This is a genomic window from Kitasatospora sp. NPDC023176, assembly GCF_055560495.1.
Genome location: NZ_JBVHIP010000038.1, coordinates 1 through 85215 on the forward strand (window position 1 = coordinate 1; position 85215 = coordinate 85215).

The following is an 85215-nucleotide window of genomic DNA, read 5'->3' on the forward strand; positions in this document are numbered from 1 at the left end:
TGGCACGCTGTTGAGTTCTCAAGGAACGGACACTTCCTTCGAGCCGCCTTCCAGCGGGCCCTCCGGGCGCTTCGTTCTTTCGTGTTCCCAGCTTACCAGATGTTTTCCGCTCCGTTTACCGGGGCTTTTTGCATCTGAAACCTGGCGTTAACCGCCGAGTTGCGGCGACTCGGCCAACCATAGCGGGTTGGCTGTCGGAGCGCGAATCGGGGCGCGCCCGGGGTCACCCGGTCGGCGGCATGATTTGTTGCTCTCGCGAGCATATACAGCAATGGTCCTGATTCGCCAAGATGCCTGTAGAGTGCGGCGCATCGGCCAAGAGGACTAGACCAGTCGCGAGTCGATGTGACGCCGGTCGAGAGGCAGGCGGGGGCGTGGTTCTCCGCCCAGGAATGTCGACAGATGTCCGAAGTTGACATGATTTAGGCTTCAGCTGATCGTGTGCCGCACCTCGCGGCCGCTCGCTGTATTGCGCACTTGGGAGGCACAAACCATGACCACTGTGACGTCGCCGCTGACCGGCAAGGTCGTCGGGCTCGCCGGCGTGCCGGACCCGGTGTTCTCGGGTGCGATGGTCGGCCCGGGCACCGCGATCGACCCGGTCCGCCGGCCCACCGAGGCGGTCGCTCCGGTGGACGGCGTCGTCGTCTCCATGCACCCGCACGCCTTCGTCGTGGTGGACGCGGACGGGCACGGTGTGCTGACCCACCTCGGGATCGACACCGTGCAGCTGAACGGCGAGGGCTTCGAGCTGCTCGTCAACAAGGGCGACATGGTGACCTGTGGTCAGGCCGTGATCCGGTGGGACCCGGCCGCCGTCGAGGCTGCGGGCAAGTCGCCGATCTCGCCGATCGTGGCGCTGGAGGCCGCTCCCGACTCGCTGACCGACCTGCGCGAGAGCGGCGAGGCCGAGGCGGGCGACCAGCTGTTCAGCTGGAGCTGACCCCTCTATCACCGACACACACCCGCCCCGCAGGAGTTGACGGGGCGACCCGGCACTCAGCGGTTCCCGGCGGGGCCGCTCCTCTCAGCGGAGAACAGGTACATGGAGAAGACACTGCACGGCGTGGGTGTCAGCCACGGGGTCGCGATCGGCCAGGTGCGGCACATGGGCACAGCGGTCCTGGAGCCCCCGACCACCCAGATCCCGACCGAGGACGCCCCGCGTGAGCAGGCACGTGCCCAGGCCGCCGTCGAGGCGGTCGCCGCGGACCTGATCGCTCGCGGCAACCTGGCGGGCGGCGAGGCGCAGGCGGTGCTGGAGGCCCAGGCGCTGATGGCGCAGGACCCGGAGCTGATGGCCGACGTGTCCCGCCGGATCGCCGTCGGCAGCAGTGCCGAGCGCGGCGTGTACGACGCCTTCGCCGCCTACCGGGCGCTGCTGGCCTCCGCCGGGGAGTACCTGGCCGGGCGGGTCGCCGACCTGGACGACGTGCGCAACCGCATCGTGGCGCGGCTGCTGGGCGTGCCGATGCCGGGCGTGCCGGACAGCGACGAGCCGTACGTGCTGTTCGCGCGGGACCTGGCGCCGGCCGACACCGCGCTGCTGGACCCGACGCTGGTGCTCGGCTTCGTGACCGAGGAGGGCGGGCCGACCAGCCACAGTGCCATCCTGGCGCGGGCGCTGGGCGTGCCGGCCGTGGTCGCGTTGCCGGGGGCGACGGACGTCGCCGAGGGCACCGTCGTCGCGGTGGACGGCAGCACGGGCGACGTGCTGCTGGACCCGTCGCAGGGGAAGCAGGACGAGCTGCGGGCGATCGCCGCCGAGCGCAAGGCCGCGTTGGCCGCCTCCTCCGGCCCGGGGCGGACCTCGGACGGGCACCGGGTGCCGCTGCTGGCCAACGTGGGTGGCCCGGCGGACGTGCCGGCCGCGCTGGCGAACGGTGCGGAGGGCGTCGGCCTGTTCCGTACCGAGTTCCTGTTCCTGGACGACTCCGCGCAGGCTCCCGGCGAGGAGAAGCAGGTCGAGGCGTACCGCAAGGTGCTGGAGGCTTTCCCGGAGGGCCGGGTCGTGGTCCGGGTGCTGGACGCGGGCGCGGACAAGCCGCTGGACTTCCTGACCCCGGCCGACGAGCCGAACCCGGCGCTGGGCGTGCGCGGTCTGCGCACCCTGCTGGAGCACCCCGAGGTGCTGGCCACCCAGCTGCGGGCGCTGGCCAAGGCGGCCGAGGGCCTGCCGGTGCACCTCGAGGTGATGGCCCCGATGGTGGCCGACCGCAAGGACGCCGCGGACTTCGCGGCCGCCTGCCGCGAGGCCGGGCTGGACGCCAAGTTCGGTGCGATGGTGGAGATCCCCTCGGCCGCGCTGCGGGCCCGGGCGATCCTGCAGGAGGTCGAGTTCCTCTCGCTGGGAACCAACGACCTTGCTCAGTACACCTTCGCGGCCGACCGCCAGGTCGGTGCGCTGGCCCGGCTGCAGGACCCGTGGCAGCCGGCCCTGCTGGACCTGGTCGCCTCGGCCGCCGAGGCGGCGCGGGTGGCCGGCAAGAGCTGTGGCGTCTGCGGTGAGGCGGCCTCGGACCCGCTGCTGGCCGTGGTGCTGACCGGTCTGGGCGTCACCAGCCTCTCCATGGGCTCGGCCTCGATCCCCTACGTCCGGACCGCGCTCGCCAAGTACACCCTGGCCCAGTGCCGCCGGGCGGCCGAGGCGGCCCGCGCCGCGGACAGCGCCGAGGAGGCGCGGGCCGCCGCCCAGCAGGTGCTGTCGGGCGAGTGAGACGGTAGCAGGAGAAGGGGCGCCCCCACCCAGGGGGCGCCCCTTCGGCGTTCCGCGGGGCCGGTCAGGCCTGGCGGTCGGCCCGGAGCTGCTCGAAGAAGCGCAGGTGGTCGATGTCGTCGACGGAGCCGGGGTTGACGGCCTGCTCCAGCGGGGTGCCGGAGAGGATGCGCTTGACCGGGACCTCGATGCGCTTGCCGGTGAGGGTGTGCGGCAGGCCGCGGACGGCGATCACCTCGTCGGGGACGTGGCGCGGGGAGAGCTCGGTGCGCAGCGAGGTGCGGATGCGGCCGATGACGTCCTCGTTCAGTTCGGCGCCGGGGGCCAGCACCACGAAGAGCGGCATCCAGTAGCCGCCGTCGGGCTCCTCCAGGCCGATGACCAGGGATTCGGCGATCTCGGGGAGGCGCTCGACCACCTCGTAGATGTCCGAGGAGCCCATCCGGACGCCCTGGCGGTTGAGGGTGGAGTCGGAGCGGCCGTGGATCACGACGGTGCCGCGGGAGGTGACGGTGATCCAGTCGCCGTGGCGCCAGACCCCGGGGTACATGTCGAAGTAGCTGTCGTGGAAGCGCGTTCCCTCGGGGTCGTTCCAGAAGCCGGTGGGCATGGACGGGAGGGGCTTGGTGACGACGAGTTCGCCGACGGCGTCGGTGAGCGGTCGGCCCTGGACGTCCCAGGACTCGACGGCGGCGCCGAGGCAGGGGGCCTGGATCTCACCGAGGTAGACGGGGAGGGTGGGGACGCCGCCGACGAAGCAGGAGCAGACGTCGGTGCCGCCGCTGACGGAGGCGAGCCAGACGTCCTCGCTGACCTCGTCGTAGATCCAGCGGAAGCCGTCCGGCGGGAGCGGGGAGCCGGTGGTGCCGATGCAGCGGACGGCGGAGAGGTCGAGGTCGCGGCCGGGGTGGAGGTCGGCCTTGCGGCTGGCGACGATGTAGGCGGCGGAGGTGCCGAGGACGGTGGCGCCGGTGCGGGCGGCGACGGACCACAGCGCGCCGGTGTCGGGGTGGCCCGGGCTGCCGTCGTAGGTGACGATCGTGGACCCGACCAGGAGGCCGGCCACGAGGAAGTTCCACATCATCCAGCCGGTGGAGGTGTACCAGAAGAAGCGGTCCTGGGGGCCGAGGCCGAGGTGGAGGCCGACCTGCTTGAGGTGCTCGACGAGGATGCCGCCCTGGCTCTGCACGATGGGCTTGGGCAGGCCGGTGGTGCCGGAGGAGTAGAGCACCCAGAGCGGGTGGTCGAACGGGAGCTGCGCGAACTCCGGTTCGCCGGCCGGCCCTTGGGCCGGGCCGGAGACGAGATCGGCCCAGTCGAGGGCGCCCTCGGGGGCCGGGCCGCCCAGCAGCGGGACGTGGACGACGGTGCGCAGCGAGGGCAGTTCGCGGCGCAGCTCGGCGACGACGTCGGTGCGGTCGTGGGCCTTGCCGCCGTAGTGGTAGCCGTCGACGGCGATCAGGGCGTCGGGTTCGAGCTGCTGGAACCGGTCGAGCACGCTGCGGGCCCCGAAGTCGGGGGCGCAGGAGGTCCAGACGGCGCCGACGGCGTTGGTGGCGAGAAGGGCGACGACGGCCTGCGGGATGTTGGGCAGGTACGCGGCGACGCGGGAGTGCGGACCGATGCCCTGGGAGCGCAGGGCGGCGGCGAGGGCGAGGACCTGGCGGCGCAGTTCGGCCCAGCTGGTAGGGACCGGGTGCTCGTCGGTCTCGTCGAGGTGGAGGATGGCGGGCTGGTCGGCGTTGGCCGGGTCCTCGGCGTGGCGCAGGACGTGCTCGGCGTAGTTGAGGCGGGCGCCGGGGAACCACTGCGAGCCGGTGCGGGTCTCGTCCGCGAGGACGGCGTCGGGCATCCGGGGGTCGGCGAGGACGGCCTCGGGCGCCTCGGTGAAGCGGACGTCGAACCACTGGGTGACGGCCGTCCAGAAGCGGTCGAGGTCTCCGATGGACCAGGCGTGCAGGTCCGCGTAGCGCTGGGCGGCCTGCTGGTCGTCGGCGGCCGGGGCGAGCGGGGCGGCCGGGGCGCCGTGCTGCTCGGCGGCCCAGGCCTGGAAGGCGACCAGGCTGGTGGCGGCGGCGCGAGCGGGGTTGGGGCGCCAGAGCGGCTGGTCCTGGGAAGGGGTGCTCACGGTGGTGGTCTCCCGGCCGGTGGTGGGGACGGGTGAGCTCGTGGCCAACCCGTCCGGTTGGGCTGTCGGTGCAGACCATGCCATGTGAGCGCCCGCTGCGCCAGGGTCGGCCGGTGGGTCAGCGGGGGGTGAACTCGCCGGCGAACCAGCGGCGCAGGATGCCGTTGTGGAAGTCCCAGACGAGCGGGGTGTCGGCGGTGGCGAGCAGCCAGCCCTCGGTCTCGTCGGTGGGGCGCGAGGGCGGGAGTTCGGCGAGCGGACGGGCGGGGAGCAGTCCGCAGAGCATGACGAAGCGGCCGTTGGGGTCGGAGGCGGTGTGGATCAGGCGGACGTCGGCGGCGTCGGCCAGGATGCCGGTCTCCTCGCCGAGTTCGCGCACGCACGCCTGCTGCCAGCTCTCGCCGTAGTCCATGTAGCCGCCGGGGAAGGCGAGTTCGCCGTAGCCGGGCTCGATGGTGCGGCGGATGACGACCAGGGCCGGGTCGGCGTCGGGCCGGGTGACGGGGAGGACCGTGACGGCGACGGGCAGCGGGTTGCGGTAGCTGATCTCGGCGCAGCCGGGGCAGGTGCGGGGCCAGGTGTCGGTGTCGGGCGGGTACGGCGTGCCGCAGAAGTGGCAGTGGGAGAACGGCCGGTGGGCGGTCCGCGTCGCTTCGTCGGTGGTCATGGGCGGATGGTAGCCGGGGGCTCGGCGGGCCCGGCCGGCGGTGGCCCTTCGCTGCTCGGCCCCTCGCCGTCGGGCTCGTCCTCGCGGGCGGGGCGGAGCAGCGCGGGGTGGAGCAGGCGGGCGCCGCCGGCGTGGTAGGTGCGGGCCCGGGGGCCGCCGCGGGCGCCGCCGCGCTCGGTGGTGGAGCCGGTGCTCTCCACGAAGCCGGGGACGGAGAGGACCTTGCGGTGGAAGTTGCCGGGGTGGAGCTTCTCGTCCCAGACGGCCTCGTAGACGGCGCGGAGGTCGGGGATGGTGAAGTCGTGGGGCAGGAAGGCGGTGGCGAGCGGGCTGTACTCCAGCTTGGCCCGCACCCGGTCGAGGCCGTCGGCCAGGATGCGGGCGTGGTCGAAGGCCAGCCGGATCGGGCGCGGTGGGGCCGGGTGGGAGCCGGTGTGCCCGTCGACGCCACCCCCGTGGGTGTCGGCGGGCACACCGGCGGCTTGGGCGCGGTCGGCGGACCGCGGGGCCGGGTCGAGGTCGGCGACCGGGTGCCAGGCGGCGGCCGCGGCGTCCGTGCCGGCCTGCGGGTCGGGCAGGTCCGGGGCGAAGGCCAGGTAGGCGACCGAGACGACGTGCATCCGTGGGTCCCGCTCCGGGGCGCCGTAGGTGCCGAGCTGTTCGAGGTGCAGCCGGCAGAGCGCGGCCTCGGCGGCGCCCAGCAGGCCCGTCTCCTCCGCGAGTTCGCGGGCGGCGGCCTCGTCGAGACCCTCCTCCCCCGCCCGCAGGAAGCCGCCGGGCAGCGCCCAGCAGCCCTGGTACGGCGGGGCGCCGCGTTCGACCAGCAGCACGTGCAGCCGGCCGCCCCGCAGCGTCAGGGCCACCACGTCGACGGTGACGGCGACCGGGGTGTAGGCGCGCGGGTCGTACGCGGCGAGCCACTCCTGCTCGGCCGTGGGCCCGGCGGCGGGGTGGGGGGACGCGTCGTCCGCTGCCATCGCCGGCTCCTCTCCGCGCCCCTGGGGCACCTGGTGCTGTCGTTCTCGGGATGAGCACAACGTAACGACTTCGTTCCCCGGCGGCAAACGGTTTTCCCGGCCGTCGGGGGCCTCCGGCTCCTAGGCTGTGACCAGGAACGACCGTGCTCGAGGAGACCGAGATGCCCACTGCTCCCCCGCCGGACTTCACCGCGGCGCTGGCGGCCGGTCCGCTGGTCCTGGACGGCGGGATGTCGAACCAGCTGGCCGCCGCCGGGCACGACCTGTCGGACGCGCTGTGGTCGGCACGGCTGCTCGCGGACGACCCCGGGGCCGTGGTGGCCGCGCACCGGGCGTACTTCGCGGCCGGGGCCGAGGTCGCCATCACGGCGAGCTACCAGGCGAGCTTCGAGGGCTTCGCCCGGCGCGGGGTCGGGCACGCGGCGGCGGCCCGGCTGCTGGCGAGCAGCGTGGAGCTGGCCCGGGAGGCGGCGCGGGCCGAACCGGGCGGGCGGCGGCGCTGGGTGGCGGCCTCGGTGGGCCCGTACGGGGCGGTGCGGGCGGACGGTTCCGAGTACCGCGGCCGGTACGGGCTGAGCCACGCGGAGCTGGTGGCCTTCCACCGGCCGCGACTGGAGGTGCTGGCGGCGGCCCGGCCGGACGTGCTGGCGCTGGAGACGGTGCCGGACGCGGACGAGGCGCGGGTGCTGCTGGAGCTGGTGCGCGGGCTGGGGGTGCCGGCCTGGCTGTCGTACAGCGTGGCGGGCGGCCGGACCAGGGCCGGGCAGCCGCTGGCGGAGGCCTTCGCGCTGGCGGCGGAGGTGGACGAGGTGTTGGCGGTGGGCGTCAACTGCTGCACCCCGCAGGACGCGGACCTGGCGGTGGCGGTGGCCGCCGAGGTGACCAGGAAACCGGTGGTGGTGTACCCGAACAGCGGGGAGCGGTGGGACCCTGACCGCCGGGACTGGCGCGGGGAGCCGACCTTCCGCTCGGCGCGGGTGAGCGGCTGGCTGGCGGACGGTGCCCGGCTGGTCGGCGGCTGCTGCCGGGTCGGCACGGACGGGATCGCCGCGCTGGCGGCCGAGGTCACCGTGCGGCGCGGACCCGGGGAGGAACGTGGCCGGGGGCCCGCGTGGGCGGCGCGCGGCGGCGCGGGCGCCTGAGCGCCGGCGCCCGGACTGCGCGGCGGGACGGCTCCGGCGCGGCGGCGCGGAAGGCTAACAGGCGCGGAAGGTTAACACCCGGCCGAGCGCGGGTTACCGAGGGGGAAGGTGCACGGACGGACGGCGGCCTGGCAGACTCGTCCCGTCACCACTGCGGTCGACAATGTCGACCGCCTGTCAGCGCGGAGGTACCCATGCCCGGCCCGATCCAGTCGCTCTCCCGGGCCGCCGCGATCATGCGCCTGCTGGCCGGCGGTGAGCGCCGGCTGGGACTGTCCGAGGTCGCGACGGCGCTGGACCTGGCCAAGGGCACCGCGCACGGCATCCTGCGCACGCTGCAGCAGGAGGGCTTCGTCGAGCAGGATCCGGAGAGCGGCAAGTACCAGCTGGGCGCCGAGCTGCTGCGGCTGGGGCAGAGCTACCTGGACGTGCACGAGCTGCGGGCGCGGGCCCTGGTGTGGGCGGACGACCTGGCCCGGGCGGCCGGCGAGACCGTGTACCTGGGGGTGCTGCACCAGCAGGGCGTGCTGATCGTGCACCACGTGTTCCGGCCCGACGACACCCGGCAGGTGCTGGAGGTGGGCTCGATGCAGCCGCTGCACAGCACCGCGATCGGCAAGGTGCTGGTGGCCTACGACCCGGTCGCGCGCGGGGAGTTGGGCGACGGGCCGTACGAGTCGTACACCGTGCGGACGTTGACCGAGGCGAACGACCTGGACGCCGAGTGCGCGCTGATCCGCGAGCGCGGCTGGGCGGACTCGATCGAGGAGACCTGGGAGGGCGTGGCGTCGATCGCCGCGCTGATCCAGGACCGGCGGCGCAACCCGGTGGGCGCGGTGTGCGTCAACGGGCCGGTGGAGCGGGTCTGCGAGGACGGCTTCGTGAAGCCCTCGCTGGTGGCCTCGGTGCGCAGCGCGGCGCGGGCGATCTCCCGCGATCTGGGTGCCGGGCGGTTCTGACCGCAGCGGTCGATTCGTCACGCTGAGGCGCGGACGGGCGGTGAGCCTGTCCGCGCCTTGGCGTTTTGTCCCGATTCGGCGCACTCCGCTGGGTAACTTCGGGGGACCCACCGAGGGAAGGGTCACAGCTGCGTAACCCCGCCTTGACGCGGGGCCGACCTGGGGAGGAAGCTTCCGCATGACGGTCGACATTGTCGAACGATGGCCGGGAAGATCACTCCCACAGCGCGCTCACCCGCACCGGGATCGACCGGCCGCCTGCCCCCACCCGCACTTCGGGCCATGACAAGGGAGTCTTTGTGTCCGCGTTCTCCAACGGCGACGTCTTCGTCGGCGAAACCCTCGGCACCGCCGCCCTGATACTCCTCGGCGGTGGCGTCTGCGCCGCCGTGACCCTCAGGAAGTCGAAGGCCTTCAACGCCGGCTGGCTGGCGATCACCTTCGGCTGGGGCTTCGCGGTCCTCGTCGCCGCCTACATGACCGGCGAGAAGTCCGGCGCCCAGCTCAACCCGGCCGTCACCATCGCGCTCGCGGTCAAGAGCGGCGACTGGAGCCAGGTGCCGCTCTACATCGGCTCCCAGATGCTCGGCGCGATCATCGGCGCCGTGCTGGTCTGGCTCACCTACCTCGGACAGTTCCAGGCCAACAAGGAGCCCACCCTCGGCATCTTCTCGACCGGGCCCGAGATCCGGAACCCGGTCCAGAACGTGATGACCGAGGTCATCGGCACCTTCGTGCTCTGCATGGCGATCCTCACCCTCAGCCCGAAGCTCGGTGCCGGCGGCACCGCGGTCGTCGCGATCGTCGTGGTCAGCCTCGGCCTCTCGCTCGGCGGCCCGACCGGCTACGCCATCAACCCGGCCCGTGACCTCGGCCCGCGCATCGTGCACTCGCTGCTGCCGATCCCGAACAAGGGCGGCTCCGACTGGTCCTACGCCTGGGTCCCGGTCGTCGGCCCGATCCTGGGCGGCCTCGCGGCCGGCGGCGTGTACAACGCCCTGTTCTAAAGGCCCGGTTGAAAACAGCCGAGCACGGGGACTGACCGGACGTACGGCCACCGAACGTCCGTGTCAGGCCCACCCACCCCGTAACCCCCCGAACTTGAGCCGAGGACCCTCCACATGACCTCCACTGGCAACTACATCGCCGCGATCGACCAGGGCACCACCTCCAGCCGCTGCATCATCTTCGGCGCCGACGGCCGGATCGTCTCCGTCGACCAGCAGGAGCACCGGCAGATCTTCCCCCAGCCCGGCTACGTCGAGCACGACGCCGCCGAGATCTGGACCCGGGTGCAGTCGGTCGTCCGCGGTGCGCTGGAGAAGGCCGGGCTGACCAAGGACGACATCCGCGCGATCGGCATCACCAACCAGCGCGAGACCACCGTCCTGTGGGACAAGAACACCGGTGAGCCGGTGCACAACGCACTGGTGTGGCAGGACACCCGCACCGAGGGGCTCTGCCGCGAGCTGGGCCGCAACGTGGGCCAGGACCGCTTCCGCCGCGAGACCGGCCTCCCGCTGGCCAGCTACTTCGCCGGCCCGAAGATCCGCTGGCTGCTGGACAACGTCGAGGGCCTGCGCGAGCGCGCCGAGGCCGGCGACATCCTGTTCGGCACCATGGACACCTGGGTGATCTGGAACCTCACCGGTGGTGTCGACGGCGGCAAGCACGTCACCGACGTGACCAACGCCAGCCGCACCATGCTGATGAACCTCAAGTCGCTCGCCTGGGACGAGAGCATCGCCGAGTCGATGGGCGTGCCGATGGCCGTCCTGCCGGAGATCCGCTCCTCCGCCGAGGTGTACGGCGAGGCCGTCGGCGACCTGGCCGGCGTCCCGGTCGCCTCCGCGCTCGGCGACCAGCAGGCCGCGCTGTTCGGGCAGACCTGCTTCAACGAGGGCGAGGCCAAGTCCACCTACGGCACCGGCACCTTCCTGCTGCTGAACACCGGCGAGAAGATCGTCAACTCGTACCACGGCCTGCTGACCACCGTCGGCTACCGGATCGGCGACCAGGCCCCGGTGTACGCGCTGGAGGGCTCGATCGCCGTCACCGGCTCGCTCGTCCAGTGGCTGCGCGACCAGCTCGGCATCATCTCCACCGCCGCCGAGATCGAGACCCTCGCCAACACCGTCGAGGACAACGGCGGCGCCTACTTCGTCCCGGCCTTCTCCGGCCTGTTCGCCCCGTACTGGCGCTCCGACGCCCGCGGTGTGATCGCCGGTCTGACCCGGTACGTCACCAAGGGCCACCTGGCCCGGGCCGTCCTGGAGGCCACCGCCTGGCAGACCCGCGAGGTCGTCGACGCCATGCAGAAGGACTCCGGGGTCGAGCTCACCGCCCTCAAGGTCGACGGCGGCATGACCAGCAACAACCTGCTCATGCAGAACATCGCCGACGTCCTGAACGCCCCGGTCGAGCGCCCGTACGTGGCCGAGACCACCGCCCTCGGCGCGGCCTACGCCGCCGGACTCGCCGTCGGCTTCTGGAACGACCTCGACACCCTGCGGGCCAACTGGCACCGCGCCGCCGAGTGGACTCCCCGCATGGACGAGGACACCCGGGAGCGTGAGTACAAGAAGTGGCTCAAGGCCGTGGAGCGCACCATGGGCTGGGTGGAGGAGGAAGAGAACAACTGACCGACAAGCCGGTCGGGGCCCCGGGCCCCGACCGGCCGGTTCCGTTTACACCGGCCCGCCGCACCGGGCCGACCGGCCTCTCCCGCAGAGGCCGCACCGCACACGAGAGGAGTAACGGCGCCGCCCGACCAGCGCGCCGTACACAACCACCATGGCAACCATCCCGACCCTGGGCGCCGAGCGCACCGCCGGCCGCACCGCCTCCCGCGCCGAGACCCGTGAGCTGCTCGGCAAGGCCACCTACGACCTGCTGGTGATCGGGGGCGGCATCCTCGGCACGGCCGTCGCCTGGACCGCGTCCCAGGCCGGCCTGAAGGTCGCCATGGTCGACGCCGGTGACTTCGCCGGCGCCACCTCCAGCGCCTCCTCCAAGCTCGTCCACGGCGGTCTGCGCTACCTGCAGACCGGCGCGGTCAAGCTGGTCGCGGAGAACCACAAGGAGCGCCGCGCGCTCTCCACCGACGTGGCCCCGCACCTGGTCAACCCGCTGACCTTCTTCGTGCCGGTCTACAAGGGCGGCCCGCACGGCGCCGCCAAGCTCGGCGCGGGCGTGTTCCTGTACTCGGCGCTGTCCGCCTTCCGCGACGGCATGGGCCGGGTCTCCACCGCCGCGCACGCCGCCCAGCAGGTGCCCGCGCTGCGCACCGAGGGCCTGCGCTCGGTGGCCGTCTACGGCGACCACCAGATGAACGACTCGCGCGTCGCGGTGATGACCGTGCGCGCCGCCGTCGACGCCGGCGCCGTGGTGCTCAACCACGCCGAGGTCACCGGCCTGCGCTTCACCGGCGGCCGGGTCACCGGCGCCGAGCTGCGCGACCGCCTGGACGGCACCGAGTTCGGCGTCGACGCCCGCCTGGTGCTCAACGCCACCGGCCCGTGGGTCGACCACCTGCGCAAGATGGAGGACGCCGGCGCCGCGCCGTCGATCCGCCTCTCCAAGGGCGCCCACGTCGTGGTCAAGCGCCGCTCGCCGTGGCGCGCCGCGCTGACCATCCCGATCGACAAGTACCGCGTCTCCTTCGCCATCCCGTGGGAGGACCACGTCCTCCTCGGCACCACCGACGAGGAGTACACCGGCGACCCGAAGGACGTCCGGGCCACCGACGCGGACATCGACCAGATCATGGGCGAGGCCGCGCACGCGATCCGCGACGAGCACCTCGACCGCGACCTGGTCACCTACTCCTTCGCCGGCCTGCGCGTGCTGCCCGGCGGCCCGGGTGACACCGCCGCCGCCAAGCGCGAGACCGTCGTCACCGAGGGCCGCGGCGGCATGCTGTCGGTCTCCGGCGGCAAGTGGACCACCTACCGCCACATCGGCCGCACCGTGCTGGAGAAGCTGGCCCACGTGCCCGGCACCAGCCTCGGCGAGGACATGTCCCCGATCGCCCCGACCGTCCCGCTGCCGGGTGTCGGCGCGCCGAACGCGGTGGCCCACCGCCTGCTGATCGACCGGGAGCCGGGCTCGCGGATGGAGCCGCTGGTCGCCAAGCACCTGGCCAGCCACTACGGCACCCTCTCCTTCGAGATCGCCCGCATGATCGACGAGAACCCGGAGCTGGGCCGGCCGATCCACGAGGACGGTCCGGACGTCTGGGCGCAGGTCGCGTACGCGGCCGAGAACGAGTGGGCGTACACCGCCGACGACGTGCTGCGCCGCCGCACCACCATGACGGTGCGCGGGCTGGACACGCCGGAGATCCGGGACGAGGTCGAGGCCTTCCTCGCCAAGCGTGGGACCAAGTAGGCACAGCCTCGCGAAGCGCGGGACCAAGTAGGCACTGCTGTACGGCGGGCGGGCGTTCGGGGTTTCCCCGGGCGCCCGCCCGCCGTTTCGCCGGATGACGGCGCCCGCCTCGATCTCGGCCTCGGCGAGGGCGCGGACGGTGGCGTAGCCGGGCGTCCGGTTCGCGATGTCGCGCAGGTCGAGCGAGGTGGCCGGCAGGTGGACGCGGGCGTCGGTCAGGCCGGGCAGTGCGGTGCCGCCCCGGGTGTCCAGGACCCGGACGCCCTCGGCGGCGGCGGCGGACGGGCGGTGCGGTGGCCGAGGAGCTGATGGCGGCGACGGCCGCGGTGCCGTCCGGGCCGCTCGGGGCCCGACCGGGACCGGTCCGGCCGCTTCAGGGGAACGCCGCGGGGCGGCACCCGTACGGTACGGGTGCCGCCCCTCTGTGGCGGTGTGTGCGAGGCGCGAGGCGCGCTAGATGAGCATGCTCAGCGGCAGGATCAGCGCTATCGCGACCACCGAGATGATCGTCTCCATCACCGACCAGGACTTCAGCGTCTGCCCGACGCTCATCCCGAAGTACTCCTTCACCAGCCAGAAGCCGGCGTCGTTGACGTGCGAGAGGAACAGCGAGCCGGCGCCGATCGCGAGCACCAGCAGGGCCGCGTGGGTCGAGGACATGCCGGCGGCGAGCGGGGAGACGATGCCGGCCGCGGTGATGGTGGCGACCGTCGCCGAGCCGGTGGCCAGGCGGATCAGCACCGCGATCAGCCAGCCCAGCAGCAGCGCGGAGATGTGCCACTTCGCGGACCAGTGGCTGACCATGTCGCCGACGCCCACGTCGATCAGGGTCTGCTTGAAGCCGCCGCCCGCGCCGACGATGAACACGATGCCGGCGATCGGGCCGAGCGCCTTGCCGACGGTGTCGGAGATCCGCGCCTTGTCGAAGCCGGCCGCCTTGCCGAGGGTCAGCATGCCGAGCAGGGTCGCGGCGAGCAGCGCGATCAGCGGGGAGCCGATGAAGTCGAACACCCGCTGGCCGACCGCCTTCGGGTCGTCGATCACGACGTCGGCCAGGGCCTTGCCGAGCATCAGCACGACCGGCAGCAGGATGGTCGCCATGACCGCGCCGAAGGACGGGGTGTGCTCGCGCTTGGCCGTCTCCTCGGGAGTGACGGCGGTCGGGACCTCCAGCGGGCCGACCCAGCGCTCGGCGACCCGGGCGAACAGCGGACCGGCGATGATCAGGGTCGGGACGGCGATCAGCAGGCCGAGCGCCAGGGTGATGCCGAGGTCGGCCTTCAGGGCGTCGATCGCGACCAGCGGGCCCGGGTGCGGGGGCACCAGGCCGTGCAGCACCGACAGGCCGGCCAGCGCCGGGATGCCGACCCGTATCAGCGGCACGTTGCCGCGGCGGGCGACCAGCAGCACGATCGGGATCAGCAGGACGACGCCGACCTCGAAGAACAGCGGCAGGCCGAGCACCGCGGCGATCAGCGCCATCGCCCACGGCAGCGCCTTGTTGCCGGTCCGGGACAGCACGGTGTCCGCGATGATGTTGGCGCCGCCGGAGTCCGCGAGCAGTTTGCCGAGCATCGCGCCCAGGCCGATCAGCAGGCCGACGCTGGCCACGGTGGAGCCGAAGCCCGTGGAGAAGCTGCTCAGCAGCTTGTCGAAGGGGGCGCCCGCGACGGCGGCCAGCAGGCCGGAGCCGAGCGTGAGGGCGAGGAACGGGTGCAGCTTCAGCTTGGTGATCAGCAGGACGATCACACCGATGCTGAGCAGCACCGCGATCAGCAGCTGGGAGTTGCTGCCGGTGTGCGGCAGGGCCGGTGGGGCGGCCGCCAGGAGGGTGGGGGAAAGGCTGCTCACGCGAGGTCTCCATTGACAGGCCGCAGCAGTGCCACGGCCTTCTCGACGAGTTCTTCGGGGGACGGGCCCACGTCCAGGACGGCGCCGTGCTCGTCCGCGCCCAGGGCCTCCAAGGTGGCGTACTGGGATCCGAGCAGCGACGTCGGCATGAAGTGGCCGGAGCGGTGGGACAGCCGGTCCTCGACCAGCTGGTGACCGCCGCTGAGGTGCAGGAAGAAGGCGTCCGGGGCGTCCGCGCGCAGGATGTCGCGGTAGCCGTGCTTCAGCGCCGAGCAGGTGACCACGCCGCCGGTGCCGGCCTCGGTGCGCTCCCTGAGCCAGGCGCCGATGGCGCGCAGCCAGGGTTCACGGTCCTGGTCGTCCAGCGGGATGCCGGCGGACATCTTGGCGATGTTGGCCGGCGGGTGGAACTCGTCCGCCTCGGCGAAGGGGAGATCGAGGCGGTCGGCCAGGAGGCGGGCCAGCGTGGTCTTGCCGACACCGGAGACGCCCATCACCACGACGGTGCGGGGGGCGTCCGAGAGGGATCGGTTCTCGACGTTGAGAGCCATGGGTGGTGCTCCTTCGTTGCAGGCCGCCACTATCGCTTCAAAGATATGACGTATTCAAGTAGCAGAAACCAAATCGTCATACTTTTGCCGTGTGGGCTCGGTCGCAGTGCATCCGGTGGCGGCGGAGGCGGCCGGGAGACCTCGGCCCGGGGCGTCTAGGCTGGGCGGATGGAGATCCAGGGGCTGCCCGGTCGGGTGCTTGACGAGCTCGGGCCGGCGATCGCGTCCGGGGAGATCCCCGAGGGCGCGGTGCTGCGCGGGGAGGACCTGGAGGAGCGGTTCGGGGTGTCCCGGACGGTCATCCGGGAGGCGGTGCGCGTCCTGGAGGGGATGCGCCTGGTGGCGTCCCGACGGCGGGTCGGGATCACCGTCCAGCCGAAGACGCTCTGGGACGTCTTCGACCCGATGGTGATCCGCTGGCGCCTGGCCGGCGCCGACCGGCCCGCCCAGCTGCGCTCGCTCGGCTCGCTGCGGATGGCCGTCGAACCGGCCGCCGCCGCACTCGCCGCGACCCACGCGACCGACGACGACCGGCGCGAACTCAGCTCGCTGGCCGTGGAGTTGACGGTCTCGGCGCGGGAGGCCGACCTCGCCACCTTCCTCGGGCACGACATCGCCTTCCACGCCCTGGTGCTGCGCGCCTCCGGGAACGAGATGTTCGCCCACCTCGGGGACACCGTGGGAGCGGTGCTCACCGGACGGACCGAGTACCATCTGATGCCCCATCAGCCGGAACCGTACGCGATCCGGCTGCACCGGGAGGTCGCCGACGCGATCTGCGCGGGCGACGCCGTGCACGCCGAGCAGGCGATGCGGACGATCGTCACGGGCGCCCTGGAGGAGCTCAACCAGCAGCTGGGGTGAGCCCGCGGCGCCGCCTGCCCGGATGACACGATTTGGCGGCAGTTCGGTGGATTCGGACGCATGGTCCGGGTTCGACCGGGGCAGAGTGAGCAACGGGGGGCGCGTTTCGCGTGCGCCCGTTCCTCGTCCGCCACCGGATTCGCGCCTGGGGGTCGCCCGATGTCCGTGCCACGCCGCCGTCGCCGCCTGCCCGACGAGGTGCGCTCCGCGGCCGTCCGGGCGGTGCTCTGCCTGGCCTTCACCCTGGTGGGCGTGGTGGTCGCGACGCTGGCCTCGTACGCGGGGAGTTGGCTGATGACGCCCGCGCTGATGGCGATGGGGCTCGGGGTGTTCGGCACCATGTGGTGCCTGCTGGAGATCCTGATCTCCCGCCAGGTCGCCGCCCAGCGGATGCGCGGGCCGAACTCCGCCTCCCCGATGGCGGGCAGCCGGGCCGCCCCCGAGCCGCTGGCCGCCCGGCCGTTCCCCCGGACCGGCGGGACCGCGCAGCAACACCCGCAGCAACACCCGCGGCAACACCCGCAACAGCCGCCGCACCAGCGCCGGTTGGCCGACCGCTAGGACGGGCCTGACACGCCTCAGGGCACCACCCGGTAGTGGGTGGTGAGCCGGGCCTCGTCGTCCAGGACGTGGAAGGCGAGCATCGGCGGATGGTCGAAGGTGATGCCGCGCCCGCCCTCGCAGGGCAGCGTGACCGTGGAGACCACGCCGGGCGCGACCAGCACCGGCAGGCCGGCGAAGGTGGTCGCGGCGGCGGTGTGGGAGTGGCCGCAGAGCAGTGCGGCCACCCGGGGGTGGCGGCGCAGCACCTGCGCCAGGCGGGCCTCGCCGAACTGGCGGATCCGGTCGACGCTCGGGACGTGCAGTTCGACCGGCGGGTGGTGGAAGGCCACCAGGGCGGGCAACTCCTGTCGGCCGGACGAGAGTTGGCCATCCAGCCAGTCGAGGGTGGCGTCCGCCAGCAGACCGTCGTGCTGCTCGGGTATCGAGGAGTCGAGCATCAGCACGTCGGCGCCGGGCAGCCGGTGCGACCGGTTGACCGGATCCGTCGACGGCTGCTCGCCGAGCAGCACCTGCCGGTAGGGCGCCCGGATGTCGTGGTTGCCGGGGCAGGTGAGCACCGGGTGCCGCGAGTTCAGCACCTCGGCGACCTGCTCGTACTCCTCGGGCAGGCCGTGGTCGGCGAGGTCGCCGGTGACCAGCACCGCGTCCAGCGGGCCGGGCAGGGCGTCGAGGTACGCCATCACCTGCTCGGCCCGCCGCCGGGCCCGCTTGCCGGCGTCCCGGCGGTGGACCTGGCCGAGGTGGATGTCACTGAGGTGCGCGATCGTCAGCATGGCGATCACGCTAGCCAGTTCACGGCTGGGCGGGAACCTCCGCGGGGCGCTTGAACATCCGGGTGGCGGTGATCTCGCCGTGGATGGTCGGGCCGTCCGGGTCCTGCGGGGCGGGCAGGCCGGGGCGCAGGTGCTCCTCCACCGAGATGTACTTGAGGCCGGCCCGCAGGTCGGCGTCGTTGCGCAGCCGGATCACCAGCGGGAACTCGGCGAGCGCGGTGGTGTCGAACAGGCCGGTGGTGTAGATCAGCTGGACGCCGAGCGCGTCCGCCACCGCACGCTGGAGCTCCAGCAGGTAGGTGGCGTTGGCGCGGCCGATCGGGTTGTCGAGGAACAGCGTGCCGGCGTGCCGCAGTTGGGACTGGCCGCGGTCGTTGGCGCGCAGCGCGGCCATCGTGCAGTAGAGCGCGATGGCGGCGGTGAGCAGCTGGCCGCCGGAGAAGACGTCGGACATCTGGCCGACGCTCACCCGCTCGGCGCGCAGCACCGCGTCGGGCTTGAGGATCTCCACGCTGACGCCCTTGGGGCCGATCGCGGCGGCGACGCCGCGCAGCAGCAGTGACATGCCGTCCCGGCGCAGGTCGCTGTTCTTCCTGACGGCGGCGCGGGTGGCCTCGTCGATGACCTCGCCGAGGCGTTCGACCAGGGTGGCGTGGTCCGGGTCCTCGAAGCGGATCCGCAGGAACTCCTGGCCGGACCACTCCCCGAGGCCCTCGGGCAGCCGGGACAGCCGCTGGGCGGCGCGCAGGGTGGTGAGCGAGGACTCGACCAGTCCGCGCAGCCGGTCCACGATCGAGCCGCGGTTCTTCTCCAGCTGGGTCAGCTCGTCGGTGAGCACCCGCAGCCGGGGGGCGAAGGCGGCGGCCCAGGCGGCGGCGTGCTCGGGCAGCGCGGAGGCGGGCAGTTCGCGGATCTGCTGGCGGGCGGGGGTGCGGACGGCCTCGTAGCGGGCGGCGTTGGCGTGCCGGACCAGCGCGTCGGAGGCGTCGCGGACGGCGAGTTCGGCGGAGGACAGCTCGCCGGCGGCCGTGCGCAGGGCGCGGCGGGCGTCGGTGGAGGCGTTGCGGGCCTCGGGCAGCGAGCCGAGGTAGGGCTCGACCGGCTGGGCGTCGTCCTCCAGCTCCCGCAGGCCGTCGCGGAGCTGGCCGGCGAGTTCGTCGAAGTCGGCGGCGGCGGACTGGGCGGTGTCGAAGGTGCGCTGGAGGTCGGCGTGCGCGGTGCGGGCGGCGTCCACGGCCTCACGGCACTCGGCGAGCCGGCTGGTGGCGGTGCGCAGCAGGGTCTGGGCGTGCTCGGGGTCGGTGGGGACGAGCTCCTCGGGCAGCTCGGTGTGCGCCTCGCCGTCGGCGGGGGCGGAGCGTTCGGCCTCGCCGCGCAGCCGGCCGAGCTGTTCGCTGGCGGCGGCCGAGCGGGCCTCGATGGTGGCGACCAGTTCCTCGGCGCGGGCGGCGGCGGCCTGGCGGGCCGGGCCGTCGGCGCCGTCGGGGCTGCCGAGGAGTTCCTCGGCGCGGGTGCGGACCTTGTTGGTGAGGCGGTCGAGTTCGGTCGCGGCGGCGGCCTCGTCGCCCTCGGCGCGGGCCTGTTCGGCGCGCAGGTCGGCTCCGACGCCGACCTTCTCGTACAGCTGGGAGGCGGCCCGGTAGGCCTCGCGCAGGGCGGGCAGCGCGGCGGGGGCGCTCTGCTCGGCGGGCTCGTCGGCCTGCTCGGCGGCGGGGATCTCGGCGCGTTCGGCGCGCAGCGCGCGGACGGTGCGGCGGGCGTCGTCGGCGGCGCGCTGGGCGGCGCGGCGGTCCTCGTCGCAGGTGCGGGCGCGTTCGGCGCAGACGGCCTGGCGGCGGTCGCACTCGGTGGCGTCCTCGGCGAGTTCGCGCTGGCGGCGGGCCCAGTTGGCGCGTTCGCGCAGCCGGAAGGCGAGGCCGGAGAGGGCGTCGGCGCGGCGGCGGGCGCGCTGGGCGTTCTCGCGGTGCTCCTCGTGGGCGGAGGCGGCGGCGGCGTGGTCGGTCTCGGCCTCGTCGTGGTCGGCGCGCAGGGTGGCCAGGGCGGCGGCGGCCTGCTCGGCGTGCTCGCGGGCGGCCTCGGCGGCGGCAGCGAGTTCGGCGAGGGTGCCGGGCGGGCAGCTGGCGTGCCAGGAGGCGAGCCGGGCGGCGAGGGCGCGGTCGGCGCCGAGGCGGCCGGCGAGTTCGCGGATGTGCTCCTCGCGGGCGGCGGCGCGGGCGCGCAGTTCGCGGCGCTCGCCGTCGGCGGCGGACTCGTCGTGCATGGCCGGGTTGGGCGGCACCAGGAAGAAGGCGGGCTCGTCGGTGATCGGGGCGATCAGTGAGGCGGCGGCGCCGACGGCGACGGTGGAGCGCGGCAGCAGGGCGGCGGCCTGGAGGGCCTCGCGGGCGCGCTCCAGCGAGGCCGGGTCGGTGACGACCACGCCGTCGACCAGTTCGGGCCGGGCGGCGAGGATCGCCTCGTGGTCGGTCGGGTCGACGGACTGGGCGAGGTAGCGCCAGCCGGGGAGGGCGGGGATGCCGTGCTCGGCGAGGTACTCGACGGTGGCCAGCACGTCGGGGCCGGGCGGCAGCAGGCCGCCGTCGCCGAGTGCGGCGAGGATGCGGGAGTCGTCGGCGGCGGCGGTGCGCAGGTCGAACAGGGTGCGTTCGGCGGTGGCGATGGCCTCGTCGAGGAGTTCGCGCAGGTACTCGGCGTTGCGGTCGAGCACGGTGGGGGTGAGGAAGCCGGCGTCCTCCTCCGCGTCGTCCTGGTAGGGGGTGAGGGAGAGCAGGTCGGCGAGCCGCTGCTCGGTGGCAAGCAGGGCGGCGGTGCGCTGCTCGGCGGCCAGCGCGCGGGCGGCGTCCTTGCGGGCGTCGCCGGCGCGTTCGGCGGCGAGTTCGGCGCGGGAGGTGGCGGCGGCGGCCTCGCGCAGCCGGGCGGCGCAGGCCTCGGCGGCGGTGCGGGCCTGGGCGAGGGCCGCGGCGGCGGCCTTCTCGACGTCGGCGGCGTGCAGGGCGGCGCGGGCCGGGTCCACGTCGCCGTCGGAGTCGATGAAGCCGGCCTCGACGGCGGCATCGGTCTCCTGCTCGACCTCGGCGAGGCGCTGGCGCAGGTGTTCGGCCTCGCTGCGGGCCTTCTGGGCGGCGGTGGCGGCCTCGGTGGCGGCGGACTGCGCCTTGCCGCCGTCCTCCTGGAGCTCGCTCGCGCGCTGCTCCTCGGTGTCGGCGCGGGTCTCGGCGGCCGCGGCGGCGGCTTCCAGGGCACGGGCGAGCGCGGTGGCGGCGAGGGCGCGGGCGGCGAGCGCGGGGGCGGCGTCGAGTTCGGCCTCGCGGATGGCGGCGGCGACCCGAGCGACCCGGTCGGCGGCGGCGCGCTGGCGCAGGACGGCCTCGGCGGCCTGCCAGGCGGAGTGCAGGGTGCGGGCGTCGATGAGTTCGCGGCGCAGTGCGGCGGCCTCGGTGGTGGCCGCGGCGAGGCTCAGGGTGGCGTGCCGGTGGGTGAGTTCGTCGGCGATCAGGCTGTGCCGGGTGCGGTCGGACTCGGCGGCGGTGACGGCGCCCGCGGCGGCGGCGACCTCGATGGCGAGGTCCTGGGCGCGGTCGCGCTCGGCGGCGGCGCGGGAGGTGAGGGCGTGGGCGAGACGGCGGGCGCGGCGCTCGGCGGTGCGGTGGGCCTCGCGGACGGTCTCGCGGGCGGTGGTGGACTCGACGATGCGTTCCAGCAGGTCGAGCGAGCCGGCGGTGAAGTCGCGTTCGGCGGTGAGTTCGGCGCGCAGGCCGAGCTTGGCGGCGAAGCCGTGGACGAGGTCGGCCAGGCCGTCGGTGTCCCGGGTGTCGGTGACGGCGCGCAGCAGCAGGTCGGTGAAGTCCTTGTCCTGCTTGACCGCGAAGAGGCCGGCCGCCTCGCCCTCGTCGGCGTTCATCTCGCGCTGGTAGCGGAAGAGTTCGGGGTCGAGGCCGAGTTCGCCGAGGTGTTCGGTCCAGCGGTCGTGGCCGTCCTCGAAGACCAGGTCGAGGTGGGGGTGGGCCTTGCCGGCCTCGGTGAGGGCGTCGCGGAAGCCCTTCATGGTGCGGCGGCGGCCGCGGGCCTTCTGGTCGCCGACCAGGCTGACCCGTTCGGCGACCGGCAGTGAGTCGAGGGTGAGTCCGGGGCCGGGACGGAAGGAGTACCAGGTCTCGGCGAACTTGCGCGGGTCGGAGGAGACCTGGCGGCCGCGCCACTCGCTGGCCTTGCCGACCACGATCAGTTCGCCGGTGACGGTGTGCTGCCACTCCAGGGCGACGTGGCCGCAGTCGTCGGCGAGCAGGAACTTGCGCAGCACGCCGGAGCTGGCGCCGCCGAGGGTGTTGCGGTGGCCGGGGAGCATCACCGAGAAGATCAGCTTGAGCAGGACGGACTTGCCGCCGCCGTTCTCCAGGAAGAGCACGCCGGCCGGGGCGGGGCGGCGGACCGGGCCGTCGGTCTCCTCGCCGAACAGGCCGATCTGCTGCGGGGCCGGGTCGGCGACGGGCTCGCCGACGCCGCGCAGGTCGAGCACCGTGTCGGCGTAGCGGGCGCCGGCCGGTCCGATCGAGTAGAGGCGGACCCGGTTGAGCTCGTACATGTGCGGCGGTTCTCCGTGCTGTCTACGTGAGTCGGACGGGTGTCAGAGCGAGTGGAACGGCAGGCCGGCGTCGGCGACCAGCTCGTCGCCGGTGTCCGGCGGCAGCAGGCTGGCGGTGCCGTCGGAGACCGGGACGACGCCGAGGTCGAGCAGTTCCGCCATCGCCGCGCTGTCGGCCAGGTCGCGGACCTGGAGCTGGTAGCGGGCGGTGGTGCGGTAGGTGCCGCCGGAGTCGTCGGAGACCTTCTGCAGGAAGCCGGAGTCGACCAGGAACATGACGGCCTTGGCGACGATGCCGATGGTGGAGCCGGAGAGCCGGCGGGCGTCCTTGGTGGCGCCGGTGGCGGTGCGCCGGGCCCAGACCCGCCAGGCGGCCTCCAGGCCGGGGGCGTCCGAGGCCGGGTCGGTGTTGGCGCCCTCGGTGTCGGCCTGTTCTTCCAGGCGGCGGCAGGCCTGGCGGACGAAGGAGTCGACGCCGTTGACGGTGATCCGGCCGAGGTAGCCGTCGTCGGCGAGGTCCTCGGGGCGAGGGAAGGCCATCGCGGCGACGGCGAGGTGGGCCAGTCCGTGCAGGAAGCGGTCGGTGCTCTCGGAGGCGGCGCGGCGCGAGTAGTCGCCCATCCGGACGGCGAACAGCGACTCCTCGGCGGCGGCGACGGCCATGCCGGCCCGCGGCGAGACCTCCAGGACGACCAGGCCCATGCCGGTGGCGATGGCGTCGGCGAGGCGGGCGAACGGCGGGTCCTCGCGGTGGCGGCGGACGAGTTCGGCGTACTCGACGTCGCGGGCGGGGAGCAGCTTGGCCTGGAGGCCGAAGGAGACCAGCCGGGCGGCGTCGGCGACGTCGGCCGGGGTGATCGGCGCGGGGGCCGCGGGTTCGGTCTCGGCCGCCCAGGACGTGTCGTGGTGGGTCGTCACGGGCGGTGCTCCTCGGGGGTGGCGCGGTGGTTTCGGTTCGTCAACGTGGGTGCCTGGAAAGTCACTGCCCGGCCGGTCAGCCGGCGTCCTTGCGGTCGGCGGCCATGCCGACCGCGTCGAGCAGGGCGCTGCCGACGATCAGGTCGGCGCCGCCGAACTCCCGGTCGTGCAGCGGGGTGCCGTCGTCCACGGCGAACAGCAGCCGCTCCTCGCCCTGGCGGTAGGCGGTGCCGACCGGCGGGCTGGCCGCGTGCACGGCCAGCAGGGCGACCAGGTACGGGAGTTCCGGGTCCTGCCGGCGGGCGTCGGCGAGCAGGCCGGAGAGCCGGCGGGGGGCGTCCGGGGGCAGGTCGAGCAGTTCCTGGGCCGCCTCCAGCTGGGCTTCGGAGAAGCGGCTGTCGTCCGGGGTGGCGACGAGGTCCGGGTCGGGGAGTTCGGCGCCGAGGTGTTCGCGCTCGACCGGCGGGGTGAGCAGCAGGTCGACCAGGTCGGCGACGCGGACCGAGACGGGCGTGCGCAGGCCGGCGCCGCGGGCGAAGAAGGCGCCGGTGGGGCGGACGGCCTGCTCTATCGGCAGCCGCAGCACGGGGGCGAGGAGCTGGCCGTAGAGGTCGATGCCGCTGCGGGCGCCGGGGGTGGCGAAGGCCTGGCGGTCCTGCTCGGCGCGGAACAGCGGGCCGGCCTCCAGCAGCCGGGTCTGCAGCTTCGTGTGGCGTCGGATGCAGTCCTTGACGATGTCGAGGAGCTCGGCGGCGCGGCGCTTGTGCTCCGCCCCTTCGGGAGTGTTTGGCTCGGCCTCGTCGCGGGCCTTGCGGATGTTGGTGAGAATCGCGTTCTCGTGCCGGTAGCGGTCGGCGATGTGGTCCAGCGCCTCGTCGATGAGGTCCGGGACGGCCTTCATCCAGTCGACCGCGCGGACGTTGCGGCGGGTGGCGTCGAGGGCGCGGCGCAGCGTCTCGGCGTACTGGACGGTGCGGTAGCGGGCCTGCTCGGCGGCGAGCTGGGCGTCGGCCAGGCGGCCGCGGCGGATCAGCACCTCCAGCTTGACCTCGGCGGCGATCTGGGCCGAGGTGACGTCGGTGTCGAGCGCGCCGACCAGGACGTTGACGGCCTCGTCGGTGGTGCGCAGGTAGACGCCGCCGTCGGGGCCGGGGACCTCCTCGATCAGCTTGAAGTCGTAGTCGCGGCGGACGTACTCGCCGTCGGCGCCGAAGGTGCCGTAGACGGCGCGGAAGCCGCGGTCCACGCTGCCGACGTTGATCAGCGACTCCAGCACCCAGCGGGCGACCCGCTCGTGCTCGGGGGCCGGCCGGTGCGGGGCCTGGGCGGCGACCCGGGGCAGCATCCGGGCGAGCACTATGTCGCGGTCGGCCCCGGTGTCGAAGTCCATGTGCAGGGTGACCAGGTCGATCGCGGCGAGGCCGACCTCGGCCATCGCGTAGCCGCCGTACTCACCGGCCAGGTTGACCTTGCGGTTGTCCAGGTCGTGCAGCGGGGCGGTGCAGGCCAGCGCCTTGAGCCGACGGGCCAGGCCTTCGTCGGCGGCGGGGCCGGGCGCGGGCCGCTGGGCGGGCACGGCGGCGCCGGCGGCCGGGCGGAGGCCGGGCTCGGTGGGCGGGTCAGCGATGGCGGTCACGGTGGACAAGATTAGAGGTTCGCACCGACATCGACCGAAACGGACCTTGCGGACGGGCCGGACGGCAGGCCGGGGGGCGTGTCGGGGGTGGTTCCGGAACGCGGTTTCGACGGGATCGCGCCATTCCCGAACCGGTATTCGAGAAAACCGTGAGCGCGGCGCGTCCGACCGGTGATGATCGTCCCATGATCACCCGACTGGCCAAAGCAGGCTTCGCCGCCGCGCTGTCCGTGACCATCCTCAGCACCGGTGCCGCCGCCACGGCCGCGCCGACCGGCACGTCCGACGTCTCGGCGCAGCATGTGACGGTCTCGCTGAACGGCTACCTCCCGAGCACCGCCCCACCCGGCCCGGGCCAGATGTCGGTCAGCTGGACCTCGGCCGGCACGGCCGATCTCACCGGGCCGACCCACATCACCCTGGACCTGCCGCAGGGGCTCACCACCGACGGCGCGATGTTCTACTCCACGCCGTACGACTACACCTTCACCGAGTCCGTCTCGCCGGACGGCCGCCACCTGGACGCGGTGCTGGTCGGCACCCGGCGGGCCGGGTTCCACGAGTTCATGAAGCTGAAGGTGTACGGCGACCCGACCAAGGCCTCCGGCCAGCTGGTCGCGACGATCGGCAACCCGAACGACACCGACCCGACCGGCCACGTCGCGGTCCTGCCGCTGCCCGGCAACGCCCCGGTGCCCGTCGTCCCGGGCACCCCGTCGGTGGCCGCACTGGACACCGCCACCGGCCCGGGCGCGGGCGGGACCGCGGTGACCGTCAGCGGCGGCAACCTGTCCCACGGCATGGTGCTGGTCGGCGGCGTGCCGGCGCCGGGCAGCTGCACCGACACCGCCTGCACGGTGACCACTCCCGGCGGCACGGGCAGCGCCCCGGTCAGCGTGGTGACCCCGGGCGGCACGACCGCGGCACCGGTCACCTTCGACTACACCGGCGACCCGCCGCCGGCGCCGCCCACGCCGGCGGTCTCGTACCTCGGCCCGGCCGGCGGACCGGTGGCCGGCGGCACCCAGGTCGCGATCGCGGGCACCGATCTGACGTACGGGACGGTGTCGTTCGGCGGGGTGCCGGCCGACCGCTTCTCCTGCGGCCCGAAGTTCTGCACGGCCTACGCGCCGACGGGTGCCGCGCCCGGGCCGGTGGACGTCACGGTCACCACGGCGGGCGGCACCAGCGCGCCGGTGACGTACACGTACGCCGCGTAGCCACTGCTCCACGGACGCCCGGGTGCCGCTCAGGTGCCCGGGCATCGGTGCGTCCGGGGATCTCGCCTCAACGACGAAGGATGTTGAACGCGTTCAAATCAAGGCCTAGAGTCGGTTCCGCGCAGCCGGGACAAGGCCCGCCTGCACATTCGGCATGCGCGCGCCCGGCGTGCGCGGGAGGTGTGCAAGATGGACGACGACCCTGCGGTCACCCTGCGGAAGGTCCGGCGCCGGCTCCGGTTCTTCCTGGTCTGCCTGGTGCTGAGCGGCCTGACCGCCTTCCCGCTGGAGACCGAGACGCGCTGGCTGGCCGAGTTCGCCGCCGGCCCGGCCGCCCCGCTGGCCGACCACTTCCCGGCCGTCACGGCCTGGTTCGAACGGGTCCACACCGGCATCGCCGAGACCAACCGGAACTACCCCTTCCTCGCGTACGGCACCGACTGGCTGGCCTTCGCCCACCTGGTGATCGGCGCCGCCTTCTGGGGGCCGCTCAAGGACCCGGTCCGCAACGTCTGGGTGATCCGCTGGGCGGTGCTCGCCTGCGGCGCGGTGATCCCGCTGGCACTGATCTGCGGGCCGCTGCGCGGGATTCCGCTGGCCTGGCGATTCATCGACATGTCGTTCGGTGTCTTCGGCGTCATTCCGCTGCTGATCGTGCTGCGGGCGCTGCGTCCGCTGGAACGTTCCTTCCAGGAACGGCTTGCCGCGAACTGAGTCGGTGCTGCACGGCGCCGCCCCAGGGCGCGGGCGCGAAGGCCGCGCGCCGGTGGGCCCGTGGGCCCTCCGGGTCACGGACAACGGGCTTCATCCCCAGGCCCTACCATCTGGCTCAACAGCTGCTGGGAGGCGGACGGGCGTGGCCGATGCGGTGATCGATCTCAATGCGGACCTCGGCGAGGGGTTCGGGCGCTGGACCCTGACCGACGACGAGGCCCTGCTGTCGGTGGTGACCAGCGCGAACGTCGCCTGCGGCTTCCACGCCGGGGACCCGTCGACGATGCGCCGGGTCTGCGCACTGGCCGCCGAACGCGGCGTGCGGATCGGCGCCCAGGTCTCCTACCGCGACCTCGCAGGCTTCGGCCGCCGCGCGATGGACGTCCCGCCGGAGGAACTCGCCGACGAGATCGCCTACCAGATCGGCGCCCTCCAGGTCTTCGCCCGCGCCGCCGGCTCCCGGGTCGCCTACGTCAAACCGCACGGCGCCCTCTACAACCGGGTGGTCACCGACTCCGAGCAGGCCGAGGCCGTGGTGGCCGGCGTGCTGCGGGCGGGCGCGGTCTGCGACGGGCCGCTGCCCGTCCTCGGACTGCCCGGCTCCCGGCTGCTCGCCGTCGCCGAGGGCGTCGGACTACCGGTGGTCACCGAGGCCTTCGCCGACCGCGCGTACACCTGGGCCGGCACCCTCGTCCCGCGCCGCGAGCCCGACGCGGTGGTGACCGACCCCGGGTCGGTGATCACCCGCGCCGTCGGCATCGCCCGGGACGGCACCGTGGAGGCCGTCGGCGGCGACCAGATCACCGTCGAGGCCCGCTCGCTCTGCGTCCACGGCGACACCCCCGGCGCCGCCCAGCTCGCCTGGCGGATCCGCGGCGCCCTCGCCTCGGCCGGCGTCCGGGTCGAGGCCTTCGCGTGACCGACGGCCCGATGCGCACGGGCCCCGTCGGATCGGTACGGCGGGTGGGCGAGCGGGCGCTGCTGGTCGAGCTGCCGGGCCCGGCCGAGGTCGCCGCGCTGTACGGGTGGCTGCGCGAGCGGCAGGCCGCCGGAGAGCTCGGCCAGGTCGACGAGGTCGTCCCCGCCGCCCGCACCGTACTGCTGGACGGCGTCGCGGACGTCCCCGCGCTGGCGGCGCTGCTGCGCACCGCCCGTCCGCTGGCGGCCACGGTCGCCGGCGGGCCGCTGGTGGACGTCCCGACCGTGTACGACGGCGCCGACCTGGCGGAGGTCGCCGCGCTGTGGGGCGTCTCCGCGGAGGCCGCCGTACGGATCCACACCGAGCCCGAGTACGTGGTCGCCTTCTGCGGCTTCGCACCCGGCTTCGGCTACCTCACCGGACTGCCGCCGCGGTACGAGGTGCCGCGCCGGGCCACCCCGCGCAGCGCCGTCCCGGCCGGCTCGGTCGCCCTGGCCGGCCGGTACACCGGCGTCTACCCGAGCCCCTCCCCCGGCGGCTGGCAGCTGATCGGGCGGACGGCGCTGGCCCTCTGGGACCCGGCCCGCGAACCGGCGGCGCTGCTGGCACCGGGGGTGCGGGTCCGGTTCACCGCGGAACGGGCGTAGGCGCGCTGCCGCGGATCCGGCTTCCTTGACCGGACCGCCACAGGGGCAGGCGGAATTGAGCGACCTGCAGGCGGTCCGGCCCGGGCCGCTGACCACCGTCCGTCTCGGCCACCATCCGTCCCGACCACCGACCTCGCGGCCGCCGCCCGGGCCCGGCCGGGGACATCGGTGCGCTTCGTGCTGCCGCGGAAGCGGTGAGGCAGTCAGCTCCGGCCCTGTGACAGCAGCTCCGCGATGGCCCGCTGGGCCGGATCCAGCTCCGCCTCCCCGTCCTCCACCGCCCAGACCGCGTTCTGCAGCACCCTGGCCAGCGTCCAGGCCGCCGCCACCTCGCGGTCCAGCTCCAGCGCCTCCACCAGGAGGTCGAAGCGCCACCGCAGCGCGCGGGCCGGGTCACCGGTGGCCGTCAGGTCGTCCCAGCGGTTGCGCAGCGCGGGCAGCAGCTCGAAGCCGGGGTGCCCGGCCAGCGGCTTGGGGTCGATCGCCAGCCAGGGGGCCCGGTCGCCACCGGGCAGCGGGGCGAGGACATTGCCGTAGTGGAGGTCCCAGTGCAGCAGCCGGTCGCCCGGCTCGGCGCGGACCGTGCGGAGGGCCGCCGCGCAGTCGGCGAGCAACCGCCGCTCGTCCGGATCGACGTGGGCGGCGACGGCCTCCGGGGCCCGCAGCAGCAGGCCGTCCGCGACTCCGCTCAATGTCCGCAGGCTGCCCGGTGCCTGATGGTGCGTCAATTCCCTCAGTAGCGCGGCGATCACGCCCACCGCCGTGCGGTCGTCGGGCAGGTCGAGCAGTGAACGCGACGCGTCCAGAGCTTCCAACAGCAGGGAGCCGGAGGCCGGTTCGTGGTCGAGCAGCCGGACGGCGCCACGGCCGCCCCAGGCCCGAAGGGCGAGGGGTTCGCCCGCCGTCTCCTCGTCCACCGGCTGGAGCTTGAGCACCGCCGGCGTACCGTCGGCGCGGCACACCGGCAGCGCCAGCCCGACCACGCCGTGCGCCACCGGCCCGTCCGGGCGCAGCTCCCAGCGCTCGATCAACTCCTCTGCCAGCGCCGGGAGTCGGGCCGACCAGGCGCGCCCCTCCGCGCCGAGGGCTTCGGCCAGCGACGCGGCCAGCGCGGGCGGGACGACGACGGGCATGGCAGGGGCTCCTCTCCGACGGCTCGGATCAGCCTAGTTCGGGACCGGCCAGGCCCGGGCGCGGACCCCGGATCGGGACCGGCCAGGCTCCGGCGCGACCCCGGGTCGGGACCGGCCCGGTCAGGGCTCAGCCCGCGCCCAGCGCCGCCGCGGTCGCCGCCGCAAAGCCGTCCGGGTTGTCGACCATGATGTTGTGCCCGCAGTCCGGCACCTTCACCACCCGCACCCCCGCCGCGCGCAGCCCGTCGGCACCGGAGGGCTCGTCCGCCTCCGGGTGGAGGAAGGTGCGCGGCAGGTCGAGCCCGAGCAGCAGTTCGCGCATGGCCGGCTCGCTCCCCCGGGCGAGGTGCGCGGCACTGCGGTACAGGGCCTCCGGGCCGGCCAGTCGCATCGTGGACCACCAGAACGGGCCGACCCGCTCGGCGACCTCCTCCCGACCGCCGGCCAGGAACTCCGCCTCGGAGTAGGTCGCGATCCCGCTGCTGCCGACCCGCTCGCGGTCGGGCGCGATGGGGTCGAGGTTGGCGTCCACCAGGACCAGCCGCGTGACCAGCCCGGGGTGCCGGTGCGCCAGGACGATCGCGATCGCGCCGCCCATGCTGTGGGCGACCACCTCGACCCGCTCCAGGCCGGCCGCGGCGACGGCCGCCGCGACGGTGTCGGCGTGCGCCTCCAGGGTGTACGCGAAATCGACGGGCCGGTCGCTGATCCCGAAGCCGAGGAAGTCGAGCAGCAGCGAGCGGCGCCCGGCGAGCAGCGGGTGGGCGGCGGCGGCCGCGAAGTAGGCGGGCGAGGTCGCGCCGAGCCCGTGCAGGTAGAGCCGGGCGGGCTCGGCGCCGGGCAGCTCGACCCAGCGGATCCGGTCGCCGTTCGGGGTGACGGGGGTTTCGCGCACGCGCACACGCTCCTGTGTCAGTCGGGAACTGCCGATCGGGGACTGCCCGCGGGGACTGCCGACGGGGACTGTCCGCGGGGACTGCCGGCGGCCTTGGTCTGCCGGAACCAGACCATACCTCGACATCGAGGTATAGCGATAGCGATATACCAACGCTCCGAGACACGGATCTGGAAGAGTGACCTCATGCTGAAGCTCGCGATCCTCGGGTTCCTGTACGACCGGCCGCTGCACGGCTACCAGCTGCGCCGCCACCTCGCCGCCCTCACCGGCCACGTCCGCCCGATCAGCGACGGCTCGCTCTACCCCGCGATCAAGCGGCTGGAGGCCGACGGCCTGCTGGTCCGCGAGACCGAGCCCGGCAGCGCCGCCGCACCCCGGCACACCCTGCACCTCACCGATGCCGGCCGCACCGCCCTGCTCGACCGGCTGCGCGAGCCCGAGCCGCTGGACATCAGCGACGGCAACCGCTGGACCACCGTGGTCTCCTTCCTGCGCCACCTCGACGACCCGGCCGCCCAGGCCGCCGTGCTCCGCCGCCGGCTGGACTTCCTCAGCGAGCCGGCCAGCTTCTTCTACGAGGACGACCGCCCGCGCAGCGCCGAGGAGTTCACCGACCCCTTCCGACGCGGTCTGCTGCTGACCGCCCGCGCCACGACCGAGGCCGAACTCACCTGGCTGCGCGCCGCCTTGGCCGAACTGGAGCGCCCGCAGGCCGACTGACGACCCGGCCGGCGACCAGGCCGACGAGCCCGGCCTGCGGACTGACCGAAAGCCGTCCGGCCTCCCTTCCCTCTCCACCCCGCCCGTGTTCCGATGAGACCCATGGGCAACGACACGCACATGAGCGACGAGCGGCGCGAGGGCTACGACGGCACGGGCACCGGCGCGATCACCCCGGACGGCTGCGCGGTCGAGGTGTGGACCCGCCTCCCGGTGGGCGACGCACCGGACGTGATCGAGGCCGCGGTGCCGCCGGGCGCCCGTATCCTCGAACTGGGCTGCGGCGTCGGCCGGATGACCCACCCGCTGGTCGAGCGCGGCTTCGCCGTGACGGCCGTGGACGAGTCCGCCGAGATGCTGGCCCAGGTCCGCGCGGACGTCCGCACGGTGCGCAGCCCGATCGAGCGGCTGGACCTCGGCGAGCGCTTCGACGTCGTCATGCTCGCCTCCTTCCTGGTGCACGCCGGCGACCCGGCGGTCCGCCAGGGCCTGCTGGAGACCTGCCGCCGCCACGTCGCCGAGGACGGCTGCGTGCTGGTGCAGCGGGAGGGCGAGGACTGGCACCGCAACGTGCCGCGGGAGAGCCGGATCGCCGGGACGGACGGGGTGGCCCGGATCCTCTCCGCGACACCGGTCGGTTCCGGGGTGAATTCGGTCCACGCCGAGTACGTCTTCCCGGACGGCGTCTGGACCCAGACTTTCCTGTCCCGCCCGCTGACCGCGGCAGCCTTCGAACAGGCCCTGGCAGAGGCCGGTCTGCGGGTCGAGGAGTACCTCACGGAGGACCGCACCTGGGTCCGGGCCCGGCCCGCCGACTAGGGACGCGAGGGCGCGGGTCGGGACGGGCCAGGTGCGCAAAGCACGGTTAAAGGGTGAACAAAGAGCTGTCACCTTCACCCCGTACCATCGGCCGCGCGCCGGGCCCGTGCGCGGCCGCGGGCCGTGCGGGTCGCGGTCGTCCGCACGCCCGCTCCGACCCGCAAGGACCCGCCCATGCCGCACCGGCAACACACCCGCCCGATACCCCTGGCGGGTGTTCGGTGATCAACTGGTTCCACGGGGCCGTTCTCGGCCTGGTCCAGGGGCTCACCGAGTTCCTGCCCGTCTCCTCCAGCGCCCATCTGCGGGTGTTCTCCGCCCTGTTGGGCTGGGACGACCCGGGCGCGGCGTTCACCGCCGTCACCCAGCTCGGCACCGAGGCCGCGGTGCTGATCTACTTCCGCCGGGACATCGCCTCGATCGTCCGGACCTGGGTGCTGTCACTGTTCCGCCCGGCGCTGCGCTCAGAACCGGACGCCCGGACGGGCTGGTTCGTGATCATCGGCACCCTGCCGATCGGCGTCCTCGGCAAGCTGTTCCAGGACTCCATCGAGACGCATCTGCGCGATCTGCGGATCATCGGCACCACGCTGATCGTCTTCGGTCTGGTGCTGGCCCTCGCCGACCGCACCCGGGCCGTCCGCCACGCCCGACCGATCACCGATCTGACCCTGCCGCACGCGGCCGCCTACGGCTTCGCCCAGGCGCTGGCGCTGATCCCGGGCGTCTCCCGCTCCGGCGGCACGATCAGCGCGGGCCTGCTGCTCGGCTACAGCCGGGAGGCGGCGGCCCGGTACTCGTTCCTGCTCGCGATCCCGGCGGTGCTCGCCTCGGGGACGCTGGAACTGTTCAAGATCGGCGAGGGCCCGGCCCCGGCCTGGGGGCCGACGATCCTGGCCACCCTGATCGCCTTCGCGGTCGGCTACGCGGCGATCGCCTGGTTCCTCGGATACATCTCGAACAACAGTTTCCTGCCGTTCGTGGTGTACCGGGTGCTGCTCGGCGTACTGATCATCGGTCTGGTCGCGGGCGGCGTGCTGGCCCCGGACGCGGGCTCGGTCAAGTAGAACCGCGTTCCACACCCGGCCGCCAAGGACAAAGCCGAGGAGAAAGCCGAGGACAAAGCAGTGGGCCGGGACACCGACGAGGTGTCCCGGCCCACCGAACGTCAGGAACCTAGCGCCCGAACTCCCGGGCGGCGGTCAGCCGGCCGCGGACGGCGGCATGGACCTCGGCCTCCTCGGCCGGGTCCGCGGCGAGCCTTCGCAGCCGCTCCAGCACACGCGCGTCGCCGGTGGTGGCGACATGGCGCGCGGCGAGCTCGCGGGTGGACTCCTCGCAGTCCCAGAGGCACTCGACGGCGGGCCCCTCCGGGAAGTGCACATCGGTGGCGGCGAGCGCCCGGGCGGCGCGACCGCGCAGTTCGGAGGAGCCGGCCTCCCCGTAGATGTGGCGCAGGACCGGGACGGCGTCGGCGGCGGCCAGCCGCCCCGCACCGTCCACCAGCGATCCCAGCCCGGTACCGCTGACCCCGCGCACGGAGATCCAGCGGCGCAGCCCGGCGACCACCAGCGGCGCGTCGGCCGGCTCCCCGGCGTCGGCGAGCAGGCGCACGGCGGTCTCGCCGAGCGCGCTGTCGGCTCCCCCGCTGGCCGGGTCGGCCCAGCGGCGGGCCTGCGCCAGCACCTCGGGGCCGCGCATCCGGCCGAGCAGCTCCAGTGCTGCCCGGACGATCCGGTCGTCCACGTCAGCTGCGGCGGCCTCGATCAGTTCGAGGGCGGCCGGGTCGCGCTGGTCGACCAGGTAGCGCAGGGCGGCCCGCCGGGCGCCGGGCAGGCCGTCGCGGGCGGCCTCCAGCAGGGCGGGACGGTCCTCGGGCCGGACCACAGCGGTCAGGCAGCGGGCGGCCGCGGCGGCGCGGCGGTCCACGGCGTCGGGGCCGGACCGGTCCTCGTCGGCGCGCACCGGCTCGGGCCGGCTCAGGAAGGCGTCGGCGCCGAGGTCGCCCAGCCGGCCCTGGTCGGCCCAGGCCAGCACGTCGGCGGTGGACCAGCCGGGGGTGACACCGCCGCGGTTGAGCTGGCGCTGCCACAGGTCGAAGGGGGACTGCTCGCTGGCCGCGGCCACTCTCGGGTGGTAGGCCGCCCAGAGCCGCCAGGGCCTGGGCTCGTACGCGTTGCGGATGAACTCGCGCAGCTCGGCGTCGCCCTCGGGGCCCGGTGCAAAACGGTCCAGCACGGCGCTGCCGAGCAGCAGCAGGCCGCGGTCGTCGTCGCGCAGGGCGAGCTCGTCCAGGGCCCAGGCCCAGTTGGCGCCGGTGGCGGCGTACTCGCGCAGCATCAGCAGCGCGTCGCGCCGGCCGTACGCGGCGAGGTGGCCCAGGACGGAGAGGGCGAGGCCGGTGCGGCTCTCGTCGTCGCTGACGAGGTCCTCGGCGGAGTGGAGGTGGTCCTCGATGCCGTCGAGGGAGGCCTCCAGCTCCATGTAGAGACGGGCGTAGTAGAGGGAGCGGCTCTCGACCTGCCAGTCGGCCCGCGGATCCCTGGTGACACATTCCTCCAGCGCGGCGATGGCCTCGGCACGGTCGGCGGCCAGCGCGTGGAGCTGCCCGTCTCCACGGCCTCGCTGAAGGAGGCCTAGGAGGCTGGCACTAGGTGCTATCACTGGCTCGAACATGAGGTCAGCATCCGTTGCGGCGGTCGTAGTGGCAACGGGATTTCCGTCGCCGGGGTCTCTGGTCGGTACTGCGGCGGGCGCCCGGGCGCCGGAATCACCGAAGGTTACCGCCTCGGACCCCCGTCCGCACACAGGGCGACGAAGGCGGCTGCCGCAGTGGCATATGCCAGGGGAACTTTGCCTGCGTTCTGTCCAAATCGCCCACACCGGTCGGGACGCTGTGCGACAGTCTTCTCACCACCCCGACGCCCCGCACACGGCGGGCCACACTCAGCGATGGACCCGTCATGAACATGCCCTTAGGCGCCGCCCGCCCGCCGGACACCGCCACGGTGGACGGCGCCCCGGCGGACGCGGACGACGGCTCCGGTACGGACCGCGCCGCCGGCCCCACGGGCAGGGCGGACCGCACCCGCGGCGCAGCGGGCGACGGCGCCGCGGACGGCTCCGACCGCGGAACGGACGGCAGCGTGGACGGCACGGCGCAGGAACCGTCCGGCCCCTACCTCGGCAACGGCGACACCCACGGCACCAGCGGCGCCGCCGGCGACAGACTCGTCGGCTCGGCCGAGTGGGACCTGCTGACCGACGGCGTCCGCTGGGACGCCGAGACCTACCTCCTCCTCGGCTGCGACCCGGGCCAAGGACCGCTCAGCCTCGACCGACTGCCCGACCGCCTCCCCGAGGCGGACCGGCCGGTGCTGCGCCGGATGATGACCGACGCCCTGGTGCACGGCCGCCCGGCCGCCGGCACCCTGCGGATCCGCCGCTCCGGCGGACGGCACGACGACGTCGAGTGCGCGGGCGAACCCGTGCTCGGCGCGGACGGCACCGTCACCGCGCTGCGCATGCTGCTCCGGCGGGCCTGAATCCGGCTCCCGTCCCCACCGGCCCCTTCCCGACCAGTCCCCACCGGTGCGCTCCCGACCGGCCCCTTCCCGACCAGTCCCCATCGGTGCGCTCCCGACCGGCCCCGGACCGGCCGCCCGTCTCAGGACGACCGCGGCCGGTTCTTGGCGTCCGCCGCCCGCAGCTCCCGACCCAGCTCCGCCCGCAGCTCGTCCACCACCGGCAGCCCGCGGTAGCGGGCGGTCAGCCGGTACATCTCGCGCAGCCGGTCCCAGGTCCGGTGCGAGGAGTTCTGGCCGATCAGGTTCATCACCATCTTGGCCTGGAACTCCGCCGCGTCCGGCTCCCCGGTGATCCAGTGCACCGAGGCCAGGGTGATCCGGTCGAACAGCGCCGACCGCAGCTGCCCGGTGCCCTCCCGCAGGGTGATCACCCGCTCCGCGTGCCGCCGCGCCAGCGGGGCCGCCGCCGGATCCTGCTCGGCCAGGGTGCGCAGCACCAGTGCCTGCATGCCCCGCAGTTCGGCCTCGTCGAAGACCTGCATCCAGGACGGCGGCGGCTCCGGCGCGTCCTCGGTGAACAGTTCCTCCGCCTCGCCGAGCAGCCGGTAGGTGTCCTGGGAGTGCCCGATCGAGGCGTGCGCCCAGGCCTCCACCGTGTTGAACATCGCGCGCGTTCTGGGCAGCAGCAGCCCGCCGCCCGCCTTGGCCGCCGACATCAGCTCGATCGCCTCGTCGGCCCGGCCCAGGTGCACCATCTGGCGCGCGGCCCGGGAGATCGCCTCACCGGCCCGCGGGCGGTCGCCGGCCTCCTTGGCCGCCTCGGCCGCCATCATGAAGTACCGCTGGGCGGTGGGCTCCAGGCCCACGTCGTGCGACATCCAGCCGGCCAGCACGGCCAGGTTGGCCGCCACCAGCCACAGCCGCTGCTCCACCGCCGACGCGTGGCGGTGGGTCAACAGTCCGCCGACCTCGTTGAGTTGGCCGACCACCGCCTTGCGCTGCAGCCCGCCGCCGCGGGCCGCGTCCCAGGCCCGGAACACCTGCACCGAGCGCTCCAGCGACTCCACCTCTTCGAGCCCCACCGGGCCCGCGTCGTACACGTCGACCACCGGGCGCGCGGCGCTCCCGGTGATCAGCTGGCGCGGTCCGGGCACCGAGGCCGCGTACGCGACCGCGTCCCCGCCCAGCCAGCCCTTCAGCGAGTCGGCGACGACCGCCCCGGCCGTGAGCGCGGCTCCGGCGCCCACCAATCCACGTCGGTTCAGCATGAGGTCCATTCCCGTGAACTCGGTGAGGACCGCGGCTGTTCGATCCGGCGACCACGGGACTGCTGCGGAGGGCTCCGCTCCGGACCTGGTCGGCCGGTGTCGTTCCAGACCGAGGTCCTCAGTGGTGACGACACGTCCGAGCCGCTCCGTGAACACGGCTGCCAGCACCCTCGGCACCGGATCGCGCGGGATCTCCCCCTGCTCGATCCACCGCCGTACCCTCGACGTGTCGGTGGACAGCTGCTGCTGCCCCAGCGCGGCACCCCGACGGTTGACCAGCCGGGCCAGTTCGCCCTTGGACCATCCGGTCAGGACGAACAGATCGGCGAGTCGGGTGTTGGGTTCCCTGCTCAAATGAAGCCCCCAGGTTCCTCGGCAACTCCGAGGCTAGAGGCTCGGGCAAGTGCCAGGCGAGCATTCGCCACCGTTCGCCAGGGCCCGCCAGACTACTAAGCCAGTGCCCGGCGGGTGTGTTGTAGGGATGCGCCACCTCGCCCCTCGGGTCGGGCGGCGTCCCACCGGCGTCGGGGCAGTCCCCCGACCGTGGCACGGGACGCTCCCGGTCCTCACCCGAGGGGGTGGCGCGGCCGGGTGGCGCGGGGGCGCCGGGCACGGCCACGGCAGTCCGGCCGACCGCATTCCCCAGGGTGCGGACGGCCGGAGCACCGCCGAACAGGGGTTCCGGCCCCGCGTCCGTGCCCGGCGCCCGCGCACCACCCACCGACCGAACCAGGGCCGCCGCCACGCCAGGAAGCACGCGGCACCAGCCCTCCCCCGCCCCGCGGGGCGAACCCGCAGACGGACCGGAAGGGACCCCCCTCAGCCCATGTACTCCTCAGCGACGACCCCCACGCCGACCGCGAGCCGCACCGCGCTGCGCCCCCCCAACGCGGCCGCCGGCCGTCCGGGGCCCAAGCAGCTGCCCCCGGCGAGCCGCCCGGTGGCTCCGCGCGGCACCGAGGGCCGGGCCGCCGACGCCCGGGTCCCGGTCGGCCGCACGGCGCTGGGGCTGCGCGCCGCCCCCGAGGCCGTCCCGCCGGCCGGTCACCGCCTCCCGCTCGCCCGGCAGGCCGACGGCCAGGTGCTGCGCACCCGGCGGCCCGGTCAGCCGGTCGGGCCGGAGCGGATCGACCCGTCGGCGCTGCAGACCCCGGCGGTACGGGCCGCGCTGGGGAGCGTCGCGCGGATATGTCCGGCGTTCACCCCGCGCCAGGTCCTGCGCGAGGGCAGCCGCCACATCCTGGTGGCGGGCACCATCGGGCGGGCGCCGGTGGTCGCCAAGTGCCTGGCGCCGCAGGCGGTGCGGAGTGGGTACTTCGAGCAGCTGGTGGCCGACTTCCACCACGAGGTCTCGGTCTACCGGGCGTTCGTCCGGCACCGTCCGCCGGTGCGGCTGCCCCGGCTGGTCGCGGCCGACCACGACCGGTGCGTGCTCGTCATGGAGCGCGTCCCCGGCCGCCCGGCCGCCCGGGAGCGCCACCCGGTCAACGCGCCCACCCCGGGCGAGGTGCGGGCGCTGCTCGGCGCCGTGCGGACGCTGAACCTCTGGCGGCCGCCGAGCGACGTCTTCCAGCCGCGCCTGGACTACCAGTTCGAGATCGCCCGCTACCACTCGGTGGGCCAGCTCACCGACCGGGACGCCGGCGACCTGCGCGGCCTGCTGCACGGCCTGGGCAACACCCCGCTGCAGCTGTGCCACGGCGATGCCCTGCTCAGCAACATGCTGCTGGCGCCGTCGGGCCCGGTGCTGGTCGACTGGGAGCAGGCCGGCTGGTACCTGCCGGGCTACGACCTGGCGGTGCTGTGGAGCGTGCTCTCCGGCGACACCGCCGCCCGCCGCCAGATCAGCCAACTCGCCCAGAGCGGCGGCACGCTGGCCCGGGACGCGTTCCTGGTGAACCTGGTGCTGGTGCTGATGCGGGAGATCCGGCTGTACGACGTGCCGGGCGCCGGCGAGGAGCAGCGGATCATGATCCGCCGGCTCTACGACGACGCCGCGCTGGCCCGCCGGGCGGTCCGGGCCGCGGTCGGCACCCGCTGAACCGCCGGTGCCGCCACGGCCGGTGACACGCCTCAGGCCCTGGCGCCGCGCGCCAGGGCGGCCCGGCCTGCGGCGTCCAGGACGGCCTCCTCGGCGGCCAGGTGCACCCGGCTGCTGAGCACGTCCCGCAGGTAGCGCTCCAGCGGGTGACGCCGGCTCAGCCCCGGGTTGCCGGTGAGCGCGACGGCCTGCTGGACGGCCGCGGTGGCGGCCCGGGTGGCCAGCAGGTGGGCCGGGCCGGTCCGGGCCACGGCGTCCGGCTCGCCCCGGTCCACCCGGGGCGCCAGGCCGTGGAGCAGTTCCTCGGCGCCGATCAGCTGGGCGTCGATCTCGCCGAGGGCGCAGCGGTAGCGCGGCAGGGTGCCGAGCGGTTCGGTCAGATTGGCCGGAGTGCGCTGGTTCAGGAAGCGGACCAGCCAGGCCTCGGCGGCCCGGGCGACCCCGACCGCCACCGCGGCGAGGGCCAGGTCGTGCCAGGCGCGGGCGAGTTCGGCCTCCGCGGCGTCCTCCTGGCCGGGTATGCGGAGACCGAGCCCGAGTTCGAGCGGGACCCGCACCGCGTCGAGCACGACGTCGTGGCTGGCGCTGGCCCGCAGGCCGAGCTGGTCCCAGGTCGGGTCGATCTCCAGACCCTCGCTCTCGCCGCGGACCAGGAACGTCCCGATGCGGGGCTCGGGTTCGTCGGTGCGCGCGGTGACGGCCATCCAGGCCAGTGCCTCGGCGCCGGTGCAGTACGTCTTCCGGCCGGTCAGCAGCCAGCCCTCGTCGTCCCGTCGGGCCACCGTCCCGGGCAGGTCGTCCGGCCGGCCGCCGGGCTCCGTCCGCAGGGTGTTGACCAGCGCCGGTCCGCGCCGGGACTCGGTGAGCAGCCGGCGGTAGCCGGCCGTCGGCCAGCTCGCGCGGCGGGCCTGTTCGGCGTGCTGGAGCAGGGTGAAGGCGGTGACCACGGCCACCGAGGCGTCCCCGCGGCCGAGCTGGGCCAGCAACCGGACGGTGTCGGCGAGCGTGCCGCCCGGCCCGCCGTATCGCGGGGAGACGGTCAGGGTGAGCAGCCCGGCCTCGTGGACGGCCTCGATGCCCTGGTACGGGAAGGTCGCGTCGCGGTCGTGCTCCTCGGCGCGGGCGGCGAGCAGGTCGACCACCCGGGGCAGACCGGCCAGGGCGGCCTCGACCGCCGAGCGCTCGGGCGCGGGCGTCAGGGTCGCCTCGGCCGCCACGGGTGCCACGGGTGCCCCAGGCGTCACGGTCGGCGCGGTCGTCGCGGGAGGGGTAGGCGCCGCGGGCCGTGCAGCCCGTGCGGGGGCCGTCGGTCGCGCGGGCGGGGCGGTCGGCGCGGAATGACCGGAATCCGCCGGTTCGGTTCGAGGGCGATCATTCGGTGAACGATCGTTTGCGGCGATGGTCGTCATGGTGCTGGTGCCTCCGGGCGGCAGCATGGGCTCAGCGGGTGTGGACGGCACGCCACGGGGCGCGCGGAACCGGCCGGCGGCCCCGGAGGCCGACCCACGGCCCTCCCGGATTCGGCGCCGACCCGGTCCGGTCGGCCGCCCGCCGCCATGGGGGGGCGAGATCCCCCCTCAGCGGCCCGGACACACCGCGCTGGCGGTCCGGCACAGATCCAGATGCCTGCGACGGGTCAACAGCGGGAGACGGCACGGCATGTTCGCGACTGTACGAACCGGTGATCGATACCGTCAAGCAGTGTCCGAGCCCCGGGCGGGCCCGGGTCAGCCCTGCTGGAACATGTCGGCCGGAAGCGGCTTCAGCAGCTGATACAGGTCGTCCGAAATCGGTCGGTCCCAGGACGCGATGGTGACCAGGACGCCGTCGCTGCGGCCGAACTGGGCACAGAACACGCGTTCCTCGCTGGTCTTGACCTTCTTCACGATCAGCAGGTCGTCCCCGAGCATGACCGGGAAGTCCTCGGCCGAGACGAACTCGACCGGCTCGTCGTTCTCCAGCGCCGCGAGCAGCTGCCGCACCTCGAAGGGCACGTCGTCACCGGTCTCCCGGGCGGGCGAACCCTCGGGGAGGTTGCCGATGAACATCGCCGGGCCTCTGCCGCCGAACAGGTCGTAGCGCAGGAAAATCCCCTGGCAGGAGCCGTCCGGGCCGGTCATCATGGCCGCACCGAAGTCGCCGGGCCAGTCACCCGGGTCCATCGCGAGCACGTCGAAGTCCGGGCCGGCGGGCTGTCCGGAGCGACGGCGGAGAAAAGACATGGGAACATCGTACGTGTCCGGCACACCACACTCGCGAGGCGGGTGGGACACCGACGGGGGACGGGCTGGAGGTCGACGCTCAGAGACCAATGTTGACTCTGAGCAACCGTCCGGGCTACGTTCGGTTCAGCACGACAGCCGTTCTGGGTTTCACCCTCCGGGGGGACGGCATGTCGCAACGCGGCCCTACACGCGTTTCCCTCACTGTGCACTTTTCGTGCCGAACTGCCGAGCACCCAGCTTCGTCGTCGCACACAGCACAACACACAAGCCAACAGTTCCATTGCAGTTCCGTGCAACAAGAGCCAGATCCGCGGGGCCCCGGCCCGTCGCTCCCGTGGATCTGCTCGGGACGCCGCCGCGTGGGGGCGTGCGGGTCCCGAGCAAACGGTGCCGCCTCCGAGTCGCTCTCGGCTTCGGCACCAGCCTCCCGGCGACTGCCGGCCCCTCGTGGGCCGGGACCGGCCGACGCACCCCGGTGCGCAGGGGATGACTGGGAGGTAGGCCTGGCAACCGCCGGGCCGCACAGCAGGCGCCGTGTCTGGCCGCGTGGGGGCGGTGGGCACGGCGTCTGCCTGTGCTCATACTCTGAGCTGCGTTTGTCTAACAGTCAACAGAAATTCTGACGTGGCACGCTCAATAGATCATCAGTTGTGATGTTCGGTGCCGAAATCCGCGTCGGCACCGCCCCCGGAACCACCTGCGGAGCGTCCCGACGCTGCACGCCTTGCCGCAGCTCGGGCCGCTCCGCGACGCGCCCGGACGGCGCGCGGGTGGCTCAGGTGAGGTCGAACTCGCCGTCCCGGGCGCCGAGTACGAAGGCCCGCCACTCGGCCGGGGTGAAGACCAGGACCGGCCCGTCCTCCTGACGGCCGTCCCGCATCCCGATGTACCCGTCCACGAACGCGATCTGGACGTCCCCGACGCCCTGGCTGCTGCACAGCCACTCGGCCCCGGTGAAGTCCACCTTCGGCTTCCCGTTCCGCGCGAGCTCCGGCTCGGTGCCGACTGAACCGACGTTCACCCCGGTGTCCGTCCCGCTGTTGACTCCCACTGACCGATCTCCTCCCGACGGAATTCCACGGTCAGCCTAGCCACACCTCCCCGCCCCGGTCAGCGGGTTGACGAGGACTCCCCCGGCCGGGGAGGAGGGCCGCCGAAGAAGCGCTCGGGACGCGGTGGGGCGTGTCCCGACCGGCGGGGCGGCGGGCAGCTGCCAGGATCTGCCAGGACGCGTGCGGACCGGCCCCGCCGGGCGGGCTGGTGCCCGGCGGGGCCGGACGGACCGTACGAAGCCCGTACGCCCCCGCCGGACGCCCGCGCAAAGCCCGTACGCCACCTACGACTTCGGCGCTCCGCCCGCGGTCCGCCGAGGACCACCGCACTCCCCGCCCGACACCCCGCCCATGAACTCACCCGTGAATTCACCCATGAACTCGCCTCAGGGAGCAGCCGATGAGCCGCCGGGACGGCACCCGCGCCGACGTCATCCCCATCTCCGACGCCCCCTCGGCCCACCCGCCGGCTCCGCGCACCCCGCCCTCGGCCACCCCGCTGCCCCGGCCGACCCCGGCGCGGACCTCGGCGCACGGCCGGGTCGGAATCGTCCTGGTCTCGCACAGCCGGGAACTGGCCACCGCCGTACGCTCGCTGGCGCTCACGCTGACCGGATCCGACTCCCCCGCACCGGTCGCCTCGACGGGCGGCGACCCGGCCGACGGGCCGGGCATCAGCGCGGTGCTGGTGGCCGCCGCCACCCGGCGGGTCGACCAGGGCCACGGTGTGGTGGTGCTCGCGGACCTCGGCGGCGCCGTCACCACCGTCCTGGCCCTGCTGTCGGAAGCCGACGAGCACGGGCTGCCGTTCCCGGTCCGGTTCGCGAACGCGCCGTTCGTGGAGGGCGCGGTGGCCGCGACCGCGACCGCCACCGCGGGCGGGGACCTCGCCGCGGTGCTGGACGCGGCGGAGGAGGCCTACCGGCAGCAGAAAGGCTGAACCCCGCTGGTCACGGGCGCTCCCGGCCCTCCAGGGTGAACACCGCCGGCCCCTGGCACTCCAGCGCGTGGCGCAGCCGGACGTGCTCGGAGTCGATCATCGGCGGCAGCTCGTCCAGCGCGAACCAGCCCACTTCCAGCGACTCGTCGTCGTTCACCCGGGCCTCGCCGCCGACCGCCCGGCAGCGGAAGGTCAGCACCAGGTACTGCGTCACATCGCCGTTCGAGTAGGTGACCGGAGGGGTGGCGGTGGCCGAGGCGAGCAGTTCCGGCACGACCTCCACACCGGTCTCCTCCAGGCACTCGCGCACCACGCCGTCGGCGGGCTGCTCGCCCGGGTCGAGGATGCCGCCGACCGACGCCCACCGCCCGTCGTCGACGCGGCGGGCGAGCAGTACCCGGCCCTGGTCGTCCAGGACGACGGCGCTAACGGCGCTCAGCCAGAGCGGACGGGTGCCCACGAGGGAGCGGAGTTCGAGGAGAAAGGGGGGAATCGCCATGCGGCGCAGCCTATCGAGCCATCTCCGGGAGTAGCGGGGGGAGGAAGCCGTTGTCAGGGAATGGTGAAACACCAACGCGGGCAATTGTCAGAAGAGATGAAATTCGGTCGTTCTGACCAATTTCGTTCGATCTGCTGATCAGCCGCATCCGGCCTCCGGCGAAGCGTCCGGCGGAGTGAACGCCGGTGCCGCGATCAGAGCGCGGCACCCCTCCGACGGACCACCCCGAAGACGATCCGGCCGAGCAGCAGGACACCCGTCGCCAGGCAGCCGGCCACCGCCATCGCCCAGGCCGGACCGTCACTGTCCGGAACGATCACGGCCACCACGATGCCCAGCACCAGACAGGCCACACCCGCCACCGCCAGCGGAATCCGGTGGGTGACCAGGGCTCCACCGCTGCACGCGCGGGTCCATCGGGTCGCGCCGTGCAGGTGGAAGGGGTCACGGTCCGCATCTGCCATGAGCCCAAGGTACCCCGGGCCCGCCACCGGGGCAGCCCGCAGGGAGTGAGGCCCCGCGCACCCTGCGCGACCGCCCGTCCGGGGGTGCTCCTGCCCTGCGGACACGTGTGCGGGCTCCACAATCAGTCCACGAAAAATCCTCGTCCCCCCGGTACAACCATCCGCCTGGTGCAGGGGTCTCAATGGCATCGAGTGATCCAGGAGCCGTTCACGGGACGGGTGAGACCCCCCACCGAGAACCGGAATACCCAGGGAGCGGAGCCGCCGCCCCCTGGAGTCGGAGGCCGGGCTCCGTCCTCCGGCGGTACCGCCACGCCGCTCGGCGACCAAGGGGGAACCGTTGCCGCAGACCCAGTCCACCCCGTCGACCTCCACCGCCCGCACCAGGCCCATGCCCGGGGTCCGGGCACTGGCGCCACCCACCGGCCGCGCATCCGACCACCACGGCGCCGGCCGGTCCCGACCGGTCATCGAGGCGAAGCGTCTCGAAACCACCAGACGACTCGACACCAAGCGCCTCGAGACGAAGCACGCCGAGATGGTCGGTGCCGAGGCGCTCGACACCGGGTCGGTCGGTGCCAGGCCGGTCGGCGCCAAGGCGCCCGACATCGAGGCGCCCGGTGTCGACGCGCTCGGTGTCGGGGCCGAGCACGTCGACGCGACGCACACCGAGACGGAACACCAGGACGCACGGGGCGAATGGCTGCGGTTCGCCCCCGTGCAACCGCTGTTCCGGGCCCGGGCCGCCCAGCGACTCGCCGTCCTCGCCTACCACGGGGTCACCGACCACCGCTCCTTCGGCGCCCAGCTGGACCGGCTGCGAAGGCTCGCCACCCCGGTCTCGCTGGCGGCCGTCCTCCAGGCCGTCACCGAGCGGCGGCCGCTGCCGCCGCGCAGCGTCCTGGTCACCTTCGACGACGCCGACCGGAGCGTCCTCACCCACGCCCTGCCCGCCCTCGACGCGCGCGGCATCCCCGCCACCGCCTTCGTCATCTCCGAACTCATCGGCACCGAGCGCCCCTTCTGGTGGCACGAGGCCGACTTCCTCGCCCGCCACGGCGGCCGCGCCCGCTCACTCGACTGCGGCCACCCCTCCCAGCTGCTCCCCCGGCTCAAGGCCATGCCCGACCCGGACCGGCGCCGCAGCCTGCACGAACTGCGGGTCAGCGCCGACCGCCGGCCGCCCCGCCAGGAACAGCTCACCCCCGCCGACCTCCTCGCCCTCCGGGACGGCGGAGTCGCCATCGGCAACCACACCCAGGGGCACCCGTGCCTCGGCCGCTGCGACGACGTCACCGTCCGCGCCGAGATCACCGGCGCCCACGAAGCCCTCACCCACTGGCTCGGCGAACCCCCGATCGCCTTCGCCTACCCCGACGGCGGCCACGACGCGCGCGCCGAAACCGTCCTGCAGGAACTCGGCTACCGCCTCGGCTTCCTCTCCGACCACCGCCTCGGCCCCCGCCTCCCCACCCACCCGCTCCAGATCAGCCGGCTCCAGGTCGACTCCACCACCAGCACCCGCCGCTTCGACACCATCCTCTCCGGCCTCGAACCCGCCTACCGCCGCTGGCGCCGCCACGAGGTGGCCTGACCGCCGGCGCCACTGCGCAGGAACCGGCAGCGCCGCTGCGCGGGAAGTCGAGCCGGTCGACTTCCCGCGCAGCGTGCCGTCCGGGCGGCGGGGCACCTGATGCGGCCACTCCGGGTGCCTGCGGGGCATAGGAAGTCGGCCAGGCCGACTTCTGCTGCGCAGCCACGAATCCGGCCGGGCTCGTGCCGCCCAGGCAGGCACCGTGCCCGGCCCCGCCCGCGACCACGACCGACCTCGGGGGCCCGAGCCGCGCTGCACGAGAAGTCGGTCCGGCCGACTTCCGGTGCCCATCGGCCGGGCCAGGGATCACCTCGGGCTGCCCCGGCCTGCGGGGTGGGCCTTCGAGGGGGTACGGGTGCGGCGGGCCGAGGGCCCCGGCCTTGCCGGGTGGGTCAGGCGATGACCGGGGTGAGGGTGAGGCCCTGGGGATAGAGGGTCGCGGTGGTGGGGAGGGTGGCGGGGATGCCGGCGTGGAGGACGGTGAGGGTGGCGGCGCCGGTGCGGGCGGGGTCGGCGACCCGGCGGAGGGCCTGGGCGGCGACGGCGTCGGCGGAGCCGTGGAAGCTGAGAGCCGGGGAGGCGGTGGGGGCGACGGCGGCGCGGATCCGGTCGGCGACGAGCTCGTAGTGGGTGCAGCCGAGCACGATCGTGTCGGTGCCCTCCGGCGTGCGGGCCGCGGCGTCGGCGATGGCGGCGGTGATGGCGTCGTCGTCGCCGTGCTCGACGGCGTCCGCGAGGCCGGGGCAGGCGACCTCGGTGATGTCGGCGGTGCCGCCGAAGTCGCGGATCAGCCCGCGCTGGTAGGCGCTGCCGGTGGTGGCCGGGGTGGCCCAGATGGCGACCCGGCCGCCGGCCGCGGCGGCGGGCTTGATCGCCGGGACGGTGCCGATGACGGGCAGGCCGGGCTCGAGTTCGGCGCGCAGGGTGTCGAGTGCGTGCACCGAGGCCGTGTTGCAGGCGATCACCAGGGCGTCGGGTTCGAGGGCGGCGGCGGCGCGGCAGCAGCCGAGGGCCAGTTCGGTGACCTCTGCGGGCGTGAGCGGCCCCCACGGCATCGAGGCGGGGTTGGAGGAGAGCACCAGGTCGGCGTCGGGGCGCAGCTTCCGAACGGCGGCGGCGGCGGCCAGCAGGCCGATTCCGGAGTCCATCAGTGCAATCTTCACGGGGTGAGACTCTAGTCGATCCGCCGGTCGCGGCCCGATCTGCGGCAGACTGCCGGGGTGACCGTGCTGCTGTGGATCGCCGCGTTCTCCCTGCTGGTCTGGCTCTGGCTGACGTGCTGCCACGGCTTGTTCTGGCGCACCGACGTCCGCCTGCCGCCGCGCCGTCCGCCGGTGCGGTGGCCGCAGGCGGCGATCGTGGTGCCGGCCCGGGACGAGGCGGCGGTACTGCCGGTGAGCCTGCTGACGCTGCTGGCGCAGAAGTACCCGGGGCGGGCCCGGGTGATCCTGGTGGACGACCACAGTTCGGACGGCACCGGAGCGGTGGCGGCGGAGCTGCGCACGTTGGACGGGCTGGAGCTGACCGTGACCACCCCTCCCCCGCTGCCCGAGGGCTGGACGGGCAAGTTGTGGGCGCTGCGGCACGGGGTGGAACTGGCCGGTCCGGACGTCGAGTACCTGCTGCTGACGGATGCGGACATCACGCACGGCCCGGACTCGCTGGCCGAGCTGGTGGCCGCCGCCGAGTCCAACGGGCTGGACCTGGTGTCACAGATGGCCCGGCTGCGGGTGGAGACCGGCTGGGAGCGGCTGGTCGTCCCGGCCTTCGTGTACTTCTTCGCCCAGCTGTACCCGTTCCGGTGGAGCAACCGCCCGGGCGCCCGGACGGCGGCCGCGGCGGGCGGCTGCTCGCTGGTGCGTCGGGAGGCGTTGGAGCGGGCCGGCGGGGTGGCGGCGATCCGGGGGGCGGTGATCGACGACGTGTCGCTGGCCCGGGCGGTGAAGTCCTCGGGCGGGCGCACCTGGCTGGGCCTGGCCGGGGAGGTGGACAGTGTCCGCCCGTACCCCCGACTGGAGCAGCTGTGGCGGATGGTGTCGCGCAGCGCGTACGCCCAGTTGCGGCACTCGCCGCTGTTGCTGCTCGGGACGGTGCTGGGGCTGGCGCTGGTGTACCTGGTGCCGCCGGTGGCGACGGTGGCCGGGCTGGTGGCGGGGGTGGCGCCGGTGGCGCTGGCGGGCGGGGCGGCCTGGGCGCTGATGGCGGGGACGTACCTGCCGATGGTCCGGTACTACCGGCAACCGGCCGTGGCCGTGCTGCTGCTGCCGTTCACGGCCTCGCTGTACCTGCTGATGACGGTGGACTCGGCGGTGCACCACTGGCAGGGGCGGGGTGCAGCCTGGAAGGGCCGGACGTATTCCGGGGCGTGAAAAAGCCCGGCACGGCGGGCGGGGCGGGCCCATACTGCTCGGATGGACCGTCAGCAGATCTCCCGGCTCGCCCATGCCCACCGTCCGATCGCGGCGCCGCTGGGGGACGGCTCGGTGGCCCGGCTGCTGGAGCGGGCGCTCGGCGGGCAGGAGTCCGGCCGGGTACTGGACCTCGGCTGTGGCGAGGGTGCCTGGCTGCTGCGGGCACTGGCCGCGCGACCGGGCTGGCACGCGGTGGGGGTGGACGTGGACGCGGCGGCGCTGACCCGGGCCCGGGAGACGGCGGCCGCGCTCGGCGTGGTGCGCCGGATCGGTCTGCACCACCGGGACGCCCGGGAGTTCACCGACCGGGAGCGCTTCGACCTGGTGCTCTGCGTGGGCGCCACCCACGCCTTCGACGGGCTGCTGCCCACCCTCGCCGCGGCCGGTGAACTCCTGGCCCCCGGTGGGCGGTTGCTGGTCGGCGAGGGGTTCTGGGAGCGGGCACCCTCCCCGGCCGCACTGGACGGGCTGGGCGCCGCCCCGGAGGACTTCGCGGACCTGGCGACCACCACCGACCGGGTGCGCGCGGGCGGTTGGACGCCGGTGGACGCGCACGTCAGCACGGTGCGGGAGTGGGACGACTACGAGTTCGCCTGGACGGGTTCGCTGGCCGAGTGGGCACTGGACCACCCGGAGCACCCGGACGCGGCCACCGCCCGCGAGGCGGCGGACCACCACCGCGCCGGGTGGCTGCACGGCTATCGGGGGACGCTCGGTTTCGTCACCTATCTGCTGCGACGCGACTGAACTCCCCGATGAGCGGCGTCACTTCTGCGTCCGGGCGAGGAAGTCGTCGATCAGCGGGGCGATTTCGGGCAGCTTCTCCTCCAGGGCGAAGTGCCCGGTGTCGAAGACGTGCAGTTCGGCGTCGGGCAGGTCGCGCAGGTAGGCGCGGGCGCCGGCCTCGGTGAAGAACGGGTCGTTGCGCCCCCAGAGCACCAGCGTGGGCGGCTGATCGGCCCGCAGCCAGGCCTGCCATTGCGGGTACAGCTCGACGTTGGAGAAGTAGTCGAGGGCCAGTTCGACCTGGATGTCCTTGCGGCCCGGCTGGTCGAGGAAGTGCTGGTCGAGGGTCCAGCCGTCGGGGGCGACCAGGCTCGGGTCCCCGGTGCCGCCCTCGTACTGGCTCCGGGTGACGTCCAGGGTGAGGATCGACCGGGCGGCCGCCTCGGCGCCGGGGACACCGCGCCGCTGGGCGATGAACTCCTTTGCCTGGTCGGAGAGTCCCTCCTGGTAGGCGTTGCCGTTCTGGACCACCAGGCCGGTGATCCACTCCGGCCGGCGGGTGGCCAGGCGCAGGCCGACGGGTGCGCCGAAGTCGAAGACGTACAGCGCGAAGCGGTCCAGGCCGAGGGCGAGGCAGAAGCGCTCGATCACGTCGGCGAGGGTGTCGAAGCGGTACGGGAAGGCGTCGGGCGCGGGGCTGTCGCTGTGGCCGAAGCCGGGGTAGTCGGGGGCTATCAGGCGGTAGCGGGTGCCGAGCGCGTCGAGCAGCCGGGCGTACTGGTGCGAGGCGGACGGGAAGCCGTGGAGCAGCAGGAGGGCGGGGGCGTCGGCCGGGCCGGTTTCACGGTAGAAGACGCGCAGGCCGTCGAGGTCGACGTGGCGGTGGTGGACGTGCGGGATCGTCAGCTCGCTCATGCTAACCATTAAACAGGATTTAAATGGTTAGGCAAGGCCTGCTGCGGATCCGGCGCGAGCGAGCTGAACCGTCGTCAAGCACCGGTGGAATTCTGCCGGAGCCGACGATCAGTGCGTCTGCAGCTGCTCCCGCTGCACCAGGTAGTCGAGCACCTCGGGCATCGCCTCGACGCCGCCGGCCTTGGTCGGCGAGGTCCGGTACTCGCCCTGGACGACCACCGTCGGCAGCTCGTTGATGCCGTAGCGGACGAACTGGGCGGCCGCGTCGTCCACCGACTGACGCACGTCGGCGGAACGGTAGGCCGTACGGAACTGCTGGGCGTCGACGCCGTGGCGCACCGCCCAGTCGGTGGCGGCGGCCTCGGTGGTGAGGTCGGCGCCGTCGGTGTGGATCGAGCGGAAGGCGCTGGTCTGCAGCCGCTCGACCAGGCCGAGGCGCTCCAGCGTGTAGTACAGACGCGCGTGGGCGCGCTGCACGCCCTCCTCCGGGCCGCCCGGCCAGATCGCCGGGACCCGGCGCAGCGCGACGTCGGCGCGGTGCCGCTCGACCCAGGCCTGCAGCGGCTGTTCCAGCGCCTGGGAATGGCCGCAGTCGTACCAGAAGAACTCGACGGCCTCGGTGCGGGCGCTCTCGCGCACCGGCTGCGGGCGGTCCATCTTGACGAACTGGACGCCCTCGGAAGGGGGTTGATGAGCCACCGCACCAGCCTGGACGGGGGATGCGGCGATCCCGGCGGCGACGGCGAGCAGGACGGTGGACCGCAGCAGCGACTTCGAGTTCACACCGGGCAGTGTGGTGGTGGCGTCCCGTTACCGGCGAGTCGACAGGGGGCGGCGGGCCCGGATTCGCTCGAACGGCGTAGCCGGCCGCGCGTCCGTGGACATCCGCGTCCGTCGGCACCCGCATCCGTCGACACCCGGGTCCGCGGACATCCGCATCCGTCGACACCCGCATCCGTCGACACCCGGGTCCGCGGACATCCGCATCCGTCGACACCCGCGTCCGTCGACGCGCGGCTGGGCTCAGCCGGCCGGAGCGCCCGTCCACACCTCGGCGACCAGCCGCTGCCAGTCGTCCACCACCGCGCCCAGTTCGAAGTGCTCCAGCGCGTGCGCCCGGGCGGCCGCGCCCAGGCCCGCGCGGTTGCAGGCCAGCACCTTGGCCAGTGCCTCGGCCAGGGCGAGCGGGTCCCCCGGGGCGACCAGCGCGCCGGTGGCGCCGTCCCGGACCACCTCGCGCACCCAGCCGACGTCGGTGGCGACGGCGGGCACCCCGGCCAGGGCCGCCTCGATCAGCGCGCCGGGCACCCCCTCGCTGTCACTGGTGAGCAGCAGCGCGTCGGCCGCCCGGTAGAGCGGGACCGGATCGGGCAGCGGGCCGAGGAAGTGGGCGCGGGCGGCGGCCGGGTGGCGGGCCAGCGCCTCCCGCAGCGGGCCGTCCCCGGCGACGGCCATCCGGACGTCGGGCAGCCGGTCGAGCACGTCGAGGGCGAGGTCGAGCCGCTTCTCGGGGGCTATCGCGCCGATCCAGGCGACCAGCAGGACGTCCGCGGGCAGGCCCAGGGCGTGCCGGGCGGCGCGCCGGTCGGCCCGGCCGTCGGCGGGCGGATAGCTCTCCGCCGCACGGGAGTTGGGAATCACCCGGACCTTGCCGCCGGGCAGTGCGAACTGCTCCTCCAGCACCTCGCGCGCCTCGTCGGTGAGCGTGGTGACGGCGGCGGCACGGTGCATCAGGGCGCCGCCGCGGAGTCTGCGCAGCCGGTTGGCGGTCCAGTAGCGCGGGTGGCCGACCGAGACGTAGACGAAGGGGGTGGGGGTGCCGGCCAGCGCGAGGGCGCAGGCGGCCAGGGTGTCGGAGCCGTGGGCGAGCACCACGTCGGCGGCGCGGGCGGCGGAGCGCAGCGCCCGCAGGGTGCTCGGGCGCAGGCGCCCGGGGCCGAGGACGGCGGCGGCGCGCAGCCGGGCGGTGTCGGGACACCCCTCGCCGCAGGTCCCCGGTACGGCCGTCCCCGCGGTGCACACCCCGGACCCGGCCGCACTCGGCCTGGCGGGTGGCAGGGCGGGGTGCGGGGCGAGCGCGCACAGCGCGGAGGCCTGGCCCCGGCGGCGCAGTTCCCGGTGCAGGTCACGGGCGAAGTTCTGGGCGCCGCCCCGGCGTTCGTCGCTGATCAGGTGCAGGACGCGCGGGCGGGCTCCGGCCGAATCGGCCGCCGTATGGTCGGGCATGGACCGACCTTGGCACAGCGCCCCGCCCGGTACAGCCCCTTCGCGCAACCTGGTGGTGGCCCGTGCGCCCGCGCCCGTACACCCGATGTGCGCTGAGGGGCCGCCGTCGTGCGCCGGTTGCGACCGCCGTGCGCCCCGTCTCGCCCCCCGCCGCTCCGCGGGGCCGCCCTCCGCTCCCCCGTACGCCGCGTCGGGTACCGGCTCACGCCGTTCGGGGCCGGCTCACACCATCGGGTCACACATCGGGTCACACCATCGGGTCAACGGCGAGCCGCGGGAGGCCGAACGGCCGGTACGCGGACGGCCCGGGTGCCGCCCGGGCGGGCCGGGCCCGGTCCGTCGGCCGGTTACGCGGATCGGGTGAACGCGGTTGGACCTCGACCCCGGCCGGTCGGCAGGATGGCCGGCCGGGGCGCGCGCCGTGCCGCCTCATCTCCCTCTTCCCCGTTCGGATTTGGAGTCACCCGGTGTTCAAGGGATTCCGCAGCTTCCTGCTGCGCGGCAACGTGGTGGACCTCGCGGTCGGCATCGTGATCGGCGCGGCCTTCACCGCCGTCGTCACCGGGTTCGTCACCGCCTTCCTCAGCCCGCTGATCGGGGTCGCCACCGGCGCGGTCGGCGACTTCACCCAGAAGACCTTCGAGGTGGGCGGCACCAAGTTCCCGTACGGCCTCTTCGTCAACGCGCTGATCGGGTTCGTGCTGGTCAGCGCGCTGATCTACTTCGTCGTGGTGGTGCCGATCGGCAAGCTGCAGGAGCGCTTCGAGAAGGCCGGACCGGCGCCGGCCGCCAAGGCGGACTGCCCGGAGTGCCTGAGCTCGATCCCGGCCGCCGCGACCCGCTGCTCCTTCTGCACCTCCGAGGTGGCTGCCCGGCCCGGCCTGCCCGCGCAGTCCCAGGCGCTGCAGTCGCACTGACGCCCCGAAGGCGGCGTACGGGGCCCCTGGAGCAAGCCCGGACCGCGTCCGGATCGTCCCGTGTGGGCCCTGACGGGAAATTTATTCCCCAAACATTCACGAGCCTCCGTCGCAGCGTCGGCGGGGGCTCGAATGCGCCGGCGCACGCCCGGTCCGCAAAAGTTTCTCCATGAAGTCCCCGGGCGTCCACCGGCCGGTCACCGCAAGGTCTTGCGGGGGCCGTGTCCGGGTGCCGTTCGATCACTGACGGGGTGCCAGGGTTGTCCGGAACTGAGCGCCGATATGTCCGTTCTTCCTACTTTCGAAACCTTTGTGCGAGCGAAGACTGCGTAAACACTCGAACTGCTCGCCCTCCCGCTCTCCTCAGCAGGCGCATTGTGGGCTTACCGTATGCCCCATGACCTCGCCCCGCTCCTACGACGGAGTCGGCTACCCCTCTCCGTCCTTCTCCTCCGGCACGCCGATTTACGACAGCCTCGTGGCTGAGCGCGGCGTCCCCCAGATCGCACCCATCAACGTGCCGGCCGCCCTGCCGCCGGCGCTGTCCTCCGGTTACGGATCCGGCCTCGCCCAGCCCTACGAGAACCGGTACGGCAACGGGTACGAGAGTGCCGGCAGCAACCTCCCCGCGCTGCCGCCCGCCCGCCTCGCCCTGGGCCCCGGCCCGAGCAGCGGCCCCTCGGCCGGCCCGGCCACGGCGTACATCCCCGCTCAGCCCGCGCCGGCGTACGCCGCCGCCCCGCAGCCGCCCGTCCCCGGTTACGGCGCCCCCCAGCCGTACCAGCGGCCACAGCCCGCCGCCCCGGCCTTCGCCCAGACCGCCAGCGGCGGCTACCAGCCGACCGGCGGCCAGAGCTTCGGCGGCCAGAACACCTTCATCGGCCAGGGCGGTCAGCAGACCTTCGGCGCGCAGCCGACCGGCGGACCGGCCGGTTTCGGCCAGGGCCAGCCCGGTGGCCTCCCGCAGGGCGGTCCGCAGAGCTTCGGCGGCCAGCAGTCCTTCGGCGGCCCGAACCCGGCCGGCCCCGGCTTCCAGGGCCAGGGCGGCGACCAGGGCTTCGGCGGCGGCCAGCTGCGCCCGGCCATGGCGCCGGTCCGCCCGATGCAGCCGCAGCGCCCGGGCCCGTACGGCGAGCCCGGCGGCTACCAGCAGGGCGGCTACCAGCAGCAGGGCCAGGGCTACTGAGCCACTGACAGCACGGGGCCGACCCCACCGGCCCGCACCCGCACCACCTGAGCACCACCCGGCGCCCCCTGAACGCCGGGCGAACGGAGAAACGGGTCATCCACGGACCGCCCGGAACGCCCCCCACGGCGTACCGGGCGGTCCGTGCGCGTTCGGGGGCGCGCACGGCGTACGGGAGCGGCGTGCGCAGGCGCAGCAGGGGGCGTGCGTCCGGGCGGAGCGCTGCTGGCAGGATGGAGGGATGCACCTCACCGGACTCCACGTCTACCCCGTCAAGTCCATGTACCGCCTGAGCCCGGACAGCGCCGCGGTCCAGCCCTGGGGTCTGGCCGGAGACCGCCGCTGGATGCTCGCCGACCCCACCGGACGCTTCGTCAGCCAGCGTGAGAACGCCGCCCTCGGACAGATCCGGACCGACCTGCTGCCCGGCGGAGCGCTGGCGCTGACCGCCCCCGACGGCTCCCGGATCGAGGTCACCGCCCCCGCCGGCGCCACCGGCGACCCGATCGCCGAGGTCGAGGTCTGGGGCACCCGCTTCAGCGCCGTCGAGGCCGCCAAGGAGGCCCACCAGTGGATCGCCGAACACCTCGGCGACTACCGGCTGGTGCACCTGGACGACCCGCGCGCCCGGCCCGTCGACCCCGAGTACGGCCGGCCCGGCGACACCGTCTCGATGGCCGACGGCTTCCCGCTGCTGCTCACCACCACCGCCTCGCTGGACCGGCTCAACCAGCTGATCGCCGCCGAGCACCCGGACGGCCACGAGACCCTGCCGATGGAGCGCTTCCGCCCCAACGTGGTGGTCGCCGGCTCCGAGCCCTGGGCCGAGGACGGCTGGCGCCGGATCCGGATCGGCGCGATCACCTTCCAGGTGGTCAAGCCCTGCGGCCGCTGCGTGATCACCACCACCGACCAGGAGAGCGGCGAACGGCGCGGCCCCGAGCCGCTGCGCACCCTGGCCCGGCACCACAAGCTGCTGCGCAAGGCCGCGTTCGGACAGAACCTGATCCCCGAGCGGCCGGCCGGCGTCGAGGGCGACGTGCTGGGCACGCTGCGGCTCGGCGACGACGTCGAGGTCCTGGAGGACGGGGCGCACTGGCCCGCCGACGGACGCTGAGCCGCCACGCCCCGCAGCCAGGGGCCCGGTCGTACGGAACTCCGGCTGTGCGCGCTCGTTGAACAAGTGGTCGGAACCTGTGGCCGCGGTGGGCGCCCCCGGTGTCCGCACGGCGACGGGCGGCCGGGCCACCCGCCCGGACCGGTCAGGAAGGACGGACGGACCACCCGTCCGGGCGCGCTACGGTGGGCGGACGGCCCGCGCACCCCCGCGCCCACGGCCCGCTCGATCGCCGGCACGACGAAGGTGGGGACGACAGACCGTCATGGCTGAGCACAGGGTCCGGGTCACCCAGGACAGCGCATCCCGCTGGCGTCGCCGCGCGGGCGACTACGACACGCTCGCCGAGGCCCTGGCGGCCGCCGAGCCGGGCGACACCGTGACCGTCCGGCCGGGCACCTTCCGGGAGAACGTGCTGCTGGACAAGCCGGTGACGATCGTCCCGGCCCAGGGCCCGGGCACCGTCCGGATCGAGCCGGCCTCCGGGGTGGCGATCACCGTCACCGCCGCCGCGACCGTGCGCGACCTGGTGGTCGAGGGCGGCGACAGCTCCAGCCCGGCCGTCCTGGTCACCGGACCGGAGGCGACGCCATCGTTCAGCGGCTGCCGGATCGACACCCGCTCCGCCACCGGGATCGAGATCGGCGGCGGCGCCCGGCCGACCCTGCGCGGCTGCGTCGTCGCCAACCCCGGCGGACTCGGGCTGCGGCTGCGCGGCGAGGGAACCGCCGCCGCCTTCGAGGACTGCGAGGTCGCCTCGGCCGGCCAGGCCGGGCTCGCCGTCCTCGGCGGGGCGACCGCCGCCCTGGACCGCTGCCGCGTCCACCACGCCTCCGGCGCCGGGGTGTTGCTCTCCGACCCGGGCAGCGCCGCCGAGCTCACCGGCTGCGAGATCTACGAGATCCGCGGCAGCGGCGTCCAGGCCGAGGCGCAGGCCGGCGGGCGGCTGGTCGACTGCGACATCCACCGGGTCACCGGCAACGGCCTGACCCTGGACGGCGAGGCCGAACTGGTGCTCACCGGCTGCCGGGTGCACGACCTGCCGGAGAACGGCGCCGACCTGCGCGGACGCGCCCGGCTCAGCCTCGCCAACACCACCGTGCGGGACTTCGGGCGCGGGGCGCTGTCGGTCTGGGACCAGGGCACCGAGGCGGTCGCCGAGTCCTGCCAGATCCACGGCTCCACCGGCGAGTACCCGGCGCTGTGGGTCAGCGACGGCGCCCGGCTCACCCTCACCGACTGCTCGCTGCACGACCTGCCCGACGCGCTGTTCGTCCTCGACCGGGACTCCGCCGCCGTCGCCCAGGGCTGCTCGTTCAGCCGGATCCGCAGCTCGGCGGTCTCGGTCAGCGGCGGGGCGACCGTCTCCCTGGCCTCCTGCCGGGTGCAGGAGGCCGGGACCGGGCTCTGGTTCCGCGACCACGGCAGCGGCGGACTGCTCACCGACTGCGAGATCTCCGACGTCGCCACCGGGGTGATCGTCACCAAGGGCGCCGACCCGGTGCTGCGCGAGTGCACCGTACGGGCCAGCACGGACGCCGGGGTGTACGTCTCGGCGCAGGGCCGGGGCACCTTCGAGGACTGCCGGGTCTCGCACGGCAAGGGCTTCGGCTTCCACATCATCGACGGCTGCCGCAGTCAGCTCACCCGGTGCCGGGCGGAACAGAACGAGCGGGCCGGATTCGAGTTCTCCGAGCTGGGACCGGTCGCCGAGGGGTGCACCTCCGACGATGTGGCCCGCACCGCCCCGGTTGGCCCGACGATCTCCGGACTGCCCGAGGTACCGACCCCCCGGTCACCCCAACTTTCCTCCGCCACACCCGTGTTGTCTGCCGCGTCGATGGTCTCGGCGGCGTCCGTGAGCTCGGCCGCTTCGGCGGCGACCTCCGCGATCGGGCCGATCCCGGACTGCCGGCCGGCCGACGAGGCGCTCGCCGAACTGGACGCACTCGTCGGGCTGGCCACGGTGAAGCAGGAGGTGCGCACCCTGATCGACCTGATCTCGGTCGGCCGGCGCCGCCGCCAGGCCGGGCTCAAGGCGCCCTCGCTGCGCCGGCACCTGGTCTTCACCGGCGCCCCCGGCACCGGCAAGACCACCGTCGCCCGGCTGTACGGCGAGATCCTCGCCTCGCTCGGGGTGCTCCAGCGCGGACACCTGGTCGAGGTCGCCCGGGTCGACCTGGTCGGCGAACACATCGGCTCCACCGCGATCCGCACCGCCGCCGCCTTCGACCGGGCGCGCGGCGGGGTGCTGTTCATCGACGAGGCGTACGCGCTCGCACCCGAGGACGGGGCGCGGGACTTCGGGCGTGAGGCGATCGACACCCTGGTCAAGCTGATGGAGGACCACCGGGACGAGGTGGTCGTCATCGTGGCGGGCTACACCGCCGAGATGGAGCGCTTCCTGTCCGCCAACCCCGGTGTCTCGTCACGCTTCTCACGGACCATCACCTTTCCCGACTACACGGCGGACGAGCTGCTGGAGATCGCCCGGTCGCAGTGCGCGGAACACGAGTACGCGCTCTCGGAGGCGACCGAGGGCGCGCTGCTGGGCCACTTCGCCGGGCTGGAGCGCGGGCCCAACTTCGGCAACGGGCGCACCGCGCGGCAGGTGTTCGAGACCATGGTCGAGCGTCACGCGGTACGGGTGGCGGCGCTGGCCGACCCCTCCACGGAGGAGCTGCAGTTGCTGGTCCCGGCGGACCTGCCGACCGCTCCGCCGCCGTAGGGCGGCGGCGAGCGGAGCGGGCAGGGGCGGCGGGGGCCGGCGGGTGAGGGCTGACGGATGACAGGTAACAGAAGACAGCTGACAGAGTCTGAAATCTGTTATCCGTCAGCTGTCACCTGTGCTCCGTCGGCCCTCGGCCGTCAGCCCGTCCAGGCGCCGCCCGCGAGGAAGGACTCCAGCGCGTCCCGGTACGGCGCGATGTCGATCCGCTCGCCGGCCAGCCAGTCGTCCGAGTAGTACTTGTCCAGGTAGCGGTCCCCCGGGTCGCAGATCAGGCCGACCACACTGCCTGTCCGGCCGGCCGCCCGCATCTCGGCGACGATCCGCAGCGCGCTCCACAGCCCCGTCCCGGTGGAGGCCCCCGCCTTCTTCCCGAGCACCTGCTCCAGCACCCGGACCGCGGCGATCGACGCGGCGTCCGGCACCTTCATCATCCGGTCGACCGCCCCCGGCACGAAGCTCGGCTCCATCCGGGGCCGCCCGATGCCCTCGATCCGGGAGCCGCTGTCGCACACGGCGTCCGGGTCGTGGTTGACCCAGCCGTCGAAGAAGCAGGAGTTCTCCGGGTCCGCGACGCAGATCCGGGTGTCGTACTGCATGTAGTGCACGAAGCGGGCGATGGTGGCCGAGGTGCCGCCCGTCCCGGCGGTGGCGACGATCCAGGCCGGTTCCGGGTGCGGCTCCAGGCGCAGCTGGGCGAAGACCGACTCGGCGATGTTGTTGTTGCCGCGCCAGTCGGTGGCCCGCTCTGCGTAGGTGAACTGGTCCATGTAGTGCCCGCCGGTCTCCTCGGCGAGCCGCGCGGAGGCCTCGTACACCTCGTCCGAGCGGTCGACCAGATGGCACTCGCCGCCGTGGAACTCGATCAGGTCGATCTTGGCCTGGCTGGTGCTCTTGGCCATGACCGCGATGAACGGCACCCCGATCAGCTGGGCGAAGTACGCCTCGGAGACGGCGGTCGAGCCGCTGGAGGCCTCGATCACCGGCTTGCCGGGGCGGATCCAGCCGTTGCAGAGCCCGTAGAGGAAGAGCGAGCGGGCGAGGCGGTGCTTGAGCGAGCCGGTCGGGTGGGTGGACTCGTCCTTGAGGTAGAGGTCGATCCCCCACTCGGCCGGCAGCGGGAAGCGCAGCAGATGGGTGTCGGCGGAGCGGTTGGCGTCGGCCTGGACCTTGCGCACCGCTTCCTTCAGCCAGGCACGGTACTGCGCGTCGGAGCGGTCGACGTCCACGGTCGGCTCGATGCCGAGGCTCACGCCGGACTGGGTGCTCATGGTCACTACTCCCTCATTGCGGCCCCCCGCTGCTCACTACGAGTATACGAGGATCACGATAAGTGACCGTTTTCGGAGACCCAGCTTCCGCTTATCGGCGCTACCCGCCGGGCGACGCCCCCCGCTACACCGGCACCGACTGCGGGTCCGCCAGGTACGGGCCCCAGCCGAGTTCGGCCGCGCCCGCGAGCGCGCCGTACGCCAGTTCCGCGCCGACGATCGGCACCCGTCCGCTGCGGCCCCACAGGCTGCGGTCGGCGACCACCGCGCGCAGCCGGTCGGGGGCGGCCTCCAGAAGGTCGAGGTGGAGGCCGCTGAGCACCACCCGGTCCGGGTTGAGGATGTTGACGACTCCGGCCAGTCCGAGTCCGAGCCGGTCGATCACGTGCTCCACCGCCGCCCGCGCCCGCTCGTCCGTCGCGGCCGCCCAGCACAGCTCGCGCGCCTGGTCGAGCAGCGGGCGCCCCGGCTCCGGGGTGAGGCCGGCGGCGGCGAACAGCGCGTCCGGGTCGGTCTCCGAGTTCAGGCAGCCCCGGTTGCCGCACACGCAGGGGCGGCCCTGCGGGTCGACGGTCAGGTGGCCGACCTCCAGGGCGAGTCCGGCGCTGCCGGTGTGCAGGTGGCCCTCGATCACCAGCGCGCCGCCGACGCCGCGGTGGCCGGAGGTGACGAAGAGCAGGTGCCGGGCGCCGCGACCGGCGCCGTGCCGGTACTCGGCGAGCGCGGCGAGGTTGGCGTCGTTGGCGATGGCGGTGGGCAGCGGGTGCACCGCGTTCGGGCCGTGGTCGGCCCGGCCGACCTCGACGTCGTAGAGGTCGGCGACCGGGGTGCCGCTGGGCCAGGCGAAGTGCAGCGCGGCGAGCGCGGTGCCGTCCGGTTCGGTGACCGGGTTGGGCAGCGCGAGCGCGGCGCCCAGGCAGCGGCGGTCGGTCGCGCGGGCCAGTTCGGCGCCGGCCTGGGCGACGGCGCGCAGCATCCGGACCGGGTCGGTGGCGGCGGGCAGCGGCAGGTGCACGGGCGGGTCGAGCAGGCCGCCGAGGCAGGCCAGGGTGACGCTCAGCCCGTCGGCGTGGATCTGGCCGGCGACCACCACCGGGCCCTGCGGGTCGATCGCCAGCCGGTGCGAGGGGCGGCCGCGGCCGCCGCCGGCCGGGCGCGAGTCGACGGTGATCAGGCCGAGCGCTTCCAGCTCGGCCGTGACCGCGCCGGCGGTGGCCCGGGTGACGTCCAGCGCGCGGGTGAGCGCGGAGCGGGTGGGCGTCTGGCCGGTGTGGATGAGCGAGAGCGCCGGGCCGAGCAGCGTCCGACCGCGGTCGGGGGCCGCGCGGCGGTGGGCGTCGCGCTGCGCGTCGGCATCGGTCCCGGAGCGGGGCCGCGGGCTTGATGGTGAGAGCTGCACGCCCCTATTGTGACTTTGTGTCGCTTCGAAACAAAATCCGTTCCCGCCGCCCCGACGACCTCTCCCCCACACAGTCTCGCAGCACACCCCCGGTGGCCGACAGCCCCTGGGGCGCCGCACGGCTCGCGCTCACCGCCTTCTTCGCCGTCGACGGCTTCCTCTTCGCCGCCTGGGTCGTCCGCATCCCGGACGTCCGCAGCCAGGTCAGCGCCTCGCACAGCGCCCTCGGACTGGCCCTGCTCTGCCTGTCCGTGGGCGCCGTCCTCACCATGCCCCTGGTCGGTCGGCTCTGCCTCCGCTACGGGTCGCGGCCGGTCACCGTCGGCTCGCTCGCCCTGCTCGGCCTCGCCGTACCACTGCCCGCACACGCCCACTCGGTGCTCTCGCTCGGCGCCGTGCTGATACTGTTCGGCGCCGGATACGGCGGGGCCAACGTGGCCATGAACAGCGCCGCCGTCGACCTGGTCGCCCAGCTGCAGCGGCCCGTCATGCCCAGCTTCCACGCCGGGTACAGCCTGGGCGGGCTGCTCGGCGCGGGCTTCGGCGGGCTGCTCGCCGACCGGCTCACCACCGCGTGGGCGCTCGCGCTCGGCGGACTGCTCGGGCTGGCCGTCACCGGCGGCGCGGGCGTCGTCCTGCTGCGCAGCCCGGCGGCGCCGATGGTCAGGCCGGATGCGGCTGCGGGGACCGGCTCGGACGGCGCCCCGGGCTCCGGCCCGGAGGTCGACCCCGGCTCCGGCTCGGACGGCGCCCCGGGGTCCGGCTCCCGCACCGCCGGGAACTCCGCGGGCCGCCCGGCCGGGAGCCATGTCCGGCTGCTGGTGCTGGTGCTCGGGCTCACCGCGCTGTGCACGGCGTACGGCGAGGGCGCGATCGCCGACTGGACCACCCTCCACCTCACCGACGACGTCCACGCGAGCGCGGGAACGGCCGCCGCCGGGTACGCCGCGTACGCCTTCGCCATGACCAGCGGACGGGTCGGCGGCACCTGGCTGTCCATCCGGCTGGGCCAGAACCGGCTGATGCTGCTGGGCGGACTGACCGCGGCGGTCGGCATGCTGGTCGCCGCCCTGGCCCCGTCGGTGCCGCCGACCATCGGCGGGTTCATCCTGGTCGGCCTCGGACTGGCGAACCTGTTCCCGCTCGCGATCGCGCGCGCCGGTGCGGCGGGCGGGCCGCAGGGCGTCGCGCTCGCCTCGACGCTCGGGTACGGCGGGATGCTGATCGGACCGGTGGTGATCGGCTTCCTCGCCGACGCGGCCGGACTGCCACTGGCCCTGACCACGGTCGCGGTCGCCGCCACGACGGCGGCCCTGCTGCCGCTGGCGGTCGAGCGGCGCCGCCCCCGGCGGACGGGCGGCGGACGGCGGGTGACAAGTGACAGATGACAGATGACAGATGACAGATGACAGATTTCAACATCTGTCATCCGTTCGCTGCCATCTGTTTGCTGTCATCTGTTCGCTGTTCGCCGCCCCCATCACTGACGCACCCACCCCCCAAGTGGCAGGATGCGGCCTCATGACCACCACCGGAGGCATCCAGGTACTGCGGGCGAGCGAGCGCCCGGCCACCCCGTGGCTCAACGGAGGCGGGGTGACCAGGGAGGTCGCCGGATTCCCCGCCGGGGCCGGACTGAGTGAGTTCGACTGGCGGGTGAGCCTCGCCGACGTGGCCTCGGCCGGGCCATTCTCCCCGTTCCCCGGGATCGACCGGGTGATCACCCTGGTCGAGGGTGCGGGCATGGCGCTCACCGTGGACGGCGTCGAGCGGCTGGTCGACGCCCCGTTCCGCCCCTTCGCCTTCCCCGGCGAAGCCACGACCGACTGCCGGCTGCTGGGCGGTCCGGTGGTGGACTTCAACGTGATGACCCGCCATGGCCGGGTCGAGGCCACCGTGGAGCTGCTGACCGAGCCCGGCACCGTCCACGTCCCGCCGACGGCGACCGTCCTGCTGGTGTGCCTGGCCGGTTCGGCCACCGTCGGCGACGCGGAACTGACCCGCTACGACGCGGCGTTGCTCGACGCACCCGGAGCCCCTGAGCTGCGGCCCGACGGGGTCACCGCCGCGATCACCTTCCGCACCGCCACCGCCACCGCCCGCTGAACGCGCGGCGATCTGACCGCCTGACTGCCTGAACACCTGAACGACGCGCTGCCCGCGCCCCCGGCAGGAACCGGGGGCGCGGGCAACCGCGCCGAGCCCTCAGCCGCAGAACACCGGCGTGGCGTGCGCCGGGTCCAGGGCGTTGGTCACCAGGTGCAGCGCCGTCGGCGAGAACGCGATCGCGACGTGCTCGGCGAGCGTGACCGGGCAGTGGTCCTGCAGCACCTCTTTGTCCACGTCCGGCCCGTTCAGGAACTGGGTCCGCCACGGGGTGACGACCTCGTCGTACACGGTCGAGATCACCGTGTAGTGCACGCCCGGCACGGTGTCCGGCCGGGAGGCCATGGTGGTGTTGAACTCGGAGCCCACCGCCTGGTCGCGGCAGGCCTGGCAGACGGTGTAGATCAGGTCGGCCACACCGGGGAAGTACGGCGCCAGCTTGGTGATCCCGTCGAGGGTCGTGCCGTGGTTGGACGGCGCCAGGCCGACCAGCTTGTCGACCTTCGAGGCCCCGCCGAGGAACTTCAGGTAGTAGTTCGGCAGCATGCCGCCCTGCGAGTGCCCGACGATGTCGACCTTGGCCGCACCGGTCGCGCCGCGCACCAGGTCGACGAAGTAGGCGAGTTGGGCCGCCGAGGCGGGCACCGCTCCGAGGCCGCCGATCGGCAGCAACAGGCCGCTGCCGGTGGAGGTGATGCCGGGGATGGTGCCGTAGTCGAGGGCGAAGACGCAGTACCCGAGGCTCTTGAGCAGCGGGGAGAGCGCCAGCCAGTTCTCGTAGCGGTTGGCGAAGGTGCCGTGCACCAGGACCACCGGGTCGGGGTGTGCGGCAGAGGGCCGACAGCTCCAGTCGTTGGCACCGGGCGGCGAGGCCACCGAGTCGCCGTCGGGCGGGAGTTCGGCGGTGGCGGTGACGGCCGGGGCGGCTACGGGCGCCGCCCACGCGGGGGCGGCGCCGGCGCCGACCAGCAGCGCGCCCGCCAGTACGGCCGCGCCGAGGGCGCCGCCGAGCCGACGGCGCACCGGAGTTGCGGAGAAGCGGAGAAGTGGGGTTCTCAACTGTTGCCTCCACAGCGGAAGTTTGTTACCAACAGGTAACCCGAGTGGCTCAATCATGCGGTCGCCCCTCCGGCCCGACCCTTGGGCGTCCCCCAGACCTGGACGGTGTTCTCTGTGACCGGTCACAACGCACCCCACTGCACCCCCGCCGGCCGCCCCGCCGAAACCCCCGCGGCCGCCGCCGACGCGCTCTCCCCCTGGCGCGTCCCGGTGATCGGCGGACTCCCCGCCGACCAGCGACTCCTCGGCGGCGTCCCTGACCTGGCCACAGCCGTGGTCGCCGCCCTGCTGGACCGCGTGCCGGTCTACCGCCGCCTCCCGCGCGAACAGCTCAGCGGCGAACTCACCCGCGACACCGAGCGCCGCATCCGCGCCCTCGCCCACGCCGTCCGCACCGGACTCCCGGCCCCCGCCGAGGAGTTCACCGCCGTACGGGAGGTCGCCGCGCGCCGCGCCGAGGAGGGCCTGCCGCTGGACGCCGTCCTGCTCGCCCACCACCTCGGACTGGAGGTCTGCTGGGAGTTCCTCACCCGGGACGCCCACGCCGGTGACGCCGCCGACCTCCTGCTGCTCAACCGCCTGCTGCTCGACCAGCTCCGCCGGGCCACCACCGCCGCCGGCGCCGGCTACCTGGACGGGCAGCGCTCGGCCGGCGACCGCAGCTCCACCGCCCGGCAGTCCCTGCTCACCGCGCTGCTCGCCGGCACCCCCGCCGAGGAAGCCGCGGCCCGGGCCGGCACCGAGCTTCCGGCCGGCTACGCCGTGCTCTGCCTGTCCCTCACCGACCACCCGGACGAGCATTCCCCGGGCATCGACCCGGGCATCGCCGCCCGCCGCAAGCTCCGCCGCTTCGGCGCCGAACTCGACCACCGCACCCGGCAGTCGGCGCTCACCGCGCTCACCCCGTCGGGCGGTCTGGTGCTCGTCCCGCTGCAGACTCCGCCGGACCGGACCGCCGAGCCGTCCGACGGAGCCGGCGACGAGCCGTTCTGGCCCCGGCTCTCCGCCACCCTCGCCGCCGCGGCCCGGGCCGCCGGCGTGCCGGTGCTGGCCGGGGCAGCCGTCGCGGTGCCCGCCGAGGTGCCCGGCGCCGCCGCCCTCGCGTACGAAGTCCTGCACGTGGCACGGGCATTCGGCCGCCCGCCGGGGCTGCACCGGCTGGACGACGTCCTGCTGGAGTACCAGCTGACCCGGCCCAGCCAGGCCCGCTCCCGGCTCGCCGCCCTGCTCGAACCGCTCACCGACGGCGGGGAGTTGCTCACCACCCTGCGCACCCACCTGGCCGGCGGCCTCAACCGCCGCCACACCGCGAGCGCCCTGCACCTGCACCCGAACACCGTCGACTACCGGCTGCGCCGGATCGCCGTTCTCACCGGCCTGGACCCTGCCCGCCCCGCCGACGTCCTGCGGATCACCGCCGCGATCGCCGCCCGGACGGCCGAACAGTCGACCCCGGCACACCAGTTGTGAAACGCCGGTACCCGCGCCGACCGCGGCGCGGGTACCGGAGACAGCCCGGAATCAGCAGTTGATCGAGCCGTGGGTGACCACCCACCCGTCCAGCTTGGCCCAGGTCTGCGGGCCGACGACGCCGTCCTGCTGGAGGCCGGTGCACCGCTGGAACTTCCAGACGGCCGAGTCGGTCGCCGGGCCCCAGTACCCGTCCGTGTCCAGCCGCGCACTCGCGTTCGGGGAGTACGTGATGTGGTTGAGCTCGCACTGCAGCTGCTTCACCGCGTCCCCGCTGGAGTTGTAGCCGAGCGTGGGCTCGGAGCTCGTGTAACCGCAGTACTGCGAGGCCTGCGCCGAGGCGGCGGGTGCGGTCGCGAGCCCGGCCGCGAGCATGATTCCGGCGGTGACGAGCCCGCCGACGAGACGGTTGCGCATGTGGAGAGTCCCCCGTTCGATGGATCGTCCGAAGTCATGACGCGCTTCGAACAAACGGCACGCTAGCGGACGGATCGTCAGGAAACGGGAGGGATCAGCTAAAGAATCGACAAAACGACCGGGACGAGGCGGTCCTCAGTCCCGCTCCCCGGGCAACCGCAGGTCCCACCCCACCAGGGCGCGCAGCTGCTCCGCCGTCACCCCGTCCGGCACCGGCCGGGGCGGTTCGTGGCGCAGCGGCGGCTGCCAGCCCTCCTCCTCGCTCCAGCGGCGGACCACCTTGGCCGGGGCTCCGGCGACCACGCTGTGGTCGGGCACCTCGCCGCGCACCACCGCGCCCGCCGCGACCACCACGTTGCGGCCGAGACGTGCCCCCGGCATGATCACCGCGCCGGTGCCGATCCAGCTGCCCGCGCCGATCTCCACCGGCTCGTTGCGCGGCCACTGCTTGCCGATCGGCAGTTCGGTGTCCCGGTACTCGTGTGCCTGGTCGCTGACGTACACGCCGGGGCCGGTCCACACGTCGTCGCCGATGACGATCGACTGGTGGCCGACGATGTGGCTGTCCCGGCCGATCACGCAGCCGCCGCCGATCCGCACGATCGGCTCCGGCCCGAGGTCGAGCCCGGGGAGGAAGCCCGCACTGATGGTGACCCGTTCGCCGATGATCGAGAACGGCCCGACGGTGATCCACCGTTCGTTGAACACCGCCCCGAGCGGAAAGGCCAGGGTCGTCCCGTCACCCAGCTCGCCGAACCGGTACGGGCCCGGGCTCTGGTTGGTGACCGCGCCGGTCCGCTGCACCCAGCGCCAGCCCCGGTGGACGAGGCGCCCGGCGGCCCGGCGGCCACCGGCCCGGACGGTGGAGAGGAGGGATCGGGTTATCGGCATGCGCTCACGTTACCGGCCCGTAGCGTCCGCCCGTCCGGCGGGAGGCCGACATCACACCGGGGCCCACCGGCCCCGTCCGCCCCAGCTCAGCGACCCCCGTCCACCGCGACGCACCGTCCCGTCCGGCCCGGCTCACCGACCCGTCCGCCCTGACTCGCCGGCGCTCGCGGCGCCGCCTCCGCGCCCGTCCGCACGGCCGTCCGAAAGCCGCCATCAGTGTCGGACCCCGGTGAAAGACTCCCGTCCCATGGAGATCTCCGAGCACATCGAGGCACTGCGCCACGAGGGCGCCCTGCTGGCCGACGCCGCCGCCCGCACCGACCTCACCGCCCCCGTCCCCACCTGCCCGGACTGGCGGCTGGGCGACCTGGTGCGACACATCGGCCACGTCCACCGCTGGGCCGCCGCCCACCCGGCGCAGGGCCTGCGAGCGCCCCTGGACGAGCCGGGCCGGCAGGCCGTCCTCGGCCCGGCCCCCTCGGACGCCGTGCTGCTCGACTGGTACCGCGAGGGCCACGCCGCCCTGCTGACCGTGCTCTCCGAGGCCCCCGCCGACCTCGAGTGCTGGACCTTCCTGCCCGCGCCCAGCCCGCTGGCCTTCTGGGCCCGGCGCCAGGCGCACGAGACCGCCGTCCACCGCTTCGACGCCGACGCGGCGGCCGGCTCGCCGGGCCCGGCCGTGGACCCGGCGCTCGCGCTGGACGGCATCGACGAGCTGCTGCGCGGCTTCATGCGCCGCGGCCGGGCGAAGGTGCACAGCGACAGCCCGCGCACCGTCCGGATCGGGGCGACCGACGGCCCGGGTTCCTGGCACCTGACGCTCTCCCGCGAGCCGCTCGCCGTCACCACGGAGGAGCACCCCGAATCCGCCGACCTGACCGTCACCGGCCCGGCCCGCGAGCTCTACCTGCTGCTGTGGAACCGGCTGACGGTCGAACAGGCGGAGCAGTCAGCACAGGCCGGGCAGGTCGGGCAGGCCGGGCAGGCCGGGCAGTCAGCACAGACCGGGCAGGCCGGGCAGTCAGCACAGACCGGCCAGGTCGAACTCAGTGGCGACCGGAGCCTGCTCGACCTCTGGCGGGACAACGCCGCGATCCGCTGACCCCGGCCCGCCCGCCGCCGCCCGGCCTGCCCTCCGGCACGGCCCGACCGACCGCGGGCCGGCTCAGCGCACCCAGGCGGCGGGCCGCTTCTCCAGGAACGCCCGCATCCCCTCCTGCGCCTCCGCCGACCCGAACAGCCGCGCCGACAGCTGCACCAGCTCGTCCGCGTCCCGCTGGAAGGACCGCACGACCTCGGCGTTGGCCAGTCGCTTCGACTCGGCCAGCCCCTGCGGCGAGCCCTGGCGCAGCGCGTCCAGCAGGCCCTTCAGCACCACTCCGGTGGACTCGGTGGACTCGGCCGCCTGGGTGATCAGGCCGATCCGGGCGGCCTCGGCGGCGTCGAAGACCTCACCGGTGAGGTAGTAGCGGGAGGCGGCGCGCGGCTCCAGCTTGGGGCGCAGCGGCAGCGAGATGACGGCGGGCGCGAGGCCGAGGCGGACCTCGGTGAAGGCGAAGGTCGCGGCCGGTCCGGCGACGGCGAGGTCCGCCGCGCCGATCAGGCCGAGGCCGCCGGCCCGGGCGTGCCCGTCGACCACGGCGATCACCGGCTTGGTGCAGTCCACGATCGCCTTCTGCAGCTCGACCAGGCCGCGCGGGCCCACCGTCGGGTCCGCGCCGGTCGCCTCGGAGAGGTCCGCGCCCGCGCAGAACACCTTGCCGGTGTGGGTGAGCACCACCGCGCGGACGTCCCGGTTCGCCGCGGCCACCGCCAGTCCGGCGTGCAGCTCGGACATCAGGCGGGAGGAGAGCGCGTTGCGGTTGTGCGGCGAGTCGAGGGTGAGCGTGGTGACGGCGTCGGCGGTGCTGACGCGGACGAGGGGCTCGGCGCTGGTCATCGGCGTGGGCCTGCCTTCCGGCTGAGGGTGGGTCGGACAGCGGGCGCGGCCCGGGGTGTTCGGACCGCGAGCGCGGCCCGGGGGTGGCCGGACGGCGCCCGGACGACTCTGGCACGCCCACCCGCCCCTCGGCCAGAGCCAACCGCCGCCCAGCGGACCGGAGCGTCCGGTGGCCGGACCGAAAACCGCTGGTGACGGCCGCCGCGCTCCCGGCAGCATGGCGCCATGACAACCGACTCCCCGGTCCTGCTGCTCGCCCCGAGGATCAACGACACCGGCCTCCGGCTGCGCACCGCCGCCGGTCTGCGCGGCCTGCGGGCGGTCACCGCCGCCTCCTGGCAGGCGCCGCGCGAACTGCTCGGCGCGCCGGTGCACGTGTACGGCGGGCCGCTGTTCGGCGACGCGGTCGGCCGGGAGCTGGGCCTCGCCCTGCTGGAGCCGGCCGAGGACTGGCTGGCCCGGCTGCCGCTCGCGCTGACCGGCCGACGGGTGTCCGCGACCACGCTGGCCGAGGCCCGTACGCTGCCCGGCCCGGCCTTCGTGAAGCCGCCGGCCGACAAGCTGTTCGCCGCCCGGGTCTATCCCGACGGCGGCACGCTGCCCGGGCCCGAGCTGCTGGACGGGGACACTCCGGTGCTGGTGAGCGAGGTGGTGCGGTTCCGCGTGGAGTACCGGCTGTTCGTGCTGGACGGCGTGGTGCGGGCCGGCTCGCGCTACGCGGTGGACGGCGACCTGTCCGTCGCGCCGCTCGGGCCGGACGGCTCCGAGGTGTCGGCCTTCGCCCGCGAGGTGTCGGCCGCCTCCGCCGAGCAGGCCCCGCTGCCGAGCGCGGTGGTGGTGGACGTCGGCCGGACGGACCACGGCTGGGCGGTGGTCGAGGCCAACGCGGCCTGGGCCAGCGGGGGTTACGCCGCCGAGCCGGACGACGTCCTGGACGTGGTGCTGCGCTCCTCCGGTCCGGCCGCCCGACTCCCGTCCGCCGACCGGCCGTTCCTGCGCGATCTGCCCGAAGTGGTCCGCTGACGGGGCGGGTTGCCCCTCCGGGGCCCGCTCCGACCGGGCGCCCTCGCTTGCGGCACCGACAGCGGATGGCGCACGATCATGCGCCATGACCACCACGCACCTCACCCACATCGCCGAGCCGCCCGGAGTCGCCCCCGGGACGGGCTACACCCACGTCGTGACCGGCAGCGGCCGACTGGTCCAGGTCTCCGGGCAGGTCGCCTTCGACGAGCACCGGAACCTGGTCGGCGAGGGCGACCCGAAGGCCCAGGCCCGTCAGGTCTTCGAGAACCTGCGCCGCTGCCTGGCCGCCGCCGGCGCCGACTTCTCCGACGTCGTCAAGTTCACCTTCTTCATGACGGACATCGCCCACCTCGCGGCGATCCGTGAGGCCCGCGACGAGTACCTGGCCGGCCTGCCGCTCCCGGCGGCCTCCGCGATGCAGGTCGCGGCGCTGTTCCGGCCGGACGTGCTGATCGAGATCGAGGCGATGGCGATCGTCCGCGAGTAGCGCTCCCCTCACGCCCGCCGGCTCACCGCGTCCCGCCGCCCGGGACCAGGCCCTCACGCCGCCCGGACCAGCGCGTCCCGCCGCCCGGCCCACCGGACGGCGGGGCCCATCGCCAGGCCCGCCGCCGCCAGCACCGCGCCCAGGACGGCCCACCCGACCAGCCCGTAGCCGATCACCGCCGTGCTGACCACCGCCGGGCCGGCCATCATCGCGGCCGCCGAGCCCGCGTTGAACACCCCCTGGTAGGCGCCGTGGTCGCGCTCGCCCGCGAGGTCGTAGCTCAGCGCCCAGGCGCCCGCCTGGCCCATCACCTCGGCGAGCGACTGCAGTGCGATTGCGGCGAGCGCGACGACGGCGGCGAGGATCCCGGGCAGCCCGTGAGCGAGGGCGATGACCAGGCAGGACGCGGCCAGCACCAGCCCGGCGCGCCGGAAGGCCCGGGCGGCGGCCGACCGTTCCCCGGTGCCCCGGGTGGCCCGCACCTGCAGGGTGATCACCATCAGGGTATTGACGATCAGGGTGCCGGCGACGGTGATCCGCGGCGCGTCGGTCTGCTGGACGATCCACAGCGGGACACCCACCTCCAGGACGGCGAACTGCAGTCCGAGGACGGAACACAGCGCGGTGACGGCCAGGAACGGGCCGTCACGCAGCGCCGGATTGCGCCGCCGGCCCTGCTTGGCGCCCTCGTCGCTGCCCTTGCCGCTGGCGCGCTCGTCCTTGGCGCCCTCGTCGCTGCCCTTGCCGCCGACGCCCTCGTCCTTGCCGCCCGTGCCGCCCTCGTCGCCGGGGTACGAGGGATTCGCCGTCCCGGGCCGGGCCGAGCTCGCGGCCGGTCCCGTCCCCAGCACGGCGGGCAGCCGGTACATCAGCAGCGCGACGGCCACATAGGAGACGGAGTCGGCCAGGATCGCCGTCAGGTAGACCGGCCGGGTGTCGAGTTGGAGCGCGATCGCGCCGAAGCCCGTCCCCACGCAGATGCCGATGTTGGTCACCACCCGCAGGTAGGCCCGCCCGGCCACCCGGCGGTCGGCGGGCAGCACCTCGGCGTAGAGCGCGTTCCGTACGGCGGCCGAGCCCCGGTCGACGGCGGAGACCGCGCAGGCCAGCGCGACGAAGGCCGGGTAGCTGTGCACCAGCGCGTACCCGGCGGTGCCCACGGCCTCCACCGAGACCAGCAGCACCAGGACCGGCCGGGCACCCCAGCGGTCGGCGGCCCGGCCGGCCGGCACGCTGGCGACGACCCCGCACAGCCCGGCGGCGGTCATCCCGAACCCCAGCTGGGCCGCGCTCAGGCCGAGCACCCGGGTGAAGAAGAGCACCGCGACGGACAGCGAGAGACCGTTGCCCACCGTGTTGACCAGGGTGATCCCGGCCAGCCGGCGGACCGTCGGGTCAGGGTGCAGCCGACGCTGGAGGGCCTCGGGCAGACGACCGGACCGGCCGGGCGCGGACATGGCGGAGGAGGGTGCGGAGGGCTCCGCCGGTGTGGTGGTCATGGCGTCGATTCCACCGCCGAACGGGCCGGGCCGGATACTCCTTTAGGCTCTGGCTAAAACCTCGCAGCAGGAACCGGACAGCCGGCGGGAGAACGCCCGTGCACCGCTTCACACTTCGCCTGGCCGACCTCGCCACCACCTGGTTCGCCTACTCCCCGATCCACGAAGCCGTGCTCAGCCTGCGGATGTGGAGCCACCCCGGCCACTACCGGCTGCAGAGCCGGGCCTTCGAGCAGCTCAGGCCCTCGTTCGAGCGGCTGGACTCCCGGCTGCTGCTCTCACTGGTCGCCCAGAACCGCTGGGTGCCGGACTTCCTGACGCCCCGGCCGTCCTCCCCCGCCCCCGAGTTCCGCACCGAGCTCGCCACCGTCCGCTCGCTGCCGCCCGAGCTGCTGCGCACCGAACTGGAGCAGACCTTCCTCCCGCACGGGCAGCCGCTGCCCGCCCTGCTCGAAGCCGAACTGGCAGACCCGGAACGGCTGTTGACCAGGATCTGCGACTCGCTGACCGAGTACTGGGAGGCATGCCTCGCACCCACCTGGTGGCCGCAGGCCCGCGCGGCACTGGAGGCCGATCTGGTGTACCGGGCCCGGGTGCTCGCCCAGTACGGCGCGGCGGCGCTGTTCACCGACCTCGACCACCGGCTGAACTGGACGGACGGCGTGCTGTCGATCAACCGGCACTGGACGGACGGAGACGTGGAGACCGCCGTGGACGGGCGCGGGCTGGTCCTCTGCCCGACCTTCTTCGTCCGGGGCGCGATCACCACGATCGACAACACCCGTGCCCCGCAAATCAGTTACCCGGCACGCGGGCAGGCCGGCCTGGCCGGCGGGGGCTCACCGGTGCCGCCGCGCGCCCTGGAGGCACTGGTCGGCGCGCCGAAGGCCCGGCTGCTCGCACTGCTCGCCGAGCCGGCCTCCACCACCGACCTCGCCTACCGCCTCGGCGTCACCCCGGGCGCGGTCAGCCAGCACCTGTCCGTCCTGGCGGCCACCGGCCTGGTCACCCGGGCCCGGCACGGCCGCTCGGTGCTGTACCGGCGCAGCGTGCTCGGGGACGAGCTGACGGGCGGCAGGTGACAGATGACGAATGACAGCTGACAGATGACAGAGTTCAGCGAACAGATTTCATCAGCTGTCCGTTGAAATCCGTCCGCACCCACCGACTCCCCACCGGCTCCCCGTCAACTCCTCCCCCAACTCGCCAGTGGTACAGACCTGTTGACGCATTGGTCCAGTCCTCCTACAGTGCCCATGCCCCGCCTCCCCACGGCGCGGGCACCGATCGCCCACGGATCACCCCCGGTTCTACGTCACCCTGTCCAACCCCCACAGCCACAGGGAGAACCATGTCCGCTCGATCCCGGGCGGGACGCCCGCGCGTGCGCAGCAGACTGCTGGCACTGCTCTCCGTCCTGCTCCTCCCCCTCGCCGCACTGACCGCGCTCGCCGCCCCCGCGAGCGCCGCCGGCAAGCTCACCGCCACCTTCACCACCGCCGACAACGGCTCCTGGTGGCAGGGCACGTACATCGTCCACAACGACAACGCGACCGCCGTCACCGGCTGGACCCTGGACTTCGACCTCCCGGCCGGCGTCACCATGGGCAGCAGCAACAACGGCACCGCGACCGTCAACGGCCGGCACGTCACCGCCACCGCCGCCTACTACAACGCGACCGTCAACGCCCACAGCACCACCGAGCCGTACAGCTTCTGGTTCGTCGGCACCGGCCCGGTCTCCACCCCGCTCAACTGCCGCATCAACGGCGACAAGTGCGACGGCACCCCCGACGTCCCGCCGTCCGCGCCGGGCACCCCCACCGTCACCGGGTCGACGGCGCACACCCTCGCCCTGAGCTGGCCGGCCGCCACCGGCGGGGACTTCCCGGTCGCCTCCTACGACGTGCTGAGCGGCAGCACCGTGCTCGCCTCCAGCCCCACCGCCAACGTCCTGGTCACCGGGCTCACCCCAGCCACCTCGTACACCCTGACCGTCCGGGCCAAGGACAGTCGCGGCAACCTCGGCCCGCTCAGCGCGCCCGTCACCGCCGCCACCTTCGACCCCTCCACCGACACCATCCCGCCCACGGCACCAACCAACCTCCGTGCCACGGCGGTCGGTTCCTCGGACGTGACGCTCGCCTGGGGCGCCGCCACCGACAACGTCCGGGTCGCCGCGTACGACGTCTACCAGGGCGCCAGCCTGGTGACGACGGTCGGCGGCGGCACCCTGACGGCGGCCGTCGGCAGTCTCTCGCCGTCCACCGCCTACACCTTCACGGTGAAGGCCCGCGACCCCGCCGACAACGCCTCGCCCGCCTCCGCCCCGCTCAACGTGACCACCGCGGACATCGTCGGCGCCGGGAAGTACGCCCGGGTCGGCTACTTCGTCCAGTGGGGCATCTACGGCCGCCAGTACTTCGTCAAGAACCTCGACACCTCGGGCAGCGCCGCCAAGCTCGACATCATCAACTACGCGTTCGAGAACATCGATCCGGTCAACCTGACCTGCCTCGCGGGCGTCACCAAGGGCACCAGCGGCAACCCGGAGGACCCGGACCAGGGCACCGGCGCCGGTGACGCCGACGCCGACTACGCCCGCCCGATGAGCGCCGACCAGTCGGTGGACGGCGTGGCCGACGACGGCTGGGGCAAACTCCGGGGCAACTTCAACCAGTTGAAGAAGCTCAAGGCCAAGTACCCGAACCTGAAGGTGGTCGTCTCGCTCGGCGGCTGGACGTACTCCAAGTACTTCTCCGACGTCGCCGCCACCGACGCCTCCCGGCAGAAGTTCGTCAAGTCCTGCGTGGACACCTGGATCAAGGGCAACCTGCCGGCCTACAACGGCGCCGGCGGGGACGGCACGGCGGCCGGGATCTTCGACGGCATCGACCTCGACTGGGAGTGGCCCGGCTCCGGCGACGGCCACCCGGGCAACCACTGGAGCACCGACGACAAGGCCAACCTGACCATGCTGGCGGCCGAATTCCGCAAGCAGCTCGACGCGTTGGGCGGCCCGCACAAGCTGCTCACCGCCTTCACCCCGGCCGATCCGGCGAAGGTCGCGGCCGGCTGGGACCTCAGCAAGGTCTTCAACTCGCTCGACATCGCCAACGTCCAGGGTTACGACTTCCACGGCTCGGGCAGCGACAACTCCTGGGAGCCCAACCGCACCGGCCAGGCGTCCAACCTCTACCCGGACCCGAACGACCCGTACACCTTCCACTTCAGCGTGGACACGGCCGTCCAGACCTACCTCGGCGCCGGGGTCAACCCGCGCAAGCTGACCATCGGCTTCCCGTTCTACGGGCGCGGCTGGCAGGGCGTGGCCGACGGCGGCGCCAACGGCGCCTGGCAGTCCGCGAACGGCGCGGCACCGGGCCAGTTCGCCGAGGAGGCCGGCACCCGCGGCTACCACGACCTCATCACCGGCGTGCCCGGCCTCACCGTCTACCACGACCCCAAGTCCGTTGCCACGTACGGCTACACGGGCGCCAACGGCCAGTGGTGGACCTTCGACGACGCCTGGTCGATCGCCCAGAAGACGGCCTATCTCAAGTCGAAGAACCTGCTCGGCGGGATGATCTGGGAGATGTCCGGCGACACCCCGTCCGGCGCCCTCATGACGGCCGTCGACACCGGGCTCAGGTAGCCCGGTCCAAACCCGCACCGAACCCACGCCCATACCCGCACCCGCGCCCGCACCCGCACCGGCCCCGGATCCCCACCAGGCCCGGATCCCCACCGGGCCGCATCCCCACCGGCCCCGACCGCGGACAGGGCCGGCGCCCCTCCCGAACCGGAGGAGCGCCGGCCCGTCCCGCCGCACGCCGGCCCGGCTCCGCTACCGCGAGGCCTTCGCGATCAGCTTGCGCGCCGCCGCGTTCTGCCGCAGCAGCTGGGCGAAGGTGGTGTGCCCCTGGGTGGTCCGGGCGAAGGCCCGCCACGCCGCCGGCACCGAGGTGACCGCCGCGTGGAACAGGTACGGCCGCCGCTCGAAGGCGCCGAGCAGCTGCTTGCCCGCGCGCATCTCCACGCCCAGCCCGGCCTTGATCGCGAACGCGTAGTTCAGCGCCTCACGCCGCACCGACACCGCGTCGCCCGCCTCCGCGACCCGCACCGCCCACTCGCCGGCCAGCCGGCCCGAGCGCAGCGCGTACGAGATGCCCTCGCGGGTCCACGGCTCCAGCAGCCCGGCCGCGTCCCCGGCGACCAGCACCCGGCCGCGGGCGAGCGGCGAGTCCTCGGCCCGGCAGCGGGTCAGGTGCCCGGACTCGACCCGCGGGGTGAAGCCGGACAGGCCCAACCGCCGGATGTAGTCGGCGAGGTACTGCTTGGTCCGCTCGCCGTCGCCGCGCGCCGAGATGACGCCCACGGTCAGGCTGCTGGTCTCGGTCTTCGGGAACACCCAGCCGTAACTGCCGGGCAGCGGGCCCCAGTCGAGGTGGATCCGGCCCGACCAGTCGGCGGCGACCTGCGGCGGCACCGGGATCTCCGCCTCCAGGCCGAGGTCGATCTGGTCGAAGGTGACGCCCACGTGCCGGGCGATCCGGCTGGCGCTGCCGTCCGCGCCGACCACCGCGCGGGCCTCGAAGGTGCGCCCGTCGGCGGCCGTCACGACGGCCGTCCGGTGCTCGCCGCCGCGCTGCTCGACCCCGGTGACGGCCACTCCGGTGACCAGCACCGCCCCGGCCTGCTTGGCCGACTGGACCAGGCGCAGGTCGAACTCGTCCCGGTTGACCAGCCCGAACAGCATCCGCTTGGACCGGCGGGTCCGGGTGTACCGGCCGTCGTAGGCGAAGGTCACGGCGGACACCCGGTCCTGCAGCGGCAGTTCGAAGTCCGGCGGAAGACTGTCCCGGGAGGGGCCGATGATGCCGCCGCCGCAGGTCTTGTAGCGGGGGTGCTCGGCCTTGTCGAGCAGCAGCACCCGGCGGCCCTGCGCGGCGGCGGCGTACGCGGCCGAGGCCCCGGCCGGTCCGGCGCCGACCACCACGACGTCCCAGACGCCGTCGGGCGGCTGCGGCGCCTCGTCGAGCGGGCTGTCGAGCGGGCTGTTGAGCGGGCTACGGGAATCAGGGCTTCCGGAGTCAGTCACGTCGAGTAATCCTATGCGTCCGGCCACCGCCCCGGGCGTCACACCACTCGCCGGCCCGGATACTCCCAGGAAGCTCCCGAACGGCTCCGCCTATGATCGGCGGTACCCCTACCGACCGCCTCCGCCCGCACCAACCCCCCGGGCGGACCGTCCCCACCGGAGCCCCGATGTCACAGCCCCTGGCCGACGCCGTCCGGTCCCTGATGGACCGTGCCCGCACCGACCTTGCCGAGCTGGTCGCCTTCCCGTCGGTCGCCGACCCGCGCCAGTTCCCGGTCGAGGAGTGCCAGAAGGCCGCGCAGTGGGTCGCCGAGGCGTTCGCCGCCGAGGGCCTGACCGGCATCCGGCTGCTGGACACCCCGGACGGCACCCAGTCCGTCTACGGCGAACTGCCCGGCCCGGAAGGCGCACCGACCGTCCTGCTCTACTCCCACTACGACGTCCAGCCCCCGCTGGACGAGGACGCCTGGCACAGCCCGGCCTTCGAGCTGACCGAGCGTGACGGCCGCTGGTACGGCCGCGGCGCCGCCGACTGCAAGGGCAACATCCTGATGCACCTGACCGCCCTGCGGGCGTTGCGCCAGGTGTACGGGGACGGCTACCCGGTCGGCCTGAAGATCATCGTGGAGGGCTCGGAGGAGCAGGGCACCGGTGGCCTGGAGCGCTACGCCGAGGCCCACCCCGAGCTGCTCGCCGCCGACGCCATCGTGATCGGCGACACCGGCAACTTCGCCCCCGGCCTGCCTACCGTGACGGCCTCGCTGCGCGGCATGACGGTGGTCGAGGCGTCGATCACGACGCTGGCCGGCAACCTGCACTCCGGTGCCTTCGGCGGCGCCGCCCCGGACGCGCTGCAGTCGCTGGTCAAGGTGCTCGCCTCGCTGCACGACGACAAGGGCGACGTCGCGATCGCCGGGCTGGCCTCCGACCAGACCTGGGAGGGCGTGCAGTACCCGGAGGAGCAGTTCCGCGCCGACGCCAAGGTGCTCGACGGCATCGCCCTGACCGGCACCGGCACCGTCGCCGACCGCCTCTGGGCCCGCCCGGCCGTCACCGTCCTGGGCATCGACGCCCCGCCGCTGATCGGCGCCACCTCCTCCGTCCAGGCCGCCGCCAAGGCGCTGATCAGCCTGCGCGTCCCGCCGGGCATGAGCTCGGACGCCGCCCAGGACGCCCTGGTCGCCCACCTGGAGGCGCAGGTCCCGCTCGGCGCCCACCTGACGGTCCAGCGCCAGGGCAACGGCTCGCCGTTCCGCGCCGACACCGACGGCCCGGCCTACGAGGCGATGGGCGAGGCGATGGCCGAGGCCTTCGGCACCCCGATGGTCGCGGCCGGCGAGGGCGGTTCGATCCCGCTCTGCAACACCCTGCGCTCGCTCTACCCGCAGGCCGAGATCGTGCTGATCGGCGTCGAGGAGCCGACCACCCAGATCCACGCCGTCAACGAGAGCGTCGACCCGCAGGAGCTGGAGAAGATGGCCCTCACCGAGGCGCTGTTCCTCCGCCGTTACGCCGAACTGCGCACCGCCTGACGGGAGTTCGGACCGGCCCCGGGCCGCCCGCCACGCCACCGGCGGGCGGCCGCGACCACCGCCGCATAGCCGACCGCACCCACCGCGAGCCCGGCCCCGGCACCGAAGCACACCTCCGGGACGAGGTTGCGCCGCAGCGGGCTCAGCCGGTGCAGCACCCCGGCCGCGGTCGCCGCGCCCAGCGCCGCGACGGCCACCCGCCGGGTCCGCGGCGCGAGCCGCACGGCCGGTCGCACCGGCTCGACGGCCCGCACCGCGCGCGCCGCCCAGCCGCCCAGCGCGGCCAGCGCGAGCGCCGAACTCCCGTACTGCAGCGCCTCGTAGACCGGGACACCGGCCACCTGCCGGTCCAGTACCGGCAGCAGCCGCACCCCCAGCCGGCCACCGTGGGTGAACGCGTCCCAGCCGACGTGGGTGGCCGCGCCGACCGCCGCCGAGGCCAGGAACCAGGCCGCGTCCGCGCCCCGGACACCCGAGCCCCGCCGGACCGTCAGTGCCTCCGCGCCGCCCGCCCAGCGCTCGGGCAACAGCCCCACCAGCGGCGCCCGCAGCAGCCCGTGCCACCCTGCCACCAGTGCGCCGGCGATCGCCACGTCCAGCGTCGGCACCGCCCACCAGGCGTGGGTCAGCCCGCCGTGCCCGTACACCCCGGGCAGCAGCGACTCGGCGAAGAACGGCACGTCGGGCGCCATCGACCCGGCCACCAACGCCGAGGCCACCAAGGGCCCGCGCTGCCCGGCGGCGCGCAGCAGGGGCAGGACGGCGGCGGGGTGGCTCAGCGTGAACGGCATGGCCCCATCCTGACGCCCGCACCGCCCGCTCGACCAACCGGGGGCCGGGACCCGCCCCGCTCCGGGCCCGCTCAGCCCCCCGCTCCGCTCCGGGCCCGCCCCGTCCCCCGCTCCGCTCCGGGCCCGCCCCGTCCCCCGCTCCGCTCCGGGCCCGCCCCGTCCCCCGCTCCGGGCCCTACACGGCCTCCGCCGTACTGGCCAGGCCGAGCGCCACCCGGCACCCCGCCTCCAGGTACCGCAGCTCCCCGCTGCGCCGGGCGTCCAGCGCGGCAGCGAGGCGCCGGTAGCGGCTCGGCGGCAGCAGGTCGGCCGCCTCCTCCAGCGTGACGAACCGGCAGCCGCGCAGTTCCTCCTGCTGCAGCAGGACGTTCTGCCGCCCGGCGTCGTCCAGCAGCCCGCCGTCGTACATCAGCCGGAGGCCGCCGCGGCGCGGGCCGGTGCGCGGTTCCCAGTCGACGGCGAGCAGGCGCAGCACGGTGGGGTCGAGCCGCAGTCCGAGTTCCTCGGCGGTCTCGCGCAGCGCGGCGTCGGTGGGGGCCTCGCCGCGTTCGACCACGCCGCCGGGGAAGTCCCAGTCGGGCTTGTAGACCGGGTCGACGAGCAGCACCCGGTCCTGCTCGTCGAAGAACAGCACCGCCGAGGCCACGGTGTCCCCGGTCGGCTCCTGGGCCTGGACGATCGGGCAGCGGGCGGCGCCGACCCGGACGAGCTCGGCGATCCGGTGCGCGGTCTCGCGCGGGGTGAGCCCGCTGCTGTCGATCATCCGGGCGTCGCCGACCAGCCAGCGGCGGGCGGCCCGGTAGCGGGGCAAGTGTTCGAGGCACCAGGTGCGGACCCGCTCGCTGCCCTCGGGATCGCCGGGGCATTCCTCGCGGTGCGCGATGCGGTCGCGCAGGATCGTTTCTTCTGGGTCCAGCACGAAGTGGTGCACCGTGATCCCGTGTGCGGCGAGGTCACCGAAGATCTCGTCCCGGTAGTCCTCTCTGAGCAGGGTCATCGGCACCACCAACGGCCCGCCGACCTCACCGAGCAGCGCGGCCGCCGTCTCCGGCACCAGCCGGCGCCAGGCCGCGAGGTCCTGGAAGTCGGACACCGTGGCCAGCCGGTCGGCCGGGAGCATCCGGCGCAGTCCGAAGCCCACCAGCTCGGGATCGAAGAGCACGCTCCCGGGCAGCAGTTCCACCAGCTCGCGGCAGGCACTCGTCTTGCCCGCCCCGAATGTGCCATTGACCCAGACGATCACAACGTCCCCTGCCCTCGACTTGCCCCGATGCCGTTCGCACCGGGCAGCGCCCCCGTCGGCCGAACCAGCGCCACCCGTGGTGGTACCCGCGGTACGCCGCTCCCCAAAACTGCTCGCCGCGCCCGCCCGCGCGCCCCGGCCCGCCCCTTGACAGCGGCATGTGCCCAGGCCACGGGCCCGGTACGGACACATGAGGATCGGCCGCCATCAAAGCTGCCCCCTACCGCCATCGCTTGCGCACAGGAAGTCGGACCGGCCGACTTCCCCCGCGCGCCCCACCCGTACGCCGCTCGCGCCGCTCCTGCGCCCTCTCGCTCTCCCGCCCGCCCCCGGACCACCGGTCCGCTTCCAGCCGCCCGCCCGCCCACCGCTTGCGCGGCCCGCGCCCCGCCGCGTACAGAGGAACGATGAAGCTGCTCCCCGCCGGCCGGGTCGTCGTCATCGGCTCGGTCAACACCGACCGCATCCTCCGCTGCCCCGTGCTCCCCGCGCCCGGCGAGACCGTCCTGGCCACCGGCACCAGCCGGGGGTTCGGCGGCAAGGGCGCCAACCAGGCGGTGGCGGCGGCCCGGATGGGGGCCGCCACGCACCTGGTCGCCGCGATCGGGCGCGACGCCGACGGCGAGGGGGCGCTCGCCGATCTGCGCGGCGCGGGAGTCGAGACGGGCGCCGTGCACGCGCACCCCGACGCGCCCACCGGCCAGGCCGTCGTCATGGTCGACCCCTCCGGCGAGAACAGCATCGTGGTGGTCCCCGGCGCCAACGCCCGGCTGACCCCGGACGAGGTCACCGCCGCCCTGGCCCGGCTCCACCTGCTCCCGGTCGACGTCGTGCTCACCAGCAACGAGGTCCCCGCCGAGTGCGTCCGGGCCGCCGCCGCGGCCCTGCCCAGCACGGGCGGGCGCGCCGGCACCCGCTGGCTGCACAACACCGCCCCGGCCGGCGACCTGCCCGACCCCGCCCCCGGCGGCCGCCGCCCGCTGGTGGTCGCCAACGCCGTCGAGGCCCGCCAGCTCACCGGCGCCGCGACCGCCGTCGAGGCCGCCCACGCGCTCGCCCGGTACGGCGAGGGGACCGTGGTCACCCTCGGCGGGGAGGGCGCACTGGTCGCCAGCGACGGGGCGCTCACCCGGCTGCCCGCGCCCGCCGTCCGGGTGGTCGACACCACCGGCGCCGGCGACGTCTTCTGCGGAGCGCTCGCCGCCGGCCTCGCCCGCCTCGCCGACCTGCCCGCCGCAGCCGCCACCGCCGTGGCCGCCGGGGCCTTCGCCGTCACCGCGCTCGGCGCCCGCGGCGCGCTCCCCCGCCCGACCGACCTCTGACCGCATCACCCCTGACCGGACGTCGGGGGCGCGCGTGGGGGCGCCCGGACCGACAGGCCCGGGCGCCCCGCACGAGTGCGCTACGGCCGTCCCATGTACGCCGGGTAGTACCCGCTGCTGATCCCCGAGATCCGGATCAGCGTCCCCGGCCGCGCGGCCTCCACGTACTGGTTGTTGCCCAGGTAGATCGCCACGTGCTGGATGCCCCGCGCGGTGCCGTCGGGCGACCAGAACAGCAGGTCACCGCGGCGCAGCTGGCTCGCCTTGATCGGCGTGGTGGCCGCGTACTGGTCGTTGGCGACCCTCGGCAGGCTGATGCCGCCGCGCCGGAAGGACTGCTGCACCAGACCCGAGCAGTCGTACCCGTCCGGCCCGTTGCCCGCGGTCCGGAACGGCTTGCCCAGCTGGGCGAGCGCGTACTCCACCGCGGTCTCGACATCCCGGTCCTCGGCCACCTGGGAGCCGCCGGAGGAACCGGAGGACCCGGACGAGCCGGACGAGGAGCCGCCGGTCCGCTGCAGGTAGATGTCGTAGTGGGAGGTCCAGCGCCACTCCCCCTTGCTGTTCTTGAACCAGTACCGCGAGCCGTCCCAGCCCTGCTTGATCCCGCCGTTCGAGGACTTCGACGAGGACGAGGAGGAGGACGACGACTTCGCCGTGGACTTCGCCCCGCCGGTCCGCGCCAGGTACACGCTGTAGTGCGTGGTCCAGCGCCACTGCCCCTGGCTGTTCTTGAACCAGTACCGCGAGCCGTCCCACCCGGCGTGCGCCGGCGCCCGCTCGGCCACGGCGGGGCTCACGCCGGTGCCGAGGCCGATGGTCCCCGCCCCGACCGCGATCACGGCCGCCATGCCTATCCCCCGGCGGATCCGCGCGGCCCGCGAGGGACGGGCGGGGGTGGCGGAACGGGCGGCGGTGGCGGGGGCGTGCTGCCCGGTCGGTTCGTCGGCGGCATCCGGCGCGCCGGTGTTGACGGTGGTCATCCTGCTGACTTCCTTCACTGCTGCGAACGCACTGCGGCGTACGGCCGCCGAACGGACGACTGCGGAAACTGCTGCGGACACGCGGTACGCCCCGACAGGGCCGGTACGTACGCTCGGCAGATCCCCGGTCCGACGTGCCGCGGCCTCCGGTCCTGCGACCGGGAGCCGCGGCACGTCACCCAGGATTCAGTTCTGCCTGCGTGTCACGTTAGGCACGCGTCCCGTCACGGCGCGCAGTGGAGTGCGCCAAAGGAAGGTTTCCGCAGGACGGCCGCCGACGGCGCATCAGGGTGAACGGCCGTCACCGCCCGGCGTGTCCGACGCCCCCTCATCAGCGCCCTTCGGCCTCCGTCAGCAGCTGCTTCTTCAGCACCTTTCCCAGCGCGTTCCTGGGCAGTTCGGGCACCAGGACGACCCGGCGCGGCCGCTTGTGCACCGAGAGCCGCTCCGCCACGAAGGCCGTCAGCTGTTCCCCCGTCACGGCGCCGTCCGGAACGACGTAGGCGACGATCGCCTGTCCGAGGTCCTCGTCCGGCGCGCCGACCACCGCCGCGTCGGCGACCGCCGGGTGGTCGCGCAGCGCGGCCTCCACCTCACCGGCGCCGATCCGGTAGCCGCCGCTCTTGATCAGGTCCACCGAGGCGCGGCCGACGATCCGGTGGAAGCCGTCCGCCCCGATCACCGCGACGTCCCCGGTGCGGAACCAGCCGTCCGCCGTCCAGGCCTCGGCATCGGCGTCCGGCCGGTTGAGGTAGCCGCTGAACAGGGTCGGGCCGCAGACCTGCAGCTCACCGACGCTCTCCCCGTCGTACGGGACCGACTCGCCGTCCTCGCCGACCAGCCGGGTGCGCACCCCTTCCACCGGCAGCCCGACGCTGCCGGGCCGCCGCTCGCCGTCGGCCCGGGTGCTGACGGTGATCAGCGACTCGGTCATCCCGTAGCGCTCGATCGGGGCGTGCCCGGTGAGCGCCGCCAGCCGCTCGAACACCGGCACCGGCAGCGGCGCGCTGCCGGAGACCAGCAGTCGGGCGGAGGCCAGCCGCCCGGCGGCCTCCTGGTCGGCCGCCAGCCGGGACCACACGGTGGGCACGCCGAAGTAGAGGCTGCCGCCCGCCGCCGCGTAACCCTCCGGGGTGGGCCGTCCGGTGTGCACCAGCCGGCTGCCGGTGCGCAGGGCGCCGAGCACACCGAGCAGCAGCCCGTGCACGTGGAACAGCGGCAGACCGTGGACGAGGGTGTCCTCGGCGGTCCACTGCCAGGCGGCGGCGAGGGCGTCCAGGTCGGCGGCGATCGCCGCCCGCCGGATCACCGCGCCCTTGGGCGCGCCGGTGGTGCCCGAGGTGTAGAGCACGAAGCCGGTCGCCTCGGCGGCCGGTTCGGCGTATCCGGTCGCCGAGCGCTCGGCGGGGTCGACGGGCAGGGCCGCCACCGACGCGCCGGCGGGCGCGGCCTCCCCGGCGGCGTGCGCCAGCAGCGCCGCACCCGAGTCGCGCAGGATGTGCTCGCGCTCCTTGGGGCCCGAGTCGGGCGGCAGCGGCACCACCGGGACGCCCGCCAGCAGCCCGCCGACCACGGCCACCACCGTCTCCACGGTGGGCCGGGCGAGCACCGCGAGCGCGGGGGCCCCGGCCACCCGGTCGGCCACCGCGGTCGCCGCGCCCAGCAGCTCCTCCCGGGAGAGCGCCCGGCCGTCGATCCGCAGCGCGTCCGCCGCGTCGCCGTGGCCACCCTGAAGTGCCGTCAGCAGTGCCATGCTTCCGTCCTCGCCCTCGTCCTCGCCCCGATCGCACCACGGGCTCCCGCGCCCGGGCACCGTCGGGCCGACTCTACGGGCCGGCGCCCCGCTCCCCGCGGCCCGGGGCACAACGGCGGAGGGCGTGGCACCGAGCACCCGGCACCACGCCCTCCAGTCCTACCCGTGGGATCAGCCCTTGCGGGCCTTCACCTCGGTGGTGAGCTGCGGCAGCACCTGGAAGAGGTCGCCGACCACGCCGTAGTCGACCAGCTCGAAGATCGGGGCCTCGGGGTCCTTGTTGACGGCCACGATGGTCTTCGAGGTCTGCATGCCGGCCCGGTGCTGGATGGCGCCGGAGATGCCCGCCGCGATGTAGAGCTGCGGGGAGACCTGCTTGCCGGTCTGGCCGACCTGCGAGCTGTGCGGGTACCAGCCGGCGTCGACGGCGGCACGCGAGGCACCGACCGCCGCGCCCAGCGCGTCGGCGAGCTCCTCGACCACGCCGAAGCCCTCGGCCGCACCGACACCGCGACCGCCGGAGACCACGATGGCGGCCTCGGTCAGTTCAGGGCGGCCGGTCGAGACGCGCGGGGTGCGCGAGGTGACCTTGGCGGCGTTGCCGGTGAACTCCACCGACACGTTCTCCACGGCGCCGGCGGCCGCGGCGGCCTCCGGGGCGACGGCGTTCGGCTTGACGGTGATGACCGGCGCGCCCTTGGTGACCTTGGACTTCACCTGGAAGGACGCGGCGAACACCGACTGGGTGGCGACCGGACCGCCGTCGCCGGCCTCCAGGTCGACGGCGTCGGTGATGATGCCGGAGCCGAGGCGCAGCGCGACGCGGGCGGCGACCTCCTTGCCCTCGCCGGAGGACGTCACCAGGACGGCGGCCGCGTCGTTGGCCTTGGCGATCTGGGCCAGGGCGTCCACCTTGGGGACGACCAGCTGGTCGGCGAACTCGGCGCCGTCCGCGACGTACACCTTGGCGGCGCCGAACTCGGCGACCTTGGCGGCGATGTCGGCGGCCGCGGCACCGGCGCCCAGGACGACGGCGGACGGCTCACCGATGCGGCGGGCCAGGGTCAGCAGTTCGAGGGCCGGCTTGCGGACGACGCCCTCGGCGTGGTCCACCAGAACCAGGATCTCAGCCATGATTCGTTGCTCCTGATCGATCGTTGGATGCGCTGACGGGCGGGGCTCAGATGAACTTCTGGTCGGCGAGGAACGCGGCGAGCTGCTTGCCGCCCTCGCCCTCGTCCTTGACGACCGTGCCCGCGGTCCGCGCCGGACGCGCCGACACCGCGTCGACCGCCGTCCACGA

72 protein-coding genes and 1 pseudogene are annotated in these 85215 nt (G+C 74.2%); 36 read left to right on the forward strand and 37 right to left on the reverse strand.

The genetic code is table 11. From position 1 onward, the window contains the following. Positions 1-493: 493 nt before the first annotated feature. Positions 494-943: a PTS sugar transporter subunit IIA gene (locus ACZ3YL_RS34995; RefSeq protein WP_188306638.1), complete on the forward strand. Its 450-nt coding sequence runs from the start codon at positions 494-496 to the stop codon at positions 941-943. Between the two features lie 102 nt (positions 944-1045). Further along, entirely contained in the window at positions 1046-2716 is a 1671-nt protein-coding gene (ptsP, locus tag ACZ3YL_RS35000; protein ID WP_188306639.1) for a phosphoenolpyruvate--protein phosphotransferase, read from the forward strand. Positions 2717-2780: 64 nt separating this feature from the next. On the opposite strand, the gene ACZ3YL_RS35005 is transcribed toward ptsP, so the two are convergent. From ACZ3YL_RS35005 to ACZ3YL_RS35015, 3 genes are all read right to left on the reverse strand, one after another. Continuing rightward, positions 2781-4844, reverse strand: coding sequence for an acetoacetate--CoA ligase (locus ACZ3YL_RS35005; RefSeq protein WP_465661400.1), 2064 nt, complete (start codon positions 4842-4844; stop codon positions 2781-2783). 118 nt (positions 4845-4962) lie between these two features. Then, entirely contained in the window at positions 4963-5511 is a 549-nt protein-coding gene (locus ACZ3YL_RS35010; RefSeq protein WP_465661402.1) for an NUDIX domain-containing protein, read from the reverse strand. After that, positions 5508-6488: an NUDIX hydrolase gene (locus ACZ3YL_RS35015; protein WP_465661404.1), complete on the reverse strand. Its 981-nt coding sequence runs from the start codon at positions 6486-6488 to the stop codon at positions 5508-5510. The genes ACZ3YL_RS35010 and ACZ3YL_RS35015 overlap by 4 nt, the downstream gene beginning before the upstream one ends. Before the next feature lie 161 nt (positions 6489-6649). Here ACZ3YL_RS35015 and mmuM point away from each other — a divergent pair, with 161 nt between their 5' ends. From mmuM to ACZ3YL_RS35040, 5 genes are all read left to right on the forward strand, one after another. Next, on the forward strand, positions 6650-7630 hold the full coding sequence (mmuM, locus tag ACZ3YL_RS35020) for a homocysteine S-methyltransferase (RefSeq protein WP_465661406.1): 981 nt from the start codon (positions 6650-6652) through the stop codon (positions 7628-7630). A 194-nt stretch (positions 7631-7824) separates the two neighbouring features. Beyond that, positions 7825-8589 carry an IclR family transcriptional regulator gene (locus ACZ3YL_RS35025; protein ID WP_188305332.1) on the forward strand — a complete coding sequence of 255 codons (765 nt, stop codon included), beginning with the start codon at positions 7825-7827 and terminating at the stop codon, positions 8587-8589. Positions 8590-8888: 299 nt separating this feature from the next. Continuing rightward, positions 8889-9596 (forward strand): MIP/aquaporin family protein, encoded by a 708-nt coding sequence (locus ACZ3YL_RS35030; protein ID WP_188305333.1) that lies wholly within the window; start codon positions 8889-8891, stop codon positions 9594-9596. Between the two features lie 114 nt (positions 9597-9710). After that, entirely contained in the window at positions 9711-11231 is a 1521-nt protein-coding gene (gene glpK / locus ACZ3YL_RS35035) for a glycerol kinase GlpK (RefSeq protein ID WP_188305334.1), read from the forward strand. Between the two features lie 151 nt (positions 11232-11382). Further along, a complete protein-coding gene (locus tag ACZ3YL_RS35040) occupies positions 11383-12978 on the forward strand; it encodes a glycerol-3-phosphate dehydrogenase/oxidase (protein WP_188305335.1) in 1596 nt (531 codons plus the stop codon). A 453-nt stretch (positions 12979-13431) separates the two neighbouring features. Here the strand turns inward: ACZ3YL_RS35040 and ACZ3YL_RS35045 are convergent, their stop codons facing one another. Together ACZ3YL_RS35045 and ACZ3YL_RS35050 are read right to left on the reverse strand one after the other, a co-directional pair. Then, entirely contained in the window at positions 13432-14829 is a 1398-nt protein-coding gene (locus tag ACZ3YL_RS35045) for a GntT/GntP/DsdX family permease (protein ID WP_188305336.1), read from the reverse strand. After that, a complete protein-coding gene (locus tag ACZ3YL_RS35050) occupies positions 14826-15380 on the reverse strand; it encodes a gluconokinase (RefSeq protein ID WP_188305337.1) in 555 nt (184 codons plus the stop codon). The genes ACZ3YL_RS35045 and ACZ3YL_RS35050 overlap by 4 nt, the downstream gene beginning before the upstream one ends. 168 nt (positions 15381-15548) lie before the next feature. Between ACZ3YL_RS35050 and ACZ3YL_RS35055 the strand changes: the two genes are divergently transcribed. Together ACZ3YL_RS35055 and ACZ3YL_RS35060 are read left to right on the forward strand one after the other, a co-directional pair. Then, entirely contained in the window at positions 15549-16244 is a 696-nt protein-coding gene (locus tag ACZ3YL_RS35055) for a FadR/GntR family transcriptional regulator (protein WP_188305338.1), read from the forward strand. A 159-nt stretch (positions 16245-16403) separates the two neighbouring features. Then, positions 16404-16805 carry a hypothetical protein gene (locus ACZ3YL_RS35060; protein WP_465661410.1) on the forward strand — a complete coding sequence of 134 codons (402 nt, stop codon included), beginning with the start codon at positions 16404-16406 and terminating at the stop codon, positions 16803-16805. 17 nt (positions 16806-16822) lie between these two features. Here the strand turns inward: ACZ3YL_RS35060 and ACZ3YL_RS35065 are convergent, their stop codons facing one another. The 4 genes from ACZ3YL_RS35065 to ACZ3YL_RS35080 all read right to left on the reverse strand — a co-directional run bounded on the left by ACZ3YL_RS35065 (position 16823) and on the right by ACZ3YL_RS35080 (position 24717). Then, positions 16823-17581: a metallophosphoesterase gene (locus ACZ3YL_RS35065; RefSeq protein WP_188305340.1), complete on the reverse strand. Its 759-nt coding sequence runs from the start codon at positions 17579-17581 to the stop codon at positions 16823-16825. A gap of 19 nt (positions 17582-17600) precedes the next feature. Continuing rightward, positions 17601-22163: a hypothetical protein gene (locus tag ACZ3YL_RS35070; protein WP_465661412.1), complete on the reverse strand. Its 4563-nt coding sequence runs from the start codon at positions 22161-22163 to the stop codon at positions 17601-17603. Positions 22164-22205: 42 nt separating this feature from the next. Further along, positions 22206-23081, reverse strand: a complete 876-nt coding sequence (locus tag ACZ3YL_RS35075) for a hypothetical protein (RefSeq protein ID WP_465661414.1) — start codon at positions 23079-23081, stop codon at positions 22206-22208. 76 nt (positions 23082-23157) lie between these two features. Then, positions 23158-24717, reverse strand: a complete 1560-nt coding sequence (locus tag ACZ3YL_RS35080; protein WP_465661416.1) for a hypothetical protein — start codon at positions 24715-24717, stop codon at positions 23158-23160. 185 nt (positions 24718-24902) lie between these two features. Between ACZ3YL_RS35080 and ACZ3YL_RS35085 the strand changes: the two genes are divergently transcribed. From ACZ3YL_RS35085 to pxpB, 4 genes are all read left to right on the forward strand, one after another. Further along, a complete protein-coding gene (locus tag ACZ3YL_RS35085) occupies positions 24903-25937 on the forward strand; it encodes an IPT/TIG domain-containing protein (protein ID WP_465661418.1) in 1035 nt (344 codons plus the stop codon). A gap of 189 nt (positions 25938-26126) precedes the next feature. Further along, positions 26127-26651 carry a hypothetical protein gene (locus ACZ3YL_RS35090; RefSeq protein WP_188305473.1) on the forward strand — a complete coding sequence of 175 codons (525 nt, stop codon included), beginning with the start codon at positions 26127-26129 and terminating at the stop codon, positions 26649-26651. 142 nt (positions 26652-26793) lie between these two features. Continuing rightward, a complete protein-coding gene (locus ACZ3YL_RS35095) occupies positions 26794-27570 on the forward strand; it encodes a LamB/YcsF family protein (RefSeq protein ID WP_317621117.1) in 777 nt (258 codons plus the stop codon). 11 nt (positions 27571-27581) lie between these two features. Next, complete coding sequence (gene pxpB, locus ACZ3YL_RS35100; RefSeq protein WP_465661420.1) at positions 27582-28217, forward strand: 5-oxoprolinase subunit PxpB; 636 nt, start codon at positions 27582-27584, stop codon at positions 28215-28217. 203 nt (positions 28218-28420) lie between these two features. On the opposite strand, the gene ACZ3YL_RS35105 is transcribed toward pxpB, so the two are convergent. Next, complete coding sequence (locus ACZ3YL_RS35105; protein ID WP_465661422.1) at positions 28421-29350, reverse strand: aminoglycoside phosphotransferase family protein; 930 nt, start codon at positions 29348-29350, stop codon at positions 28421-28423. 127 nt (positions 29351-29477) lie between these two features. Next, positions 29478-30245 carry an alpha/beta fold hydrolase gene (locus ACZ3YL_RS35110; protein ID WP_465661424.1) on the reverse strand — a complete coding sequence of 256 codons (768 nt, stop codon included), beginning with the start codon at positions 30243-30245 and terminating at the stop codon, positions 29478-29480. Positions 30246-30431: 186 nt separating this feature from the next. Here ACZ3YL_RS35110 and ACZ3YL_RS35115 point away from each other — a divergent pair, with 186 nt between their 5' ends. The 3 genes from ACZ3YL_RS35115 to ACZ3YL_RS35125 all read left to right on the forward strand — a co-directional run bounded on the left by ACZ3YL_RS35115 (position 30432) and on the right by ACZ3YL_RS35125 (position 32854). Further along, positions 30432-30968, forward strand: coding sequence for a PadR family transcriptional regulator (locus tag ACZ3YL_RS35115; RefSeq protein WP_465661425.1), 537 nt, complete (start codon positions 30432-30434; stop codon positions 30966-30968). Positions 30969-31088: 120 nt separating this feature from the next. Continuing rightward, positions 31089-31787 carry a class I SAM-dependent methyltransferase gene (locus tag ACZ3YL_RS35120; protein WP_465661483.1) on the forward strand — a complete coding sequence of 233 codons (699 nt, stop codon included), beginning with the start codon at positions 31089-31091 and terminating at the stop codon, positions 31785-31787. Between the two features lie 224 nt (positions 31788-32011). Further along, positions 32012-32854 carry an undecaprenyl-diphosphate phosphatase gene (locus tag ACZ3YL_RS35125; RefSeq protein ID WP_465661485.1) on the forward strand — a complete coding sequence of 281 codons (843 nt, stop codon included), beginning with the start codon at positions 32012-32014 and terminating at the stop codon, positions 32852-32854. A gap of 109 nt (positions 32855-32963) precedes the next feature. Here the strand turns inward: ACZ3YL_RS35125 and ACZ3YL_RS35130 are convergent, their stop codons facing one another. Continuing rightward, positions 32964-34463, reverse strand: coding sequence for a HEAT repeat domain-containing protein (locus ACZ3YL_RS35130; protein WP_465661426.1), 1500 nt, complete (start codon positions 34461-34463; stop codon positions 32964-32966). 287 nt (positions 34464-34750) lie between these two features. Here ACZ3YL_RS35130 and ACZ3YL_RS35135 point away from each other — a divergent pair, with 287 nt between their 5' ends. Then, positions 34751-35332 carry a hypothetical protein gene (locus tag ACZ3YL_RS35135; protein WP_465661427.1) on the forward strand — a complete coding sequence of 194 codons (582 nt, stop codon included), beginning with the start codon at positions 34751-34753 and terminating at the stop codon, positions 35330-35332. Positions 35333-35454: 122 nt separating this feature from the next. Here the strand turns inward: ACZ3YL_RS35135 and ACZ3YL_RS35140 are convergent, their stop codons facing one another. Next, positions 35455-36936, reverse strand: a complete 1482-nt coding sequence (locus ACZ3YL_RS35140; protein ID WP_465661428.1) for a DNA-binding protein NsdB — start codon at positions 36934-36936, stop codon at positions 35455-35457. A gap of 472 nt (positions 36937-37408) precedes the next feature. Here ACZ3YL_RS35140 and ACZ3YL_RS35145 point away from each other — a divergent pair, with 472 nt between their 5' ends. Beyond that, positions 37409-38623, forward strand: a complete 1215-nt coding sequence (locus tag ACZ3YL_RS35145; RefSeq protein ID WP_465661429.1) for an aminoglycoside phosphotransferase family protein — start codon at positions 37409-37411, stop codon at positions 38621-38623. Positions 38624-38655: 32 nt separating this feature from the next. Here ACZ3YL_RS35145 and ACZ3YL_RS35150 read toward each other — a convergent pair whose 3' ends face one another. From ACZ3YL_RS35150 to ACZ3YL_RS35165, 4 genes are all read right to left on the reverse strand, one after another. Further along, positions 38656-39849 carry an acyl-CoA dehydrogenase family protein gene (locus ACZ3YL_RS35150; protein WP_465661431.1) on the reverse strand — a complete coding sequence of 398 codons (1194 nt, stop codon included), beginning with the start codon at positions 39847-39849 and terminating at the stop codon, positions 38656-38658. 351 nt (positions 39850-40200) lie between these two features. Then, positions 40201-40284: a putative leader peptide gene (locus tag ACZ3YL_RS35155; protein WP_350516047.1), complete on the reverse strand. Its 84-nt coding sequence runs from the start codon at positions 40282-40284 to the stop codon at positions 40201-40203. A gap of 66 nt (positions 40285-40350) precedes the next feature. Further along, the gene (locus ACZ3YL_RS35160; RefSeq protein ID WP_188303961.1) at positions 40351-40845 is read right to left on the reverse strand and encodes a hypothetical protein; all 495 of its coding nucleotides are present in this window, start codon (positions 40843-40845) and stop codon (positions 40351-40353) included. 778 nt (positions 40846-41623) lie between these two features. Continuing rightward, complete coding sequence (locus tag ACZ3YL_RS35165; protein WP_188303966.1) at positions 41624-41869, reverse strand: DUF397 domain-containing protein; 246 nt, start codon at positions 41867-41869, stop codon at positions 41624-41626. Between the two features lie 431 nt (positions 41870-42300). Here ACZ3YL_RS35165 and ACZ3YL_RS35170 point away from each other — a divergent pair, with 431 nt between their 5' ends. Beyond that, entirely contained in the window at positions 42301-42840 is a 540-nt protein-coding gene (locus ACZ3YL_RS35170) for a PTS-dependent dihydroxyacetone kinase phosphotransferase subunit DhaM (protein ID WP_465661433.1), read from the forward strand. Positions 42841-42850: 10 nt separating this feature from the next. On the opposite strand, the gene ACZ3YL_RS35175 is transcribed toward ACZ3YL_RS35170, so the two are convergent. Both ACZ3YL_RS35175 and ACZ3YL_RS35180 read right to left on the reverse strand, forming a co-directional pair. Then, entirely contained in the window at positions 42851-43339 is a 489-nt protein-coding gene (locus ACZ3YL_RS35175; RefSeq protein WP_465661435.1) for an NUDIX hydrolase, read from the reverse strand. 194 nt (positions 43340-43533) lie between these two features. Next, positions 43534-43803: a hypothetical protein gene (locus ACZ3YL_RS35180; protein ID WP_188303958.1), complete on the reverse strand. Its 270-nt coding sequence runs from the start codon at positions 43801-43803 to the stop codon at positions 43534-43536. 340 nt (positions 43804-44143) lie between these two features. Here ACZ3YL_RS35180 and ACZ3YL_RS35185 point away from each other — a divergent pair, with 340 nt between their 5' ends. After that, the gene (locus ACZ3YL_RS35185; RefSeq protein WP_223242032.1) at positions 44144-45397 is read left to right on the forward strand and encodes a polysaccharide deacetylase family protein; all 1254 of its coding nucleotides are present in this window, start codon (positions 44144-44146) and stop codon (positions 45395-45397) included. Between the two features lie 392 nt (positions 45398-45789). Here the strand turns inward: ACZ3YL_RS35185 and ACZ3YL_RS35190 are convergent, their stop codons facing one another. Further along, entirely contained in the window at positions 45790-46560 is a 771-nt protein-coding gene (locus ACZ3YL_RS35190; protein WP_188303957.1) for a glutamate racemase, read from the reverse strand. 66 nt (positions 46561-46626) lie between these two features. Between ACZ3YL_RS35190 and ACZ3YL_RS35195 the strand changes: the two genes are divergently transcribed. Together ACZ3YL_RS35195 and ACZ3YL_RS35200 are read left to right on the forward strand one after the other, a co-directional pair. Further along, on the forward strand, positions 46627-47766 hold the full coding sequence (locus tag ACZ3YL_RS35195; RefSeq protein WP_465661487.1) for a glycosyltransferase: 1140 nt from the start codon (positions 46627-46629) through the stop codon (positions 47764-47766). A 42-nt stretch (positions 47767-47808) separates the two neighbouring features. Beyond that, complete coding sequence (locus ACZ3YL_RS35200; RefSeq protein ID WP_465661438.1) at positions 47809-48555, forward strand: SAM-dependent methyltransferase; 747 nt, start codon at positions 47809-47811, stop codon at positions 48553-48555. An 18-nt stretch (positions 48556-48573) separates the two neighbouring features. Here ACZ3YL_RS35200 and ACZ3YL_RS35205 read toward each other — a convergent pair whose 3' ends face one another. The 3 genes from ACZ3YL_RS35205 to ACZ3YL_RS35215 form a co-directional block, all read right to left on the reverse strand. After that, positions 48574-49449, reverse strand: coding sequence for an alpha/beta fold hydrolase (locus tag ACZ3YL_RS35205; RefSeq protein ID WP_188303955.1), 876 nt, complete (start codon positions 49447-49449; stop codon positions 48574-48576). Between the two features lie 108 nt (positions 49450-49557). Beyond that, complete coding sequence (locus ACZ3YL_RS35210) at positions 49558-50232, reverse strand: thiol:disulfide interchange protein DsbA/DsbL (RefSeq protein WP_465661441.1); 675 nt, start codon at positions 50230-50232, stop codon at positions 49558-49560. Positions 50233-50472: 240 nt separating this feature from the next. Further along, entirely contained in the window at positions 50473-51675 is a 1203-nt protein-coding gene (locus ACZ3YL_RS35215; protein WP_465661443.1) for a glycosyltransferase family 4 protein, read from the reverse strand. A gap of 467 nt (positions 51676-52142) precedes the next feature. Between ACZ3YL_RS35215 and mscL the strand changes: the two genes are divergently transcribed. The 4 genes from mscL to ACZ3YL_RS35235 all read left to right on the forward strand — a co-directional run bounded on the left by mscL (position 52143) and on the right by ACZ3YL_RS35235 (position 57623). Beyond that, positions 52143-52592, forward strand: a complete 450-nt coding sequence (gene mscL / locus ACZ3YL_RS35220) for a large conductance mechanosensitive channel protein MscL (RefSeq protein ID WP_465661445.1) — start codon at positions 52143-52145, stop codon at positions 52590-52592. Positions 52593-52989: 397 nt separating this feature from the next. Next, on the forward strand, positions 52990-53778 hold the full coding sequence (locus tag ACZ3YL_RS35225; RefSeq protein ID WP_188305404.1) for a DUF6643 family protein: 789 nt from the start codon (positions 52990-52992) through the stop codon (positions 53776-53778). A gap of 241 nt (positions 53779-54019) precedes the next feature. Next, on the forward strand, positions 54020-54895 hold the full coding sequence (locus ACZ3YL_RS35230; RefSeq protein WP_188305405.1) for an MOSC domain-containing protein: 876 nt from the start codon (positions 54020-54022) through the stop codon (positions 54893-54895). A 265-nt stretch (positions 54896-55160) separates the two neighbouring features. Beyond that, a complete protein-coding gene (locus ACZ3YL_RS35235; protein ID WP_465661447.1) occupies positions 55161-57623 on the forward strand; it encodes a right-handed parallel beta-helix repeat-containing protein in 2463 nt (820 codons plus the stop codon). 140 nt (positions 57624-57763) lie between these two features. Here the strand turns inward: ACZ3YL_RS35235 and ACZ3YL_RS35240 are convergent, their stop codons facing one another. Next, positions 57764-58894, reverse strand: coding sequence for a PLP-dependent cysteine synthase family protein (locus ACZ3YL_RS35240; protein WP_465661449.1), 1131 nt, complete (start codon positions 58892-58894; stop codon positions 57764-57766). A gap of 124 nt (positions 58895-59018) precedes the next feature. After that, entirely contained in the window at positions 59019-60194 is a 1176-nt protein-coding gene (locus ACZ3YL_RS35245; protein ID WP_223242387.1) for an ROK family protein, read from the reverse strand. A 191-nt stretch (positions 60195-60385) separates the two neighbouring features. On the opposite strand from ACZ3YL_RS35245, the gene ACZ3YL_RS35250 reads away from it, so the two are divergent. Then, on the forward strand, positions 60386-61681 hold the full coding sequence (locus tag ACZ3YL_RS35250; RefSeq protein WP_465661451.1) for an MFS transporter: 1296 nt from the start codon (positions 60386-60388) through the stop codon (positions 61679-61681). 133 nt (positions 61682-61814) lie between these two features. Beyond that, entirely contained in the window at positions 61815-62399 is a 585-nt protein-coding gene (locus tag ACZ3YL_RS35255) for a HutD/Ves family protein (protein WP_465661453.1), read from the forward strand. Positions 62400-62498: 99 nt separating this feature from the next. Here ACZ3YL_RS35255 and ACZ3YL_RS35260 read toward each other — a convergent pair whose 3' ends face one another. Then, positions 62499-63371, reverse strand: coding sequence for an esterase/lipase family protein (locus ACZ3YL_RS35260; protein ID WP_465661489.1), 873 nt, complete (start codon positions 63369-63371; stop codon positions 62499-62501). 201 nt (positions 63372-63572) lie between these two features. Here ACZ3YL_RS35260 and ACZ3YL_RS35265 point away from each other — a divergent pair, with 201 nt between their 5' ends. Beyond that, entirely contained in the window at positions 63573-64928 is a 1356-nt protein-coding gene (locus tag ACZ3YL_RS35265) for a PucR family transcriptional regulator (RefSeq protein ID WP_465661455.1), read from the forward strand. Between the two features lie 51 nt (positions 64929-64979). Here ACZ3YL_RS35265 and ACZ3YL_RS35270 read toward each other — a convergent pair whose 3' ends face one another. After that, positions 64980-65345 (reverse strand): peptidoglycan-binding domain-containing protein, encoded by a 366-nt coding sequence (locus tag ACZ3YL_RS35270; RefSeq protein ID WP_188305414.1) that lies wholly within the window; start codon positions 65343-65345, stop codon positions 64980-64982. A 135-nt stretch (positions 65346-65480) separates the two neighbouring features. Continuing rightward, positions 65481-66236 carry an acyltransferase gene (locus tag ACZ3YL_RS35275; protein WP_188305415.1) on the reverse strand — a complete coding sequence of 252 codons (756 nt, stop codon included), beginning with the start codon at positions 66234-66236 and terminating at the stop codon, positions 65481-65483. Positions 66237-66483: 247 nt separating this feature from the next. On the opposite strand from ACZ3YL_RS35275, the gene ACZ3YL_RS35280 reads away from it, so the two are divergent. Then, on the forward strand, positions 66484-67338 hold the full coding sequence (locus ACZ3YL_RS35280) for a maleylpyruvate isomerase family mycothiol-dependent enzyme (RefSeq protein WP_465661458.1): 855 nt from the start codon (positions 66484-66486) through the stop codon (positions 67336-67338). A 63-nt stretch (positions 67339-67401) separates the two neighbouring features. Here the strand turns inward: ACZ3YL_RS35280 and ACZ3YL_RS35285 are convergent, their stop codons facing one another. Then, positions 67402-68175 (reverse strand): enoyl-CoA hydratase family protein, encoded by a 774-nt coding sequence (locus tag ACZ3YL_RS35285; protein WP_188305417.1) that lies wholly within the window; start codon positions 68173-68175, stop codon positions 67402-67404. Positions 68176-68400: 225 nt separating this feature from the next. On the opposite strand from ACZ3YL_RS35285, the gene ACZ3YL_RS35290 reads away from it, so the two are divergent. Both ACZ3YL_RS35290 and ACZ3YL_RS35295 read left to right on the forward strand, forming a co-directional pair. Beyond that, positions 68401-69198 (forward strand): ATP-grasp domain-containing protein, encoded by a 798-nt coding sequence (locus ACZ3YL_RS35290; RefSeq protein ID WP_465661460.1) that lies wholly within the window; start codon positions 68401-68403, stop codon positions 69196-69198. An 85-nt stretch (positions 69199-69283) separates the two neighbouring features. After that, positions 69284-69688, forward strand: a complete 405-nt coding sequence (locus ACZ3YL_RS35295) for a RidA family protein (protein ID WP_188305419.1) — start codon at positions 69284-69286, stop codon at positions 69686-69688. Between the two features lie 53 nt (positions 69689-69741). Here ACZ3YL_RS35295 and ACZ3YL_RS35300 read toward each other — a convergent pair whose 3' ends face one another. Further along, on the reverse strand, positions 69742-71187 hold the full coding sequence (locus tag ACZ3YL_RS35300) for an MFS transporter (protein ID WP_465661463.1): 1446 nt from the start codon (positions 71185-71187) through the stop codon (positions 69742-69744). Between the two features lie 98 nt (positions 71188-71285). Here ACZ3YL_RS35300 and ACZ3YL_RS35305 point away from each other — a divergent pair, with 98 nt between their 5' ends. Together ACZ3YL_RS35305 and ACZ3YL_RS35310 are read left to right on the forward strand one after the other, a co-directional pair. Continuing rightward, positions 71286-72269 carry an ArsR/SmtB family transcription factor gene (locus tag ACZ3YL_RS35305; protein WP_465661465.1) on the forward strand — a complete coding sequence of 328 codons (984 nt, stop codon included), beginning with the start codon at positions 71286-71288 and terminating at the stop codon, positions 72267-72269. 269 nt (positions 72270-72538) lie between these two features. Then, a complete protein-coding gene (locus tag ACZ3YL_RS35310) occupies positions 72539-74842 on the forward strand; it encodes a glycosyl hydrolase family 18 protein (RefSeq protein ID WP_465661467.1) in 2304 nt (767 codons plus the stop codon). 192 nt (positions 74843-75034) lie between these two features. Here ACZ3YL_RS35310 and ACZ3YL_RS35315 read toward each other — a convergent pair whose 3' ends face one another. Continuing rightward, a complete protein-coding gene (locus ACZ3YL_RS35315; protein WP_465661469.1) occupies positions 75035-76288 on the reverse strand; it encodes a geranylgeranyl reductase family protein in 1254 nt (417 codons plus the stop codon). Positions 76289-76455: 167 nt separating this feature from the next. On the opposite strand from ACZ3YL_RS35315, the gene ACZ3YL_RS35320 reads away from it, so the two are divergent. Continuing rightward, the gene (locus ACZ3YL_RS35320; RefSeq protein ID WP_188305423.1) at positions 76456-77820 is read left to right on the forward strand and encodes a dipeptidase; all 1365 of its coding nucleotides are present in this window, start codon (positions 76456-76458) and stop codon (positions 77818-77820) included. On the opposite strand, the gene ACZ3YL_RS35325 is transcribed toward ACZ3YL_RS35320, so the two are convergent. Then, positions 77796-78611 (reverse strand): DUF4184 family protein, encoded by an 816-nt coding sequence (locus tag ACZ3YL_RS35325; protein WP_465661471.1) that lies wholly within the window; start codon positions 78609-78611, stop codon positions 77796-77798. The genes ACZ3YL_RS35320 and ACZ3YL_RS35325 overlap by 25 nt on opposite strands. 175 nt (positions 78612-78786) lie before the next feature. After that, entirely contained in the window at positions 78787-79854 is a 1068-nt protein-coding gene (locus tag ACZ3YL_RS35330; protein ID WP_465661473.1) for an NUDIX hydrolase, read from the reverse strand. A 407-nt stretch (positions 79855-80261) separates the two neighbouring features. Between ACZ3YL_RS35330 and ACZ3YL_RS35335 the strand changes: the two genes are divergently transcribed. Then, a complete protein-coding gene (locus tag ACZ3YL_RS35335; protein WP_465661475.1) occupies positions 80262-81176 on the forward strand; it encodes a PfkB family carbohydrate kinase in 915 nt (304 codons plus the stop codon). Positions 81177-81256: 80 nt separating this feature from the next. Here ACZ3YL_RS35335 and ACZ3YL_RS35340 read toward each other — a convergent pair whose 3' ends face one another. From ACZ3YL_RS35340 to ACZ3YL_RS35355, 4 genes and pseudogenes are all read right to left on the reverse strand, one after another. After that, positions 81257-82159: a C40 family peptidase gene (locus ACZ3YL_RS35340; RefSeq protein ID WP_465661477.1), complete on the reverse strand. Its 903-nt coding sequence runs from the start codon at positions 82157-82159 to the stop codon at positions 81257-81259. Between the two features lie 331 nt (positions 82160-82490). Then, on the reverse strand, positions 82491-83912 hold the full coding sequence (locus tag ACZ3YL_RS35345) for an acyl-CoA synthetase (RefSeq protein ID WP_465661479.1): 1422 nt from the start codon (positions 83910-83912) through the stop codon (positions 82491-82493). A gap of 171 nt (positions 83913-84083) precedes the next feature. Then, entirely contained in the window at positions 84084-85046 is a 963-nt protein-coding gene (locus ACZ3YL_RS35350) for an electron transfer flavoprotein subunit alpha/FixB family protein (protein ID WP_465661481.1), read from the reverse strand. A 46-nt stretch (positions 85047-85092) separates the two neighbouring features. Next, positions 85093-85215 (reverse strand): annotated as a pseudogene (locus tag ACZ3YL_RS35355) (electron transfer flavoprotein subunit beta); the annotation flags it as partial.

Coding starts and splice junctions, on each gene's coding strand:
- ACZ3YL_RS34995 (WP_188306638.1), top strand. CDS start 494: ATGACCACTGTGACGTCGCCGCTGACCGGCAAGGTCGTCGGGCTCGCC.
- ptsP (WP_188306639.1), top strand. CDS start 1,046: ATGGAGAAGACACTGCACGGCGTGGGTGTCAGCCACGGGGTCGCGATC.
- ACZ3YL_RS35010 (WP_465661402.1), bottom strand. CDS start 5,511: ATGACCACCGACGAAGCGACGCGGACCGCCCACCGGCCGTTCTCCCAC.
- ACZ3YL_RS35015 (WP_465661404.1), bottom strand. CDS start 6,488: ATGGCAGCGGACGACGCGTCCCCCCACCCCGCCGCCGGGCCCACGGCC.
- mmuM (WP_465661406.1), top strand. CDS start 6,650: ATGCCCACTGCTCCCCCGCCGGACTTCACCGCGGCGCTGGCGGCCGGT.
- ACZ3YL_RS35025 (WP_188305332.1), top strand. CDS start 7,825: ATGCCCGGCCCGATCCAGTCGCTCTCCCGGGCCGCCGCGATCATGCGC.
- glpK (WP_188305334.1), top strand. CDS start 9,711: ATGACCTCCACTGGCAACTACATCGCCGCGATCGACCAGGGCACCACC.
- ACZ3YL_RS35040 (WP_188305335.1), top strand. CDS start 11,383: ATGGCAACCATCCCGACCCTGGGCGCCGAGCGCACCGCCGGCCGCACC.
- ACZ3YL_RS35050 (WP_188305337.1), bottom strand. CDS start 15,380: ATGGCTCTCAACGTCGAGAACCGATCCCTCTCGGACGCCCCCCGCACC.
- ACZ3YL_RS35055 (WP_188305338.1), top strand. CDS start 15,549: ATGGAGATCCAGGGGCTGCCCGGTCGGGTGCTTGACGAGCTCGGGCCG.
- ACZ3YL_RS35060 (WP_465661410.1), top strand. CDS start 16,404: ATGTCCGTGCCACGCCGCCGTCGCCGCCTGCCCGACGAGGTGCGCTCC.
- ACZ3YL_RS35065 (WP_188305340.1), bottom strand. CDS start 17,581: ATGCTGACGATCGCGCACCTCAGTGACATCCACCTCGGCCAGGTCCAC.
- ACZ3YL_RS35070 (WP_465661412.1), bottom strand. CDS start 22,163: ATGTACGAGCTCAACCGGGTCCGCCTCTACTCGATCGGACCGGCCGGC.
- ACZ3YL_RS35085 (WP_465661418.1), top strand. CDS start 24,903: ATGATCACCCGACTGGCCAAAGCAGGCTTCGCCGCCGCGCTGTCCGTG.
- ACZ3YL_RS35090 (WP_188305473.1), top strand. CDS start 26,127: ATGGACGACGACCCTGCGGTCACCCTGCGGAAGGTCCGGCGCCGGCTC.
- pxpB (WP_465661420.1), top strand. CDS start 27,582: ATGCGCACGGGCCCCGTCGGATCGGTACGGCGGGTGGGCGAGCGGGCG.
- ACZ3YL_RS35105 (WP_465661422.1), bottom strand. CDS start 29,350: ATGCCCGTCGTCGTCCCGCCCGCGCTGGCCGCGTCGCTGGCCGAAGCC.
- ACZ3YL_RS35115 (WP_465661425.1), top strand. CDS start 30,432: ATGCTGAAGCTCGCGATCCTCGGGTTCCTGTACGACCGGCCGCTGCAC.
- ACZ3YL_RS35120 (WP_465661483.1), top strand. CDS start 31,089: ATGAGCGACGAGCGGCGCGAGGGCTACGACGGCACGGGCACCGGCGCG.
- ACZ3YL_RS35130 (WP_465661426.1), bottom strand. CDS start 34,463: ATGTTCGAGCCAGTGATAGCACCTAGTGCCAGCCTCCTAGGCCTCCTT.
- ACZ3YL_RS35135 (WP_465661427.1), top strand. CDS start 34,751: ATGAACATGCCCTTAGGCGCCGCCCGCCCGCCGGACACCGCCACGGTG.
- ACZ3YL_RS35145 (WP_465661429.1), top strand. CDS start 37,409: ATGTACTCCTCAGCGACGACCCCCACGCCGACCGCGAGCCGCACCGCG.
- ACZ3YL_RS35155 (WP_350516047.1), bottom strand. CDS start 40,284: ATGCCGTGCCGTCTCCCGCTGTTGACCCGTCGCAGGCATCTGGATCTG.
- ACZ3YL_RS35160 (WP_188303961.1), bottom strand. CDS start 40,845: ATGTCTTTTCTCCGCCGTCGCTCCGGACAGCCCGCCGGCCCGGACTTC.
- ACZ3YL_RS35170 (WP_465661433.1), top strand. CDS start 42,301: ATGAGCCGCCGGGACGGCACCCGCGCCGACGTCATCCCCATCTCCGAC.
- ACZ3YL_RS35175 (WP_465661435.1), bottom strand. CDS start 43,339: ATGGCGATTCCCCCCTTTCTCCTCGAACTCCGCTCCCTCGTGGGCACC.
- ACZ3YL_RS35180 (WP_188303958.1), bottom strand. CDS start 43,803: ATGGCAGATGCGGACCGTGACCCCTTCCACCTGCACGGCGCGACCCGA.
- ACZ3YL_RS35200 (WP_465661438.1), top strand. CDS start 47,809: ATGGACCGTCAGCAGATCTCCCGGCTCGCCCATGCCCACCGTCCGATC.
- ACZ3YL_RS35205 (WP_188303955.1), bottom strand. CDS start 49,449: ATGAGCGAGCTGACGATCCCGCACGTCCACCACCGCCACGTCGACCTC.
- ACZ3YL_RS35215 (WP_465661443.1), bottom strand. CDS start 51,675: ATGCCCGACCATACGGCGGCCGATTCGGCCGGAGCCCGCCCGCGCGTC.
- ACZ3YL_RS35225 (WP_188305404.1), top strand. CDS start 52,990: ATGACCTCGCCCCGCTCCTACGACGGAGTCGGCTACCCCTCTCCGTCC.
- ACZ3YL_RS35230 (WP_188305405.1), top strand. CDS start 54,020: ATGCACCTCACCGGACTCCACGTCTACCCCGTCAAGTCCATGTACCGC.
- ACZ3YL_RS35235 (WP_465661447.1), top strand. CDS start 55,161: ATGGCTGAGCACAGGGTCCGGGTCACCCAGGACAGCGCATCCCGCTGG.
- ACZ3YL_RS35240 (WP_465661449.1), bottom strand. CDS start 58,894: ATGAGCACCCAGTCCGGCGTGAGCCTCGGCATCGAGCCGACCGTGGAC.
- ACZ3YL_RS35255 (WP_465661453.1), top strand. CDS start 61,815: ATGACCACCACCGGAGGCATCCAGGTACTGCGGGCGAGCGAGCGCCCG.
- ACZ3YL_RS35270 (WP_188305414.1), bottom strand. CDS start 65,345: ATGCGCAACCGTCTCGTCGGCGGGCTCGTCACCGCCGGAATCATGCTC.
- ACZ3YL_RS35275 (WP_188305415.1), bottom strand. CDS start 66,236: ATGCCGATAACCCGATCCCTCCTCTCCACCGTCCGGGCCGGTGGCCGC.
- ACZ3YL_RS35280 (WP_465661458.1), top strand. CDS start 66,484: ATGGAGATCTCCGAGCACATCGAGGCACTGCGCCACGAGGGCGCCCTG.
- ACZ3YL_RS35285 (WP_188305417.1), bottom strand. CDS start 68,175: ATGACCAGCGCCGAGCCCCTCGTCCGCGTCAGCACCGCCGACGCCGTC.
- ACZ3YL_RS35290 (WP_465661460.1), top strand. CDS start 68,401: ATGACAACCGACTCCCCGGTCCTGCTGCTCGCCCCGAGGATCAACGAC.
- ACZ3YL_RS35295 (WP_188305419.1), top strand. CDS start 69,284: ATGACCACCACGCACCTCACCCACATCGCCGAGCCGCCCGGAGTCGCC.
- ACZ3YL_RS35300 (WP_465661463.1), bottom strand. CDS start 71,187: ATGACCACCACACCGGCGGAGCCCTCCGCACCCTCCTCCGCCATGTCC.
- ACZ3YL_RS35310 (WP_465661467.1), top strand. CDS start 72,539: ATGTCCGCTCGATCCCGGGCGGGACGCCCGCGCGTGCGCAGCAGACTG.
- ACZ3YL_RS35320 (WP_188305423.1), top strand. CDS start 76,456: ATGTCACAGCCCCTGGCCGACGCCGTCCGGTCCCTGATGGACCGTGCC.
- ACZ3YL_RS35325 (WP_465661471.1), bottom strand. CDS start 78,611: ATGCCGTTCACGCTGAGCCACCCCGCCGCCGTCCTGCCCCTGCTGCGC.
- ACZ3YL_RS35335 (WP_465661475.1), top strand. CDS start 80,262: ATGAAGCTGCTCCCCGCCGGCCGGGTCGTCGTCATCGGCTCGGTCAAC.
- ACZ3YL_RS35340 (WP_465661477.1), bottom strand. CDS start 82,159: ATGACCACCGTCAACACCGGCGCGCCGGATGCCGCCGACGAACCGACC.
- ACZ3YL_RS35345 (WP_465661479.1), bottom strand. CDS start 83,912: ATGGCACTGCTGACGGCACTTCAGGGTGGCCACGGCGACGCGGCGGAC.
- ACZ3YL_RS35350 (WP_465661481.1), bottom strand. CDS start 85,046: ATGGCTGAGATCCTGGTTCTGGTGGACCACGCCGAGGGCGTCGTCCGC.